Origin of the sequence: Kitasatospora sp. NPDC097605, assembly GCF_040302725.1 — a bacterium.
Taxonomy (GTDB): domain Bacteria; phylum Actinomycetota; class Actinomycetes; order Streptomycetales; family Streptomycetaceae; genus Kitasatospora.
In genome coordinates, this window is sequence record NZ_JBEOSF010000002.1 from 1 (window position 1) to 113417 (window position 113417).

A 113417-nucleotide genomic window follows, 5' to 3' on the forward strand; every position below is an offset into this window, starting at 1 on the left:
TCGCCCTCACTGGGGTTCGCGCTATGTTCCCCTGGGTCTTCGCCTACCCCGTTTTGGGGGTCTCTCGCCGCGTGGTTGCCCCGGGGCGGGGCGCGGGCCGGGGACACCGGCCGGAACGGTCAGGCGGCCGCCATCCGGTGGCGGGCCGGGAGGGATGTCCGCCAGCGGACGAACATGCCCGCCAGGGCGAGCAGGGTGGCGCCCCAGACGACGCTGAAGACCACCAGCATGGGCAGCCAGGTCACCTGGGAGGCGACGGCGCCGAGGCCGAGCGAGAGGCCGACCATGAAGACGATGGCCGTCGGGGTGAGGCTGCACAGCCAGTGCAGGGCCCGGTGCGCCCAGCTCGGGTGCTCCGGCGCGTCGGGGCCGGTGTCCAGGGCCTTGTAGGTGATGAGGTCCATCGGGAATCGCCTCCGGGGGTGTCAGGGGAGGTCACGAGGCCTTCCGGGGAGTGGCGGACTTCCGGGTCGTGGTCTTCTTCGCGGCGGACCTGGTGGTCGCGGCGGACTTGGTGGTCGCGGCGGACTTGGTGGTCCTGGTGGTCCTGCTGGTCTTCCCGGCCGCCGCGGTCCTCTTCGCGGCGGCGCGCTTGCGCGGGGCCGGCTTCTCGCCGGCCTCCTCGGCGGTCTCCTCCCCGGCGGCCCCGGCCCCGGTGCGGCCCGGGTGGGCGTCCTTGGCCTGCCGCAGGCTGCTGCGCAGCGCCTCCATGAGGTCGATGACGTTGTCCGGCGCCGCCTCCCCCGCCTCCTCGTGCGGGACCTCCACGCCCTGCAGCCGCGCCTCGATCACCTGCTGGAGCGCCTGCTGGTAGTCGTCGTGCAGCTGGTCGAGGTCGAAGTCCTCGGAGAGCGTCTCCATCAGCGAGCGCGCCATCTTCAGCTCCTGCGGCCGCACGGTGACCTTCTCCTCCGGCGCGATGCCGGCCGCCGGGCGGACCTCGTCGGGCCAGATGCAGGTCTGCAGCACCAGCGTGCCGTCGTGCACCCGCAGCACCGCCGGCGACTCCCGGGTGCGCAGCGCGATCTTGGTGACGGCGATCTGCCCGGACTCCACGAGCGCGTCGCGCAGCAGCGCGTAGGGCTTGGCGGCGGCCTTGTCGGCAACGCCGACGTAGTAGGCCTTGGAGAACATCAGCGGGTCGATCTCGCCCTCGTCGACGAAGGCCAGCACATCGATGATCTTCTTGCTGGGCAGCGGGAGGTCCGCGAGGTCGTCGTCGGTGAGGGTGACGGTCCGGCCGTCCGGGGACTCGTAGCCCTTGGCGATCTCCGCGTACGGGACCTCCTTCTCCTCCCGCTCGCAGTACCGCTTCATGCGCACCCGGCCGCCGTCCCTGGCGTGCACCTGGTGCAGGGGGACGTCGTGCTCCTTGGTGGCGGAGTACAGGTGGACGGGGATGGAGACCAGGCCGAAGCTGATCGTCCCCTTCCAGGTGGTCTGCATGGGGTCGCTCCTTCCCGGAGCCGTCCCGATGGTTCGCGGTGGTTCGCGCCGGCCGGGGCAGCCCGGCCCCGGGGGTTCCACTCTGCCCGGGTTTGCCCGGTTCGGCCACAGGATGCCGCCGGGCGGCGCGCCCGCGTCCCGCCCGGCGGACAATGAACGGGCGGAACGGAGGAGGTGGGTGCGTGGGGCGGAGCACCGGAGCGGCCCCGCCGCCGGCCGCGACCACGTACCGGGTGCGGTACGCGCTGGCCGGCGCGGCGGGGGTGCGCCACGCCGAGGTCACGGTGGTGCCCGGGTACTCGCAGGAGGGCGACATCCCGGCGATCCTGGCCGCCCGGCTCACCGGGCGGCCGGCGGACGCGCGGCGGATCGTGCTGCTGGCGGTGGCCGAGGTCTGAGCGTCCGGGTGCCCGAGGGCCTGAGCGCCCGAGCCGGCCCCGCCGGGCTCAGGCCTGGAGCGAGGCCAGTGTGACGATCGTGATGTCGGACGGCGCGCCGACCCGGACCGGCGGCCCCCAGGCCCCGGCGCCGCGGGTCACATAGAGCTGGGTGTCGCCGTAGCGCTCCAGCCCGGCGACCGTGGGGTTGGCCAGCTCCGCGATGAAGTTGCCCGGCCAGAGCTGCCCACCGTGGGTGTGGCCGGAGAGCTGGAGGTCGACGCCGTGCCGGACGGCGTCGTGGATGGTGACCGGCTGGTGCGAGAGCAGGACGGCGGTGCGGGCGGGATCGCGGTCGCCGAGCGCCTTGCCGAAGTCCGGGCCGTCGCCCTCCCGTTCCCCGGCGATGTCGTTGACCCCCGCGAGGTCGAAGCCGCCCAGCTCCACCCGGGCGTTCTGCAGCGGGTGGACGCCCAGCTCGCGGACGAAGTCCACCCAGGGCGCCGCGCCGGAGAAGTACTCGTGGTTGCCGGTGACGAAGTACGCCCCGTCGCGGGCCCGCAGCTGCGCCAACGGTTCGGCGTCGCGGCCGAGGTCGGGCACCGTGCCGTCGACCAGGTCGCCGACGACGGTGATCAGGTCGGGCTTCGCGGCGTTGATGGTGTCCACGATCCGCTGGGTGTGGGCGCGCCCGAGGATCGGGCCGAGGTGGATGTCGCTGACCACGGCGATCCGGTACCCGTGGGCGCGGGCCGGCAGCTTGGCGAGCGGGACGGTGACCTGCTTGAGCCGCGGTCCGCGCAGCACCCCGTAGGCGCCCGTGCCGACCACGGCGGCCGCCGCGCCGGAGGCGCCGATGGCGACCGCCCGGGCGACGAACAACCGTCGCTCCGGCGAGGGGGCGGACCTCGGTGACGGCTCGTCAATCACCCCGGCGGGGGCCTCCGCCGCGGCCTCAGGGGCCGTCGCGACCACCCCGGCGGGCTCCGCCGTCACGGGCTCGGAGCGCCGGGCCGGCAGACGCAGCAGCAGCGGCCGCAGCAGCTCGCCGACGCCGAGCGCGAGCAGCAGGTACAGCAGTACCGCCAGCCACAGGTAGCCCGGCCAGGCGAACCAGCGTTCGACCGATATCGGGAACGCCCGGCCGCCGACCAGCGCGCCGACCGAGAGCACCGGCAGGGCGACGGCGAGCACCGTCCCGGTCCGGCGCCAGGGGCCGCCGGGCGCCGAGACGTCGCGCACCAGCCGGCGCCAGAGGTACCAGTGGACGAGGGCCAGCAGGGCGAGGACGAGAAGGGCGCCGAGCACCACGAGGACGATCATCACGCGGCCAGTATGGACGGCCGCCTGACAAACCCCTCCAGAGGGGCCCAACTTGCTGCCGCTGCGTCAGATTTGAGCTTTTCGGGGGACCACTTCACCTACCCTGACCTGGCCTTTTGCGTCCGCTCAACGAACATTTGCCGGCGCCTTGTTCCGATAGCCGGAGGTAGCGGCTAGGTTGCACCGCAATGCGCGGATCCGTCCCCCACCCTCCGGCGTTCGAGCCGAGGGTCAGGCCGCGCTGGAAAGGCACAGGGCACCCTCACGATGCGTGCGGACACCACCACCCAGGCCGGTTCCCCGCCGGCCGGATCCTCCGCGATCTCCTCCGGCGGACACGGCCACGGCGGCGACGGCCACCTCAAGGCCGGTCTCAAGAACCGCCACCTGTCGATGATCGCCATCGGCGGCGTGATCGGCGCGGGCCTGTTCGTCGGCTCCGGCGCGGGCATCGCCGCCACCGGCCCCGGCATCCTGCTCTCCTACGCGCTGGCCGGTGTGCTGGTCGTGCTGGTCATGCGGATGCTCGGCGAGATGGCCGCGGCCGATCCGCAGAGCGGCTCCTTCTCCGCGTACGCGGACCGGGCGCTCGGCCGCTGGGCCGGGTTCACCATCGGCTGGCTGTACTGGTTCTTCTGGGTCGTGGTGCTGGCCGTCGAGGCCACCGCCGGCGCGAAGATCCTCAACAACTGGATGCCGGGCGTTCCGCAGTGGGCCTTCGCACTGATCGTGATGGCCGTGCTGACCGCGACCAACCTGGGCTCGGTCGCCTCCTACGGCGAGTTCGAGTTCTGGTTCGCCGGGATCAAGGTGGTGGCCATCGCCGCCTTCCTGGTGGTCGGCACGCTGGCCGTGTTCGGCCTGCTGCCGGGCACCCACGCGGTCGGCGCCGAGAACCTGACCGGCCACGGCGGCTTCCTGCCGCACGGGGTGGGCGCGGTGTTCACCGGCATGCTCACCGTCGTCTTCGCCTTCATGGGCAGCGAGATCGTCACCCTGGCCGCCGGCGAGTCCGAGGACCCGGAGAAGGCGGTCAGCAAGGCGACCAACAGCGTCATCTGGCGGATCGGGATCTTCTACCTCGGCTCCATCCTGCTCGTGGTGACCCTGCTGCCGTGGGACTCCGCCGCCGTCAAGGGCAGCCCGTACGTCGCGGTGCTGGAGCACGTGGGCATCCCGGGCGCCGGCCGGGTGATGGACGTGATCGTGCTGACGGCCGTGCTGTCCTGCCTCAACTCGGGCATGTACACCGCCTCCCGGATGGCCTTCTCGCTCGGGCAGCGCGGCGACGCGCCGAGGGCCTTCGCCACGGTGACCAAGCGCGGCGTGCCGCGGGTGGCGATCCTCTCCTCGGTGGTGTTCGGCTTCGTGGCGGTGTTCTTCAACTACACCTCGCCCGACACCGTCTTCGCCTTCCTGCTGAACTCGTCCGGCGCGGTGGCGCTCTTCGTGTGGCTCGTGATCTGCTTCTCCCAGCTCCGGATGCGCCGGATCCTCGAGCGCGAGTGCCCGGAGCGCCTGACCGTCCGGATGTGGCTGTACCCGTACCTCACCTGGGCCGCGATCGGCATGATCGGGTTCGTGGTGGCGTACATGTTCACCGACGCCGACGGTCGGAAGCAGATGTACCTGTCGCTGGTCGCCGCGGCCATCGTGCTGACGGCGTCGGCCGTGGTGGGCCGCCGGCGGCGGGCCGCGGCGGTGTCGTCGGCATCCTGAGCCGGCGGAGCAGTACCGCCCGCGGACACCGGGCCCGGGAGCCGTTGCGGAGGCTCCCGGGCCCGGTTCTCTCATGTCCGGCGCCGGTCCGTGACCGGCTCCGGTGCGGTTCCGTGACACGGCGGACATGACCCGGCGACGCGCCGACCCCTACTCTTTCCCCTCATGCGAGATCTTGCGGCGGGGATGGGGTACCTGGCCAAGGGCCAGAAGTGGGTGGGGCGGCACGGCCGCTGGTGGGCGTTCGGGATGATCCCGGCGCTGATCACGCTGGCCGGTTACGCGGTGGCGCTGTTCTTCCTCGGCGGCTGGGCCGGGGACATCGCCGAGTGGGCCACCCCGTTCGCCGACTCCTGGTCCTCGCTCTGGCAGGACCTGCTGCGCACCACGCTCGCCGCGGTGGTCTTCGTCGGCGGGCTGCTGCTGTCGGTGCTCACCTTCACCGCGGTCACGCTGCTGGTCGGCCAGCCGTTCTACGAGGAGCTCTGCGAGAAGGTCGACGAGAGCGAGGGCGGCGCGCCGACCCCGCCGGACGTTCCGCTCTGGCGCGAGCTGCTGGTGGCGACCCGGGACAGCCTCTTCGTGCTGGCGCGGGCCGGCGGCTTCGGCGTGCTGCTGTTCGCGGCCGGGTTCATCCCGGTGGTCGGGCAGACCGTGGTGCCGGTGCTGGGTTTCCTGGTCTCCGGCTTCTTCCTCACCCTGGAGCTGACCTCGGTCGCCCTGCAGCGGCGCGGGGTGGCGCAGCGCGAGCGGCTGCGGCTGCTGCGCGGGCGGCTGGGCCTCGCCCTCGGGTTCGGCGTGCCGCTGGTGCTGGCGTTCCTGGTCCCGCTGGTGACGGTGGTCGCCATGCCCGGCGCGGTGGCCGGCGCCACCCTGCTGGCCCGTGACCTGGTGCCGGTCGAGGAGGAGCCGCACTCGTCGTCGCCGGACGAGGACGAGGACGAGGACGGGGACGAGGGCGGGGACGGGGAGCCGGACGCGCCGGCGGTCCCCGAGCTGCCGGAGTACGGCGCGCAGCGTCCCGTGGAGGGCAACCCGTACGCCGCCGCGCCGCGGCCGCCGGAGCCCCATCCGCACCGGAGCGTGTGAGCACCCGGTCACCCTCCGTCCGGCCCGGCCCCGTCCGGGTGTGAGGCCTCCCACACGGGCCGGGCGGTCTACTGCCGCCGATAGTGGCCGGCCGCCCGGCGGTGCCCCTCCGGGCATCCCCGGCGGACCGTCCGGCGGCCGGCGGCCCGGGCGGCCGGGCGGCGGAGGGCCGGAAGAACGCAGGCGACGGGCCGGTTCGGGCCGTTCGTTCGTCGACGCCCCCCGGCAGCCACCCATCGATTCGCCAAAACGGACAAACTTGTACGAAGCGCCCGCCATCGGTCGGGCGCTTCGCCGTTCCGGGGTGCCCGCTCCACTACCGCCCGTCGTAGTGGACGGCTTTGCCGCCCGTGCCGGGCTCTGCCAAGAATGGCCCGTCGCCAGGCAGCGCGGCCGGTCCTCCGCCGCGCATCCCGTCCCGCCCCGCCGTCGCACCGGGGCACGCACCACGGCCGTCCCGTACGCCACCGCGGGCCGCTCTCCCCCGAGCGGGCCCCGCGCGATGCCCGGCGCCCGCGCCGCCGCCCCGCCCGGGGCCGGCACGCCCCGACGGCCACCGAGGCCCCGACGGCACCCCGACGGAAAAGGATCGTCCGCCCCATGCAGCTCAGCCATGCCCGCCGCAACTCGCTGATCACCGGGATCGCCACCCTGGTGGTGGCGAGCGCGGCCACCGCCGCCCTCGCCATCCCGGACAGCGGGACCGCCGTCGCCGAGGCGCCCGCCGCCGCGGTGGCCGGCGCCGCCGGCGACACCTCGGCGGACGCACAGGCCGCCGCGGCGCAGGCACAGGCACAGGCCCAGGCGGACGCCCAGGCGCAGGCGGACGCCCAGGCGCAGGCGGACGCCCAGGCCGCCGCCGCTGCCGCGCAGGCACAGGCCGAGGCGGACGCCGCCGCCCAGGCCCAGGCCGCCGCGCAGGCACAGGCCGAGGCCGAGGCGAAGGCCCAGGCGGAGGCGAAGGCCAAGGCCGACGCCCAGGCCGCCGCCTCCCGCTCGCAGGAGCGCTCGGCGCTGAACAGCAAGCCGGCCTACTCCGGCAGCCCGCGCGAGATCGCCGCCCAGATCGTCCCGGCCGGCCAGCTCCAGTGCTTCAACAACATCGTGTCCCGCGAGAGCAGCTGGAACGTCACCGCCACCAACCCCTCGTCCGGCGCCTACGGCCTGGTCCAGGCGCTGCCGGGCTCCAAGATGGCCTCGGCCGGCGCCGACTGGCGCACCAACCCGGCCACCCAGATCAAGTGGGGCCTGAACTACATGAACTCCCGCTACGGCAGCCCGTGCGGCGCCTGGGCGTTCTGGCAGTCCCACCACTGGTACTGAGCCGCCCGCCCTCCGCGAGCCCGCAGGCCCCCCGGCCCGCGGGCTCGCGGCGTTCCTCAGGCGCGCCCGGCCCGTCCGGCGAGCACGTCGAGGTAGTGCGGGTTGTGCATCACGCCGAGGAGGTTGCCGAACGGGTCGCGCACCGCGCCCGCCCGGAACGGCCCGTAGTCGCGGAGCGGCTCGTGCGGCGCCGCGCCCAGCTCCAGCAGCCGGGCCATGACCGCGTCCACGTCGTCCACGTGCCAGTACGCCACGACGCCGGCCGGTGCGGACGGCGTGCGGGAGATGCCCAGCTCCTGGCTGTGGTCGCCGAGCCGGAACTCCACGTAGTCGGGCTGCTCGAAGTACGGCTCGACGCCCAGCACCTCGGCGTACCAGGCGCGGGCGGCCGCGAGGTCCCCGGCGTGGTAGCGGATGGTGGCCAGGCCCCGGAAGGTCGTCGTCATGCGAGCAGTGTGGCGGGGATCTAGGTCAGTTCCTGGCCGCTACTCCTAGCGCCCGCACGAAAACTCCTAGCGCCGTTACGGAAAACATCGTGCGCTTCGGATGCGAGCTGGCCGAAATCCTGGTGGCCCCGCGCCGGTCCGGGACGCGAGAGTGGGACCCATGGATCAAGTGAGGCTCTCCGACGGGGTCGTCACGCTCACACCGTTCGGGGCGGCGGACATCGACGCGCACCTGGCCGGCGAGGACGAACTGCTGGTGCGCTGGCTGAACGGCGGCCCGAGCACCCGGGCGGGCACCGAGGAGTACGTACGGCGGTGCACCGCGCAGTGGGTGTACCGGGGGCCGGCCCGGGTGTTCGGGATCCGGACCGGGCCGGAGCCGGTGCTGGCGGGCACGATCGACCTGCGGTTCGCGATGCCGTGCCTCGCCCCCGGCCAGGTGAACATCGCCTACGGCCTCTACCCGGCCTGGCGCGGGCGGGGCCTGGTGACCAGGGCGGTGCACCTGGTGTGCGGGTACGCGGCGCTGGAGGGCGCGAGCGAGGGTGTGATCCGGGTCGACCCGGAGAACCTCGCCTCGGCGGCCGTCGCCCGACGGGCCGGTTTCCGCTACTCCGGGCGGGTGACGGAGCCGACGGGCTCCCCGCTCGACTGGTACGTCCGCGAGCTGGTCGGCGCGTCCGCCGGGGCCCGGACGGCGGCCGCCGGCGCGCGCTGAACGGCCGTCCGTCAGGGGCGGCGGTCCGTCAGGGGCGGCCGTCCGCGAGGGACGGCGGCCCGTCAGGGCGGCGCCGGACGGCCGCCACCACCTCGCCCGTCAACAGGCCGACCGCGATCGCCGTCACCAGGGTGACCAGCTCCACCAGGTCGCGGAACCCCCCGATCGGATGACCGCCGGCCAGGTCGGTGAGGCCGCGCATGCCGAGCGAACCGACCGTCAGGGTGAAGAAGCCGGGCAGCAGCAGGAGCAGCCGCGGCGGCGCGCCCGGGCGGGCGGCGATCCGGGTCACCGTCGCACTCAGCACGACGGCGGCGGCGAACGTCCCGGCCACTTCCCCGGCCAGCCAGGTGGCCAGGGTCTGCGCCGCCACCGTCAGCCAGACCAGGAGCAGCAGCACCGGGGCGAGCCGCGCGGGGATGGCGAAGGCCAGCACGGTGCCCGCGGTGAAGACGATCCACGCGGTGAACAGCGCCCAGCGCGGCAGGTCCTGGGCCTCCGTCAGGTCGAACAGCGCGTGCCGGTCACGACCGGTGACGGCCAGTCCGATCAGGATCCCGACGTACAGCTGGAGCAGCAGGAACACCGCGTAGACCAGCCGCACGGCGCCCGGGGTGAGGTACCCGGCGGCGAGTTCGGCGGTGGCGGCGCTCAGGTAGTCGCCGGGGACGAAGAAGAACAGCGCGGGCAGCATGATCAGCACCGGTCCGCCGTGCGCCGGGGTGCGGGCGAAGACCAGCAGCGCGATCACCGAGACCAGGACGGCCGCCGCCAGCGGCAGCACCGGGCCCAGCCGGGGCCGGCGGTCCGCCGCCAGGGCGAGGGCCGCGCTCACCGAGGCGAGCACGGCGGTGGAGCCGACCTCCCACCAGGTGGGCTGCATCAGCGGGGCGAAGCCGAGCGAGAACAGCACGATCCCGAGCGCCTTCGCCCACCGGGGGTACGGCGGCGGGGCGGCGTCCAGGGCGGCGAGCCGTCCGGCCGCGGCGGCCAGGGTGAGCCGGCCGGCCGTCAGGTCGGCCAGCAGCGGCCGGACGGCGGCCAGCTGGTCGAGGCGGAACACCTCGGGAAAGGCCCGGACGGTCACGGTGCTGGTCCCGCCGCCGGCGGTGACGGTGAGCACCGCGCCCTCCGGCAGCACCAGCAGCCGCGCCGAGCCGCCGAGCGCCCGGGCGGCGCCCGCCACGGCCGGCTCCAGCTCCTGGACGCCCTCGCCGCTGTTGCGCAGCAGCACGGTGGTCAGCCGGGCCAGGAAGGCGGTGAGTTCGCCGACCCGGGGCGGCCGCGTCAGCTCTTCCAAGGCCCGCCTCCGTCCGCGTCCCGCCGTGGTCCCGCGCGGGTGACGCCTCCAGCCTGCCCGCCGGCCGGGGACGGCGCGCGTCGGGGGCGGGTCGGGGCGGGTCGGGGCGGGTCGGGGCGGCGGGTCGGGGCGGGTCCGGGTCATGACGTGGACGCGCCCGGAACAGCCGGTGAAGATATGGCGCACGTGGGGACGATTTGACCGGGATTGCCCCGTCTACGGACCGTCAGGCCTTTGCCACCGTTCGCAGCCGCTCCTACGCTCCCGCGTCATGCCCTCACCCCTGATCAGCGTCGTGATCCCCGCCTATGACCAGCAGAAACAGCTGGCGGACTGCCTCGACTCGCTGCTCGCCCAGTCCTTCCGCGACTTCGAGGCGCTGGTGGTCGTCGACCGCTCCCCCGACTGCCCGGCGCAGCTCGCCGAGCGCTACGCGGCGCGCCACCCCCAGGTCTCCGCCCTGCGCCTGGACGCGGCGGTCGGCGTCGGCGTCAGCCGCAACGCGGGCGCCGCCCACGCCCGGGGCGAGTACCTGCTCTTCCTGGACGCCGACCACCTGCTCGCCCGCGACGCGCTGCGCTCCTTCGCCGACCGGCTGGCCCGCACCGGGCCGGTCGACCTGCTGCTCTTCGGCCACACCCGGCAGCACGGCGGGCGGGACTGGCCCGGCGGCGCCGAGGCGCTGCTCGCCGAGGCCGGGCCGGAGGTGTTCGCCCCGCTGGACCGCCCGGAGCTGCTGGGCGCGCCCGCGCTGGTCTGGGACCGCCTGATCGGCCGGGCGCACTGGTTGCAGCAGGGCCTGGCCTTCCCCGACGGCCGGTACGAGGAGATCCCGCCGGTGCACCGGGCGATGCTGACGGCCCGCCGGATCGCGGTGCTGCCGCGCGCCTGCGTGCAGCTGCGCCGCCGGGAGACGGTGCACCCGACCGGATCGCCGGGCAGCAGCAGCTTCGACATCTTCGAACAGTACGAGCGGACCTTCGCGCTGCTGGACGTCCTGGACGCCCCGGACGCCGTCCGGGAGGCGCTGTTCACCCGGATGATCCGGCACTACCTGTTCGTCTTCGACCTCGCGGGCTGCGTCGCCCGCGCCGAGCGCCCCCAGTTCTTCCACCGGGCGGCCGAGCACCACCGCCGCTTCCAGCCTCCCGGCCACCGCCGCCCCGCCGGCCGCGAGGGCGTCAAGTTCTCCCTGCTGGCGGGCGGCGCCTACCCGGCCTTCGAGGTCGCCAAGCTCTCCCACATCGCCGCCGGCACGCTCACCGGAGCGGCCCGCCGCCGCTGAGGCCCAGGACGCCCCCGCGTGTGCGGGCGGACGCCGTCAGGGCCGGTCGTCGCCCGCCCCCGGGTAGCCGATGGCGGCGAGGTCCGGGCGCAGGCGGGCGAGGTCGGCGTCCGGGTCGAGCGCCGCGACCACCTCGGCGGTCAGCGGGTGCCCGGCGTAGAGGTGGCGGACGGCGTCGAGGGCCACCGGCCGCTCGTAGTACGCCTCGGCCCAGTCGCGGAACCCCTCGGGGGTGCCGTCGAGCAGCAGCGCGAACAGGTGGTCCGCGCCGTCCGGGTCGTCACCGTGGACGGCCTCGAAGCGGACGTCCCCGGTGCGCCACCGGTCGTCGCCGGGTTCGCGCCACAGGCAGACCGTCACCTCGGGCGCGTCGTCGGCCGGCTCCTCCAGGAACGCGCGGAGCACCTCCGGCACCGGGTCGAGGACACCCGGCCACACCGTGCCGTCCCCCGCGTACGGGCTCAGCGGCGACTCGTGGTCGAAGCCCCGGGCGATCGCGCCGGCCGCCGAGAAGACGATGGTGTACGAGTCGCCGGCGCCGTTGTCCATCCAGGCCACCTCGCACCCCGCCGCCCCGTGGGCGGCGTGACCGTGCCGGCGGTACGGGTCGTCGGGCGCGAGCACGGCCTCCGCCGCCGCCATCGCGCGGCAGAGGTCGCGCAGGGCGGGGACGGCCGGCAGCCGGCGGGCGACGTCGTGCGCACTCATGCCCGTATTCCAGCAGACGCCTCCGACAGCCGCCGGGCCGTGCCGGCCGGCCGCGTCAGACGTGCGCGGTGCCGCCGTCGGCGGCGAGGGCGGTGGCGACGCGGTGCAGGGTGTCGGCGCGGAGGCCGGCCGGCAGCGGCGGCAGAACGTCCATCCACAGCGGCAGGGTCGAGCCGAGCAGCTGGCGCTGGCCCTCGGGGCGGGCGATCAGCCACAGGTGCAGGTGGGCCCCGCCGTCGCCCCAGCGGTTCACATGGACCCGGCCGATGCCGCCGAGGCCGAGGATCGCCTTCTCCACGCGCTGGAGCAGCGGGCCGAGCTCGGCGGCCCGGGCCGGCGGGAGGTCGAGCAGGTCGTGGTGGCCGCGCGGGGAGAGCAGCAGCACGGCGGGCAGGCCGTGCGGCTCTCCGAAGGCCCGCAGCCGCCAGTGCTCGTCGGTCCAGACGCAGTCCTCGTCCGAACGGCCGCACTCGTGGCACTCCGCCGGGCCCGCCTCGCCGTGCCGGGGCGGTTCGGGCAGTTCGGGGGCGTCCAGCGGCCGCACCCGCAGTCCGCCGCCCTCGGACGGCTCGTACGGGAAGATCGACCAGGACGGCGCGGCGTCCTCGGGTATCGGCAGGCGCTCGCCGACCGGCAGGTGGGCGAGGAAGCGGCGGGCGTCGTCGGGTTCGGTGATCATGGCGACGACAGTGCCAGACACACCGGGCGCCCGGCCAGCCCTTTCCCGGTACCGCCCGCCGGTCGCGGCTGCGATGATCGGCAGTAGCCGTCCGGCGTCCGGACGCACCACCGCCCGGGAGGACCCGCCCGTGAGCCGCCCCGACACCGCCCCCGGCACCGACCTGGCCCGCGAGCTGTCCGCCGTGCTGCGCGGCGACGTCCGGTTCGGCGCCGCCGAGCGCACCGTCTACAGCCACGACGCCTCCAACTACCGTCACCTGCCGCTGGGCGTGGTCAAGCCCGCCGACCCGGACGACGTGCGCACCGCGCTCGCGCTCTGCCGCCGCTACGAGGTGCCGGTGGTGGCGCGCGGCGCCGGGACGAGCATCGGCGGGCAGGCGATCGGCCCCGGCGCGGTGGTGTTCGACTTCCGCCGCCACCTCGGCGCCGTGCTCGACGTGGACCCGGAGCGCCGCACCGCCCGGGTCGAGCCGGGCGCCGTCCTGGACGACCTGCAGCGCGCCGCCCGCCCGTTCGGGCTGCGGTTCGGGCCCGACCCGTCCACGCACAGCCGCTGCACGCTCGGCGGCATGATCGGCAACGACTCCTGCGGCGCGCACTCGGTGGCCTGGGGCCGGACCGCCGACAACGTCGAGTCGCTGGACCTGCTGCTGGCCGACGGCACCGAGCTGACCGTCGGCGGCCCGCTGGACGCCGCCGGGCGCGCCGCGCTCGCCGCCCTGCCCGGGCGGGCCGGCCAACTCCACCACCGGCTCCAGGAGTTCACCGACCGGAACCTGGCGGTCATCCGCCGGGGTATGCCCGCGCTGCCGCGCCGGGTCTCCGGCTACCCGCTGGACGCGCTGCTGCCCGAGCGCGGCCACCACCTGGCCCGCGCGCTCACCGGCACCGAGGGCACCTGCGCGCTGCTGCTCGGCGCCACCGTCAAGCTGGTCGAGGACCCGCCGGCCCGGGTCCTGGTGGTGGCCGGCTACCCGGACGAGACGGCCGCCGCCGACGCCGTCCCCGCGCTGCTGCCGCTCGGGCCGCTCACCGTCGAGGGCACGGCCGCCGACCTGATCGCCGCGCTGCTCGCCGCGGGCCCGCGCCCGCCCGCCCTGGACCGGCTGCCCGACGGCGCCTGCTGGCTGTTCCTGGAGGCCGGCGGCGCCACCCCCGCCGAGGCGCTGGACGCGGCCCGCCGGCTCGCCGACGCCGTCCGGCGCGAACGCACCGCCACCGCCGCCGTGGTCACCGACCCGGGCGAGCAGCGCCAGCTGTGGGGCGTGCGGGAGGCGGGCGCCGGCATCGTCACCCGGCTGCCCGGCGGCGGCGAGGCGTGGCCCGGCTGGGAGGACTCCGCCGTCCCGCCGGAGCGGCTCGGCGACTACCTGCGCGAGCTGCGCGCGCTGCTGCGCCGGCACAGCCTGCGCGGCGTGCCGTACGGGCACTTCGGTGAGGGCTGCGTCCACCTGCGGATCGACTTCCCGCTCGCCCAGCCCCACGGGGTGCTGGTGTTCCGGGAGTTCCTGGAGCAGGCGGCCGATCTGGTGGTCTCGTACGGGGGTTCGCTCTCCGGCGAGCACGGCGACGGACAGGCCCGCGCCGAACTGCTGCCGCGCATGTACCCGCCCGACGTCATCGACCTGTTCCGGGAGTTCAAGCGGATCTGGGACCCGGAGGGGCTGCTCAACCCGGGCACCCTGGTCGAGCCGCGCGCGCTCGACGCCGACCTGCGGTTCACCGGCCCGGTGCGCGCGCTGCCGCTCGCCCTGCCGTACGAGCGGGACGGCGGCAGCCTCGCCAAGGCGGTGCGCCGCTGCGTCGGCGTCGCCAAGTGCGTCGATCCCACCACCGGGGTGATGTGCCCCAGTTACATGGCCACCGGCGAGGAGCGGCACTCCACCCGGGGCCGCGCCCGGCTGCTCGCCGAGATGCTGCGCGGCGGCGGCCGGACCGGGGGCGCGATCCCGGACGGCTGGCGCTCGGCCGAGGTCCGCGAGGCGCTGGACCTCTGCCTCGGCTGCAAGGGCTGCGCGAGCGACTGCCCGGTCCACGTCGACATGGCCACCTACCGCACCGAATTCCTGTACCAGCACTACCGGCACCGGCCGCGCCCCGCCGCGCACTACGCGATGGGGCTGCTGCCGCTCTGGCTGCGCGGCGCGGCCCTGGCGCCCGCGCTGGCCAACACCGTCGCCCGCTCACCCGCCTCGGGCGCGCTCAAACGGCTCGCCGGGATCGACCCGCGCCGGGTGCTGCCGGTGCTGGCGCCGGAGACCTTCACCCGCTGGTACCGGCGCCACCGCGCCGCCCGCCCCGCCCCGGCCGGCGCGCCGCCCGTCCTGCTCTGGCCGGACACCTTCGCCAACTTCCTGCAGCCGGAGGTGCTGCGCGCGGCCGTCGAGGTGCTGGAGCACCTGGGCTTCGACGTCCGGCTGCCGGCCGGCCCGGTCTGCTGCGGGCTCACCTGGTACTCCACCGGCCAACTCCCCGGCGCCCGGCGGGTGATGCGGCGCAGCCTGGCCGCGCTCGCCGCCACCGGCCTGCCCGCCGGCACCCCGGTCGTCGGGCTGGACCCGAGCTGCACCGCCACACTGCGCGAGGAGGTGCCGCGCCTGCTCGGCGCCGAGGGCCGCCCGCTGGCCGAACGGACCCGCACCTTCGCCGAGTTCATCGACGAGTACGCGCCCGACGCGCCGCTTCCGCAACTGCCGGTGGACGCCGTCACCCAGACCCACTGCCACCAGCACGCCGTGCTCGGCAGCGCGGCGGACCGCCGGGTGGAGCGGCGGATGGGCGTCACCAACCGGGTGCTGGACTCGGGGTGTTGCGGGCTGGCCGGCAACTTCGGCTTCGAGCGCGGCCACTTCGAGGTGTCGGTGGCGATCGCCGAGCGCGTCCTGCTCCCCGAGGTGCGCGCCGCCGGGCCGAGGACGGTGATCCTCGCGGACGGCTTCAGCTGCCGCACCCAGATCGCCCAGCTGGCCGGCGGCCGCCGGGCCCTGCACCTGGCGGAGCTGATGCGGCGGGCGCTGCGGGAGCGGCCGTCCGGTGATCCGCGAACCCGCTGACACCACGCGCCCCCGGCCCCACAATGACGGCATGACCACCCTCACCACCGCCGAGGCGGACAGGATCCTGGCCGACAACTTCGCCCCCTGGGTGCTGGCGCTCGGCCTGTCGGTGGCCGACACCGGCGAGCGGCACGCCGTGCTCCGGCTGCCCTGGTCCGGCGAGCTGGCCCGGGAGGGCGGCGCGCTGTCCGGCCAGGCCCTGATGGCCGCCGCCGACACCGCCTGCGTGATCGCGGTCTCGGCGGCCCGGGGCGGCTTCGGCCCGATGACCACCGTCCAGCAGTCCACCAGCTTCCAGCGCGCGGTCACCGGGCGGGACGTCCTGGTGCACGCCCGGGTCAGCAAGCTGGGCCGGCGGATCGCCTTCCTGGACGTCACCCTCACCGCGGAGGGCGAGCAGGACGCGGCGGCCCACGCCACCGCGGTCTACGCGCTGGCCTGAGCCGCCGCGCCGCCCCTGCGGTCACGCGCTCTGCGGTGTCTCCAGCACCTCCTTCGAGCGCGGCGGGTCCTCGGCGCAGACCGCCGTCACGAACTCCGCCACCAGCGCCTGCGGCATGCCGCGCGCGATGTCCGCCTCGCTGATCATGCCGACCAGCTCGTGCTCCGGGTGGTTGATCACCGGCAGCCGGCGCACCCGGTACTGCTCCATCACCCGCAGCACCTGCTCGACGTCCTCGTCCGCCTCCACCGTCATCGGCCGCCCCTGGGCCACGTCGCCCGCCGTGACGTGCGCCGGGTCGAGGCCCTCGGCCACGCACTTGAGCACGATGTCCCGGTCGGTGAGGATGCCCAGGAGCTTCTGCCGCTCCCCGCAGATCGGCAGCGCCCCGACGCCGCGCTCCTTCATGATCCTGGCCGCGGCGGCGAGTGTCTCGTGCTCGCGCACGCACTCGGCGCCCCGGTGCATGATGTCGCCCGCATTGGTCATGATCGGCCTCCTGACGTGCCTGCCACTCCCACGTCTCCATCGTGGTCCGGCGCCGGGAGCCGCGCCACCGGGCCCGCTACGGCGCGCCGCCGCCGTCCGTGCGCGATCTCGGGGGATCCAGCGGCGAGCGGTCCAGCACCTCCTCCAGCGGCGGCAGTTCGAGCTGTTCCATGCCGGGCAGCGTCGGTTCCTCCACCGCGCCCGGCTCCGCCGCGTCCTCGCCCGGGCCGCCGGGGCCGGCGCCGGGAGCGCCCCGCTCCTCGATGCCGCGCCGGTGCGTCTCGGCCGCGCTGTCCAGGAAACGCAGCAGCTCCACCGGGAACGGCAGCACCAGCGTCGAGTTCTTCTCCGCCGCGACCTCCACCACCGTCTGCAGCAGCCGCAGTTGGAGCGCCGCCGGGGTCGTGCTCATCACCGCGGCCGCCTCCGACAGCCGCGCGGACGCCTGGTACTCGCCGTCCGCCGTGATGATCCGCGCCCGCCGCTCCCGCTCGGCCTCCGCCTGCCGGGACATCGAGCGCTTCATCGCCTCCGGCAGGGCGACGTCCTTGATCTCCACCCGGTCGATCTCGATCCCCCAGCTCAGCGCCGGACTGTCGATCATCAACTCCAGGCCCTGGTTGATCGGTTCGCGGTTGGCCAGCAGGTCGTCCAGCTCGCTCTTGCCGATGATCGACCGCAGCGAGGTCTGCGCCACCTGGGAGATCGCGAAGTTGTAGTCCTGCACGTTGACGATCGCCTTCACCGGGTCCAGCACCCGGAAGTACACGACGGCGTCCACCCGGACGGTCACGTTGTCCCGGGTGATGCCCTCCTGCGCCGGGATCGGCAGCGTCACGATCTGCACGTTCACCCGGCGCAGCCGGTCCGCGACCGGCACCAGCGCGACCAGCCCCGGCTGCCGCACCTCCTCGCGCACCCGGCCGAACCGGAACACCACGCCCCGCTGGAACTGCTGCACGACCCGGACGCTCAGCCCGCCCACCACGGCCGCCACCATCAGCACCGCGACAATGACCCCGATCACCACATCGACGACCATGACGGCCTCCTCGCGCAGCAGCGCCCCCCGGCCGACCCCGACCCGCCCGGCCGACGACCGCCGGAACCACTGCTTCCACGCTACGCCTGCCCGGCCGCCCCCCGAACGAACCGGGCTCCGGCCGTAGGATCGTCGCCATGCCGCAGTCCCCCGCCCCGTCGGACCCCGCCGGCCCGCCGGACCCCGCCGACGACCCGGACCACCCGCGCCACCCGGCGGCGGCCGCCGCCCGCGCCGCGGACCTCACCGTGCTCGACCACGTCGTCACCGGCTGCCGGGCCTGCCCGCGGCTGGTCGAGTGGCGCGAGGAGAGCGCCCGCACCAAGCGCCGCGCCTACCTGGACTGGGACTACTGGGCCCGCCCGATCCCCGGCTTCGGCCCGCCCGACGCCCCGCTGGTCCTGGTCGGCCTCGCCCCCGCCGCCCACGGCGCCAACCGCACCGGCCGGATCTTCACCGGCGACCCCTCCGGCGACCTGCTCTACGCCGCCCTCCACCGCCTCGGCCTCGCCAACCGCGCCGAGTCCGTGCGCCACGGCGACGGCCTGGCCCTGCACGGCGTACGGATCACCGACCCGGTCCGCTGCGCCCCGCCCGACAACAAGCCCACCACCGCCGAACGCGACACCTGCCGCCCCTGGATCACCCGCGAACTGGAACTCCTGCGCCCCACCGTACGCACCGTCGTCGCCCTCGGCGGCTTCGCCTGGCAGGCCCTGCTCCCCGCCCTCGACGCCGCCGGCTGGACGGTCCCCCGTCCCCGGCCGCTCTTCGGCCACGGCGCCCACCTCACCCTCCCGGCCCGGGGCGGCGGCCCGCCCCTGGACCTGTACGGCTGCTACCACGTGAGCCCCCGCAACACCAACACCGGCCGACTCACCACCACCATGCTCCGCGACCTCCTGCGCACCGCCGCCCACACCGCCGGCCTCACCCCCACCGACAACTGACCGGCCCGCTCGGCCACCACCGGACGCGTCCCCACCCGGGACCGAGCCTCCCGCTCAGCCGAAACGCGCCAGCTTCCGCCGCCCGGCCCGCGCCCACACCTCCGGCAACGCCAGCCTGGCCCGCTCCGCCTCCGCCAGCTGCCGCCCGTAGAGCACGCCGTAGCCGAACGACTCCTTCGAGGCGCCGGCCTGTTCCCGCAGTGCGGCCGCCGCCACCACCGCGTCCTGGTGCTCGCCCAGCACCTCCTGCACGGCCTTCATCCGCTCCACGTACCGCTCCGCCGCCCCGCCCGCCACCGGCACCGCGGTCTCGCCCGCGTACCGGGCCCGCTTGGCAGCCTTCCGGGCATCGTGCAGCGCCGCGTCCCGGTCCCGATCCCCGTTCCCGGCGAGCGCCGACCGTACCCGCTCCGCCGTCCGCCGCTGCTCCCGCGCGGCCACCCGGGCCAGCTCCGGCCCGGCCGCCCGGCCCGCCCGGCCGCGTAGCGGCGGGTCGGCCAGCAGCGCCGCCAGACCGTCGGCCAGGGCGCGCCGGCGCGGGCTGTCCAGCGCGGCCACCACCTCCGGCCAGACCCTCCGGTACTCGGCCCGCCCCCATCGCTCCAGCTCCGCCGCCACCCGCTCGGGCCCGCACTCCGCCGGCAGCTCCCGTGCCCGCGCCGCCAACCGCTCGCCCAGCACCTCCCGGTCCCGGGCCCGCCCCAGCGCCGCCGCCAGCCACCGCAGTTCGGCCACCAGCTCGTCCGCGGCGCCGGGCGCGAGCAGCCGCCGGTACGTGCGGAACGCACTGCGAAGCCGCCGGCACGCGACCCGCATCCGGTGCACCGCGTCCGGCTGGTCCGCCCGCACGGCCTCGTCCAGCCCCGCCAGCACCTCGGCCTGCGCCCGAACCCGCCCGAGCACCACCTCACCGACGGTGACCACGTCACCCGCCATCCACCAGCACCCCCTCCCGGTGCCCACCAGACCCCTCCAGGCTAGCCCGCCGCCACGGACTTCAGGCGGGCACGAAGTGGGAAGTCGACCTCGCCGACTTCCCACTCCCCCGGCGCTGCCCCGCAGGGAACGTGGAGTGGGAAGTCGGACGCGCCGACTTCGACTCCGGCTGAAGACCCATCCGCCGACACCCCGGCCGGCCAACCGGCTCCGGCGTGGGGTGGGAGGTCGGGGCGGGCGGGTTTCGGTCAGGGGCGGAGTTGGACGGCCAGGGACATGGTGTAGCCGACCAGGGCGGCGAAGGAGGTGACGGCGATGGTGTAGCGGGGGGTGAAGGGGAGGCCGGCCAGGGCGGGGTAGAGGAGGACGGCGGTGCCGGCGGCCAGGTCGGCGAGGTAGAGGCCGCGGGGTGGGACGGTGCCGGTGGTGCGGGCGGCCCAGCCGGTGGCGACCAGGAACCCGGTGAGCAGGATGAAGCCGGACAGCAGGCCGGAGCCGATGCTGGAGAGGACGGGGTGGGGTTCGGGCGGGAGTTCGCCGTCGGGGACGGCCGGGCGGAGGCGGTGGGCGATGGCGAGGGCGCCGACGGCGACGGTCACGCACGCGGCGGCGCTCAGCAGGGGGGCGGGGTTCATCGGCGGCTCCGGGAGGTCGCGTGGTGGTGGCCGAGGGCGGCCGCGAGGGCGGCCGGGACGAGGACGGTGAGGACGAGCACGGCCGTCCAGGTGCCCGGGTCGAGGCCGGCGGCGGGCGGCGCGGCGGGTGGCGGGGGTGCGACGGCGACGACCGCGACGGTGGCCGTCGGACTCGGGGCGGGCGGCGGAGCCGGAGTCGCGGGCGGGGACGGGAGCGCGAGCGGAAGCGAGGGCGACGGCGACGGCGAGGGCGAGGGATGTGGCGTCCAGCTCGGCGAGGCCCGCATCGGCACGTGTGCGGGTGGATGAGCTGACGCGGGTGGCCGCACAGGCGGCGGCAGCGCTTCCACGGTGATCGGTGCCTGCGCCGGGGTCGGGAGCGGGGTCGGCGTCATCGAGGGGACGGGAGCCGGCGAGGCGGTCGGCGACGGCACCACGGGGGTCGGCGAAACCGAAACCGAAACCGACGGCGGCGACGACGACGACGAAACCGAAGGCGACGGCGAAGCCGAGGGGGAAGCCGAAGGCGAGGGCGCGGGCGGCGACGGGCAGTGCCACGGCCACGGCCAGGGCCAGGGCACCACCGGCGTCGGCACCACCGGCCCCGGGCCAAGGGCGAAGTCCATCGCCCGATTGTCGGACCGTCCCACCGCCCCTGTCAGCGCCCGAGGCCCCTCACCCACCCGGCGCCCCGTCAAACCCATCGCGCCGGTGAACTCCCCGCCCCCGCTTCCCGAACGAACGACCGATGCGGGACAACCTGTGCCCCGATCCGGCCGCAACCCCGGACGCACCCTCGTGCACGATGTAAACGTCGTGACATACTCCCGAACGTGACGACCTCCACCCACGCGACAAGGGCCCTGCGGGCCGCGGTGTTCACCGCGCTCGCCGTGCCGCTGTCCGCGCTGGGCCAGGTCCTCATCACCGGCCGTCCGCTGCCGCTGACCCTGGTGGCGCTGGCCACCGCCGTCGTCTTCCTGGTCTCGGCCGTGCTGGCCGGCGGGGAGCGGCGGCTGTCGCAGATAGCGGCCGTGATGGTGCCGGTCGAACTGCTGCTCAACACGACCTTCAACCTGGGCCAGACCAGCTGTGGTCCGGCCCTCGGCGGCGACCTCCCGGCCCGCGGCATGAACCTGCTGGTCTGTGGCGGCGGCTCGGTGGACGGATCGTCGCTGTTCTACGGCCAGTTGGGGCACTCCGGACGGCTGGCGCCCGCCGCCACCCAGGTGCTGCTCCTGCTGGTGCACCTGGTGATCGCGCTGGCCGCCGCCGCCTGGCTGCGGCTCGGCGACGCCGCGCTGTCAGGCCTCGGGCGGGCGCTGCGCGCGCTGCGCCAGGCCGTCGCGGCGCCGCTGCGGGCGCTGGTCCTGCTGCTGGTCCCGGCCCCGGGCCGACCGGTCCTGCGGATGCCGCTGCCGGTGTCGGACCGCCGACGCCCGCGCCGCGAGGACGTGGTGCTGAGCCCGGCGCCGCGCCGCGGCCCGCCGCCGCTCGCGCCTGCCTGCTGACGAGCCACCCAAGGCCCCGTGGCGGGCGGCGCACGACTCCGCTCTCGTCCAGTCACCCCTCCGGCCGACGCGCGCCCGTGCCCAGCACGCCGTGCAGCGCGCCCCGGAGCGGGACACCCCCGCGCGCCCCGCGGCGCGCCCCACCACGGAGTTGACCGAGCATGGCTCACCCCAACCAGAAGCCCTCCCGCAAGCAGGCCGAGAAGACCAGCGCCCGTGAGCGCATGAAGGAGGCGCAGCGCCAGGAGAAGCTGGCCGCCAAGCGCCGTCAGCGGATCGTCGTCGGCGTCTCGATCGTCGCCGTGCTCGCCCTGGCCGGCGGCACCGCGCTCGCGATCAACACGGCCGGCGACGACAAGTCCTCCTCCGCCGCGGCCGAGCCGACCACGCTGGTCGTGCCGGCGAACACCTCCGGCGCCGACGGCACCGTGATCACCTACGGCAAGCCGGACGCCCCGCACACCCTCCAGGTGTTCGAGGACTTCCGCTGCCCGGTCTGCAAGACCTTCGAGGCCACCAACGGCGACACCATCAAGAAGCTGGCGGACGAGGGCACCGTCAAGGTCGAGTTCCACCTGGCCGCGTTCCTCGACAAGAACCTCGGCGGGAAGGGCTCGCGCACCGCGCTGGCCGCGATCGGCGCCGCGGTGAACGAGGGCGTGGACAAGTTCAAGGCGTACCACGACGTGCTGTACGCCAACCAGCCGGACGAGCGCGAGGACGGTTTCGGCAACGTCAACCACCTGCTGGAGCTGGCCGACCAGGTGCCGGGCCTGAAGACGGACGCGTTCGTCAAGGCGGTCACCGAGCGGACGTACGCGCCGTGGGCGAAGAAGGTCGCGGACGCGTTCAACGACAGCGGGGTGACCGGGACCCCGACGGTGAAGGTGGACGGCAAGCCGCTGACGCTGTTCAGCGGCAACCGCCCGGTGACGCCGGAGCAGTTCACCGCCCAGGTGAAGCAGGCCGCGGGCTTGCAGTGAGCACCACCGGCCCGGCCGACTCCCGGCCGGGCCGGCCCCTTCCTCACCCACGGAGTGCTCTGCCATGACCGCATCGACCGCTCTGCCCGGCTCCTCCTCCCGTCTCCCGTCCCCCGTGTCCGGTTCGGCGCCGATCGGCGCGAGCCGCGCGTTCTCGCTGTTCGTGCTGTTCGCCGGCCTGATCGGGCTGGCCGCCTCGGCGGTGCTCACCTTCGACAAGCTCCGCATCCTGGAGGACCCCTCCTACATCCCGAGCTGCAACCTCAACCCGGTGATCAGCTGCGGCTCGGTGATGCGCACCGACCAGGCCGAGGTGTTCGGCTTCCCCAACCCGCTGCTGGGGCTGGCCGCGTTCGGCGCGCTGGCGGCGGTCGGCGCGGGGCTGCTGGCGGGGGCCGCGTACCGCCGCTGGTTCTGGCTCGGTCTGCAGGCGGGGACGCTGTTCGGGGTGGGCTTCGTCCACTGGCTGATCGACCAGGCGCTGTACGACATCGGCGCGCTCTGCCCGTACTGCATGGTGGTCTGGGCGACGGTGGTGCCGCTGTTCTGGTACACGACGCTGCACAACCTGCGCTCCGGGGTGATCCCGGTCGGGCCGAGGCTGCGGCCGGTGGTCCGGGAGGCGGCCCGGTACCACTGGGCGCTGCCGGTGCTGTGGGCGGCGGTGATCGCGCTGCTGGTCCTCAACCGCTTCTGGTCCTACTGGTCCACCCTGCTCTGACGGATCGCCGGTCCACGTCCTAGCCGAACACCGCCCGGCGGAAGGCGTTGCGCAGGGCGGTGAGCGGCTGGAAGCCGCGGTCGTAGTGGACCTTGTTGGTGAGCAGCAGCGCCCAGCGGCCGCGGCGGCGGGAGACCCAGACGCCGGTACCGGTGAAGCCGTAGTGCACGAAGGTGCCCTCGGCCGGGTCGGTGCCGGCGGCGCAGAGCCAGGACAGGCCGCGGGCGGGCGCCAGTCCGCCGGTGTGCACCCGCAGCGACTCGGTGATCCACGGCTCGCCCCACGGCAGCGCGGCCGCGCCGGGTGGGGCGAGCAGGGCGGTGAGGAAGCGTTCCAGGTCGCGGGCGGTGGAGAAGGCGCCGGCGTTGCCGGAGACACCGCCGAGCAGCCGGGCCGAGGGGTCGTGCACGGTGCCGCACAGCACGCCGCCGGCCGTCCGCTCGTACTCGGTGGGGGCGGTGCGGCCGGCGGACTCCGGGCCGAGCGGGCCGTAGCGGGTGTCGGTCATCCCGAGCGGCCGCCAGGTCTGCCGGGCGGCGAGCTCGTCGAGCGGCTCGCCGGCCAGGGACTCCACCAGGTGGCCGAGCAGGACAGCGGCCCGGTCGGTGTACTCGACGGCGACGCCGGGCGGGCGGTGCAGCGGGGCGGCCAGCACTCCGGCCCGGATCGCCGCCGGGTCGCTCCCGTACAGCTCGGCGAACCGGGTGCGCAGCGGCAGTCCGGCGGTGTGGGTCAGGAGTTGACGGGCCGTCACGGTGCCGACGGGGCGGCCGGCGGCGGGCGGCCAGTAGTCGCCGAGGGGCCGGTCGAGCGGGAGGCGGCCGGCCTGCCGGAGGGCTCCGGCGCACGGCCAGAGTGCGACGATCTTGGTGACGCTGGCCAGGTCGAAGACCGTGTCGTGGTCCATCGCCCGGGTACCGTACGGTCCTTGGCCGAGTACCCCGGCGCGTCCTCGGCCGCGGACGCCGCCCGCGTCGCCGACCGACCAGACCCCGCCGGTCCCCACGGCGCGCAGCCCGTTGGCCACCAGCCGCTCCAATGGCCCGCCGGGCGCGGCAAGTTCGGCCGGCGAGGCGGGCGGGACAGGTGACGGCGGCGATCCGGTCATCGGTGCTGCTCCCCCATCGCGGCCCTCCCGAGCGGACCCGGCAGGCCCGTTCGGGAGGCTACCCGGCCGGGGCCCGGGTCAGACGGCGGGCGCGCCGCCGAACTCCTTGCCCATGCAGATGCTCTGCTCGTGCTCGCGGTAGAGGCCGAACTTCTCGATCGTCGCGTAGCCCTCGGAGGCGTACAGCGCGACGGCCTCGGGCTGCTCGGTGCCGGTCTCCAGGATGAACCGGGTGCGCCCGGCCTCGGCGGCGGTCCGCTCCAGGTGGCGCAGCACCACCCGGGCCAGGCCCCGGCCGCGCGCCTGGGGCCGGACGAACATCCGCTTCAGCTCGGCGTCGGTCTCGCGGATGCCGAACGGCGCGGCCCGCTTGGCCCGCCAGCCGCCGCAGGCGACCGGCTCGCCGTCCAGGTAGGCGACCAGGAAGAGTCCGGCCGGCGGCTCGAAGTGCTCGGGGTGCAGCTCGGTGAGGTCGGCCGCGCCGTAGCGCCGGACGTACTCCTGCTGCACCTCGGCCGCGAGGAGCTGGGCGTCGGGGTGGCCGTAGCCGGTGATCCGGACCTCTGTGCCGCCGCCCTTGCTGTCGTGCACGAAGGGTCCGCCGGTGGTGCTGCTCTCCATGGACGCCAAGCCTACGGCCCCGGCTCAGCCCGCCTCGGGCCGCCCCTCGAAACGGGCGACCAGCGTCTCCTTGCCGAACATCCGGGCGGTGTCGACGGCGGACGGGGTGCCGGCGGCCGGGTCCGCGCCGCCGGCGAGCAGCGCGTCGAGGACGTCGTCGCTGCCCTTGAAGACCGCGCCGGCCAGCGGGGTCTGGCCGCGGTCGTTCGCCCGGTTCGGGTCGGCGCCGCGCTCCAGCAGGGCGGTGACGGCGGCGGCGTGGCCGTGGTAGGCGGCGAGCATCAGCAGGGTGTCGCCGCGGTCGTTGGTGAGGTTGGCCGGGGCGCCGGCCTCGACGTACGCGGCGAGGGTGGCGGTGTCGCCCGCCCGGGCGGCGTCGAACAGCCTGCCGGCCAGGGCGATCACGTCGGCGTCGGGGGTGTCGGTCATGTCTCGGCCTTTCTCCGGGGACGCGCCCCGCGCGGGGGCCGTCCGGCGTTGTCGGTGGTCGCGCCGGACGCACGGTAGCGCACGACGCGCGGCTCCGGGGGCCGCGAGGCCGTCCGGGCGAACTTTCCGGCACGGAGCGGCAACTCCGGGAAACCACCCGTTTGCCCCGTTCCATCAGCTATTACCTTTTGTCACGATTGTGGCACTTTCCGTGGCACCGTCCCGTCCCCCTCCCCGAGGAGCAGACCGTGATCCTCTCGATCTCCGGCATCGTCCTGTTCGGCACCATCGCCTTCCTGTTCTTCCGCAGGGACGGACTCAAGGTCTCCCATGCCCTCGTCTGCGCCCTCTTCGGCTTCTACGTCGCCGGCTCCTCGATCGCCCCCAGCATCACCGCGGGCGGCGCCAGCCTCGCCAGCCTGCTCGGCGGCATCAAGTTCTAGCCGCCGCCACTCCCCGCAGGGCCCGGACGCGGATCCCACCGCCCCGGGCCCCGGCCATGGGCGGCACGTCCTTCCCTGCGACCGTCCCCCTCCGACCCGTCCCCCGCCGACCGTCCCACCCGCCCGCCTCCCACCGACCGTCCCACTCGCCCGGGGAGCCAGGAATGCCGCTCAACCGCCACCACCTCACCAAGGGCCGCGACCTCGTCCGCACGGCCGGCGACCACGCCTCCGACATGTTCGCGCCGCTCACCGTCATCGGCCGCGGGCTGCGCCACCACGCCGCCTGGGCCAAGGACCGCTGGCAGACCACCCCGAAGGACCGGCGCGGCCCGACGCTCTTTCTGACCGCCGCGATGCTGATCGGGATCTACCTGCTGCCGCACGGCCTGCTGTTCGCGCTGATCGCGCTGATGGCGAGCGCCGCCTGGGCGGGCCGCGCGCCCAAGGCCCCGCCCGCCCCGCCCGAGCCGGACGTCGCCGAGGTCAAGCTCACCGCGCTGTACGCCGCGCTCACCCCGTACCTGGCCGGCCCGGACGGGCTCAGCCCGCTCTACCACCACGAGGGCAGCCACCGGGACGTCTTCTCCGGCTGGGAGTTCGACGCCGAGGGCCGGCTCGCCCGGCTGGAGATCGCCTACCCGGCGTACTTCACCGACACCGAGCCGGCCGCCCGGGCCAGGATCGAGCAGGTCGTCCAGGGCAAGGCCGGGCGGTCCCGGGAGTACCGCTTCGACTGGGACGAGGAGTCCAACAAGCTGCGGATCGCCGCCCTGGCGCCGCTGCCCACGGACATCGCCGCCCAGCGGTTCGTGGCCGCGCCGGGCGAGATCGTGCTCGGCTTCACCGACGAGGACGGCAGCGCCCGCACCATCCCGGTGCACCAGGGCGGGGCGCTCGTCCAGCAGCCGCCGGTGGCCTGGCGCACCGGCCCGCGCTCGGCCGAGCCGCACCTGCTGGCGCTCGGCGTCCGGGGCCACGGCACCTCCAGCCTGATCCGCTCGGTGGCGCTGCAGGCCCTCCCGTTCGCCGACCTGGTGGTGATCGACGGCGCCGGCACCGGCGAGCACGCCTGCCTGGTGAACCGGCCCGGGGTGCACACCGTGGAGACCAGCCTGCACGGCGCGCTGGCCGCGCTGCAGTGGGCGGCCCAGGAGACCGAGCGCCGGCTCACCGTGCTGAACGCCGCCCGGCACGCCGGCACCGCCCCGCCGGAGGACGCCACCCGGCCGCTGTGGCTGCTGCTCGACCACCCCACCGAGCTGAGCGAGCTGGCGCACGCCGAGGGCCGGCCGGACCCGCAGGACCTGCTGGAGCTGCCGCTGCGGCACGGCCGGGCCGCCCGGGTCACCGTGGTGGTCGCCGACGACATCGAGGCCCGGGAGCGGATCTCCCCGAGCGTCCGGGCCACCACCCGGGCCCGGGTGGTGCTCGGCCCCACCGGCCCCGAGGAGGGCCACGCGGCGCTCGGCGTGCCGCTGGACATCGTGCCCGCCGCCCAGGCCCCGGCCGGCCGCGGCTACGCCCGGATCGGCACCGGCGCCCCGGTCCGGCTCCAGGTGCCGGCCACCGTCGACCCGCTGGACGAGGACGCTCCGGCGGCGCTGCGGGACGCGGTGATCGCCCTGCTGCCGCACCGCGACACCCGCACCGAGGCCCCCGCTCCGGCCCCGGCCCCCACTGCCACCGCGCCCGCGCCCGGCCCGGAGCCGTCCGGTGGGGTGGACCTCGCCAAGGGCCCGGCCGCGCTACGCTTCCGCCCGCTCGCCTGAGCGCGGGCCGGCACCCGGACGGGAGGGGGCGGCGCGGGCCGCCGGCTCCGGTCCCGGTACGCTCGTGCGGGAACGCCCACCCGATCACCAGATGTGAAATAGGTGACACCTGGGGTGATATCACCGGCCAGATGTGACAAATCGGGCGCCGATGGGTACAAACAGGGGCGGCACGACAGACGACGCATGTCCCGGGACGGGAATCTTCGTCGGAAGCCGAGCGTTGACCGAACGACGAAGAACAGCGACCACTAGTCCTGTGGGCCATAAGCCCGGGAGGCACGATTCATGAGCGAGCGAGCTCTCCGCGGCACGCGACTCGGGGCCACTAGCTACGAGACCGACCGTGGTATCGATCTGGCTCCCCGCCAGACCGTCGAGTACGCATGTCAGAACGGACACCGATTCGAGGTTCCCTTCTCGGTCGAGGCGGAGATTCCGCAGGCCTGGGAATGCCGCTTCTGCGGTCAGGAGGCGGTGCTTCTCGACGGCGACGAGCCGGAGGAGAAGAAGGTGAAGCCGACGCGCACCCATTGGGACATGCTGATGGAGCGCCGGACGCGCGAGGAGCTGGAGGAGGTGCTGGCCGAGCGGCTGGCCGTGCTCCGCTCCGGTGGGATGAACCTCGCGGTGCACCCGCGGGACACCCGCAAGAGCGCCTGACCCCGCTCCCGCCGACGGGCGGGGGCACGCGAAAAGGGACCCTGGCCACCAGGGTCCCTTTCGCGTTGCCCGAACGTGCCCGAATGTGCCCGCCCCGGCCCGAATGTGCCCGAATGTGCCCGGACAGGCGCGCAGAGCGCCCGGACGCGCGAGGCGTCCGGGCCCACGTCCCGCGCGGGAGGTCAGCCGTTGATCGGCGGCCGGTAGGTGGTGTCCGGCCCCTGCGGCCCGGCGGCGGGGCCGCTGCCCGGCTCGACCACCTCGCCCTGGATCACCTTGCCGTCGGGCCGGTGGATGCGCAGCTGCTCCTGCAGCCGCACCGCGTCCGCGAACGGGGCGGCGCCGACGCCCGCGGTGGAGCGCAGCGCCTTGTCGGCCACCCGGCGCCCGCCCGCCCGCCACAGCGCGCGGGTCGGCGGGAACAGCAGGGTCAGCGCCAGGACGTCCGAGAGGAAGCCCGGCAGGATCAGCAGCAGGCCGGCCAGCACGGTCAGGCTGGTGCCGGTCTGCGGCTGCTGCGACTTCGGGTCGCGGGTCTGCTCCAGGGCCGCCGACAGCGCCCGCGCACCGGCCCGCTTGATCAGCGAGCCGCCGACCACCGCGCCGGCGATCAGCAGCAGCACCACGGTCAGTCCGCCCAGCCACGAGCCGACCTGGACCAGCAGCCAGATCTCCAGCACCAGCCAGGCGGTCAGCAGCAGCGGCAGCATCCGCCGCAGCTTCGAGCGCGGCGCCGGACGGGCGGGGGTAGCTTGCTGGGTCACGGTACGAATCCACTCCAGGCGGTGCTCTGCGCGCCGCACGGGAGGTCCGGGCCGGCTACGGCACCACCTGGTCCAACGGCCGGCCGGCGGTCTGTGTTCCTCGCCGCCTCCTGGCCAGGACGATGCCGCCGGCGCAGGCGAGCAGGCCCGCCACGGCCAGCGTCCACTCGGGCGCGGCCCCGACCCGGTCGGCGACGGTGGTGCCGTCGCGCAGCGGGACGGTCGCCGACAGTTCGGCGGCGGTCAGCTCCTCGGTGCGCTGGACGACGCTGCCGTCCGGGGCGATCACCGCGCTGATGCCGCTGGTCGCGGCGATCAGCACCGCGCGGCCGTGCTCGACGGCGCGCAGCCGGCTCATCGCGAGCTGCTGCTCCGGCTGGCCGGTCTTGGCGTAGGTGGCGTTGTTGGTCTGCACGACCAGGACCCGGGCGCCCTGGTCGACGGTGTCGCGGACGATCTCGTCGTAGGCGACCTCGAAGCAGATGACGTCGCCGATCCGGGCCGGGCCGAGCTGCATGACGCCGTTGTGGTCGCCGGGGTAGAAGTCCCGGGCGACCCGCTGGAGCCGGGTGATGACCTTGGACAGCTGGTCGCGGAACGGCACGTACTCGCCGAACGGCACCGGGTGCTGCTTGGTGTAGGAGGCGCCGGGGCCGGTCTTCGGGTCCCAGACGATGCCCTGGTTCTGGACGTGCTGCTCGTCGGGGCCGTCGACCAGGGTGCCGACCAGGGTGGGCACGCCGATCGCCCGCACCGCCTCGTCGATCCGCGCGTAGGCCAGCGGGTCGCTGAACGGGTCGAGGTCGGAGGAGTTCTCCGGCCAGATCACGATGTCCGGCTTCTCGGCCCGGCCGGCCTTGATGTCCTCGGCGAGCTTCTCGGTGGCGGCGGCGTGGTTGTTGAGCACCATCATCGGGCGGCCGAGGAAGTCCATGCCGGGGTTGGGCACGTTGCCCTGGATGACGGCGACCTTGACGGTGTCGGCGGGCGCGGTGGGCACCGGCACCAGGTAGCCGGCGAGCAGCGCGGCGACGGCGCCGAGGCCGGCGGCCGCGGCCGGCACCGGGCGGCGCGCGGTGCCGCGGCCGGCCACCGCCAGGGCGGCCCAGGCCAGCAGGGTGCCGCAGAGGGCGACGGCGAAGGTCACCAGCGGGGCGCCGCCGAGGGCGGCCAGCGGGGTGAACGGGGTGGCGGTGTTGGCGAAGGCGAGCCGGCCCCAGGGGAAACCGCCGAGCGGCAGCCGGTCGCGGGCCCACTCCTGGGTGATCCACAGGCAGGCGCCCCAGAGCGGCCAGCCGGGCAGCCGGGAGGTGACGGCGAGGCCGGCGCCGAGGGCGGCCAGGAACAGCGCCTCGACGACCGACAGGCCGATGGTGGCGTCCCAGCCGACCACCCGCAGCCAGCTGAGCAGCATCAGGAAGAACGGCAGGCCGAAGGCGAAGCCGGTCCAGGCGGCCTGCCGGGCCGTGCGGCCCCGGGTGAGCAGGGAGAGCGCGGCGACGCCGAGGATCGAGAGCGGCCAGAGGTCGAAGGGCGGGAAGGCGAGGGCGAGCAGCAGTCCGGCGAGCGCCGCCAGCCCGGTGCGGGGAAGGCCGGCCCGGATCCTGGCGAGGGCGCGGGCGCCCCGGCCCGGGCCTGGTGCCTCGTCGGGGGTCTCGGGTGCGGTCCCGGACCGCTCCTGGGTGACGGGCATGGCCACCGTCGCACCATCTCTCTCGACGCCGCTCCGCGCGGGGCGCGGGGACGGCTGTTCGGACGCTGTCCGAAGAAGGTACCCCGGAACGACACCCGGCCGTGAGCTGAGGGTCGTACCGGAACGCCCGGCGACGGGCGGCCGGTACCGCGACCGGCCACCCGCCCCGTGGGCCGCCGCGCTACCCGGCGGCCGCCAGGTGGACGGTGCGGCCGCGGACCACGGTGCGCAGGCAGGTGGGCAGCGGCTCGCCGGGGGTGAGGTCGGGCAGGCCCGGGGTGCCGGAGCGCGGGTCGGTGGACCAGCCGGCCACCCGGTCGTCGGGTGCCTGGACGACCAGCTCGCCGGCGGCCCAGACGGCGAAGCTGGCGACCGCGCCGGGGACGAGCACGCCGTCCTGGTCGCGGCCGACGGCGCGCCAGCCGCCGCGGGTGTGGGCGGTGAACGCGGCCCGCACCGAGATCCGGTGCTCGGGCGTGCGGTGGAAGGCGGCGGCCCGCACGGTGCCCCAGGGGTCGAGCGGGGTGACCGGGGCGTCCGAGCCGAAGGCCAGCGGGACGCCGGAGCGCAGCAGCGCGGCGAACGGGTTGAGCGCGGCGGCCCGCTCGGCGCCCAGGCGCTGGACGTACATGCCGTCCGGGCCGCCCCAGGCGGCGTCGAAGGCGGGCTGCACGGAGGCGGTCAGGCCGAGTTCGGCGAAGGCCGCGACGCTCTTGTCGTCCAGCGCCTCGGCGTGCTCGACCCGGTGGCGCAGCGCCCGGACGCGGTCGGCGCCGACCCGGTCGCCGGCGGCGCGCACGCCTTCGACGACGGCGGCGATCGCGGCGTCGCCGATCGCGTGGAAGCCGGCCTGGAGGCCGGCCTCGGTGCAGGCGGCGACGTGGTCGGCGATCCGGGCGGCGGTCAGGTAGGCGGTGCCGGTGTGCGGGGCGTCGCTGTAGTCGCGGTGCAGGCAGGCGGTGTGCGAGCCGAGCGCGCCGTCCGCGAAGAGGTCACCGCCGGCGCCGACCGCGCCGAGCCGGCGGGCGGTCTCGACGCCGCCGCGCTCGCTCAGCTCGCCCCAGTAGCCGAACACCTCGGGGCCCTCGCCCTCGGCGGCCAGCTCCAGCAGATCGGTGAGGTCCTGCTCGGAGGAGATCTCGGGGCCGGCGCACTCGTGCAGGGCGCCGATGCCGAGCTCGGCGGCGCGGGCCAGGGTGGCGCGCTGGGCGCGGCGGCGCTGCTCGGGGGTGAGCCGGGCGAGCGCGGTGCGCCGCACGGCGTGGTGGGCGTCGCGGGTGAGCGGGCCGTCGGCGTCGAAGCCGGGCTGCCCGTCGAGGCCGTCGGTGAGCGCGCGCAGCGCGGTGCTGGCGAGCCCGGAGTGCACGTCGGTGCGGGAGAGGTAGACGGCGGCGCCCCCGGCGGCGGCGTCCAGCTCGGCGAGCGTCGGGGGGCGGCCCTCCGGCCAGCCGGTCTCGTCCCAGCCGTGGCCGATCAGCACGCCGCCGGACTGCTCCTCGGCGGCGGCGAAGGCGGTGAGCGCGGCCAGGGCGGCGGCCAGCGAGGGGGTGCCGGTGAGGTCGAGGCCGGTGAGCGCGAGGCCGGCGGAGGTGGCGTGCACATGGGCGTCGACGAAGGCGGGGGTGACCAGGGCGCCGTCCAGCTCGACGATCTCGTCGGCGGTCCGCGCGTACGCCTCGGCGGCGCCGTCGCTGCCGACCCAGGCGACGTGCTCGCCCTCGACGAGCATGGCGGTGGCGAAGGGGTCGGCGGGGCTGTAGACGGCGCCGCCGCGCAGCAGGACGGTCCGGGGTGTGCGTTCGGTCATGCGGCCTAGTCTGCACCCCCGCGGACGCGGGTCAGAGCTTCGGGGGTCGTGCCTCGTAGGGGGTGGACAGGACGACGGTGGTGCGGGTGGAGACGCCGGCGGCGCTGCGGATGCGGGCCAGCAGGTCCTCCAGGTCGCCGGGGGCGCCGACGCGGACCTTGAGGATGTAGTTCTCGTCGCCGGCGACGCTGTGACAGGCCTCGATCTCGGGCAGGTCGGCCAGGCGCTCGGGCGTGTCGTCCGGGGCGCTGGGGTCGAAGGGTTTGACCGAGATGAAGGCGGTGAGCGCCAGGTCGACGGCGTCGGGGTCGACGATCGCGGTGTAGCCGCGGATCACCCCGCGCTGCTCCAGCCGGCGCACGCGCTGGTGCACCGCCGAGGTGGACAGGCCGGTGGCCTTGCCCAGGTCCGTGTAGCTCATCCGGCCGTCCTGGAGGAGCAGCTGGACGATGCGTTGGTCGAGATCCTCCACAAGGCGCAAACCTACCCCCTCGGGGGCGCGCGGATCGCGGCGCGGGGGGCGCACGGGCGCGGGCCCCGGGGGGCGCACGGCCTCCGGCCTCGGGGCGCGCGCGGCATCGGGAGGGAGGCTCGGAACGTCACCCGGCGCGCCCCGGGGTGTCGCGCGGGCACATGCCGGACGAATGTGGCGAAGGACACACCCGGTGCATCACAGTGCGCCGGACCGCAGGGTTATGAGTCCGTTTCGGCGGGAAGTGCTGGTTGTGGCCCCGGGCGACCACGCCGGGCCCGATCCGAGGGGGATCACCATGCGCGTTACCGACCAGCGCCCGACGGGCGCGGACGACGCCCACGATACGACCGACCGCGAGGACCTCGCGGTCCCCTACGACACCGCGCCGGGGCTGGATCCGGGTGAGGGCGACACCTGGGAGATCGTCCGGGTGGACTGCCCGTCGTGCCGGCGTCCGATCGCCCTGGTGGGCGACGAGGAGCGGCTGCCGCAGCACGCCGTCCTGCCGCGCCCCTGGCACCCCTTCTCGCCGGCGCTCTGCCCCGGTTCGGGCGCGCCGACGGACGACCTGGCCGAGGTGGAGAGCGCGGAGGAGGCCGGGTCGGCCGCCCTGGACGCGCTGCTGACGCTGCCGGGCGAGCTCGACTGGCGCACCCAGCCGTTCTCGCACGCGCTGGTGCACCGCCCGGTCCGCACGGCCCCCGCGCCGGCCATCCCGGAGCAGCGCGGCCGCTTCTCGCGTCGCTGAACCCCCGCACGCCGCACGGCCTCTGACGGTTCGACAAGAACGGCCTCCGGGCGTCGCTCCGCACCCTGGAGCGACGCCCGGAGGCCGTTGCGGACCGCCCGCCCGGCCCCGTGGGAGCCGGGGGGCGGTCGGCCCGGGGGGGTCAGGACTTGGTGAGGTGGCGGCCGATCACCAGGCGCTGGATCTGGTTGGTGCCCTCGACGATCTGCAGCACCTTGGCCTCGCGCATGAAGCGCTCGGCCGGGAAGTCCTGGGTGTAGCCGTAGCCGCCGAGCACCTGGACGGCGTCGGTGGCGACCCGCATCGCGGCGTCGGTGCAGAACAGCTTGGCCATCGCCGCCTCCTTGGAGAACGCCAGGCCGGCGTCGCGGCGGCGGGCGGCGGAGAGGTAGAGCGAGCGGCCGGCCTCGATCTGGGTGGCCATGTCGGCGAGCATGAACGACAGGCCCTGGAAGTCGGCGATCGGGCGGCCGAACTGGCGGCGGGTGCGCGCGTAGTCGACGGCGACGTCGAGCGCGGCCTGGGCGACTCCGATCGCGCACGCGGCGATGCCGAGCCGCCCGGAGTCCAGCGCGGCGAGGGCGATCTGGAAGCCCTGGCCCTCGGTGCCGACCAGCCGGTCACGGGAGACCCGGGCGCCGTCGAAGTGCAGCTGGGCGGTCGGCGAGGACTTCATGCCCATCTTCTGCTCCGGCGGGGCGGCCGACAGGCCGGGCTGGCCGCCGGGCACCAGCAGGCAGCTGATGCCGCGCGCGCCCTCCTCGCCGGTGCGCACCAGCGCGCTGTAGAAGTCGGCCTGGCCGCCGTGGGTGATCCAGGCCTTGGTGCCGCTCACCACGTACTCGTCGCCGTCCAGGTCGGCGCGGGTGCGCAGGGCGGCGGCGTCGGAGCCGGACTGCGGCTCGGAGAGGCAGTAGGCACCGAGCTGCTCGCCGGAGAGCATGCCGGGCAGCCAGCGCTCGCGCTGGTCTTCGGTGCCGAAGGTGGCCAGGGCGTGGCAGGAGAGGGTGTGCACGCTGACGCCGAGGCCGACGGCCAGCCAGCCGGACGCCAGCTCCTCCAGGACCTGGAGGTAGACCTCGTAGGGCTGCTCGCCGCCGCCGTACCGCTCCTCGTAGGGGAGCGAGAGCAGCCCGGCCTCGCCGAGGGTGCGGAAGACCTCGCGCGGGAACCGGCCGGCGGCCTCGTCCTCCGCGGCGCGCGGCTGGAGCTCGCGCTGGACGAGGTCGCGGGTGAGGCCGAGGAGCTCGCGGGCCTCCTCGCTGGGCAGCTGGCGGTCGACGGCCTTCGCGGGGGAGGTGGTCATGGTGGCTGGTCGCCTCCTCGGTCGTGCGCCGGGCCCCGGGGAGTGGACGGGCCCGCGCGGTGTGTCAGCTCGGCCCGGCCGGCACCGGATCGCGGTGAACGGCCGTTCACATGCTCGGCGATGCGAGTATGCCCGATCATGGCGTCGCCGTCACGACCTGCACCGGATCACTGTCCGTATCGGCGCACGGCCCCCCGTAGGGTTGACGTTGTGGCTTCTTCCGAGACTCCCCTCCCCCAGGTAGTGGGGCCCCGCACCGTCGACGCGCTCGACGCGCCCACCACGCTCGACGGGCTCGCCGCGCTCGCCGCCGAGCTGCGGGCGCTGCCGCCGTCCTGCGGTGCGGTGCGGCTGGTCGCGGTGGACGGGCACGCGGGCTCGGGCAAGACGACCTTCGCCGGCCGGCTGGCGGCCGCGCTGGGCGGCGCCCCGGTGGTGCACCTGGACGACCTGGCGACGCACGCGGAGCCGTTCGGGTGGACCGGCCGGCTGCGCGCCCAGGTGCTGGAGCCGCTGGCGGCGGGGCGGGACGCGGAGCTCCGGGTGTACGACTGGACGCTGCGCCGGTTCGCCGGGACGGCCGCGGTGCCGCTCGCGCCGGTGGTCCTGGTCGAGGGGGTGGGCGCCGGGCGGCGCGCGGTGCGGCCGTGGCTGAGCCGGCTGGTGTGGATGGAGCTGGACGCGGTGGCCGCCCGGCGGCGCGGCGAGCGGCGCGACGGTCCCGGGCTGGCGGAGTTCTGGGCCGGCTGGGCCGTCGCCGAATCGGCGCATTTCGCCGCCGACCCGAGCCGCCCGCACGCCGGGACGCTGGTCGACGGGGTGACCGGGCGGATCGTGCCGAGCACCGTCGGTGAAACTTCAACAACCACCTTGACCTGCGGTGTCGCCACGAAATAGGTTCTCACTCGTTGCCGGAGCCGTTGATTCCGCAACCTCGGACCCGGCATCCCCGGCTTGTTCCCCCGTGAGCCGGGGATGCCGTCCGACTCCCCCTCCCCCGCTCCGGCCACGCGTCAACGGCCGTCCGCCCGATCGCTTTTGACATGGTGCGGCACCCTTCCGGATCAGCTCCGCGCCGGTACGATTCCTGGCAGGCGCATATGCGCCCCGGGGGCAGACGACCACCCGGCGGGGTCCGCACACCACCGCACCGGTCGGGCCCCGAGCCACACCGCGGGGGGCGTTGAGTGACGACGGACAGTTCCCAGAGCGACAACGCGGGCGGCCCGGCACCGAACCGGCTCGCCGACCGCGCCTGGCTGCGTGCCATGGACGCCTACACGGCCGGGGCGTACAGCCGCGCCGAGGAGGAGTTCCGCGCCGCCGTGCGGCTCGACCCCGGCATGGCCGACGCCTGGCTCGGCCTGCACGCGCTGCGCAGCGACACCTCCGGCGCGCTGCTCGCGATGCACCGCCACCGCAAGCGGTTCGGTGAGCAGCGCCGCCGGCACGCCCGGCCGCTCAGCTCCTGGTACTGGCTCGGCTGGTGGGTGCAGCCGGTGCTGGAGACCCCCCGCGACCTCGCCCTCGCGCATGCCTCGCACTGGCTGGACGGTCGTCATCTCACCGAACTGGACCAGGCGTTGGAGCAGTGCCCGGACCCGGCCGAGGACCCGTCGGCGCGTTTCCTGCACGCCTGCCGCTCCTATCTGCTCAAGGACTGGGAGCAGCTGATCCGGGACACCGACCGGCTGCTCGACGACCCGCTGCTCGGCATCGAGGCCGGGCTCTTCGCCGGCATGGCGCGGGTCCGGCTGGACATGTGCGCCCAGGCCCAGGCCCCGCTGGCCGCCTCGCTCGCGCGCTGCCGCTCCGAGCAGCCGCAGCGCAAGGAGTTGCGGTACTGGCTGGGCCGCGCCTACGAGGGCGCCGGGCGCAGCGCGGCCGCGTTACCGCTCTACCGGGCGGTGCACCGGGCCGATCCGGCGTTCATGGACACCGCGGCGCGGCTGGCGGCGATCTCGGCCGAGGACGGCGTGGCCGACACCCTGCTGGACGCCGTCGCGGGCGGCGGCCGGGACGCGGGGCGGGCGGGCCTGCCGGGGGAGGACGCGCTGGACGCGGCGCTGCTGGAGCCGTCGGACGTCGAGGCGCTCGGCGCCGACCCGGCCGGGGCGGATCCGGCGTACGGCTCCCCCGGCGTCCCGGACCCGTTCGGCGGACCGCTCCTCGACGGCCAACTGCTGGACGGGCCGCTCCTCGACGGCCAACTGCTGGACGGGCCCTTCCTGGACGGGCAACCGCTGGACGGGCCGCCGGCGGAAGGAACGGGCGAGCCGGATCCGGAGGGGGCCGCGCCGGACGGCGAGGGCCACCCCGTCGTCCCGACCGCCGCCGGCCCGGGCGGCGCGGGAACCGACAACCGGTCCGGCGGAGGCGCCGGCGCGCCGCCCCCGCTGGCCGCCGGCGGGGGACGCTCCGGCTCCACCGCCCCGCAGCCCGCCGCCGTCTCCCCCACGGCGCCCGCGCCGGCGCGCGGCGAGGCCGCCCTCCCGCGGGTCGCCAACGCCTATCCGGCGCTCGAACGCGAGGGCGACCAGGCGGAGTTGGAAGCCGCGCTGGCCGAACTCTCCCGGATGGTCGGTCTGGAGCCGGTCAAGCGGCAGGTGCGGGCGCTCTCCGCGCAGCTGCGGATGGCCGGGCTGCGCGCCGAACAGGGCCTGCCGGTCCAGCCGCCCAAGCGCCACTTCGTCTTCTCCGGCCCCTCCGGCACCGGCAAGACCACCGTCGCGCGGATCCTCGGCCGGGTCTTCCACGCCCTCGGCCTGCTCTCCGGCGACCATCTCGTGGAGGCCCAACGGGCCGACCTGGTCGGCGAGTTCCTCGGCCAGACGGCCGTCAAGGCGAACGAGCTGATCGACTCCGCGCTGGACGGCGTGCTCTTCATCGACGAGGCCTACAGCCTGTCCAACTCCGGCTACAGCAAGGGCGACGCGTACGGCGACGAGGCGCTCCAGGTGCTGCTCAAACGCGCCGAGGACAACCGGGACCGGCTGGTGGTGATCCTGGCCGGCTACCCCGAGGGCATGAACCGGCTGCTGGCCACCAACCCCGGCCTCAACTCCCGCTTCACCACCCGGGTCGACTTCCCCAGCTACCGCCCCGGCGAGCTGACCGCGATCGGTGCCGCGCTCGCCGGGCAGGACGGCGACGGCTGGGACGAGGACGCCGCCGAGGAACTGGCCTCGATCTGCACCCACGTGGTCCGCGAGGGCTGGATCGACGAACTCGGCAACGGCCGGTTCATCCGCACCCTGTACGAGAAGTCCTGCGCCTACCGGGACCTGCGGCTCACCCTGCTGCGCGAGCCGCCCGGCCGCGAGGACCTCGCCACGCTGCGGCTGCCGGACCTGGTGCAGGCCTACGGCGAGCTGATCGACGGCCGGGGCCAGGGCGGGTAGCCCCCCCGGCCCCGGCCCCCGCCGCGCGTCAGCCGGCCAGCGCCTTCGCCTCCTTCTCCGGGGCCAGGCCGACCGTCGGGCGGTCCGGGCGCTGCGGTGCGGCGCCGCCCAGGGAGCGCAGCCACGCCCAGGTGTCGGCGACCGTCTCGGCCGCCGGCCGGCAGCGCAGCCCGGCGGCCAGCGCCCTGCCCACGTCCGCGCCGTGCACGGTGTCGTACAGCTCGCCCGGCGGGACCCAGAACGGCAGTTCCAGCCACGGCTCGATGCCGGCCGCGGCGATCGCCTCCGGGGCGGTCCAGCGCAGCTCGGGGTCGGCGCCGGTGGCCGCCGCGCAGGCCTCCAGCAGCTCGCCCATGGTGCTGTGCCCGCGCGGGCCGACCAGGTCGTACGGGCCGCCGAGGCCGGCGTCGAGGGCGTCCAGGGTCCAGTCGGCGAGGTCGCGGACGTCGATGAACTGGAGGCCGAGGTCGCGCGGGCCGGGGGCGAGCACCGGGCCGCCGCGGGCGATCCGGTTCAGCCACCAGGGCAGCCGGCCGATGTTCTCGTACGGTCCGACGATCAGCCCGGCGCGGACCAGCAGCGCCCGGTCGCCGAAGGCGTCCAGCACCGCCAGCTCGCCGCCGCGCTTGGACTCGGCGTACGGCACCTCGCCGTCGTCCGGCGAGCCGTCCACCAGCGGGGCGCTCTCGTCGGCCCCGGCCGGCGTCGGGTAGGCGTACACCGAGCGGCTGGACACGTACGCGTAGCGGCCGACCCGGCCGGCCAGCAGGCGGGCACTGTCGCGCACCGCCGACGGGGCGGCCGACCAGGTGTCCACCACCGCGTCCCACTCCCCCTCGGCCAGGGCGGCGAGCCCGTCCCCGGCCGTGCGGTCCCCGTGCAGGACCCGCGTCCCAGGCGGCGCGGCGTGCGTCCCCCGGTGGAAGACCGTCACCTCCCATCCCCGCTCCAGTGCCGCCTCGGCGACGGCCCGCCCCACGAACTCCGTACCACCCAGCAGGAGAAGTCTCATGCCGACCACCCTGCACACGGGTGGCCGGCATGGGAACGGCGGCACGCTCAGAGCGGAATCGCCGAGAGCGAAGCGGCTTCGGGAACGCGCGGGACTCAGGCGGCCGAGCGGTGGTCCGGGTCGTACACCTCGCCGACCAGCTCCTCCAGCACGTCCTCCAGCATCACCACGCCGAGCGTGCGCCCGTCCTGGTCGAGGACGGCCGCGAGGTGGCAGGCGGCCCGGCGCATCGCGCCCAGCGCGTCGTCCAGCGGCAGGGTGCCGCGCAGCACGGTGATCGGCCGCCACAGGCGGGCCGGGACGGGCGCCGTCGGGTCCTCGACGTCCAGGATGTCCTTGAGGTGCAGGTACCCGAGGTAGCCGTGGCCGGCCGGGTCGCCGTCGGTGACCGGGAAGCGCGAGAAGCCGGTGCGCAGCGCCAGCTCCTCGACCTGGGCGGCGGTCACCTTGGTGTCCACGGTGACCAGCTGCTCGGGCGTGAGCAGGACGTCGGTGAGCGGGCGGCGGCCCAGCTCCAGGGCGTCCTCCAGGCGCTCCTGGCGGTCCTTCTCCAGCAGGCCGGCGTCACCGGAGTCGGCGAGCAGGTACATCAGCTGCTCGGTGGTGAACACCGACTCCACCTCGTCCTTGCTCTCCACCTTGAACAGCTTGAGGACGCCGTTGGCGAAGGAGTTGAGGAAGGAGATCACCGGGGCCAGCCAGCGGGCCAGGCGGTCCAGCGGCGGGCCGAGCCAGAGCGCGGCCTTCTCGGGGCCGGCCAGCGCCATGTTCTTCGGCACCATCTCGCCCATCACCATGTGCAGGTAGACCACGACGGCCAGCGAGATGCCGTACGCCAGCGGGTGCTGCAGGCCGGCGGGGATGCCGATCGCGTGGAACGGGCCCTCCAGCAGGTGGGCGATGGTCGGCTCGGCGAGCGCGCCCAGGCCCAGCGAGCAGACGGTGATGCCGAGCTGGGCGGCGGCGAGCATCGCGGAGACGTTGGACAGCGCGTGCAGCACGGTGCGGGCGCGCTTGTTGCCGGCCTCGGCGAGCGGTTCGATCTGGCTGCGCCGGACCGAGACGACGGCGAACTCGGCGCCGACGAAGAAGGCGTTGCCGAGCAGCAGCAGAAGGGCGACGGCCAGTTGGAGCGCGGTCATCGGGTCCCGTCCTCGTCGTCGCCCAGGAAGTGGTGGTGTCCGGCGGTCCGCTCCACGCGGACCCGGCTGGTCCGGTGGCGGTCCACGGCCTCGACGGTGAACCGCCAGCCGGGCAGCTCGGCCTGCTCACCGGGGTCGGGGAGCTTGCCGAGCAGGTCGGCGACCAGGCCGGCCAGCGTCTCGTAGGGGCCCTCCGGGGCGTGCAGGCCGATGGCCTCCAGCTGGTCGAGCCGGGCGCGGCCGTCGGCCGCCCAGACGGGCTGCCCCTCGACCGGCGGCAGCGGCAGCAGTTCGGGGGTGTCGGCGGGGTCGTGCTCGTCCTGCACCGCGCCGACGATCTCCTCGACGATGTCCTCGACGGTGACCACGCCGGCGGTGCCGCCGTACTCGTCGACCACGATGGCCATCGGCTGGAGGCGGCGCAGCTGGTCGAGCAGCCGTTCGGCGGGGAGCGTCTCGGGCACCAGCAGCGGCGGGACGGCGAGGTCGCCGACCCGGACGGCGGCGCGCCGCGCGGCCGGGACGGCCAGCGCGTCCTTGAGCGTGACGGTGCCGGTGACCTCGTCCAGGCTGTCGGCGTAGACCGGGAAGCGGGAGAGTCCGGTGGCCCGGGTGAGGTTGAGGACGTCGGCGGCACTGGCGTCGCGCTGGAGGGCGGACACGTCGACGCGCGGGGTCATCACGGACTCGGCGGTGAGGTCGCCGAGGCCGAGGGTCCGCACGAACAGGGTGGCCGACTCCTCGTCTATCGCACCCGCCTTGGCGGAGTGCCGGGCGAGCGAGACCAGCTCGGCGGGGGTGCGGGCGTGGCCCAGCTCCTCCTGCGGCTCGATGCCGAAGGCGCGCACGGTGCGGTCCGCGGAGCCGTTCAGCACGCTGATCAGCGGGCGGCAGACCCGGGAGAACGCCATGTGCGGCGCGGCGACCGCGCGGGCCACCTGGAGCGGACGGGAGATCGCCCAGTTCTTCGGGACCAGCTCGCCGATCACCATCTGGACGACGGTGGCCAGCAGCATGCCGATGACCACCGCGGCGCCGCGGGCGGCTCCGGCGGGCAGGCCGATGCCGGTGAACACCGGCTTCAGCAGGGTGGACAGCGCCGGCTCGGCGAGCATGCCGACCACCAGCGAGGTGACGGTGATGCCGAGCTGGGCGCCGGAGAGCTCGAAGGAGAGGTGCCGCAGCGCCCGGGAGACCCGGCCGGACTTGGCGTCCCCGGCCTCGGCGGCGCGCTCGACGGCGCCGCGCTCCACGGTCACGAAGGCGAACTCGGCGGCCACGAAGAGGCCGTTGGCGAGGATGAGCAGGAGGGCCGCGAGAAGCAGCAGCCAGGCCGTGATCACAGTGCCGCCTGCCTTCCGGTGGCCGGAAGATGGGCGGCGCAGGTACTACCGGACGGATCGTCCATGGACGGGGAGTGTCACTCCTCAGGTCGATTTCGGGCAGGGCAATGCCTTTGCCCCGCTTTTACCAGCGTAGACCATACCCGTGCGACCGTCGGATCCGCGTTCGGCCCGCCCGGTGCGCCGCACCGGGTTCGGCCGCCGCCCCGGACCCGCGCCGGTTTTCAGCCGCTGTGGTGGGCGACCAGGTCGCGCAGGGCCCGGGCGTCGGCGATGGCCTGGGCCTTGCCCACCCCGGACTGGATGCCGACGGCGGCCAGCGAGGTGCCGTCGGCGAGGTCGAGGGTGGCCCAGGGGTCGCCCTGGCGGAAGTTCACGCCGACGATCTCCGCCCAGGCGAGCCGGCGGCTGCGCACGAAGTTGACCACGGTGACGCCCTCGGCGTCGGCGCTGACCCGCGGCCGGGCCAGCATCAGGCCGACGCCGGCGAACAGCACGCCGCTGGCGGCCATCATGATCCGGTCGTTGAGCTGCCAGTTCGCCGGGAGGGCGATCGCCAGCACGGCGAACAGCACCACCAGCAGCGCGCAGACCGGCAGCAGCACGGCGCGGGTGCGGCGCGGGGCCCAGGTGACGGGGAACTCGGCGGGGATGGACACGAGGGGGCTCCGTGGGGGTGGTTCGAACGGCCGGCCGGCCGGGCAGCGGAATGGGGTGGGGCGCCGGACGGCGGCCCCACCCCATTCAACCGGGTGCTTATGCCCGCGGATCGCTCAGAGGCGGCAGGCGTGGATGTTGGTCACCAGGATGGCCCGGGCGCCGATGCCCCACAGGTCGTCCATGATCTGCTGGGCCTCCTTGCGGAGCACCATCGAGCGGACCGCCACCCAGCCCGCGGTGTGCAGCGGGGAGACGGTCGGCGACTCCAGGCCGGGGGTCAGCGCCACGGCGGCGGCGACGTTCTCGGCGCGGATGTCGTAGTCCATCAGCACGTAGCGACGGGCCACCAGCACGCCCTGCAGGCGGCGCAGGAACTGCTCGACGCCCGGATCCTCGCCGGCGCCCTTGGGGCGGATGACCACGGCGTCGGAGATCAGGATCGGCTCGCCGAACACCTCCAGGCCGGCGTTGCGCAGGCTGGTGCCGGTCTCCACCACGTCGGCGATCACATCGGCGACGCCCAGCTGCACCGCGGTCTCCACCGCGCCGTCCAGCTTGGTGACGGTGGCCTTCACCCCGTGGTCGGCGAGGTGCTGCTCGACCAGACCGGTGTAGGAGGTGGCGATCCGCAGCCCCTCCAGGCCCTTGACGTCCTCGACGTCCACGCCGACCGGGCGGGCGAAGCGGAAGGTCGAGCCGGCGAAGCCGAGCGCGAGCACCTCCTCGGCGTTGGAGTGCGAGTCCAGCAGCAGGTCGCGGCCGGTGATGCCGACGTCGAGGCGGCCGGAGCCGACGTACACGGCGATGTCGCGCGGGCGCAGGAAGAAGAACTCGACCTGGTTGCCCGGGTCGACCAGGACCAGCTCCTTGGCGTCCTTGCGCTGCCGGTAGCCGGCCTCATGGAGCATCTCCGCCGCAGGACCCGAGAGCGAACCCTTGTTGGGGACGGCGATGCGCAGCATGGAGGTCAGTTCCTTACCTGTTCGGTGTGGGTGTGGGGGGGTTCCGGGCCTGGGCCTAGAGGTACTTGTAGACGTCGTCGAGGGTCAGTCCGCGGGCGACCATCATCACCTGAAGGTGGTAGAGGAGCTGGGAGATCTCCTCGGCGGTCTGCTCGTCGGACTGGAACTCGGCGGCCATCCAGACCTCGGCGGCCTCCTCGACGACCTTCTTGCCGATCGCATGGACGCCCTGCTGGACGAGCTGCGCGGTGCGGGAGGACGAGGGGTCGCCGGTGGCGGCCTTCTGCTGGAGCTCGGTGAAGAGCTCCTCGAATGTCTTCGAAGCCATGATGGGACTCACCTTACGGCGTGCGGACGGACGGGCGGTAAACGGTTCCGGACCGTGGACAGTCCGGTGGACGTCCACGGTCCGGGGACCGGCCCGGCCGGCCCGGTCAGAGCGCGCGCAGCGCGAGGGCGGTGGCGACGGCCGCGGTGACCGCCTCGTGGCCCTTGTCCTCGGCGGAGCCGGGCAGGCCCGCGCGGTCGAGCGCCTGCTGCTCGTTGTCGCAGGTCAGCACGCCGAAACCGACCGGGACGCCGGTGTCGACGGCGACCTGGGTGAGGCCGGCGGTGGCGGCCTGGCAGACGTAGTCGAAGTGCGGGGTGCCGCCGCGGATCACGACGCCGAGGGCGATCACCGCGTCGTAGCCGCGCTCGGCGAGGCGCTTGGCGGCGACCGGCAGCTCGAAGGTGCCGGGGACGCGCAGGACGGTCGGCTCGGTGGCGCCCAGCTGCTTGAGGGCGCGGTGGGCGCCGTCGAGCAGGCCGTTCATCACCTGCTCGTGCCACTGGGCGGCGATCACGGCGACCTTGAGGCCGGCGGCGTTGTCGATGGTCAGCTCGGGGGCTCCGTGGCCGCTCATGTGCGGTGCCTTTCGGTGGTTCGGGTGGAGGGGGTGCGGGTCGTGCTCAGTCGCCGAGGCCGGGCAGGTCGTGGCCCATCCGGTCGCGCTTGGTGCGCAGGTAGCGCGCGTTGTGCTCGCCGGCCGGGATCTCGACCGCCTCGCGGCCCTTGACCTTGAGGCCGTGCTCGGTGAGCGCGGTGAGCTTCTCCGGGTTGTTGGTCAGCAGGGTCAGCGAGCGCACGCCGAGGTCGCAGAGCATCTGGGCGCCGATGCTGTAGTCGCGGGCGTCGGCGGGCAGGCCGAGGTCGAGGTTGGCGTCGACGGTGTCGCGGCCCCGCTCCTGGAGCTCGTAGGCGCGCAGCTTGTGCGCCAGGCCGATGCCCCGGCCCTCGTGGCCGCGCAGGTAGAGCACCACGCCCCGGCCGGCCTCGGCGACCCGGCGCAGCGAGGCCTGCAACTGGGGGCCGCAGTCGCAGCGCAGCGAGCCGAGCACGTCGCCGGTCAGGCACTCGGAGTGCACCCGGACCAGGACGTCCTCGCCGTCCGGCAGCCGGCCCTCGGCGTCCAGTCCGCCGGCGACCAGGGCGATGTGCTCGATGCCGTCGAGGGTGCCCCGGTAGCCGACCGCGGTGAACTCGCCGTAGGCGGTGGGCAGTGCGGTGACGGCGGCCCGGTCGACGTGCAGCTCGGTGCGGCGGCGGTAGGCGATGAGGTCCTCGATGGAGATGATCGCCAGGTTGTGGGCGCGGGCGAAGGCGACCAGCTCGGGCAGCCGGGCCATGGAGCCGTCGTCGTTGACCACCTCGGCGATCGCGCCGGCCGGCGCGAGTCCGGCGAGCCGGGCCAGGTCGACGGCGGCCTCGGTGTGGCCGGGGCGGACCAGGACGCCGCCCTCGACGGCGCGCAGCGGGAAGACGTGCCCGGGGCGGGCGAGGTCGCCGGGCTCGGTGCCGGGCGAGGAGAGCAGGCGCACGGTGCGGGCCCGGTCGGCGGCCGAGATGCCGGTGTCGACGCCCTCGCGGGCGTCCACCGAGACGGTGTAGGCGGTGCCCTTGCGGTCCTCGTTGACCTGGGTCATCGGGGGGAGCTTGAGCCGGTCCAGTTCGGCGCCGGTCATCGGGGCGCAGATCACGCCGGAGCTGTAGCGGATGGTGAAGGCCATCAGTTCGGGGGTGGCGGCGCTCGCGGCGAAGACGATGTCGCCCTCGTTCTCGCGGTCCTCGTCGTCGACGACGATCACCGCGCGGCCGAGCGCGATGTCGGCGACGGCCCGCTCGACCGGGTCGAGGACGAGCTCGTCGGGCTGCTGGTTCTCGGTCATGCCGTTGCTCCCTGCGGGACGGTGGTGGACGTGGGGCGCGGCGCACGGGTGTTCAGCCACCACGAGCGCAGCCCGAGCAGGACCAGGACGAAGTAGACGGAGTAGGTGAGGCCGGAGAAGGTGTAGCCGCTGTTGAAGGCGAGCGGCACGCCGACCACGTCGACGGCGATCCAGGCGAACCAGAACTCCACCCAGCCGCGGGCCTGGGCGACCATGGCCGCCAGGGTGCCGACGAAGATGTAGGCGTCCGCCCAGGGGCTCCACGAGCCGAGCGCGGGGATGGTCAGGAAGGCCCAGGCGAGCAGGGCGGTGCCGGCCGCCGTGCCGGCGGCGAGCGCGGCCCGCTCGGGCCAGGTGGCGAACCGGACGGCGATCCCGCCGCCGCCCTGGCGGCCGCGCCGCCACTGGTTCCAGCCCCAGGCGGCGGTAGCGACGACGATCAGCTGCTTGCCGACCATGCCCGGCACGTTGCCGGCCAGGTAGGCGGTGATCAGGACCAGGCCGGAGAGCAGTTGGACCGGCCAACTCCAGACCGAGCGGCGCCAGCCGAGGGCGAGGGCGGCCATGCCGAACAGGTTGCCGATCATGTCCGACCACTTCACGTCCTGGCCGAACACGGTGAAGGCGTCCGAGTTGAGCCAGTTCACCGCTCCTCCCCGGTGGCCGTCGCGTCGGTCGCGGCCGTCAGGTCGGTCGCGCCGGTCAGGTCCGTCGCGCCGGTCAGGTCCGTCGAGGGCAGCGTGCGGGACTCCAGCAGCCGCTCCACGTACTTGGCGAGCACGTCGACCTCCAGGTTGACGCTCTCGCCGACCGCCTTGGCGCCGAGCGTGGTCAGCGCGAGGGTGGCCGGGATGAGGCTGACGGTGAAGCTGTCGCGGGCGGCCTCGACCACGGTGAGGCTGACGCCGTCGACGGTGATCGAGCCCTTCTCCACCAGGTAGCGGGTGACGGACTGCGGCAGCGAGAAGCGCAGCACCTCCCAGCGGAGCTTGCCGGCGCTGTCGCGCTCCCCCGGCTCGCGACTCAACAGCCGTCCGGTGGCGTCGACATGACCCTGCACCAGGTGTCCGCCGAGCCGGGCGCCGAGCGCCATGGCGCGCTCCAGGTTGACCGGCGAGCCGGGCTTCAACTCACCCAGGCTGGAACGGTGGAGGGTCTCGGCCATCACGTCGGCGCTGAACTCGCCGGTGCCGGAGGCCAGTTCCTCGGGCCTGTCGACGACGGTCAGGCAGACGCCGTTGACCGCGATGGAATCGCCGTGGCGCGCGCCCTGACAGACCACCGGGCCGCGCAGGCGGATCCGCGAGGAGTCGCCGATCTCCTCGATCGACACGACCTCGCCGAGCTCTTCGATGATGCCGGTGAACACCCGGGTTCTCCTCGCGCTTGGGGCGCGGACTCCGGGGTGTGGCACGGGAGATGACGCGGACGGGTCGCACCGGTGCACGGGTCGCCGGACGGCCGCGGGACCCGTCGCCGGGCCGCTGTCGCACCGGACGCCGGAGGAGGGGAGCCCTCGACCGTCGCCGTCCACCACTTCCCGCGGTCCACCGGGGGACCACGGGTCCTGCGAAACTCGTCCGCCGCGCACGCCTCCCATCCGGACTTTAACCGTCGGTCCAGGAATTTCACCTGGTCAACCGGCCGCTGGCTGCGGACGGGTCGCGGACTGTAACCGCCGGTTCGGATTTTCACCGACCCCGGAGTGCGCTGAACGTCACTGCTACTACTGCGGTCATTGTGCCACGGCCGGAGCGGGTGCAGGGAGAGGGCCCGGCTGTGGGCTGTTTCACGGCGACGGCGGGAATGCGGGCCGGTGCGCGGGGGCGCAAGCTGGTGGGAGGGCGGGTTTCGGGCCGGGCGCGGGATCCGGCTCCAGGAGGTGCGAGCGCGATGGCCAAGTTCATGGACGTCCACCACGGGATGTCCGGCATCACCGAGGATCAGCTGCGCATGGCGCACCAGGCCGACCTGGACATCCAGGCCGACGAGGGTGTGCGCTTCGAGCAGGCCTGGGCCGACCCGGAGGCCGGCGTCGTCTACTGCCTCTCCGAGGCGCCCTCGAAGGAGGCCGTGCAGCGGATCCACGAGCGCAGCGGGCATCCGGCGGACGAGGTGCACCCGGTTCCGCTGACCGTCTGAGCCGGACCGCCCGCCCTGTGCGGCCCCGGAGGGCTCCGTTACGTTTGCCGGTATGACCAGCACACCGGAGATCGCCGTTCCGTCAACTTCCGGGCCACAGGGCCCGCCGGGCCTCTTCGCTGCCCTCAGCGCGGGCGCCGTCCGCGACACCGCGGGGCTGCGGGACGTCTACGAGCAGCCCAGCGACGTGGTGCGCCGCAAGCAGGTGGACCGCGTCCACGAGGTCGCCCGGCGGCTCATCGCCTGCTCCTCGCTGGTCTTCCTGGCCAGCTCGGACGCGGCCGGGCGGTGCGACGTGTCGCCGCGCGGCGGGCCGCCCGGACTGGTCTCGGTGCTGGACGAGTTCACCCTGGCGATACCGGACGCGACCGGGAACAAGCGGCTGGACACCCTGCGCAACGTCGTCGAGACCGGCCGGATCGGGCTGATCTTCGTCGTCCCCGGCCGGGACAGCACGCTGCGGGTCAACGGGCGGGCCTGCGTCTCCACCGACCCGCGGCTGCTGGAGCAGCTGACGGCGGTCGGCAAGCCGCCGCGCAGCGCGATCGTGGTGGCGGTCGAGGAGGTGTTCGCGCACTGCCCGAAGGCGTTCCTGCGCTCCTCGGCGTGGAAGCCGGAGAACTGGCTCGCCGCGGACGAGCAGCCGAGTTCCGCCGAGATCACCCTCTCGCACCTGGCGGACCCCGCGCTGACCATCGAGGCGATCGAGCGGAACGAGCGGGAGTCGCTGCTCTACCGCTACGAGTAGTGCGTGCCGTTACGGCGGCGGGGGCCACGGAGTGCGGGCCCCCGCCGTCGTCGGCCGCCCTCAGGCCGCGGCCCTGGGCTTCAGGTCCACCACGCTCGCGCCGTCCGCCGCCCGCTGGACGGCCTCGACGCCCTTGTGGGCGGCGTCCTTGCTCGGGTAGCCCTGGCCGGTCGCGACGATCTCGCCGTTGCCCGCCTTGAGCCGGAACCGGTACTTGCCTCCGGCGTCCTCGTAGATCTCGAACTTGCCCGCCATCCGGGCCACCTCCTCGTCGACGGGACGCGCCGCGCGCCCCCACCAGCACGGTGCGCCCCGGCGGGCCGGGCCCGCACCCGCTCGGGGTCCGCCCGGGTGACCTCCCGGCGGCCGGGCGCCGAGCGGATGCCGGGGCCGTGGCGGGCCGGTTGAATGGGCGGATGGACTGCGTCTTCTGTGCGGTGGTGGCGGGCACGGAGCCCGCGCACCGGGTGCTGGACGACGAGGCGGCGGTGGCCTTCCTGGACCGCCGGCCGCTCTTCCCGGGCCATGTGCTGGTGGTGCCGCGCGCCCACCACCGCACCCTGGCGGACCTGCCGGCGGCGCAGGTGGGCCCGTTCTTCCTGCGGGTGCAGCGGGTGGCGGCTGCCGTGGAGCACGGGCTGGGCGCGGCGGGCAGCTTCGTCGCGGCGAACAACCGGATCAGCCAGTCGGTGCCGCACCTGCACGTCCACGTGGTGCCGCGCAATCCCAAGGACGGGCTGCGCGGCTTCTTCTGGCCGCGCCGGAGGTACCCCGACGAGGCGGACGCGGCGCTGGTCGCCGAGCGGCTGCGGGCCGCGCTCGCCCCGCCGGAGCGGTGAGGCCCGTCAGCCCACGCGGACGCCGTCCAGCACCCAGTACCAGTTGTTGCCGCCGGTGTAGCGGAACCGCAGCCGCAGCCGGCTCGCGCCCGCCGGGACGGCCAGGTCGAGGCGCTGGCGGCCGTTGGTGTCGGTGCTGAAGCTCTTCACCTCGACCGGTGTGCCGCCGTCCCAGACGGCGAGCACCCTGGCGCTCTGCGCGCCCTCCGGCCGGTAGAAGGTGGTGAAGGCGACCGGCACGGTGGTGCGCCCGGCCACCGGGTACTCGGGGCTGACCAGGGTGGAGTCGTAGTTCCCCGAGAAGGACTTGTCGGCCCACTCGTCGGAGTCGGCGACGGCGAAGACGTTCCGGGAGCGGACGTTCAGCTCGCGGTTCTGGTCGCGCTGGGTCTTCGTCCAGAACTCGTCGGTGGTGAACGACCAGCCGCGCCACTCGGCGACGCCGCCGGTGCCCATCGCGGAGTTGTCGACCGACCAGCCGGCCGGCGGGGTGTGGGTGAAGCCGAGGACGCCGGCCGCGATGCCGGTCTCGTCGACCCGGCCGGTGAGCTGCGGGCGCAGCGCGTCGAACTCGTCGGGGACCAGGGCCGGGATCGGGGTGCCGTCGAGGTTCCAGGCGGGGTCGGCGGTGATGCCGAGGTGGGCCAGGGCGGTGGGCGCGATGTCCACCATCCGCACGTCGTGGCGGACCGAACCGGCCGGGAAGGCCGAGCCGTTGGCGATCACGAAGGTCTGCCGCTCCTCCCAGGTGGAGCCGCCGTGGCCACCGGTCGGGGTGTGGCCGTGGTCGGCGGTGACCATGATCAGCCAGTCTTCCTGGGCGTACGTGGCGCGGCCCCGGACGGCGGCGACGATCTGGCCGACCTGGGCGTCCACGCCGCGGATCGCGGTCAGGTAGGCCTGGCCGGCGGAGCCGCTGCTGTGGCCGGCGTTGTCGACGTTGTCGAGGTGGACGAAGACGACGTCGGGGTTGTCGTCGCGCAGCTTGGCGACGGCGCGGGCGGTGGTGCCGGTGTCGTACTCGGCGGACGGGGTGGCGACCCGGGTGTCGACCCTTCCGGAGCAGATGGTGGCGGCGATCGGCGCCCAGGAGGCGACCACGTAGGTGGAGAGCGCCGGGTCGGCGGTCTCCACGCGGGTCAGGAAGTCCGGGTAGGCGGCGAGGTTGGGCGCGGTGAAGTCGTTGTCCTTGACGTTGTGCTTGTCCGGCCAGACGCCGGTGGCGATGGTGGACCAGCCGGGGCCGGAGAGGGTGCCGGCCATCGGGTTGGCGTAGAGGCTGCTCGCGGCGGTGAGGCCGCCGGTCATCAGGGCGGTGAGGTTCGGGGCGCCGGCGTCCTTGATGCGGGTGAGCATGGTGCCGTCGAGGCCGATCAGCAGGACCTTGGGGGTCCGGCCGGCGGCTGCGGTGGTGGCCGCGCGGGCGGCGGCGGCGGCGGTGAGCGGGCCGGCCGCGAGGGCGGCGGCGGTGCCGAGGAGCAGGCCGCGGCGGGAGAGGCCGGGGGCGGCGGGGTTCTGCGGGATCACGTCGTCCTCCTGATGCTGCGTCATGGTGCCGAAGGGGGCGGTGACTACGGTCGGAGCGACGGATGGACGGGGGTGGCCCGGTTTCCGACCCGGGTGTGAACAACGCCCGAATTCGGTCCAGACCCGTTATGCTTTCGTGATCACGGCGCGCCCGGGGCGGGCGCGTAGGTCCGTTCCGTGCCGCTCCGCGCCGGGTCAGTCCGTTTCGGGTCGATCCGCTTCGGGTCAGTCCGCTTCGAGGCGGGTGGTGAAGCTGAACCGGTCGCCGCGATAGAGCGAGCGCACCCGCTCCACCGGACGGTCCTCGGGGTCCCGGGTCAGCCGGTGCAGCAGCAGCATCGGCAGCGCCGGCGGGGTGCCGATCAGCAGGGCCTCGCGCGGGGTGGCCAGCACGGTCTCGATCCGCTCGTCGGCGGCGCCGAAGCCGATGCCCGCCTTCTCGGCGAGGTAGGCGTACAGCGAGGAACCCGGGTCGAACTCCACGTCCAGCGCCGGGACCCGGCCGACGGCCAGATAGGTGCTCTCCAGGCCCACCCGCTCACCGTCCGCGAGCAGCACCCGCTCCAGGTGCCAGACCGGCTCGCCCGGCGCGATCCGCAGCTGACCGGCCAACTGGGGGTCGGCGCCGAGCCGTTCCAGCCCGATCAGGGTGCGCCCGGGGACCCGGCCCTGGCGCCGCACGCCCTCGGTGTAGCTGGCGAGCGAGAGCGGCTGCTCCAGCTTGGGGCCGGCCACCACCGTGCTGCGCCCGCGGCGCCGGATCCGGCCCTGGATCAACAGGTCGCGCAGGGCCTGGCGGAGCGTCTCGCGGGCCACCTCGAAGCGGGCCGCGAGCTCGCGCTCGGTCGGGAGCACGCCGCCCTCGCCGAGTTCGTCGAGCAGTGCCTCCAACTCACCCTTGACGGCGTAGTACTTGGGCACCCTGCCGTGCTCGGGGATGCCCGAGCGGATCGGCGCGCCCGGGCCGGACCGGGCGGCGGGGTCGGGGGTCTCGTCCACCCGGCCATCCTTCCAGATGGAGGGACCCGGCCATGACAGGGCTTGCGGCGTGACGCGGCCGCCCGGCCCGGCCCTGGCGCGCGGGCCCGGACACGGGTGTTCTGCACTGCGCTTCTTTTGCCCGAAACCCCTTGACAGGTATAGACCACTCCGCTTGAGTCTGGGTCAGCCCCGCACCCGGCCCGCACCCCGGTCGGCCCGTCCCCCACGACGTGCCCCCACCCCGCGGGGCCCGGCTCCCCTGCCCCGACGTCCCTACCTCCACGACCGTGCGGCCCCACACCGCACAAGGGGTGATCAAGTGTCCACGAAACGCCTGCTCGCACTGCTCTCCGCCGTCGCCACGGCGCTGGCGGTGATCCTGCTGCTGCCCGCGGCCAACGCCAGCGCCGCCGTCTGCGCCACGCCCTGGAACTCCTCGGCCGTCTACACCGGCGGCGCCGCCGTCTCCCACAACGGCCACAACTGGCTCGCCAAGTGGTGGACCCAGAACGAGCCGCCGAGCACCGGCGGCTCCGGCGTCTGGTCCGACCAGGGCAGCTGCGGCGGGACCGGCCCGACGCCGACCCCGACCGTCACGCCGACCGTCACGCCCACCGCGACCAGCACGCCGAACCCGGGCGGATTCCCGGTCAGCCAGGCGCAGTTCGACCAGATGTTCCCGAACCGGAACCCGTTCTACACCTACCAGGGCCTGATCGACGCGCTCAGCGCCTACCCGGCCTTCGCGGCCACCGGCACCGACACCGTCCGCAAGCAGGAGGCCGCGGCCTTCCTCGCCAACGTCAACCACGAGACCGGCGCACTGGTCTACGTCGTCGAGCAGAACACCGCCAACTACCCCCACTACTGCGACAGTTCGAAGTCGTACGGCTGCCCGGCCGGCCAGGCCGCGTACTACGGGCGCGGGCCGATCCAGCTGAGCTGGAACTACAACTACAAGGCCGCCGGCGACGCCCTCGGCATCGACCTGCTGCGCAACCCCAACCTGGTGCAGACCGACCCGGCCGTCGCCTGGAAGACCGCGCTCTGGTACTGGAACACCCAGAACGGCCCCGGCACCATGACCCCGCACAACGCGATCGTCAACGGCTACGGCTTCGGCGAGACCATCCGCAGCATCAACGGCTCGCTGGAGTGCAACGGCGGCAACCCCGCGCAGGTGCAGAGCCGGATCAACGCCTACCAGCGCTTCACCCAGCTGCTCGGCACCGTGCCGGGCAACAACCTGAGCTGCTGACCCCCGCCCTGGCGCGCGCAAGAAACGCGAGCGCACGCGAGAACCGCTAGCGGGTGCGCGAAAGTCGCTAGCGGGTGGAAGAACCGCTAGCGGGTGACAAACACCTCCCCGCTCGTCCCCCGTACCTCCGGGGGACGAGCGGGGTCGCGGTGAAATCGTCGCCGCGGGGGACGCCGCCGCCCTCCCGCGCTCCTAGGCTCGCGTCATGAACGATCTTGGCAACCTCGTCCAGCAGACCGCCGACCGCCTCGCCGGCCGACAGGTCGGCGTGGTGGTCGCCGGTCTCGTCCGCGACACGGTGGAGATCCGCGGCGCCGGCCGCACCGGTCCCGGCCCCGCCGGTGGGCGGCCCGGTCCGGACACGCTGTTCGAGATCGGCTCGGTGACCAAGGTGTTCACCTCGCTCGCGCTCGCCCGGCTGTCCCTGGCGGGCACCGTCGGCCTGGACGAGCCGCTCGCGGACGTCCTCGCCGGCGCGCTCCCGGCCGGCGTCGCCGTCCCCGCCAGGGGCGGGGAGCCGATCGTGCTCCGGCACCTGTCGATCCACACCTCCGGCCTGCCACGGCTGCCCGCCGGGATGCTGCTGCCCTCCCTGCTCACCCCCAACAAGCCCGACCCCTACGCGCACTGCACCCCCGAGTGGCTGCTCGCGAGCCTCGGCCGGACCAAGGTGCGAGCCGTCCCCGGGCGGAGCTTCCGCTACTCCAACCTCGGCGCCGGCCTACTCGGCCTCGCCCTCGCCCACCGGGCGGGCACGGACTACGCGGGGCTGGTCCGGCGGGAGGTGTGCGAGCCGCTCGGGCTCGCCGACACGGTGCTCGCGCCCGACGCGGAGCAGGCGGCGCGGCTCGCCCCGGGCCACACCGGCGGCGGCCGCCCGGTCCCCGGCTGGAACCTCGCCGGCCTCGCCGGCGCGGGCGGGCTCAAGTCCACCGCCGCCGACCTGGCCCTCTTCCTGCGGGCCCAGCTGGCGGCGGGCACCGACGACGGCTCGCCGCTGGGGCCCGCCGTCGCGCTGACCCGCGAGGTGCGCCACCGGGTCAACCCGTTCGCCTGGATGCACCTCGGCTGGCTGGGCCGCCGCCTGCACCCCCGCCAGGGCGGCCACCTGCAGCTCTGGCACAACGGCGGCACCGGCGGCTCCCGCTCCTTCGCGGCCTTCGACCCGGAGAAGCAGGTCGGGGTGATCGTGCTGGCCAACACCCGCCGCTCCGTCGACACCCCCGGCGTCGAGCTCCTGCGCACCCTGCAGACCACCCACGGCTAGCCACCGACGGCCGGCCACCCGCGGCCGGCCGTCCACCGCCGCGGGACGGGCGGGGGTGGCGGGGCGCGTGGGAAGATGGCAGGGCTGGTGGCGACGATCTCCGGGCGGTTCCTGGTGACCGAGCATGGTGAACAAGCGGCATGAGCGGCGCGAGGCCGCCGGGCCCGGGCGAGCCGACGGTCCGGAGGCCCTGCTGATGGTGCCGATCGCCACCGCCCTGATCGAGGCCGACGGCCGGATCCTGCACTGGAGCAGCGACGCCGAGGCCCTGCTCGGCTACTCCGCCGAGGAGGCGATCGGCGAGCGGGCCGCGCAGCTGCTGGCCTCCGACGAGCGCCGGCCCGAGGTGCTGGAGCTGTTCCAGCAGATCCTGGACGGCCGCGGCTGGTCCGGGGTCTTCCCGGTGCGCCACCGCGACGGGCACCACGTCAACCTGGAGTTCCGCACCCATCCGATCACCGGTCCCGGTGGCAGCCCCCTGGTGCTGGCGGTGGCGTCGGACGTGACGACGCTGCGCCGGATCCAGGCGGACCTGGCGGTGCTGGACGGCTTCTTCACCCAGGCCCCGGTCGGCATGAGCGTGTACGACACCCGGCTGGCCTTCGTGCGGCTCAACGAGGCGCTGGCGCGGATCAACGGGCTGTCGGTGGAGGAGCACCTCGGGCACCGGCTGACCGAGCTGCTGCCCGGAATCAACGGCGCGGAGAGCGAGGGCGTGATGCGCCGGGTGCTGGAGACCGGCGAGCCGGTGGTGGACGTCCGCTCGCACGGCCGCACGCCGGGCGACCCGACGCACGACCACGCCTGGTCGGCCTCCTACTTCCGGCTGGAGGACCAGGGCGGCCGGATACTCGGGGTGAGTTCCACGGTGGTCGATGTCACCGAGCGCTTCCAGGCCGAGACCAGGGCCGCCCGCGCGCAGGAGCGGCTCGCCCTGCTGGCCGAGGCCACCGCCTCCATCGGCACCACCCTGGACCTGCGGCAGACCGCCCGGGAGCTGGCCGACGCGATGGTGCCCAAGGTGGCCGACATCAGCGGCGTCTTCGCCCTGGAGGCGCTGGCCGCCGGCCGCGGCGTCGAGCCGCCGGACCCCGCCGCCCCGCAGCAGGTGCGCCGGCTGGCGCTGGCCACCGCCGACCCGCTCTACCCGGCGGAGGCGCTGCCGGTGGACGCGGTCTACGAGCTGGCGCCGGACTCCCCGTACGCGCGGGCGCTGGCCACCGGGCGCACGGTGGTGGTGCCGTCCTGGGAGCTGCCGCCGCTGAGCGAGGCGATCACCGAGAGCGGCCGGCAGGCGTACCTCGGCGACCGTCCGCGCTCGGTGCGGATCACCCCGCTGGTGGCGCGCGGCACGACGCTCGGCATGATCGTCTACTCCCGGCGCGGTGAACGGGAGTCCTTCGCCGAGGCGGACATCACGCTCGGCGACGAGCTGGCCTCCCGGGCCGCGGTGGCCATCGACAACGCCCGGCTGTACCTGCGCCAGCACCAGACGGTGCTGGCCCGCCAGCAGGCGCTGCGCGAGGCGAAGGCGGCGCAGGAGCGGCTGGCGCTGGTGAACACGGCCTCCGCCCGGATCGGCACCACGCTCGACCTCGCCCAGACCGCCCAGGAGTTGGCCGCGGTGGCGACGCCCCGGCTGGCCGACACGGTGGTCGTCGAGGTGCTGGACGACCTGGTGCGCGGGGAGCGCGAGGCCCGCCCGTCGGCCGACGGTTCGGCGGTGCTGCGGCGGATGGCCTTCCACTCGGCGCGGCACTCGACGCTGCGCCCGATCGACCGGGGCGGCGGTGTGCACCGCTTCATCGCCTCCTCCCCCTACGCCTGGGCGCTCACCCACCGCGCGCCGGTGCTGGTGCCGCGGATGGACGCGGCCGGGCGGGCCTGGTTCCGGGACGATCCGGTGCGCGCGGCGGCGGCGCGCGAGCAGAACGTCCAGTCGTTCATGGTGGTGCCGCTGATCGCGCGCGGGTCGCCGGTCGGCGTGGCCGCGTTCTACCGGACCGTGCCGGACCATCCGTACGAGGACGACGACCTCGCGCTGGCCGGGGAGTTGGCGGTGCGGGCGGCCGTGTCGATCGACAACGCGCTGCTGTTCACCCGGGAGCGGGACGCGGCGGCCGCCCGGCAGCGGGCGCTGGACGAGGCGTGGGCCGCGCAGCAGCGGCTGCTGCTGCTCAACGAGGCGTCCGGACGGATCGGCACCACGCTCGATCTGTACCGCACCGCCGAGGAGTTGGTCGAGATGGTGATCCCGCGGTTCGCCGACTTCGTCACCGTCGACCTGCGCGCCACCGTGCTCGACGGCGAGGACCCGGCGCCGGTGCCGCCGGACGGCTCGGTGCTGATGCGGGCGGTGGCGGTCGGCGAGCTGGACGAGGAGGGGTACATGGCGGGCGCGGCCGACGCGATCGGGGAGACCTCGCAGTCGGCGCCGGTGTACGCGCAGAGCCTGCGCACCGGCCGGTCGATCCTGGTCTCGGAGGTGGACGAGGCGGCGCTGCGCCGGATCGTGGCCTCGCCGGACCGGATCCAGCCGAGTCTGGAGGCCGGGGTGCACTCGTATCTGATGGTGCCGCTGCTGGCGCGCGGGCTGGTGCTGGGCGGTGCGGAGTTCATCCGCTCCCGCAACGCGCTGCCGTTCGGTCCGGCGGACCGCGCGCTGGCCGAGGAGCTGGTCGCGCGCACCGCGCTGGCGATCGACAACGGTCGGCTCTACCGGCGGGAGCGGGAGACCGCGCTCACCCTGCAGCGCAGTCTGCTGCCGCAGGAGATCCACCGCACGGTGGGTCTGGAGCTCGCCTACCGGTACCTGCCGAGCAGTGTGGTCAGCGAGGTCGGCGGCGACTGGTTCGACGTGGTGCCGCTCTCCTCGGGGCGGGTCGCGCTGGTGGTCGGCGACGTGATGGGCCACGGCATCCGGGCCGCCGCGACGATGGGCCAGCTGCGCACTGTGGCACGGACGTTGATCACCCTGGAGATCGCGCCCGACCGGGTGCTGCAGCGGCTGGACGAGGCCACCACGGCACTCGGCGAGGGCCAGTTCGCGACCTGTGTCTGCGTGGTGTACGACCCGGTCGGCCGGCGCTGCACCGCGGCCTGCGCGGGCCATCTGCCGCCGGTGGTGGCGGACACCGAGGGCCACGCCCAGCTGGTCGAGCTGCCGCCCGGCGCGCCGCTCGGGGTCGGCGGAGTCCCGTTCGAGAGCGTCGAGTTCACCCTCCCCGAGGAGGGCATCCTGACCGTGTACACCGACGGCCTGGTCGAGCGGCGCGGCCGTGACCTGGACGAGGGGCTGCGGCTGCTCTGCCGCACCGTCGCCGAGCGGCGCGGTTCGCTGGAGCAGACCTGTGACGCGGTGCTCTCCGAACTCACCGGGCGCACCAGCGAGGACGACATCGCCGTCATCATGGCGCAGGCCCGGCCGGCCGGTTCGGACCTGATCGCCACCCTGCCGCTCGGCGACGACCACGCGATGGTCGCCCACTCGCGCCGTTTCGCCCGGGAGACGCTCGTCGAGTGGGGCCTGGGCGCGCTCGCCGACTGGGCCGAGCTGCTCACCAGCGAGCTGATCACCAACGCCCTGGTGCACGCCGGGTCGCCCACTCAGCTGCGGTTGTTCTGCGACCGCACGCTGACCGTGGAGGTGGCGGACCGGGACGCCGCGACGCCGCGGATCCGGCAGGCCCGCGAGGAGGACGAGGGCGGGCGGGGCATCCATCTGGTGAACGAGCTCGCGCACCGCTGGGGCAGCCGGCGGACGCCGGAGGGGAAGGTGGTCTGGTTCGAGCTGGAGCTGCCGCCGGGGACGGCGGGCCGGTAGCGCCGCACGGGTGTCAGAGCAGCTCGCGCATCCGGCGGATCGGGCTCGCGAGCAGGATGGCGGGGCCGGCCGCGCCGCTGAGCGCGAACAGGAGCAGGGCGGTGCGCGGTCCCCAGGCGGAGGCGGCGGCGCCGGCGGTGAGCGCGCCGACCGGGATCGCGCCCCAGGAGACGAAGCGGACGGTGGCCGCCACCCGGGGCAGCAGCTCCGGCGGGGTCCGGGTCTGGCGGTGGGTCCTGGCCACGATGCCGGTGACCACGACGCCGGCGGAGAACCCGGCGTTGCCGGCGGCGAAGACCAGTGTCCCCCAGCCGGCGCCGGCCGCGGGGAGCAGCAGGGGGAAGGCGGCCGCGGTCACCGCCGCCCGGCACAGGGCGCGGCCGCCGCCGATCCGGGCGACCACCCGGGGTGTGAGGGCGGCGCCGATCAGGCTGCCGAGGCCGCCGGTGGCCATCAGGGCGCCGACGGCGGCGGCCGGTGCGTCGAGGGTGCGGACCAGGAACAGCGGGGTGAGTGTCATCAGCCCGCCGGAGACGAAGTTCACCGCGGCGGCGTAGGCGGCGGCCGGCCGGAGCACCCGGTGGCGGGTGACGTACCGCCAGCCCTCGCGGATCTGTGCGCGCATGCCGGCTCCGGCCGGCCGCGCGGTGGCCGGCGCGCCGGCCGGCCGCACGCTGAACAGCAGGGCGGCCGAGACCAGGTAGCTGACCGCGTCCAGCAGTATCGCCGTGGCGCCGCCGACGAGTTGCACCAGTGCCCCGCCGAGGGACGGGCCGGCCAGCTCGGTGGCCGCGGAGCTGCCGGAGAGCAGGCTGTTGCGGGCGGTCAGCTCCTCCTTGGCGACGATCGAGGGCAGCACGGTGGAGATGCCCACGTCGAAGACGACGCTCGCCAGGCCCACCACCAGGGCCACCGCCACGAGGTGGGGTAGTCCCAGTGTTCCGAGCGCGGCGGCCGTCGGCACCGAGGCGACGGCGGCCCCGCGGATCAGGTCCATCGCCACCTGGGTGCCGCGCAGTGGCAGCCGCTGGACCAGGACGCCGGCGGGCAGGCCGATCAGCAGCCAGGCGGCGTAGCCGGCGCCGGTGATCAGGCCGACGTCGAGCGCCGAGGCGTGCAGGGTGACGACGGCGACCAGCGGCAGGGCGACCGCGTTCACCTGGTCCCCGATCCGGCTGACCGTCGAGGCGGTCCAGTAGCGCCAGAACACCCCGGCGGTTCTGCCGCCGGGGCCCGCGCCGGGCCGCTGCGCGTACGCCGGCGCGCCCGCCCCCGCCTGCGCGCCCGTCGTCCTCGTGTCCGCCGTCCCGGTCGACACACCCGCCCCTTGATCAGTGAGTCTCTTTTAGGAACTCACTATAATCGGCGGTCATGCGGCACACGGAAGCGGCGGACGCCGACTGCGCGATCTCCCAGGCCCTGGCCGTGGTCGGGGACACCTGGGCGCTGCTCCTGATCAGGGACGTCGCCGGCGGCACCCACCAGTTCGACGCCCTGCAGCACGGGCTCGGCATCAGCCGGAAGGTGCTCACCCAGCGCCTCAAGGCCCTGGTCGCCGACGACGTCCTGGAGAAGCGCCTCTACCACCCGCACCCGCCGCGCTACGAGTACCACCTGACCGAGGCCGGACGCGGCCTGCTGCCGGTGCTGGTCGCCCTGCAGGGCTGGGGCGGGCGCTACGTCCTCGGCGACGGCTCGCTCTCCGGCACCAGCACCGCCGACTCCGCCGAGACCCGCCGGGTGCTCGCCCTGACCGGCCGCCGGCTGCCGCCGCTGGAGCTCACCTCCGCCTCCGGCGAGCCGGTCGACCCGGTCGCCGCGGACCGCGCCTGGACGGTGCTCCACTGCTTCCCCGGCGCCTACCGGCCCGGCGGCCCGGACCACCCCCCGGGCTGGAACGACATCCCGGGCACGGGCGACCGCACCCTGGACGCCCCCGCCTACCGCGACCGCCTGGCCGAGTTCACCGCCCGCGGCGCCGCCGTCCACGGCGTCAGCACCCAGCGCCCGGACCAGCTGGCGGCCTTCGCCGCGCGGGCGCGGATCCCCTTCGCCCTGCTGTCCGACATCGGCCTCGACCTCGCCGCCGCCCTGCGCCTGCCCACCTTCCGGGCCGGCGGCATCGAGCACCTCAAGCGGCTCACCCTCGTCCTCGACGCCACCCGCACCATCAGGGGCGTCCGCTACCCCGTCAGCGACCCACCCGGCTCCGCCGCCGACGCCCTCGCCCTCCTCGACGGACTGACGGCGGGCTAGGCCCGCTCCCAGGAGGCCGGTTCCGTCCAGGCCGTCAGCGTCCGGCGGCTCTCGAAGCGGCGCGGGCGGCCGGTCAGCGGGTCGGTGAACTCCACCGCCGCGGCGAGCAGCTGGAGCGGGCGGCGGAAGTCGTCCGGGGCCGCCTCCGGCAGCACCACCGGGTACACCGGGTCGCCCAGGATCGGCAGGCCCAGGCCGCTCATGTGCAGCCGCAGCTGGTGCGTACGGCCGGTCGAGGGCCGCAGCAGGTAGCGGCCCAGCCCGCCGCGCCGTTCCACCAGCTCGATCCGGCTCTCGCTGTTCGGCGCCTCGTCGAGTTCGTGCGCGGCGATCCGCCCGCGCTCCTTCACGATGTGGCTGCGCACCGTGCGGGGCAGCTCCACCGCCGGGTCGTACGCCGCCACCGCCTGGTACTCCTTGCGGACCAGCCGGTCGCGGAACAGCGTCTGGTACGCCCCCCGGTCCTGCGGCCGGACCACGAACATCGCCAGCCCCGCCGTCAGCCGGTCCAGGCGGTGCGCCGGGCTGAGCGCGGGCAGCGCCAGCGCATGCCGCAGCCGGGAGAGCGCCGTCTCCACGACGTGCCGCCCGCGCGGGGTGGTGGCCAGGAAGTGCGGCTTGTCGACGACCACCAGGTGCTCGTCGCGGTGCAGCACCTCCAGCTCGAACGGGACCGGCACCTCGGGCGGCAGCTCCCGGTAGAACCACAGGTGCGCCCCCGGCCGGAACGGCTCCGCCGCCCCGACGGCCCGCCCGTCCTCGCCGACCACCCCGCCGTCGAGCAGCAGCGCGTCCACGTGCTGCGCGGCGACCGCCGGCAGCCGCTCCAGCAGGTACGCCCGCACCGTCTCCCACGGCCCGCCCGTCACGGGCAGTCGCAGGTGCACCGGATCCACCCCGAACCGCTGCGGAAGCGGCGAGGCCGGCGCCGTACTCCTACGTCTCATCTCGCCCGCCACCCTACGTCCTCACCACCACCCCGGATCACGGCCCGGCTCGCCCCCCACACCGGCCGGCCGCCGACGACGCCGGGCTCGACGCGTCCGAGGCCCGCCACGGGCCGGCCCTGCCCGCCGCCTGCGCGCCCGGTGGCGCCTGCCCGGGGTGCCCGCGAACGAGTGGCCGCCCGGCGGGTTCGCCCCGGGGCCCTCCCGCACGCCCTGGAGACCCGTGCGGTCCGGCTGCTCGTCGCCTGGCAGGAGGGGCCGCCGGCCGCGGACGAGCCCCGCTTCCACTCCGCGCTCCCGCCGATCGCCTCCGACGGCGGCGGTGACGGGACGGTCGTCGACCTGCGGCCGGGCGAAGGCTGCGGCGCCGTCCTGGCCCGGGACCACCAGACGTGGCTGCCGCACGTGCCGCGACGGGGGTCGGTGACGGCGATGCCGCGCGACACCCTCCGGGCACCGGAGTCCGGCACCCCGGCCCTGCCCGGCCATGGGCGCGCTCGGCGGCCGGGAGCGGCCCCGCCTCGCCCGGGTCGGCGCCGACCGCGAGACGGACGGGGAGCCGGCCCCGGCCTGACCGACGCGTCCCCGGGATGCCGGTGGGGCGGGGGGCGGTGGAGAGTGGACGGGAGGCGGGTCGGTCGGAGGTGAGGGCGTGGCCGTGGGCGGCGAGGGGCCCGGGGACGGCGGGGTGCCGCTGCCGCCGCTGCCCCGGCGGACCCGGCTGCTGCTGTACGGCGCCTTCCTGCTGCTCATCGGCGCCGTCCTGGCCGACCTGTTCACCGGGCCGCGCACGACCCTCTCCCCCGTCCTCGCGGTCGCGCCGGTGCTGGTCGGGGCGACCACCCGGCGGGCCCGGGTGCCGCTCGCCACCGGGGCCGCCGCCATCGTGGTGGCCGGGCTGCTGGAGGAGGGCAACACCCATCTGCCCGGCTCCGTCCACCTCGCCTCGCTGATCACCATCACCGCCGCGACCCTCGCCAGCACCGCCAACGTGGTGCTGATCGCGGCCCGGGAACGTGAGCTGTTCCAGGTGCGGACCGTCGCCGAGGCCGCCCAGCGGGCCCTGCTGCGCCCGCCGCCCGAGCGGGCCGGGCCGCTGCGGATCGCCGTCCGGTACGTCGCGGCCGCCGCCGAGGCGCGGATCGGCGGCGACCTGTACGAGGTGGCCGACACGCCGTACGGGATCCGGATCCTGCTCGGGGACGTCCAGGGCCACGGCCTGCCGGCCGTCGAGACGGCGGCGGACGTCCTCGGCGCCTTCCGCACCGCCGCCCGCACCGAACCCGACCTCGCCCGGCTCGCCGAACGGCTCGACGCCGCCGTGGCCGACCGCCCGGCCGACGGGCGGTTCGTGACCGCGCTGCTGCTCGGCGTGGACCGCGACGGCGCCGCCCGGCTGGTGAACTGCGGCCACCCGCACCCCCTGCTGCGCCGCGCCGACGGCGTCACCGAACTCGCCCCCGCCCGGCACGCCCCGCCGCTGGGCCTGCTCGGCCTGGTCGGCGACGGCGGCTACCGCGCCGAGCCCGTCGACCCGCGCCCCGGCGACCTGCTGCTCCTCTACACCGACGGCGTCTCCGAGGCCCGCAACCCGGCGGACGTCTTCTACCCCCTCGCCGCCCGCCTCCCCCGCCTGCCCGCCGCCACCCCGGACGAGCTGCTGGACGCCCTGCTCGCCGACCTCGCCGCCTGGGTCTCCCCCACCGGCCTCGCCGACGACGCGGCCGCCCTGGCGATCCGCTGGGAGCACTGAGGCGGGCGGCCACCCCGGCGGACGCCGGACAGCCGGCGGTCGCCGCCTGCCGGGGTTTCCCCCACCCCGCGTGCCACGATGATGCGATCAGTGCACGAGCGGCGCCGGAGGGTGACGGATGGGCAGGGTGTCCACACGGAGCACGGCCGCGGCGGCGCACGGGCTCGACGCGGTGGTCCGCCGGCTGCGGGCGATCGGGGCCGGACTGCCGCCCGCCGACGGGGTGGCGGTGTTCAACCGGATGTACCTGACCGTCACGGAGACCGTCCGGGCACGGCTGGCCGGGTTCGCGGACCCGGCCGCGATGGCCGTGCTGGACACCGTGTTCGCCGGCCGCTACCTGCGGGCCGTGGACGCGGTCGCGGCGCGGCGGTGCCCGCCCGCCTGCTGGCGGCCGCTGTTCGAGCTGCGGGCGCACCCGGACGTGCATCCGGTCCAGTTCGCGCTGGCCGGGATGAACGCCCACATCCAGCACGACCTGCCGCTCGCCGTCGTCGACACCTGCCGGCGGCTCGGGCGGGAGCCGGAGCGGCTCGCGGGCGACTACCGCCGGATCAACGACCTGCTGGCGGGGGTGGAGACGGCCGTGCGGGAGCAGCTGATGCCGGGGCCGGACGTGCTGGAGCGGTTCGAGCCGCTGACCCACCGGCTCGGCGCGTGGTCGGTCGACACCGCCCGGGACGCCGCCTGGGGCTCGGTGCGGGTGCTCTGGGAGCTGCGCGGGCGGCCCTCGGCGGCCGCGGCGTACGGCTCGGCGCTGGACGGCGCGGTCGGGATGCTCGGCCGGGCCCTGCTGCTGCCGCTGGGGCTCGGAACGGCCGCGGCCGGCCCGTTCCCCGGCGCGGGGAGCGGGCCGGCCGCGGCCGGCGAGGGGGCTCAGGCCCAGCTGGAGTGCAGCGGCTTGCCCTCGGCGTAGCCGGCCGCGCTCTGGATGCCGACCACGGCCTTCTCGTGGAACTCCTCCAGGGTGGCCGCGCCCGCGTAGGTGCAGGAGCTGCGCACGCCCGCGACGATGGAGTCGATGAGGTCCTCGACGCCCGGGCGGGCCGGGTCGAGGAACATCCGGGAGTGCGAGATGCCCTCCTCGAACAGCGCCTTGCGGGCCCGGTCGTACGCGGAGTCCTGCGCGGTGCGGTTGCTCACGGCCCGCTTGGAGGCCATGCCGAAGGACTCCTTGTACTGCCGGCCGTCGGCGGTGGTCTGCAGGTCGCCGGGCGACTCGTAGGTGCCGGCGAACCAGGAGCCGATCATCACATTGGACGCGCCGGCGGCCAGCGCCATGGCGACGTCACGCGGGTGCCGCACGCCGCCGTCGGCCCAGACGTGCTTGCCCAGCCGGCGGGCCTCGGCGGCGCACTCCAGAACGGCCGAGAACTGCGGTCGGCCGACGCCGGTCATCATCCGGGTGGTGCACATCGCGCCGGGGCCGACGCCGACCTTCAGGATGTCGGCGCCCGCCTCGACCAGGTCGCGCACGCCGGCCGCCGAGACGACGTTGCCCGCGACGACCGGGACCTGCGGGTCCAGGCCGCGCACGGCGCGCAGCGCGGTGATCATCGACTCCTGGTGGCCGTGCGCGGTGTCCACGACCAGCGCGTCGGCGCCGGCCTCCAGCAGGGCCTTGGCCTTGCCCGCGACATCGCCGTTGATGCCGACGGTGGCGGCGACCCGCAGCTTGCCGGCGGCGTCCACGGCCGGGGTGTAGAGGGTGGCGCGCAGCGCGTTCTTGCGGGTCAGGATGCCGACCAGGCGGCCCTCGCGGTCCACCACGGGGGCGAGCCTGCGGTGCGCCTCGCTCAGCTTGTCGAAGGCGTCGCGCGGGTCGATGTCCTCGTCGAGCAGCAGCAGTTCGCGGGACATCACGTCGGAGAGCGAGGTGAAGCGGTCGACGCCCTGGCAGTCGGAGTCGGTGACGACGCCGACCGGCCGGCCGTCCTCGACCACCACCAGCGCACCGTGGGCGCGCTTGGGCAGCAGCGAGAGCGCCTCGGCGACGGTGGCGCCGGGGTCGAGGGTGATGGCCGTGTCGTGCACCAGGTGGCGGCGCTTGACCCAGCCGACGACCTCGGCGATGACCTCGGTCGGGATGTCCTGGGGGATGGCGACCAGGCCGCCGCGGCGGGCGACGGTCTCGGCCATCCGGCGGCCGGCGATGGCGGTCATGTTGGCGACGACCAGCGGGATCGTGGTGCCGGTGCCGTCGTTGGAGGAGAGGTCGACGCCCTGGCGGGAGCCCACGGCGGATCGACTGGGGACCATGAAGACGTCGTCGTACGTCAGGTCGTACGAGGGCATGAGGTCGTTCAGGAAGCGCATGAAACGGGGCTCTCTGGCTGGGAGAAAATACACCTCGGGTGCGGGTGCGGCACGGCCGCAGGGCGCACTCGGGCGCCCCTGCACCCGGCGTTCGATTCTCCGGGAGCCGTTCGCCAAAAGCCAGTTCGACCACGATTGCTGGCGCTGTACACAAGCCATGATCGAAGCTCCGCGCGTAGACCTGGATGATCCTCCAATTCCCCGGCTTTTCGCCCCGGTCGGGGCCGCTCCCGTAGCATTCACGCGGTAAACGCGGCGAACGCCGTGATCGGCGAGGCGAGCGGGAAGCGGCAAGGGCATGACGGCGGCGGGCGTGGACATCGAGCAGGACAACGGCACCGGGACCGCCGAGGAGATCGACTACGGCCCCGGCCTCGACCCGGAGCGGCTGCGGCTCTGCCTGGAGGTGCTGGCCGAGCTGGACGAGCTGCACGTCGACCACCCGGACGCGATCACCGTCCGCCAGGCCGTCGGCGGCATATTCCGCACCCTGAAGCAGCGCCGCCGCCAGGAGACCCGGGCCCGCAAGACGGCCAACGACCGCGAGGTCACCGCGCGCACCGCGACCGGTGCCCCGACCCGGATCGACGACGAGACGGCCGGCGCCTTCGGCCTGACCACCGTCACCACCACCGAGATCGCCGGGATCCTGGAGCGCCCCCGCTCCTGCTACATCTGCAAGCAGCGCTACGTCGAGGTCGACGCGTTCTACCACAACCTCTGCCAGGACTGCGCGGTCAAGAACCGGGCCCGCCGCGACGCCCGCGCCGACCTCACCGGCAAGCGCGCGCTGCTGACCGGCGGCCGGGCCAAGATCGGCATGTACATCGCGCTGATGCTGCTGCGCGACGGCGCCCACACCACCATCACCACCCGCTTCCCCAACGACGCGATCCGCCGCTTCACCGCGATGCCGGACAGCGCCGAGTGGCTGCACCGGCTGAAGATCATCGGCATCGACCTGCGCGACCCGGCCCAGGTGATGGCGCTGGCCGACGAGGTCGCCGCGGACGGCCCGCTGGACATCCTGATCAACAACGCCGCGCAGACCGTGCGCCGCCCGCCGGAGTCCTACCGCGAGCTGGTCGCCGCCGAGTCCGCTCCGCTGCCGGCCGGCGAGCTGCCGCAGTCCACCACCATCGGCCGGTTCAACAGCGGCAGCGTCGATCTGCCCGCCCTGCCCCGCCAGGCCTCCGGCGACGGCGAGCGGATCTCCGCCGAGGACGTCACCTCGCTCGCGCTGGTCACCGGCTCGGCGACGCCCGAGCGGATCCAGGCCGGCACGGCGATCGACGCCGGCGGCCTGGTGCCCGACCTCGCGGACACCAACAGCTGGGTGCAGACCGTCAGCGAGGTCGGCCCGGTGGAGCTGCTGGAGGTCCAGCTCTGCAACTCCACCGCGCCGTTCATCCTGATCAGCCGGCTGCGCCCGGCGATGGCCGCCGCGGCGTCCCGGCGCAAGTACGTGGTCAACGTCTCCGCGATGGAGGGCGTCTTCCAGCGCGGGTACAAGGGTGCCGGCCACCCGCACACCAACATGGCCAAGGCCGCGCTGAACATGCTCACCCGCACCAGCGCGCAGGAGATGTTCCAGACCGACGGCATCCTGATGACCGCCGTCGACACCGGCTGGATCACCGACGAGCGCCCCCACCCGGACAAGATGCGGCTGGCCGACGAGGGCTTCCACGCCCCGCTCGACCTGGTCGACGGCGCGGCCCGGGTCTACGACCCGATCGTCCGCGGCGAGCAGGGCGAGGACCTCTACGGCTGCTTCCTGAAGGACTTCGAGCGCGCCGCCTGGTAACCCCGGCCGGCCCCATCTGACGGAGGAACCGCCATGACCACCGCACCCCTGCTCGGCGCCGGCGTGATCGTGCCCACCGGGGACGGCCGGGTGCTGATCGGCCGCCGCACCACCGCGGGCGAGCCGCCGACCTGGAGCCTGCCCGGCGGCAAGGTCGACCCCGGCGAGTCCTTCGAGCGGACGGCCGCGCGCGAACTGGCCGAGGAGACCGGGATCATGCTGCCCGCCGAGCGGATGCGGGTGCTCGCGGTGCTGCTCGACCACGAGCTGGGCCGCCCCCGGCTGACCGCCGCGGTGCTCGCCCCGCCGAGCCTGGCGCCCGCCGTGGTCACCGAGCCGCACGCGTGCGGCGGCTGGGAGCGCCTGCCGCTGGACGCGCTGCCGGAGCCGATGTTCTACCCGTCAGGACTGGTGCTCGCCAGCTGGCGCCCGGAGCTGCCCGTCGGCCGGCCCCGGACCGGGACTCACGCCTACCCGGTCGGCCGCTGACGAAGCCCCGGCGGGGCGCCGAAGCGCTCCGCCGGGGCCGCTCTCACCTCTTCCTCGCGGAACCCGTCATCAGAACTCGCTGGTGACGGTCACTCCGCTGAAGTCCTGCTGGGCGTACAGGCTGAAGAACACGTAGCCGGCGGGCGGGTTGGTGATGGTCAGGGTCTCGGAGTCGTCCGGCCCGGCCGACCGCGTGACGTACGCGTTGGTGTACGCCCAGCCGCCCCAGTGGTAGTAGAGGTCGGCGTTGCCGGTGCCTCCGCTGCTGGTCACCTTGATCTGCTTGGTGCCGGCCGGCACGTTGATGTAGAAGTGCGCGTAGTTGCCGGCGGTCGCCGAGACACCGGTGCGCACGCAGTTCTTGTCGAGCTGGCGGATGTCGCCGCTCTCGCACGCCTTGAACTGCGGGAACTCCGGTACGGTCGCGCAGGCACCGGCGGCGCAGGCGGTCAGCCAGCGGTCGAAGTCGGCGTCGTAGCGGGTGCCGATGGTGGTCTTGAGCAGGGCTCGGGAGCCTGCCCAGTCACCGGCGCGCCACTTGGCGAGGAGCGCGTCGACGTCGGAGCGGTGCTGCTCCAGCATGTAGCGGACGGCCAGGTAGCCCCACTGGTAGACGCGGTTCTGGTCGCCGTAGTCGGTGTCGAAGAGCTCGCTCAGCCGGTAGCTGTGCCGGGCCGCGGAGTCGATCGCGGCCTGGTTGACCAGCTTCTGGTAGGAGGTGGCGACGACCTCGGCGAGGCCCTCGGTCCACCAGACCAGCTTGCCGTCCCAGCCCTGCTGGAAGCTGCCCCAGAGGTTGAAGCGGGCGTCGAGGTAGTGGGTGTACTCGTGGTTGAGGTTGCGGATCTCGTAGCCCCCGGACCGCGACGGCTCCTCGTAGGCGAGGAAGCGGGCCTGGTTGCCGGCCCGGGAGGGCTCGCCCTCCAGGTAGATGCCGCCGTTGTTGGTGTCGGTGTTGAAGATCGCCCGGCCGAGCAGGACGTACTGGACATCGGAGTCGAAGGCGACGACCTCCAGGGCCGCGTTGTTGTCGTCGGCCACCGGGCCCTTGTCCCGGGACACCCCGTGGAAGAAGACGTCCTGGCCGTTCAGGCTGGCGCAGGCCGTGGCCAGCTGGGCCGCGGTCAGGTCCTGGCCGAGGATGCGCAGCGTCGGGCTGCAGGTGTGCCGGACCGGCAGGTAGGCGTCCTTGAACCGCTGCGGGTCGTCGCAGGTGCCGAAGTAGCCGCAGGCGCCGTTGTCGAACTTCTGGATGGAGGCCGCGGCGGCGGCACGCTGGGGCCAGTTCGGCCCGGTGATGCCGGCGGTGTCGACCAGGTTCTTCACCAACGGGCGGGACCGCGGGGCGATCTCCTCGAAGGCCGCGATCCGGGTCAGCTCGTCGATCGCCTGGTAGACGGTGAGGGAGTTGTTGCGGTCGGTGTCCAGCAGGTGCGACTTGGCGCGCAGGATGAAGCCGTTCAGCGCCTCGAGGACGCCCGGGTCGGCCAGGACGGCCTTCTTGAAGTCCGCGTCCTTGTCGTAGACGGCCCGGTACAGCACCTTGGAGAGCGGGTTGACCGCCCGCAGCAGGTTGGCCTTGTCCCAGGTCTCCGGCTGGTAGGCGTTCAGGACCTGCTTGACGACGTCGACGTAGTCACCGGGCTTGCGGGGCACGTCGGCCAGTATCGTCGCGTGCTCCAGCGGGACGGCGTTGGCCGTGGTGGCGTCGAGCGCGTGGGGGTTGGCGAAGAAGGTGTGGACGGCCGTCTTGATCTCGTCCGGCAGCTTGCCGTAGGGGCCGACCAGCTCCTTGTTGTCCCACTGCACCGCGTAGCCGGCCTGCACGTAGTACATCAGCTGCGAGATGTGGTCGCCGTCGTTGCCCTGGTAGGTGCGGGCACTCTCACGCAGCGCGTCGACGATGGTGAGCATCTGGGACTCGCGGAAGGCCCCGGCCGCGTACTCGGTCGGGATCCGGAACAGCCCGTCGACGCAGTCGTGGCTCGCCGCCTTGACGAGGCGGACCAGGGCCGCACCGGTCCGGGAGAAGGAAGCCGGGTTGCAGGCGGCGGCGTCCTCGGCCTCCGAGTCCGGACCGAACGACTTGGCGGAGGGCGCGGGGGCCTCGACCGGAGCGGACTCGGAGTCCTGGAAAGCGCGCAGGTCGGGAGCGCTGTTCTCCGGCTTCGTCGTCGCGCCGTGGTCGTGAGCCGAGAACTCGCTGTCGGCGCCGGGCGGCGGGAGGTCGCCGCGGTCGGTCGCGGGGGTGGCCGCGGGACTCGGGACGACGGGGGCGGCCTGGCTGCGCGGGGCGAACAGGCCGATCGTCAGAGCACAGGAAAGGACGAGCAGGAGAAGTCTTGCCAGTTGCGGGAGTCGCAAAAGGCGCACGGTACTCACGTGGGGGCCTCCGGGCCTGGTTCGGCCGTATTGGGGTACGGCCGGGTGGGGGTGAGGACCTATGGCGACGGCGTCGTGTGCTGGTCCGTCGCACGGTGGGGAGGTGATCAGTACCATTGCACATGTCACACATCTTGCGGAAGTCTTTTCCATAACTCGACAGGTCCGCTCCGGAACGGCCGGGGGGGAACGACTCCCGGTCAGGCCTCGTGCCCGCCAACGGAATTCGCCGGCATTCGGGCCGGACGTGCGCGAACCCCGCCTCCGGATCCGGGGGCGGGGTTCGCGTGGCGGGGCCGTCGTCGGCCTCGGGGGTCAGCCGTTGCGGGCCGCCTCCGGGCCGGTGATCCGCTTGAGCAGCGGCAGCGTGGAGGCGATGATCCCGAGCGACACCGCGAGCCCGAGCAGCACCAGCGAGAAGTACACCGCGCCCGGCGACACCAGGTCGTAGCTCATCTGCGACTTGAGGAACATCGCCGCCGCGCCGAAGCCGGTCCCGGTCGCGACCGCCGCCACCACCAGCAGCGGCAGCGCGCTCTCCAGGGCGATCACCCACCGCAGCAGGCCCAGCGGCGCCCCGGTGAGCCGGAGCATCGCGAACGGCCGGCGCCGGTCGGAGAGGCCGGCGACCACGCTGACCGCGAGGCTGCAGCCGGCGATCGGCAGGGTGGTGAGCAGGACGACGTCGGCCAGCTGCCGCCAGCCGGCGAGCATCTGCTGCTGTTCGGATCCCCAGTCCTCGACCATCCGGGCATGCTGGTCCGGGAAGGAGCGGCTCAGCAGGACGCGCACCCGTTCCATCGCGGCCGTCGAGCCGTCGGTCGTCACGTAGAGCGACTGCACCGGCAGGCGGGTGGCCGCCTCGGCGGTGATCGGCGCGGTCGGCCACTCGGTGGACTGCTGGGATTCGAGGCTCAGGAAGCCGTACGGCTCGACGGCCGCCACCTCGGCGCCGGAGGCGCAGTGGCCGACCACCGGGATCTGCGCGAGGTCCGAGCAGAGCGCCAGCACGGGCGCGGCCCAGTCGCCCGGTGCGGAGGCGTCGCGGGCCAGGCCGTCCGGGTTGGCGTGGACGACCGCCAGGCCCTGGAAGCCCGGGACGGCCCGCAGCTCGGCGAGGACCCGCTCCGGCACGGCGGCGGCCATCGGCGGTTCGCCGGCCCGGGCGCCGTGCTCGACCGCGACCCGGGTCTGCGGGTCTCCGGCGAGCACGCCCCGGTTGTGGTCGATGGTGCCGATGATGGCGACCGTCGCGGTGGTGACGAACAGGGCCAGGATCAGTCCGGCCACCGAACGGAAGCCCGCCTTCGGGTCGTCCGCCAGCCTGCGGACCGCGATCAGGGTGGCCGGGCGGCCGGTCCGGGCGGCGACCGCGCGGGCGGCCGCCATGGTCAGCCAGGGGCCGGCCAGCACCAGGCCGAACATGATCACCAGGAAGCCGGTGAGATAGGCGGCGGTCTGCCCGTTGGTGGTGTGGGGGCGGCGGCCGACGAACCAGGCGAGCTCGGCGAGGCCGGCCAGCAGCGGCACCACCCGCCAGGCGGTCGGCGGCTCGGGGGTGGCCCGGCGGCTGACGCCGAGCGGGGAGACCGTCACCCGGCGCAGCGCGAGCCGGGCGGCCACCGCGGCCGCCAGCGGGACGCCGAGCAGCACGGCCAGGGCCTGCGGCCCGGTGAGGGTGAGGTCCTCGACGAAGAAGCGGTCCCCGGTGAAGGGGACGGTCGCCACCAGCGGGCGCAGCAGCAGGAACACCGCGAAGCCGAGGGCGGTGCCGGCGGCGGCGGCCAGGGTGGACTCGACGGCCGCGACCAGGGTGATCTGCCGGGGCGTCGCCCCGACCAGGCGCATCGCGGCGTAGCGCTGCTCGCGGGTGGCGGCGGAGAGCCGGGTGGCGGTGCCGATGAAGATCACCACGGGGAAGAGCAGCGCCCCGGCGACCACCGAGAGGATCAGGGTCATGGCGTCGCCGCGGGTGCCGGTGGCCGGGCAGTCCGCGCTGCAGCTCGGCGGCAGGGCGGTGGCGATGGTGGTGATCTGCCGGGCGCCGGGCCGGGTGGCGAGCGCCGCCGGGTCCTGGCCGGCCACCAGGACGAGGGAGTCCGGGGAGGCGAGCGCGGCGTCGCCGATCTCACCGGCCGGGCGGCCCGGGAAGCGGTCGGCCAGCTGGTCCGCCGGCCGCTCGCGGATCAGCTTCGCGAGCGCGGGCGAGGCGTAGTACTCGCCGGCCGCGGGCAGCTTCGCCAGGCCCGGCGGGACGGGCGAGGTCGGGCCGGTGGCGGCGACCTCGATGGACAGCAGCCGCTTGCCGTCGTAGAACTCCGGGCTGTTGTCGCGCCACCAGAGGGGATCGGCGTCGGCGGTCTCGGTGCGGCTCGCGGCCCCGGAGTTGGCCCAGAGCACCCGTTCGTTGGTGGCGCCGACGGCGTTGACGGCGGCGAGCGTGGAGAGCAGCAGGCCGACGCCGACGGCCGCGGCGGCGGCGATGGTGAGCAGCCGGGCCAGGGCCTGGCGGCCGCCGCTGACGGCGAGTCGCAGGGCGAAGGCGATCACGAGGCGACCCGCTGCGCCGGGGGACCGCCGGTCGGGCGGCCGGTGGAGAGCGTCCGGGCTCGGCCGTCGCGCACCATGACCTCGCGGTCGGCGTAGGCGGCGACCCGGGGCTCGTGGGTGACCAGGACGACGGTGGTGCCCTGGTCGCGGGCGGCGGCGACCATCAGGGCCATCACCTGCTCGCCGGTGAGCGAGTCCAGGGCGCCGGTCGGCTCGTCGGCGAACAGCACCCGGGGGCGGGTCACCAGGCCGCGGGCGAGCGCGACCCGCTGGGCCTGACCGCCCGACAGCTCGCCGGAGCGGCGGCGTTCCATCCCGTCGAGGCCGAGCCGGGCGAACCACGGGCGGGCGTCGGCGAGGGCGGCGGCCCGGCGCACGCCGCTGAGCAGCAGCGGCAGGGCGATGTTCTCCTCGGCGGTCAGTTCCGGGACGAGCTGGCCGAACTGGAACACGAAGCCGAACCGGTCGCGCCGCAAGGCGCTGCGCCGGTTCTCGCCGAGGTCGTCGATCCGCTGCCCGTCGAAGAGCACCTGGCCCGCGTCGGGGACCAGGATGCCGGCCAGGCAGTGCAGCAGGGTGGACTTGCCGGAGCCGCTGGGGCCCATCACGGCGAGCACCTCGCCGGCCTCGGCGGCCAGGCCGGCGCCGCGCAGGGCCGGGGTCTCCCCGAAGGCGAGTTCGACGTCACGGGCCTCGATCACGGGGGTCATGCGCGCACCTCCGCGGCGAGGGCGTCCAGGCGGGCGGTGGTCAGGTCGATCCACCGCAGGTCCGCCTCCAGGTGGAAGAGGCCGTGGTCGGCGAGCAGGGCGTCGACCAGCGGGCCGGTGCGGCGCAGTTCGGTGAGCTCGCGCATCCGGGCCAGGTGGGCGGCGCGCTGGGTGTCGAGGTAGGCCTCGGCGTCGCGGCCGAGCAGCAGGGCCAGGACGACCTTGGTGAAGAGCACGGACTGGAGGGTGGGTTCGGGCGCGACGGGCTCGGCGAGCCAGTGCTCGAACTCGCTCACGCCGGCCTCGGTGATGACGTAGCGCTTGCGCTCGGGCCCGTCGCCGGGCTCGGCCTCGCCGGGGACGACCTTTCCGTCGCGCGCCAGGCGGCCGAGGGTGGCGTAGACCTGACCGTACGGCAGGGGTTTGCCGCGGCCGAAGAAGGTGTCGTAGTCGCGCTTGAGGTCGTAGCCGTGGCTCGGCTCGCGCTCCAGCAGCCCGAGAAGGGTCAGGGGAACACTCATGGAAGGACCATACACCAGAGGTATACATCGAGTGTATAGCTGGCGAGAATACGGCCCTGACCTGGCGAAACGTGATGCCGGCCGGCCCGGGAACGCCGCGAGCGGGAGACGGCCCCAACCCCGTCCCCCGCTCTGCACGGCGGCCCGGCGAGCCCCCACAGCGGGCCGGGCCTCCGCGTCCCCGGCACGAGAACGCGGCCAGGGCCCAGCCTGCCTCCTCCGCCCCCGCCCCGCCGAGGGCCGAACGTCCCGGTCCCGCGCCCTCCATGAGGGCCGTAGGGCCCGAGCCGCGTGAGCCCGCCCGGCTCTTGTGCGAGGGGCCGGTGCCGGGAGAGATTTGGTTCCGACGGGGCCGAACCACGCCAACAGCCGTGAGGAGCACGCATCGTGTCCAGTTCACCCCGCTCGGCCCGCACCGCTCCGCTGTCCCGGCGGGCCGGCCGCCAGCTGCGCCGCGCCCTCGGCCACCGCGACACCGTCCAGCGCCATGAACCGCTCGCCCGTCCCGTCGACCGGCACCGCAGCCGGGCCTGGCTGATCGCCGGGCTCGCCCTGGTCGTCGGCCTGGCCGGGGTCGTCGCCGCCGCCGTCCTCGGTTTCCGCGCCGCCGGGCGCACCGCCGAGGCCGACCGGGGCCGGCTGCACCGCACCGAGGCGCTCGTCCTCGGCAAGGCGCGCACCGAGGAGACCGGCGCCGGCCGCTGGAGCGGCGGCTACCAGAAGCGGACCGAGACCTCGGTGTCCTGGACGACCCCCGACGGCCTGGCCCGTACCGGCACCGTCCAGGCGCCGCGCAGCACGGCCGGCGGCTCCACCGTCGTGCTCTGGCTCGACGACGGCGGCCGCCCCGTCACGGCGCCGGCCACCCGGGTCGCGCTGGCCGTCGGCGCCGTCTGCACCGCACTGGCCGGCTCGGCCACCGCGGCCGCGCTGATCGGCGGCGCGCTCGCGCTGCGGCTGCGCGTGCTGGACCGGCGGGCGGACCGCGCCTGGGAACGGTCCTGGGCGCGCTGGGAGCCGCGCTGGTCCGGCCGCACCAGCCAGCCCCAGGACGACTGACCGCACGCCCGCCCGTCGGACCGCCGGAACACCGGCCCGTCGGACCACCGGACCACCGGACCACCGGACCACCGGACCACCGGACCGCCGTACGAGGAGCACCGTTGTTCACCACCGACCGGTTGACCGCCCGCCTCTGGGAGCACACCGACGCCGAGCGCGCGTACGACTTGTACGCGCGCTGGGAGGTCGCGCAGTGGCTGGGTGCCGCGCCGCGGGCGCTGGAGTCGCCCGCCGAGGTGCCGGCCATGATCGACCGCTGGCGGGGGCGCTCGGCCGACCCCCGGTACGGCGTCTGGGCGCTGGAGCGGCGGGACACCGGGGTGGTGGTCGGCACGGTGATGCTCCTGCCGCTGCCGGACGAGGACGGCACCGGCAACGGCGAGATCGAGGTCGGCTGGCACCTGCACCCCGACTCCTGGGGCCACGGCTACGCCACCGAGGCCGCCCGCGCCGCCCTCGCCAAGGGCTTCGCCGACGGCCTCACCGAGATCCACGCCGTCGTCCGCCCCGGCAACGACCGCTCCGCCGCCGTCTGCCGGCGCCTCGGCATGACCCCCCGGGGCCGCAGCAGCCGCTGGTACGGCGCCGAGTTCGACACCTTCCTGATCCGCAAGCCGTAGGCCCCTCCTACTCCGCCCAGGGGGTGACGGGGCGGCGGGAGGCCTGGTGGGTGAGGGCGGCGACGGCGATCAGGAGGGCGAGCGCGGCCGCCAGGGCGACCGGGACGGCGGCGTGCAGTACCAGGACGGCGCCGAGCAGGGCGCCCGCGAACATCCAGACGGCGGAGGCGAGCCGGCGGGTGCCCGCGCGGTCGGCGGCCAGCGCGGTGAGCGTCATGGTCAGCACGGTGGTCGTCAGGTCCGGCACCTTGAGCGCGCGGACGACCGCGTTCTGCAGGCCCATCGCGGCGCCCAGCACCCCGATCAGGGTGTAGCGCACCGGGTCCGCGCTGTGCCCGAAGGCCGCCGCGACGGCGGTGCACGCGGCGAGCAGCACCGACTGCGCGCGGACCGCGGCGACCAGCAGCCGCCCCCGGTGGCCGGGGCGGCGCTCGGCGAGCCGCCCGCCCGCCACCGAGCCCGCCAGGAAGGCGGCCAGGGCGGCGAGCGAGGCCGTCGCGGACAGGCCCGGCGCCCCGGCCAGCGCGAATCCGAGGAAGACCACGTTGCCGGTCATGTTGGCGACGAAGACGTGCCCGAGCGCGAGGTAGCTCACCGCGTCGACCAGCCCGGTGACCACGGTGAGCACCAGCAGCATCGGCACCAGCGGGCCGTGCCGGGGGTCGGTGTGCATCCGGGTCAGCATCACCGACAGCCTAGCCGGGCCCCGCGGGCGGGACCCGGCCAGCGGGGCATCCGGGCCCGGCGGACGGCCGGTCAGAAAGCGAGCGCCGGGCGGTGGTGGTCCAGCCAGAGGGCCAGGTCCACCACCCGCTCCAGCCGCAGCCGGTGACCCCACTCCAGCTGGTCGGCCGGCGTGTCCAGGCTCTTCCCGATCACCGCCTCGTCGGCGATGTCCCGCACGTGCGGCGCGTCCAGCGCCTCGCGGGCGAGCCGCTGCAGGCCGCTGTTGTAGTCGGCGTGGTGGGTGGCCGGATAGTGGTTCTTCGGCCGCCAGAGCACCGAGTGCGGGGCGATGCCCTGCCCGGCGGCGCGCAGCAGGCTCTTCTCCCGGCCGTCGTGGCTCTTCATCGCCCACGGGGTGTTGAAGGCGTACTCGACCAGCCGGTGGTCGCAGTACGGCACCCGCACCTCCAGGCCCTGGGCCATCGACAGGCGGTCCTTGCGGTGCAGCAGCTGGCGCAGCCAGCGGGTCAGCGACAGGTGCTGCATCTCGCGCTGCCGGTGCTCGGCCGGGCTCTCGCCGTCGGCGTGCGGGACGGCGGCGAGCGCGCCGCGGTAGGTGTCGTCGCGGAACTCGGCGATCCGCAGATGGGCGGCGAGTTCCGGGTTGATCGGCATGGCCGCGTCGTCCCCGGTGACCAGCAGCCAGGGGAAGGTCTGCGCGGCGAGCGCCTTGGGGTTGTGGAACCACGGGTAGCCGCCGAACACCTCGTCGGCCGCCTCGCCGGAGAGCGCGACCGTCGAGTGCTTGCGGATCTCGCCGAACAGCAGGTAGAGCGAGGTGTCCATGTCGCCGACGCCGATCGGCGAGTCCCGGGAGACGACGACGGCCCGGCGGTTCTCCGGGTCGAGCAGGGTGCGCGGGTCGAGCACCACGGTGGAGTGCTCGCTGCCGATGAACGCGCCCGCCTCGGCGGCGTACGGGGTGTCGTGGCCGGTGCGCAGCACGTCGCCGGTGAACTGCTCGGCCTGGTCGCTGTAGTCGACGGCGTAGGAGCGCAGTTTGGCCTGCGGGCCCTCCCGCAGGCGCAGTTCGTCGGCGACCAGGGCGGTGACGACGGTGGAGTCGAGACCGCCGGAGAGCAGGCTGCAGAGCGGGACGTCCGCCTCCAGCTGGGCGCGGGCGGCGCGGTCGACGAGTGCGGAGACCCGCTCCTTGGTGGTGTCCAGGTCCTCGGTGTGCGGGCGGGCGGTGAGCTCCCAGTAGCGGCGCTCGCGGATGCCGGAGCGGTCGAGGACGAGCAGTCCGCCGGGGTGGACCTCGCGGACCCCGGACCAGACCGTGGGGCCGGTGTTGAACAGCAGGCTGTAGGCCTCGCGCAGGCCGTCGGCGTCGACGGTGGGGGTGACGTCGGGGTGGGCGAACAGTGCCTTGGGCTCGGAGCCGAAGACCAGGCCGCCGTCGGTCTCGGCCCAGAACAGCGGTTTGACGCCGAGCCGGTCGCGGACCAGCAGCAGCCGCTCGGCGCGGTCGTCCCAGACGGCGAAGGCGTACATGCCCTCCAGCCGGTCGACCAGGGCGTCACCCCACTCCTGGTAGCCGCGGAGCACCACTTCGGTGTCGCTGCGGGTCTCGAACCGGTGGCCCCGGGCGCGCAGTTCGGCGCGCAGCTCGTGGTGGTTGTAGACCTCGCCGCTGTAGCTGAGGACGACGCCCGGCTCGTCGGGCCGGTCGGCCATGGGCTGGGCGCCGCCCTCGATGTCGATGACGGCGAGCCGCCGGTGGCCGAGGGCGGCGTGGCGGCCGAGCCACACCCCTCCGGCGTCGGGGCCGCGGAGGGCCATGGTGGCGGTCATCGCCTCGATGACGGGGGCGCTGTGGCGGAGGTCCTGATGGAAGGACACCCAGCCGGTGATTCCGCACATGCGCGTGCACTCCTCGGACGAGCAGACGATCGGATCCGGCCCAGCAGTCGGCCGAACGGGGGAAGTGGTTCCACTGGTTCGGACACGTTTCCGGCGGAGTGACACCGGCCTCGGTGTTGAACACGTTCAGATGAGGACTAGGGTGGGTACCGACGAACGACCGAGGGGGGTCTCGATGAGAATCGTCATACCCGGGGGGACCGGGCAGATCGGGCGCATCCTGGACCGGGCGCTGACCGCCGACGGCCACGAGGTCCTGGTCCTCACCCGCCGGCCCGGCCGCGACCAGGAGATCCACTGGGACGGCCGCACGCTCGGCCGCTGGACGAAGGCGGTCGACGGCGCGGACGCCGTCGTCAATCTCGCCGGACGCGGCGTCGACTGCCGCTACACCGAGCAGAACCTGCGCGACATGCGCGAGTCCCGGGTGCACTCCGCCCGGACCGTCGGCCGGGCCATCGCCGGCGCCCGGCGCCCGCCCCGGGTCTGGCTGCAGATGAGCACCGCCACCATCTACGCGCACACCTACGGCGCCCCGCACGACGAGGACACCGGCGTCATCGGCGGCGGCGAGCCCGGCGCCCCCCGCGCCTGGGACCACAGCGTGCGGATCGCCCGCGACTGGGAGCGCGAGCTGGCCGACGCCGCCACCCCGCGCACCCGCCGGGTCGCGCTGCGCTGCGCGGCGGTGATGAGCCCGGACGCCGGCGGCACCTTCGACCGGCTGGTGCGGCTCGCCCGGACCGGCCTCGGCGGGCCGGTGGACGGCGGCGCGCAGTACGTGTCCTGGATCCACGACCACGACCTGGTCCGCGCCGTCCGCTTCCTGATCGACCGGGAGGACGTCAGCGGCCCGGTGAACCTGGCCGCGCCGGCACCGCTGCCGCAGCGGGTGTTCATGCGGGCGCTCCGGCGCGCCAAGGGCATCCCGGTGGGACTGCCGGCCACCCGGTGGATGGCGGAGGCGGGCGCGCTCGCGCTGCGCTCGGACACCGAACTGCTGCTGAAGAGCCGGGCGGTCGTGCCGGGCCGGCTGCTGGCGGCCGGGTTCGGCTTCGAGCACCCGCACTGGCCGTCGGCGGCCGCCGACCTGGTCCGGCGGCTGCGCCGCTGAGCACGCGGACGGCGGGGACGGGGCCGTACGATGGGCCGCCGTACGATGGGCGGCGGGCAGGACGGCGGGCGGGACGGCAGAGGAGCGGACGGGTGCTGCGCGGATTCGGCGATCTCGAGGCCGAGATCATGGACCGGCTCTGGTCCTGGGGCCGCCCGGCCACCGTCCGCGAGGTCGTCGACGACCTGCGGCGCCGGCGCCCGGTCGCGTACACCACCGTCAACACGGTCGCCGACATCCTGCACACCAAGGGCTGGCTGCGGCGCGAGAAGGTCGGCCGCGCCTGGGTGTACGAGCCGACCTGCACCCGCGAGTCGTACACCGCCCAGCTGATGCACCAGGCGCTGGAGACCACCTCCGACCGGGCCGGGGCGCTGCTGCACTTCGTCGACCGGATCAGCGGGGACGAGGCGACGGCGCTGCTCGCCGCCCTGGAGCAGGTCAAGGCCCGGGACGACGCCCGGTGACGCTGGTCCTGCTGGCGCTCCACCTGGTCCTGGTCGGCGTGCTGCTCCCCCGGCGGCTGGCCGGCTCCCGGCGGCTGCAGGCCCGCCCGGTGCTCGGCGCCGCCGTCTGGCTCGCGCTGATGGCCTCCTTCGGCACCGGTGTGCTGCTGGTCGCGCACCACCTGCTCGCCCCGCTCGGGCACGAGCCGGCCGGGCTGGTCGGGCTGCTGCCGCACGTCGAACCGCCCACCGCCGCGCCGCACGCCCACGACTGGTGGGTGCCGGCGGCGGCGGGCGGGGCCGTCGCGGCGGTGGCGGCGGCGCTGGCCGCGCGGGCCGCCGGGGCGCGGCGGCGGCACCGGACGGCGCTGGACCTGGTGGCCGCCCGGGATCCGCGCCACCGGCTGCTGGTGCTCGACGACCCGCGGCCCGCCGTTTACTGCCTGCCCGGCCGCCGGGCCCGGGTGGTGGTCACGCGCGGCGCCGTGGAGCTGCTGGACGAGCACCGGCTCGCCGCGGCCGTCGCCCATGAGCACGGCCACCTGCGGGGGCGTCACCACCTGGTGCTGCTCGCGGCGGACACCTTCGCCCTGCTGCTCGGCCGCCGGCTGCCGCTGGCCGCCCTCGGGCGGGCGGAGGTGGCGCTGCTGCTGGAGATGGCGGCCGACGACGCCGCGCTCGCCCGGGTGACGCGCAGCGACCTGGCCGGCGCCCTGTACGCGCTGGCCACCGCCGCCCCGTCCGCCGGGCCGGGAGCCGGGCCGGGCGCGCTGGCCGCCGCGTCCACCGGCGTGCTCGCCCGGGTCCAGCGCCTCGCCCACACCCCCGCGCCCCCGGCGCGCGCCTACCGGCTGGCCGCCGTCGCCGCCCCGCTCCTCCCCTACCTCCTGGCCTGCGCGCCGCACCCGTAGCGCCGCACCGCGGTCCCGTACGCCGGCGTTTCGGCGTTTCGAGGGGCCGCCGGCGGTGCCGTCCGGGCAGGATCGGAGCGCCCCGTCCGCCACCCCGCCGGAGCCCCGGATGCGCCTGCTGATCACCTCGGACACCCATGTCCCGCCGCGCGCACGGCAGTTGCCCGCGCCACTGCTCGCCGCCGTGGACGACGCCGATGTGGTGTTCCACGCCGGCGACTGGGTCGACACCGCCACCCTCGACCTGCTGCTGGCGCGGTCCGCGCGGCTGGTCGCCGTCCACGGCAACAACGACGGGCCCGGGCTGCGCGAGCGCCTGCCCGAGGTCGCGCGGGTGGAACTGGAGGGCCTGCGCTTCGCCGTGGTGCACGAGACCGGCCCGGCGCGGGGCCGCGAGCAGCGCTGCGAGGCGCGGTTCCCCGGCACCGATGTGCTGGTCTTCGGCCACAGCCACATCCCCTGGGACAGCACCGCGCCCGGCGGCCTGCGGCTGCTCAACCCCGGCTCGCCCACCGACCGCCGCCGCCAGCCGTTCGCCACCTACCTGACTGCCCGGGTGGACGGCGGCCGCCTCGCCGACGTCCGCCTCCACCGCCTGCCGCCCCGCTCCTGAACGCTTCACCGTCCCGGGCGGACTTGCCCCGGCGCCACGCCGCGTGATCGGATCGCGGTGCATCGCGTGCCGGTGGCGGACCGCGCCAGGCATGGAGGTGCGCAACCCGAAGGGACGGCCTCCCATGGCTTCCCACCACGGCGACCGCGCGGTCGCGCTCAGCGTCCAACTCTCCCGGGCCCACCGGGACCTGCTCCGCCGGATCGAGGGCCTGAGGTCCGACCCCGGCCCCCGCCGGCCGGACGACGACCCGCTCGCCGCCCACTGCCTGGCCTTCTGCGACGCCCTCACCACCCACCACCGGGGCGAGGACGACGGACTGTTCGCCCAACTGGTGCGCGAACGCCCCGCGCTCGCGCCGACGATCGCCAAACTCGTCGAGGACCACGGGCTGATCTCCTCGATCCTCTCCCGGGTGCGCGAACTGGCGCTGCGGGCCGCCGCCTCCCCCGCCCCGGACGACGAGGCCGTCCGACGCGAACTCGACGGCCTCGCGGCGATCCTGGAGTCCCACTTCCGCTACGAGGAGCGGGCGATCGGCGCGGCCCTCGACGCGACGGCGCCGGACGGCGACTGGCCCGGCCCGGTCTTCCGCCCCGGCGAGGCGTGAGGCTCCCTCAGGAATCCATTGACCCGCGCGGGTCCGACGGGGGGACCCGCGCGGCCCGAACCGGCGCCGCCCTTCCCCGGTCTCAGGGGCGGACGGCGCCGACGTAGGGCATCGCGTCGATCGGCAGGACCTCGACGTTCTTGCCGGTGCGGGGGGCGTGGATCATCTTGCCCTCGCCGATGTAGAGGCCGACGTGGTGCAGGTCGGCGTAGAAGAAGACCAGGTCACCGGGCTGCAGCTCGGCGCGGGCGATCCGGGCGCCGGCCTTCCACTGGTCCTGGGAGACGCGCGGGAGCTTCACGCCGGCGGCGCGGTAGGCGGCGCCGGTCAGGCCGGAGCAGTCGTAGCCGGAGGGGCCGGTGGCGCCCCAGACATAGGGCTTGCCGAGCTGGGCGTAGGCGAACTGGACGATGGTGGCGGCCCGTCCGGTGGCGGGGCCGGTGTAGGCCGGGCGCTCGCCGCCGGAGCGGGAGGCGCGGGTCGCGGCGGCCTCCTGGGCGTTGACCTTGGCGCGGTCGGCGGCGCTCAGCTTGTTGAGCAGCGCCTGCGCCTTGGCCAGCTTGTCCTGGACCGCCTTCTTCTCCGACGCCAGGGCGGCGCCGGCCTCGTCGAGCTGGGCGAGGGTGGCGGTGGCCTCGGCGCGGTCCTGGTCGAGCCGGCGCTGCTCGTCCAGCGCCCGGCGCAGCAGCGCCGCCTGGGAGTCGACGACCTGGTTCTGGGCGCTGGCCCGGGCCAGGTAGCCGCCCGGGTCGGAGTCGAGCATCAGCTGGACGGACGGGTCGATGCCGCCGTTGCGGTACTGCTCGGCCGCGATGCCGCCGAGCTGGGTGCGCAGTTCGTTCATCGCCTCCTGGCCGCGGGCCACCTTCTCCTGGATCCGGTTGGCGTCGCCCTGGAGGGTCTGCTGCTTCTCCTGGAAGCCGTTGTAGCGCTCGATCGACTGCTCGGCCTCCTCGTTGAGCTGGTCGACCTGCTCCTTGACGGTGGCGAGGCCGGGCGCCGGCTCGGCCTGGGCGGGTCCCGCGGTGAGGACGACACCGCCGGCCATCGCGGTGGTGACGACCGCCAGACGGGCCCGGCTGGGCGGGCTGGGCTTGCGGCGCTTTCCCATGACGGCTGACTCCTCGGACGCGGCGGGGAAGGGGGGTGGACCCCGGAAGGGTGGCTGAACCCGGGCACGGTGGCCGAACACGGGAACGGTGGCCGAACACGGGCAGGGGGCGTTCCGGGGAGAGCCGCCCCGCCGCCCGCGTTCTTCTAAGCAAGTTAATAGATGACGGCCGCTGTTCCGCAAGCCGCCCACCGTCCGCCTCCTCCCGACCCCTTGCGCAGCCGCCCCGTGGCACCGGCAGTGCGACACGGTGCAGAGCGAGGGAAAGGTCACACCCTCCGCCTCTCCTGCGTCCCCGCGAACGGGCGCTAACCTGCGGGGCATGACGGTCCCGCCCGAAGGGCTTCCCCTGGCCGCCGAGTTCCCGGCCGCCCACCGCGAGCAGTGGCAGACCCTCGTCGAGGGCGTGCTGCGCAAGTCGGGGGCGCAGCCCGAGGACGGCGCAGCGGCCGAGCGCGCGCTCAGCACCGCGCTCCAGGACGGGCTGCGCGCCCGCCCGCTGTACACCGCCGAGGACGCCCCGGCCGGCCCGGGCTTCCCCGGCTTCCCGCCGTTCGTCCGTGGCGCCCGCCCGCAGGGCGCCTCGGTCGCGGGCTGGGACGTCCGCCAGCGGCACGCCGACCCCGATCCGCGCCGCACCAACGAGGCGGTGCTGGCCGATCTGGAGCACGGCGGCGGCTCGCTCTGGCTGGAGCTGGGCGGCGAGGGCCTGCCGGTCTCCGCCCTGGGCGAGGCGCTCACCGGCGTCTACCTGGACCTGGCCGGGGTGGTGCTCGACGCGGGCGCCGAATTCCCCGAGGCCGCCGCGCAGTTGTTCAAGCTGTACCGGGAGCGCGAGGTCTCCCCCGGCTCCGCCGCCGGCACCCTGGGCGCCGACCCGCTGGGTCTGCAGGCCCGCACCGGTGACGCCGCGCGCACCGACGCGCTGCTCGCCGAGGCCACCGCGCTCGCCACCCGCTGCGCCGCGGACTTCCCCGGCCTGCGGGCACTGGCCGTCGACGCGCTGCCGTACCACGAGGCCGGCGCCTCGCCCGCGCAGGAGCTGGGTGCCTCGCTGGCCACCGGCGTCGCCTACCTGCGCGCGCTGACCGCGGCCGGGCTGCCGGTGGACGCCGCGCTCGGCCAGCTGGAGTTCCGCTACGCCGCGGACGCCGACCAGTTCCTGACGATCGCCAAGTTCCGTGCCGCGCGCCGCCTGTGGGCCCGGGTCGCGCAGGCCTGCGGCGCCTCCCCGGCCGCCTCGGCGCAGCGTCAGCACGCCGTCACCTCCGCGGTGATGATGACCGCCCGCGACCCCTGGGTGAACATGCTCCGCACCACGATCGCCTGCCTGGCCGCCGGGGTCGGCGGCGCGGACGCGGTCACCGTGCTGCCGTTCGACGCCGCGCTCGGCCTGCCGGACGCCTTCGCCCGCCGGATCGCCCGCAACACCCAGGCGATCCTGCTGGAGGAGTCGCACCTGGCCCGGGTGGTCGACCCGGCCGGCGGCTCCTGGTACGTGGAGCGGCTGACCGACGAGCTGGCGCACGCCGCCTGGGCGTGGTTCCAGGAGACCGAGCGGGCCGGCGGCCAGCGCGCCGCGCTGGAGTCGGGCCTGGTCGGCGAGCGGATCGCGGCCACCTGGGCGGAGCGCTCGACGCGGCTCGCCAAGCGGCGCGAACCGGTCACCGGCGTCAGCGAGTTCCCCCACCTCGGCGAGCAGGCGCTGGTCCGCGCGCCGGCCCCGGCCGGCCCGTCCGGCGGGCTGCCGACGGTGCGCCGCGCCGAGGCCTTCGAGGCGCTGCGCGACCGCTCGGACGCGCGCCTCGCGGCCGGCGGCGCCCGGCCGGCGCTGTTCCTGGCGTCGATCGGCACCGCCGCCGCGCACACCGCGCGCACCACCTTCGCCGCCAACCTGTTCCAGGCCGGCGGGATCGCCACCACCGCCCACGAGGGCACCGAGCCGGCGGCGTTCGCCGAGGCGTTCGCGGCGAGCGGCGCCGCCGTGGCGTGCCTGTGCTCCAGCGACGCCCTGTACGCCGAGCACGCCGAGGCCGTCGCCGCCGCGCTCAGGGCGGCCGGCGCCCGGCGGGTGCTGCTGGCCGGGCGGCCGGGCGAGACGCCGCCCGCGGGCGTGGACGGGTTCGTCTTCGCCGGCGGCGACGCGGTCGCCGTCCTGACCTCCCTGCTCGACGAGATCGACCGGATCGACCGGATCGACGAATTCGGCGAGCCCGCCCGGATCGACCAGCCCGACCAGATCGGAGTCGCCCGATGATCCCCGACTTCACCACGATCGGTCTGGACGCCGACGGCGGGCACGCCCCGGCGGACGTCACCGACGGCCAGTGGCGCGCCGCCTGGCACCAGGCCACCGGCAAGGACGTCGACGAGCAGCTCTGGGACACCCCCGAGGGCATCGGCGTCAAGCCGCTGTACACCGCCGAGGACCTCGCCGGCCTGGACTTCCTGGGCACCTACCCGGGCATCGCCCCCTACCTGCGCGGCCCGTACCCGACGATGTACGTCAACCAGCCGTGGACGGTGCGCCAGTACGCCGGCTTCTCCACCGCCGAGGAGTCCAACGCCTTCTACCGCCGCAACCTGGCGGCCGGCCAGAAGGGCCTGTCGGTCGCCTTCGACCTGCCGACCCACCGCGGCTACGACAGCGACCACCCCCGGGTGACCGGCGACGTCGGCATGGCGGGCGTGGCGATCGACTCGATCTACGACATGCGCCAGCTGTTCGACGGCATCCCGCTGGACCGGATGTCGGTGTCCATGACGATGAACGGCGCCGTGCTGCCCGTCCTCGCGCTGTACATCGTGGCCGCCGAGGAGCAGGGCGTGCCGCCCGAGAAGCTGGCCGGGACCATCCAGAACGACATCCTCAAGGAGTTCATGGTCCGCAACACGTACATCTACCCGCCGCAGCCCTCGATGCGGATCATCTCGGACATCTTCGCGTACACCTCGCAGAAGATGCCCCGGTACAACTCGATCTCCATCTCCGGCTACCACATCCAGGAGGCCGGGGCCACCGCCGACCTGGAGCTGGCCTACACCCTGGCCGACGGCGTGGAGTACCTGCGGGCCGGGCTGGACGTCGGGCTGGACGTGGACGCGTTCGCACCGCGGCTGTCGTTCTTCTGGGCGATCGGCATGAACTTCTTCATGGAGGTCGCCAAGCTGCGCGCGGCCCGGCTGCTCTGGGCCAAGCTGGTCAAGCAGTTCGACCCGAAGAACGCCAAGTCGCTCTCGCTGCGCACCCATTCGCAGACCTCCGGCTGGTCGCTCACCGCGCAGGACGTCTTCAACAACGTCACCCGCACCTGTGTGGAGGCGATGGCCGCCACCCAGGGCCACACCCAGTCGCTGCACACCAACGCGCTGGACGAGGCGCTGGCGCTGCCGACCGACTTCTCCGCCCGGATCGCCCGCAACACCCAGCTGCTGCTCCAGCAGGAGTCCGGCACCTGCCGGGTCATCGACCCGTGGGGCGGCTCGGCGTACGTCGAGAAGCTGACCAACGACCTGGCGAACCGCGCCTGGCAGCACATCCAGGAGGTCGAGGCGGCCGGCGGCATGGCCAAGGCGATCGACGCCGGCATCCCCAAGCTGCGCGTCGAGGAGGCCGCCGCCCGCACCCAGGCGCGGATCGACTCCGGCCGCCAGCCGGTGATCGGCGTCAACAAGTACCGGGTGGAGAGCGACGAGCAGATCGAGGTGCTCAAGGTCGACAACTCCGCGGTGCGCGCCCGCCAGATCGAGAAGCTGCGCCGGCTGCGCGAGGAGCGCGACGAGGCCGCCACCCGGGCCGCGCTGGAGGCGCTGACCCGGGCCGCCGAGGCCGGGCCCTCGCGCGGCGGTTCACTGGACGGCAACCTGCTGCACCTGGCGGTGAACGCGGCCCGCGCCAAGGCCACCGTCGGCGAGATCTCGGACGCCCTGGAGAAGGTGTACGGCCGCCACTCCGGCCAGATCCGTACCATCTCGGGTGTGTACCGAGACGAAGCGGGCCCGTCGGCCCCCCTGCAGCGCACCCGGGAGCTGGTCGAGCGGTTCGAGCTGGCCGAGGGCCGCCGCCCGCGCATCCTGGTCGCCAAGATGGGCCAGGACGGCCACGACCGCGGCCAGAAGGTGATCGCCACCGCCTTCGCCGACCTGGGCTTCACGGTGGACGTCGGTCCGCTGTTCCAGACCCCGGCCGAGGTGGCCCGCCAGGCCGTCGAGGCGGACGTGCACATCGTCGGCGTCTCCTCGCTGGCCGCCGGCCACCTCACCCTGGTGCCCGCGCTGCGCGCCGAGCTGGCGGAGGCGGGCCGGGAGGACATCACCATCGTGGTCGGCGGGGTGATCCCCCCGCAGGACTTCGACGCGCTGTACGAGGCGGGCGCCGCGGCGGTCTTCCCGCCCGGCACGGTGATCCCGGAGGCCGCCTACGAGCTGCTGAAGTCGCTCGCCGCCGATCTCGGCCACGAGCTCTGAGGCGCTGAGCGGATGGCGCCCCGGACGATCGACCTCGACAGCTACGCGACCGGCGTGCGGGAGGGCTCGCGCGCGTACATCGCGCGGGCCATCACCCTCGTGGAGTCCAGCCGCCCGGACCACCGCGCGCTGGCGCAGCGGCTGCTGACGATGCTGCTGCCGCACACGGGCGGTGCGGTGCGGGTGGGCATCACGGGGGTGCCCGGTGTCGGCAAGTCGACTTTCATCGACGCCTTCGGCACCATGCTCACCGGGCTCGGGCACAAGGTCGCGGTGCTGGCCGTCGACCCGACGTCCAGCCGCACCGGCGGTTCCATCCTGGGCGACAAGACCCGGATGGAGCGCCTCGCCGTCGACCCGCACGCGTTCGTCCGGCCGTCGCCGACCTCCGGCACGCTCGGCGGGGTGGCCAAGGCGACCCGCGAGTCGATGCTGGTGATGGAGGCGGCGGGCTACGACGTGGTGCTGGTGGAGACGGTCGGCGTCGGCCAGTCGGAGACCACGGTGGCCGGGATGGTGGACTCCTTCCTGCTGCTGTCGCTGGCCCGCACCGGCGACCAGCTGCAGGGCATCAAGAAGGGCGTGCTGGAGCTCGCCGACGTCATCGCGGTCAACAAGGCGGACGGCCCGCACGAGCTGGACGCCAAGGCCGCCGCCCGCGAACTCGCCGGGGCGCTGAGGCTGTTGCAGGCCCCGGACGCGCCGTGGACGCCGCCGGTGCTGACCTGCTCGGGGCGCGACGGCGGCGGCCTGGACACCGTCTGGGAGCGGCTCCAGCAGCACCGCAAGGTCCTGGACGCGACCGGCGCGCTGGCCGCCAAGCGGCGCGACCAGCAGGTGGAGTGGACCTGGGCGATGGTCCACGACCAGCTCCTCGCCCGCCTCCACACCCACCCGGAGGTCACCCGCCTGCTGCCCGACCTGGAACACCGCGTCCGCGAGGGCACCCTCACCGCCACCCTGGCGGCAGACAGCATCCTGAACGCCTTCGGCCTGCACTGAGCCGCTACGCCGCCACCAGCCCGAGCGCCGTGCCCCACCCGTACGTGGGGCACGGCGCTTCGCGTTGCTCCGGGAACTCGAACCACACCACCTTGCCGTCCTGTTGTGGACACCACCCCCACGCCTCGGCCAGGGCTTCCACCAGCAACAACCCACGCCCGCCGGTCGCTTCGGCCCCGCGCTCCCGCCGCGGGAGCCCGGGGCACCGGTCGGCCACCTCCACCCGAAGCCGCCCCGACCGCCGCAACACGGTCACGACACAGCACCCCCACCAGCCACCGCGCCCCCGGCACCGCCTCCGGCCCCGGCGGCATCCCCCATTCCAACGGAACCGGAAACCGGGCACTGCTGAGCGGGCTGACCGTCACGTTCGATCCCATCGATCCTCCACCACGACAGATGGACAGCACTGCCGGTCGACGACAGCAAAGGGAGCCTTCGTGGCGCTCGGCCACGGTGGCAACACTGAACGTCATGCAAGACTCGACCAATCCAGGAAGGGGAGAACATGGGGTTCGGCCTTGTTGTACGCTTCGTCGCCCATGATGTGACGGCCGCTCACGCCTTCGACGAACTGGCGCGGGAAGCACTCGAAGGGATCCGCGCCGAGGAGCCCGGCACTCTCGTCTACGTCAATCACGCCGTACCGGACGAGCCGCACGTCCGGGTCTTCTACGAGCTGTACGCGGATCGCGAAGCGTTCGAGGAGCATGAGCGGCAGCCTCACGTCCGCCGCTTCCTGGCCGAGCGCGGCCAGTACCTCGAATCCTTCGAGGTCACGTTTCTGGACGAGATCGACGGCAAGGGGCCGGCCGCCGACAGGGGCGACCGGTGAGCCCCGAGGAGCGGCGAGCGTTCGGTGCCCGGGTGGCCCAGCTCCGCAAGGCGCGTGGCATGCGGCAGGATCAGCTCGCCGCAGCCGTCGGCCGGACCGCCAGCTGGGTGTCGCAGGTCGAGCGCGGCATCCAGCCGGTCGTACGTCTCGACGTACTCCAGTTGCTCGCGGACGGCCTGGGAGTCTCCGTCCAGACGCTGCGGCCGGATGCCCCGCCGCCCTCCCGATCCGCGTCGGCGCCTTCGGATCAGGTCAACGACCTCGACCGGGTCCGGCTCACACTCTCAGGGCATCCCGCACTCGATGCCGTGCTCGACGAGCACCCCGCCGTAGCCGTACCCGACGCGACCGAGCTGGCCGCCGCCGTGGCGGAGCTCTGGCACCTGACGCACAGCGCCCGATTCGCAGAGCTCGGCACAGCCGTCGCCGACACCCTGTCGCGGCTCGAAGGCGCCGTGCGGACCGCTGCCCCGGAGCAGCGGCCGGGGCTCCAGCTCCTCCTCAGCCAGGCGTATCAGGCGGTCGCGGCGGCATTCGTCCGCCAGGACGAGGCCGATGCGGCCTGGGTGGCCGCCGATCGGGCGATCAGGGCCGCGGAGCAGTCCGGCGAGCCTCTGCACGTCTTCGCGGGCACCTACCGCTTGGCCCACGCCTTTGTCCGGCTTCAGCGGCTGGACCAGGCGGAACACGCGGCCGGCAAGGGCGCGACGGCCCTTCGGAGCTACCTCTCGGTGGCCGGACCACCCTCGCCGGAAGCTCTCTCCGTGCTCGGCTCGCTCCACTTGGTCCTCGCGTTGGCCGCCGCCCGCGCCGGCCAACGCGAGCAGGCCCGCAAGGCACTCGCCGACGCGCGAGAGGTCGCGGCACAACTCGGCGAGGACCGCAACGACTTCAATCTGGAGTTCGGCCCCACGAACGTCGAGATCCAGGCGGTGTCGGCGGCGATCGACCTCGGCGACGCGGGCGAGGCGCTGGACCTGGGGCAGCGGATCGATGCGAGTCGGCTCTCGCCCGAGCGGAGGTCGCGACTTCTGATCGACCTCGGAAGGGCCCATGCGCAGAGGCGGCACCTCGGGGAGGCCGTCGACTGCCTCCTCCAGGCCGAGGAGCTGGCACCGGAGAGTGTCCGGAGCCACCTGGCGGCGCGGTCGGCGATCCGTGAACTCGTGCTCCTCGCGGGCCGGAACGCGCCACCGGAACTGGTGAAGCTCGCCAAGCGCGCCAACGCCACGGGGTGACAGAGGTTCGGGCCCGGAGTCGTTCGCACGACCCGGACCTCCCCCGACACGGAGGGCCCCGGCCGGTGCGCACCGGCCGGGGCCCTTCGCTACCTGCCCTGCCCTGGGTCAGGTGTGTGTGGGCGCTTCACCCTGCAACAGGGGTCAGGCGCTCTTGGCGTCCGCGAAGCGGGCCGAGACGTCCTGCCAGTTGACGACGTCCCACAGGCGGGTGACGTAGTCGGGGCGGACGTTCTTGTACTGCAGGTAGTAGGCGTGCTCCCAGGCGTCGAAGGCCAGCAGCGGGGTGGTGCCCTGGCCGACGTTGCCGTGGTGGTCGTAGACCTGCTCGACGATCAGGCGCCCGCCCAGCGGCTCCCAGGAGAGGATGCCCCAGCCGGAGCCCTGCACGCCGGTGGTGGCGTTGGTCAGCTGCTTCTTGAAGGCCTCGAAGCTGCCGAAGTGCTCGGTGATGGCGTCGGCCAGCTCGCCCTCGGGGCGGTCGCCGCCCTCCGGGGAGAGGTTCTGCCAGAACAGCGAGTGCAGCACGTGGCCGGAGAGGTGGAAGGCGAAGGTCTTCTGGAGACCGACCAGACCGCCGAACTGCTCCTTGTCACGCGCCTCGGCCAGCTGCTCCAGGGTGTCGTTGGCGCCCTTGACGTACGCGGCGTGGTGCTTGGAGTGGTGCAGCTCCAGGATTTCCGCGGACATCGCGCGCTCCAGCGCGGAGTAGTCGTACGGCAGGTCGGGAAGCGAGTAGGTGCCCATCAGGACACGGCCCCTTTCGGCGAGTTCAAGTGACGATCGTGCCGGGTCAACACTATTGCGTATCAGTTGCAAGAACGAACAAGGGGCTCCTGCGTATTCCTCACGTCGTGTCGGGCACAATGGTCGACGACCTGTGTAAGTGCCGACTAGGGTGAGTGACCATGACCGACACGCCGGTGGTGCTGGGCATCGAGTCGTCCTGCGACGAGACCGGCGCGGGCCTGGTGCGGGGCGGCGTGCTGCTCGGACAGGCGGTGGCCTCGTCGATGGACGAGCACGCCCGCTACGGCGGGGTGGTGCCGGAGATCGCCGCCCGCGCGCACCTGCACGCCATGGCGCCGGTGGTCGACGAGGCGCTGGACCGCGCCGGACTCACCCTCGCCGATGTCGGCGCCGTCGCGGTGACGACCGGTCCGGGCCTGGCCGGAGCGCTCCAGATCGGCGTGGCGGCGGCCAAGGCGTACGCCTTCTCCCTCGGCGTCCCGCTCTACGGCGTGCACCACCTGGCCGGGCACGTGGCCGCCGCGACGCTCGACGGCGGGCCGCTGCCGGACCCCTGCGTGGTCCTCATCGTCTCCGGCGGGCACACCTCACTGCTCCTGGTGCGCGACCTCGCCCGCGATCCGATCGTCCACCTCGGCGACACGCTGGACGACGCGGCCGGCGAGTGCTTCGACAAGGTCGCCCGGATCCTGCGCCTGCCCTACCCGGGCGGGCCGGCGATCGACCGGGCCGCGCGCGAGGGCGACCGGCGCGCGGTGCGCTTCCCGCGCCCCCTGAGCGGGCCGGCCGACCCCCCGTACGCCTTCTCCTTCTCCGGCCTGAAGACCGCCGCCGCCCGCTGGGTGGAGGCGCGGCGCGCGGCAGGCTCCGAGCCACACGTCCCGGACGCGGCCGCCGCGCTCCAGGAGGCGATCGCCGACACGCTGACCCGCAAGGCCGTCAGGGCCTGCCTGGACCACGGGATCGGGACGCTGGTGGTGGTCGGCGGGGTGGCCGCCAACTCGCGGGTGCGGGAGCTGGCGGAGCGGCGCTGCGCCTCGGCCGGGATCGCGCTGCGGGTGCCGCCGCTGCGGCTGTGCACGGACAACGGGGCGATGGTCGCGGCCGTCGGCGACCTGCTGGTGCGGGCGGGCGCCGCGCCGGCCCCGGCGGACCTGTCGGTGGACCCGTCGGCGCCGCTGGAGTTCGCGGCGCTCACCCCGCGCGCGGCCGTCCGGGCGGCCTGAGGCGGCCTGCGACGGCCTGCGACAGAGTGGCCACCCGTCCATATCGGCACAAAAGCCCCAATCGACGGGCTCCTGACAACGTTTCGGTTGCGGCGGAGAATTCCTCGCTCATTGATCTTCCCAGCGCACTGTGACCTGTGCCATTTTACATGTCACACATCGAGAGGCCGCGTCCCCCATATCGCGGCCCGAACGGCCCCGGAGGCCCCCACAGATGCGTCCCTCCTGGATATCGACGGCCAACGCGCGCAGGCTCCCTGCGCTCGGCGCCGCCTTCTTCATCTCCCTCGGCCTGCTCGCCCCGCAGAGCCAGGCCGCCCCCGTCGGTGCCGCGGCCCCGGCCGGCACCAGCGCCGCCTCGTCGACGCCGCGGTCGATCCCGGTGCCCAAGTCGCCCGACGCCAAGAGCACCAGCCCCTTCAAGCTCTCGGCCCAGGACAGCACCGAGGAGGTGGCCCCGCCGGCCGCCCCCGCCACCCAGCCGGCCACGGCCGCCAAGGGCTTCTCGGCCGCCGCCGCCGACCCGTGCCCCGACCTCTCCGGAGTGCTCAACGCCACGGGCAGCGCGCTGGTCCAGCAGCTCAAGGCGCTGCCGCGGGTCGACTGCACCTACCCGCTGTTCAACCTCACCGGGGACAGCGTGAAGGCCTTCCGCGAGGCCAACATGGTGACCGTCGCCAACGCGCTGCGCGACGCCTCCTCCTCCTACCCGGGCGACAACAGCACCAACATCGGGCAGCTGGTCCTGTTCCTGCGCGCCGGCTACTACGTGCAGTGGAAGTACCCGGCCCTCGTCGGCGCCTACGGCTCCGCGGTGAACTCCGCGACCGGCGCCGCGCTGGACGCCTTCTTCGCCTCCGCGCACGGCAAGGACATCACCGACGCCAACGGCGCGCTCCTCGTCGAGGTCGTCAAGGTGATCGGCCAGAGCGACACGCTCGGCCGCAACGCCGGCGTGTTCAAGTGGTTCCTCGCCAACTACAACGGCAACACCTGGCCCGCCCAGATGACCGCCACCGTCTCGGAGTTCGACTGGGTCCTCAAGGACGCCTACGAGTCCAAGACCGACGCCGCGGGCTGGAAGGCCGCCCTCAAGGCCGACCCCTCCCTCCTCAACACCTGGTCCGGCTTCATCACCCGCAACGACTCGCAGCTGAACCGCTGGGACGTCGTCAGCAACATCGGCCGCTACCTCGGCTACGCCCTGGAGGTGCCGGAGCTCAGGACCACGCTGCGGCCGGCCCTGAAGGACCTGATCAACCGCTACCCGAACGTCGGCCCCACCGCCCCGATCACCATGAACCTGGGCTGGGCCACCCGCCAGTTCGACAAGGGCCACTGCGCGGACTACGGCATCTGCGATCTGAGCACCCGCCTGATGCCGGTGATCCTGCCGATCCAGCGCGTCTGCAACGACGGCCTGAAGATCAAGGCCCAGGACATGTCCCCGGGCCAGCTGGACTCCACCTGCACCAGCCTGATCAACCAGGACGCCTACTTCCACAAGATCATCGGTGACAAGGGCGCCATCCCCGGCGACGTGAACACCAACCTGGAGGTCGTCGCCTTCGACGACTACGACCAGTACTCGCTGTACGCCTGGGCCTTCTACGACATCGACGTCGACAACGGCGGCATGTACGAGGAGGGCAACCCGGCGGTGCCCGGCAACCAGGCCCGCTTCATCGCCCACGAGGCGTCCTGGCTGCGGCCGTCGTTCTCGATCTGGAACCTGAACCACGAGTACACCCACTACCTCGACGGCCGCTACAACATGGGCGGCGACTTCGAGGCCAGCCAGAGCACCCCGACCATCTGGTGGGTCGAGGGCATCGCCGAGAACATCTCGTACGGCTACCGGGGCGAGCGCAACGCCGACGCGATCAACGAGGCCGGCAAGAAGACCTACAAGCTCAGCGAGCTGTTCGACACCGTCTACGGCCAGACCGCCGACCCCGACGAGAACTCCAACCGCGTCTACCGCTGGGGCTGGCTGGCCGTGCGCTACATGCTTCAGGAGCACCGCGCCGACATCGACGCCGTCCTCACCAAGTACCGCGCCGGCGACTGGAACGGCGCCCGCGCCATCCTGAAGCAGGACATCGGCACCCGCTACGACGCCGGCTTCGACGCCTGGCTGACCAAGTGCGCCACCAACGACTGCGGCCCGCTCCCGGAGGCGCCGACCGGCCCGGTCACCCCGACCATCCCGGTCTGCACCAACCCGGACACCCGTCAGTTCGACAACAACTGCCGCCGTGACAACCTGGCCGCCACCACCGGCAACTACAGCTACCACTTCATCAACCTGCCGGCCGGCGTCAAGACGCTGACCATCACCAGCAGCGGCGGCACCGGCAACGCCGACCTCTACTACGGCACCAACTGGGCCACCACCGGCAGCTACCAGGCCAAGTCCACCAACGCCGGCAACGGCGAGACCCTGACCATCACCAACCCGCCGTCGGGCTGGGTCTACTTCAGCCTCGCCGCCCAGCAGAGCTTCACCGGAGCCACCCTCTCCGTGCAGTACCAGTAACGGACTCCGTACACGAAGGGCCCCGCCGGGTAACCGGCGGGGCCCTTTTCGCACCATTCGGGACCGGCCCGGTCCGCGAGCTGACAACGTTTCGGTTTCAGCGGACGGCAATCCCGTCCAACCCCTTCCAGCGCGATGCGACATGTGCCATTTTACATGTCACACAAGACCGCCTCGCGCCCCACGCGAGGCCCAACTGCCCCGGAGGCCCCCACAGATGATCCGGATCTCCAAGGCCAACGCGCTCAGAGTGCCCGCACTCGGCGCCGCCTTCTTCATCGCGCTCGGCCTGTTAACGCCGCCGAGCCAGGCCACCCCGGCCGGCACCGTGGTGCCCGTCGACGCCGGGTCCGCCACCGCCCCGCAGGGCATTCCGTTCCCGAAGTCGCCCGACTCCAGGGGCTACGACCCCTACCGCGCCCCCGCTCAGGACTCCAGCGCCCAGACCGCCCAGCAGAACGCCCCGGCCCCCGAGGCCGGTGCCGCGGCCAAGGGCCTCGTCGCGGCCTCCCCCTCGGACCCCTGTCCGCCGGACCTCTCCGCCGTGATCAACGCCACGGGCAGCGCGTTGGTCCAGGAGCTCAAGAACCTGCCGCGGCCGGACTGCGCCTGGAAGCTCTTCGACCTGAACGCCGACACCTCCGCGGTGGCGTTCAACGAGTCCAAGATGGTGACCGTCGCCAACGCGCTGCGCGACACCGCCGCCAACTACCCCGGCGACAACAGCACCTCCGTCGGCCAGCTGGTGGCGTACCTGCGCGCCGGTTACTACAAGAAGGAGCAGTACCCGGCCGCCCTCGGCGCCTACGGCCCGGCGGTCGACCAGGCGGCCGTCGGCGCGCTGGACGTCTACTTCGCCGAGGCGCACAGCAAGGACGTCACCAACGCCAACGGCGAGCTCCTCGCCGAGATCCTCAAGGTGGTCGGACAGTCGCACTCGGCCGGCCGGTACCTCGGCCAGGTCAAGTGGCTGCTGGACAACTACAAGAGCAGCTGGCCCAAGCCGATGGTCAACAGCGTCGGCCAGCTCGACTGGGTCGTCCAGGACGCCTTCGAGTCCAAGACCGACGCCTCGGGATGGAAGGCCGCCCTCAAGGCCGACCCCAGCGCCTTCGACACCTGGCTCGGCTTCATCAACCGCAACGACCGCCAGCTGAACCGCTGGGACGTCGTCAGCAGCGTCGGCCGCCACCTCGGGTACTTCCTCGGCATCCCCGAGTTCAAGGACCGCACCAAGCCGGTGCTCAAGGACCTGATCCACCGCTACCCGAACACCGGCCCGACCGCCGCGCTCACCATGGGCCTGGGCTGGGCCACCCGCGAGTTCGACAAGGGCAACTGCGCCACCTACGACATCTGCGACCTGGCCACCCGCCTCCTGCCGGTGATCCTGCCGACGCAGCGCGTGTGCTCCCCGGACCTGAAGATCCGGGCGCAGGACATGTCCCCGGGCCAGCTGGACGCCACCTGCGAGAGCCTGACCAAGCAGGATGCCTACTTCCACAAGATCATCGGTGACAAGGGCGCCATCCCCGGGGACGTGAACACCAACCTGGAGGTGGCCGTCTTCGACAACAGCGACGAGTACGGCTGGTACGCCTGGGCCTTCTACGACATCGACGTCGACAACGGCGGCATGTACGAGGAGGGCGACCCGACCAAGCCCGGCAACCAGGCCCGCTTCATCGCCCACGAGGCGTCCTGGCTGCAGCCGGACTTCGACGTCTGGAACCTCAACCACGAGTACACCCACTACCTCGACGGCCGCTACAACATGGGCGGCGACTTCGAGGCCAGCCAGACCACCCCGACCATCTGGTGGGTCGAGGGCATCGCGGAGAACATCTCCGCCGGCTACCGGGGCGAGCGCAACGACAAGGCGATCGCCGCGGCCCGCGAGAAGACGTACAAGCTCAGCCAGCTGTTCGACACCACCTACGACGAGACCGCGAGCGCTGACATCAACTCGGCCCGTGTCTACCAGTGGGGCTGGCTGGCCGTGCGCTACATGCTCCAGGAGCACCGCGCCGACATCGACACCGTGCTCGCCAAGTACCGCGCCGCCGACTGGAACGGCGCCCGCACCTTCCTGAAGCAGACCATCGGCACCCGCTACGACGCCGGCTTCGACGCCTGGCTGACCAAGTGCGCCACCAACGACTGCGGCCCGCTCCCGGAGGCGCCGACCGGCCCGGTCGACCCGACCACCCCGGTCTGCACCAACCCGGACACCCGCCAGTTCGACAACAACTGCCGCCGTGACAACCTGGCCGCCACCGCCGGCAACTACAGCTACCACTTCATCAACCTGCCGGCCGGCGTCAAGACGCTGACCATCACCAGCAGCGGCGGCACCGGCAACGCCGACCTCTACTACGGCACCAACTGGGCCACCACCACCAACTACCAGGCCAAGTCCACCAACGCCGGCAACGGCGAGACCCTGACCATCACCAACCCGCCCGCCGGCTGGGCCTTCTTCAGCCTCGCCGCCCAGCAGGACTTCGCGGGCGTCACCCTCACCGCCCAGTACCAGTAGGCAGTAGGCCGTAGGCAGTACCCAGGACCAGGGGGCCCCGCCGGTGTGCGAACGGCGGGGCCCCGCGCCGTCCCTACAACTCCTCGTCCGGGGAGAGGCGGTGGACGCCGGGCAGGTGGCCGTCCAGCTCGCCGGGCTCGAAGCGGCACATCCCGACGGCGTGCCAGAACTCGCCGGCCACGTCGCCCTCGCACTTGTAGGCGCCGGAGGGGAGCAGGGCGGCCCAGCCGTCGGGGGCGCCGAGGAGGGTGGCGAGGGCGGTGGGGCGGCCGTCGGCGGGAACCCGCCAGAGGCGGACGGTGCCGTCCTCGCCGCCGCTGGCCAGCAGCGAGCCGTCCGGGCTGAAGGTGACGGCCAGGATCCGGCCGGTGTGGCCGCGCAGTCCGGCCAGTTCGGCGCCGCTGAGCGGGTCCCAGATCCGGACCACCCGGTCGTCGCCGGCGGTGGCGAGCAGCGCGCGGTGCGGGTGGGCGGCGGCACTCCAGAGCCGGCCGACGTGGCCGGTGAGGCGGTGGCGGACGGCGCGGTCGGCCCAGATCAGCGCGGTGCCGTCCCAGGAGACGCTGGCCAGCCAGGTGCTGTCCCGGGAGGGCGCGACGGCGTACACCCGGTCGGTGTGGCCGCCGAGTTCGGCCTCGACCCGCCCGGTCGCGATGTCGGAGATCCGCACCTTGGTGTCGTCGCAGCCGGTGAGCAGCTGCCGCCCGTCCGGGCTGAAGGCGATGGAGCGGACCCGGCCGCGGTGCTCGCGCAGCGTGGTGAGGTGGGCGCCGGTACGGCGGTACCAGATGCGCACGGTGTCGTCGTCGTTGGCGGTGGCGACCAGGGAGCCGTCGGCGCTGAACGCCTCCGCCCAGACGTGCTCGGTCTCGACGTCCATCTCGCGCAGGTACTCGCCGGTGCGGGCGTTCCACAGGCACAGGTCGCCGTCGTTGGTGGCGGTGGCCAGCACGGCCTCCTCCGGGCTGAAGACGGCGGAGACCAGCCGGCTGCTGCGGCCGGAGAGTTCGCGTACACGGCGGCCGGTGGCCGGGTCCCAGATCCGGATGGCGCCGTCGTTGCCGCCGGCCGCGAGCAGGGTGCCGTCGCCGCTGAAGGTGAGGGAGTTGATCCGCCGGCCGTGGCCGCGCAGCAGTTGGCGGCTGCGGCCGCTGGCCGGGTCCCAGAGCCGGACCCGGCCGTCGTTGCCGCCGGTGACGAGCAGCGGGTCGCTCTCGGCGCCACCGCGGCCCGAGCCGGGCCGGAACCGGCAGGCCCAGACGGAGCCGCGGTGCTCGGGGGGCTGGCGGCGCAGCGGTACCACCTCGCGGACGCCGGCCGCCCCGACGGTGCCCGCGCCCTCGGCGGCGCCGACCCGCCAGACCCGGACTCCGCCGTCGCTGTCGCTGGCGGCGAACCGGGTGCCGTTCTCGTCGAAGGTGACCTGGTAGATCTTGCCGGTGGAGTCCTCGGCCCGGCCGGCGGAGGTGCCGTCGAGGGGGTTCCAGAAGCGGATCTGGCCTTCGGTGTCGCCGCTGGCGAGCAGGTCGCCGTCGGGGTGGAAGGCGAGGGTGTAGATCCGGCCGGCGTGGCCGGGCATGCTGTGGCGCAGCCGGCGGCCGGCGACTTCCCAGATCCGTACGGTGCCACCGGTGCCGTCGTCGGGTCCGCCGTCGGCGGTGGCGACGAGGGTGCCGTCCGGGCTGAAGGCGGAGCGGTAGACGGTGCCGCGGTGGCCGGGCAGGACGGCGAGGCGGCGGCCGTTGACGGTGGACCACAGGCGGGCGCCGCCGCCCTGGTCGCCGGTGACGATCACGGTGCCGTCGGGGTTGAAGACGGCGGTGTAGACGGGTGCGGCGTGGCCGGGCAGGCGGTGCAGGGGCTCGCCGGTGGCGGTGTCCCAGAGGGTGACGACGCCGTTGAGGTCGCCGGTGGCGACCATCCGGCCGTCGCGGGAGAGGGAGACCGGCCAGACGCCGCCGGGGTGGACGTCGAGGCGGTGGCGGCATTCGCCGGAGACGGGGTCCCAGAGCCGGACGGTGCCGTCGGCGCTGCCGGTGGCGAGGATGTCGTCGGCGAACTTGACGACGTAGACGCGGCCGATGTGGTCCTTGAGGGTGCGCAGGGCGACGCCGCTGACGGCGTCGCAGACCAGGACGCTGCCGTCCTCGGAGCCGACGGCGAGCAGGTGGCCGTCGCGGCTGAAGGCGACCGGTTCGGGCAGCCGGGTGGAGCGGACGTCGAAGCCGTAGGGGACGCCGACCTCGGAGGGGCTGAAGCCGGCTTCGACGGGCAGTCCGGGGGCGATGGCGGCGGCGCGCAGTTCGGGGGCGGCGAGGACCTGGTCGTCGGTGACGGCGGAGATCAGGGCGGCGCGCTGCCAGTGGCTGCCGCGGAGTTTGGCGCCGCGCAGGTCGGTGCGGATCAGCCGGGCGCCGTGCAGGTCGGCGAAGCGCAGGTCGGCGCCGCCGAGGTCGGCGGAGTCGAGGCGGGCGCCGGCGAGGCGGGCGCCGCGCAGGTCGGCGCCGGCGAGGTTGGCGCCGAGCAGCCGGGCTCCGCGCAGGTCGGCGCCGAAGAGGTCGACGCCGGACAGGTCGCGGTGCGAGAGGTCCTCGCCGGCGAGGGTGGCGCCGCGCAGGTCGGTGTGGGCGGGGACGCGGAGCCGGTCGAGGACCTTGACGGCGTTGAGCCTGACCGTCTCGGAGGTGGTCTCGGCGGCGTCGAGGACGGAGCGGGCCCAGTTCTGGCAGACCTGGTGGTCGGCGAGGTCGCAGAGGAACTCGACGGCGAGGCGGCTCAGCGGGCCGCGGGCGAGCAGGGCGGTGTCGCCGCGTTCCAGTGCCTCGGCGGCGGCGCGGGCGACCAGCCATTCGACGACGGAGCCGTGGATGAACTGGAACATGCCTTCGTCGGAGCGGACCAGCAGGCTGCCGGAGCCGACGGCGTGGGCGACCTGCGGGGTGGGCATGCGGTTCTCGGCCAGGCCGCTGAGCACGCCGGCGATGTCGACGATCTCGTCCAGCGGGATGGAGCTGCGCCCGCTCTCCCACAGGCGCAGCGCGAGCATGGTGACGGCCTGCCAGAGCTGGTCGAGGTAGAGGCCGGGGGCGGCACCGGGGCCGCCGTGGCCGCGTTGTTCCTCGAAGCGGAGCCAGGCGGTGAAGACCTCCTGGTAGAGGCCGGCGGCGCTGAGGGCGCGGCCGGCGCCGGCGACGGCGCGCAGCCGGTCGTGGTCGAGGTCGGCGACGAAGCTGAGCAGGCGGGGGTTGCGGCACAGGGCGAGGAGGTCGGGGATGCCTTCGAGCAGGCGCATCCGGCGGGCGGCGGCCTCCTGGTCGCCGTAGCGGTTGCCGAGGTAGCCGCGGATCTGGTGGGGGGTGAAGTCCTGGACGGCGATGAGGCGGCGTTGCGGGAGCAGGCCGACGCGTTCGCCGAGTGCGGTGAGGACCTGTTCGTGGGAGCTGAAGTGCTGGGTGCGGCTGGTGACGACGATCTTGGCGTTGTCGACGGCGGCGTCGAGGAGGACCTGGAGGTGGTCGGCGGCGCGTTCGTAGCTGACCCGGTTGACGAGTTCGTCGAAGCCGTCGAAGAGCAGGACGACGCGGCCTTGGCGGAGCATGTAGCGGAAGGCCCGCAGGTCGAGGGTGTCGATGCCGTGTTCGGTGAGGTGGGCGGCGACCAGGCCGTCCAGCGAGTGCGCTTTGTCGAGTGCGCTGAGTTCGATGTACAGGGGGGCCAGGTGCGGGAGTTCGGCGGGCAGCCGGCGGGCGAGCTCGCGCAGGGCGAAGGTCTTGCCGCGGCCGAAGTCGCCGAGCAGCAGGACGAAGCGGCCGTGGTCGGAGTCGAGCAGCCGCAGCAGTTCGTCGACCAGGCCGTCGCGTTCGTCGGCGGCGGGGCGTTCGGCGTCGCGGTAGCGCTGGGGCAGGTAGAGGTCGGGGTGGTACTGGCTGTCGGTGGCGAGCCGTTCGGTCTGGGCGGCGACGTGGCCGCGCAGGTCGATCAGGCCCTGGAATTCGAGGAAGCTGCGCAGCCGTACGCCGCGGCGGCGGGCCCGGTCGCGCAGTTCGCGGGTGGGCGGCGGGCCGTCGTGGACGAGTTCGGCGTCGAGGGCGGTGCCGTCGGCGTGCACCGATTCGGCGAAGCGTTCGACCTCTTCCTCGGTGGGGGTGCCGACGCAGGCGGCGACGCGCTGCTGGCGGACGAGTCCGGATTCGGCCCAGGTGACGAAGAGCTGGGTGGCGGTGCCGGCGACGGGGCGGATCTGGGCGCCGGGGTGGCGGGTGCGGCAGACTTCGGCGACGCGGGCGAGCAGGGCGTCCTCGGGGGTGGCGAGGGCGCGGGTCTCGTGGTCGGTGTCGGCGGGTTCGCGGACCTCCTCCAGTTGCGGGGGGCCGGCGTGCGGGGCCGGTTCGGGGGCGGGGAAGGCGCGCTCGGCGCGGCGCCAGGGCACGGTGAGCCGCTGGCGTTCGCCGGTGGGGGCGGGCCAGCGGGTGAGGCCTTCGCGGGTGAGTCGGAGCAGTTGGTGGGCGCCGGGGGCGGTGGCGCCGAGCACGGGCAGGTCGCCGGCGGCGGTGGTGAGGGTGCGCTGGGCGGTGCGGCCGTCGTCCGGGCCGTGCAGCAGCAGGTGGAGGCGGGGTGCGGTGAGCCGGGTGAAGCGATCGGCGTCGCGCAGCGGTTCGGCGCCGCTTGCGTGGGCGGCGCGGGCGGGGGCGATGTTGGCGGAGCGCGCGCCGGAGCCCGGGGTGACGGGGTGGCGCACGGCGCCGATCCGCAGCCAGCCGTCGTTCTCGTAGGGCCGCAGGGCCTGGGCGAACCAGGCGGCCTGTTCGGGGCCGAGCCAGCCGTAGCGGTCCTCGGGACGGTGGGTCCAGGCCATGGAGGAGTTGAGGGCGGCGACGACGGTGCCGAGTTCGGGGACCGGGAAGAGGGTCCAGGGCTGGGCGCTGTCGAAGACGACGTCGAGGCCCTGGTAGAACTCCTGGAACAGCCGGGCGTAGTGCCGCCACTTGGGCCAGTACGGCGGGGCGGGGCGCAGTTCGTCGGCCTCGCAGGTGGCGAAGTAGGCGCGGGAGGCGGCCTGGTTGACGTCCTGGCCGCCGGGCAGCAGGGCGACCCGGTGGGGTTCGAGGCCGAGCAGGGCGCGGATGCCGGTGAGGAAGGAGAGCGCCTGTTCGCACTCGCGGGGGCTGCCGGTGGCGGTGAGGTCGCCGGTGACGACGACGAGTTCGGGCGCGGGGGCGCCGGCGTCGGCGAGTTCGACGAGGTCGCCCCAGATGGCGGCCTGCAGGTGGACGGGGTCGTGGCCGCTTCCGAAGGCGGGTCCGGCCAGGTGCAGGACGGTGACGGCCTCGCGTCCGCCGGGGCGGCCGGCGGCCTGCGGGTACTCGGGCTGGACGGTGGGGCGGCGGCGTCCGGCCCGGCCGGTGCCGCCGACCTGGCGCGGGGCGGGGACCGGGCTGCGATCCTGGAGCGGGCCGCCGGAGCCGGCGGTGCCGGTCGCGGGGCCGGCGGCGGCGCCGTTGCCGGGGTAGCCGGGGACGAGGTCGGGGCGGGCCCGGCCGTCCATCGCCTGGGCGACCCGGGTGAGCAGCAGTTCGCGGGCACGGGCGGGCTCGGTGACGCCGACGAGATCGATGTAGGTGAGGGTGGCGAGCAGGCCGTCCACCGGGATGTCCTCGATCCGGACGGTCACCAGCCGTCGCTCCGGCGCGTCCGGGTCGGCGCGCAGCGCGGCCTGCCATTCCATCCGGCCGTAGCGCGAGCGCTCGTAGTTGCGCGAGAGCAGCGCGATGACGGCGGCGGACTCGGTCACGCCGCGGTCCATGAAGTCGACGAAGTTGGTTCCGGGCACGAAGTCCCAGGCCTGGAGGAAGGCCCGGTAGCCGGCTTCCTCCAGGGTCCAGGCGATCCAGGACGCCCAGCGTTCGTCGGCCGGCGAGTAGCTGATGAAGAAGTCGATCGGCCCGGGGCCACCCGGGGTCGCGTCAAGAGCCCCCATGGGAGGAGCTTATGACCGATCCGGAGAGGCTCAACCCTGTTTCACCGCAATGGATCCGGGTGGTTTTCGATCGCGACCCGTCGAACGCGGGAGCGGACTGCGGCCTTCCGTGCGACCAGCGGCCTCGACCGGCAACGTCTCGTATGCGACCCTGACGTCCGTGTTCGCGTACTGGCCCGCCGTGAAGCGGCTGCATCCCCTGGACCTGCTCGCCGGGGGACTCCTCGCCATCGGCCTGCTCCTCCTCGCCACCGGGCTCCTGCCGACGGACTCCGCCGGAGCGGCCGTCCACCGGATCGCCCCGCTGCTGGCCTTCCTCGGCTCGGTCATCGTGCTCGCCGAGCTGACCAGCGCCGCCGGTGTCTTCGACGTGGTGGCGGCCTGGGTGGCGCGGGCCGGGCGGGGCAGCTATCCGGCGCTGTTCCTGCTCTGCGTCGGCTTCGCCGCGCTCACCACGACGGTGCTCAACCTGGACACCACCGCCGTGCTGCTCACCCCGGTCATGCTGGCGCTGGCCAGCCGGGTGGGCATCGCCCCGCTCCCGCTGGCGATGACCACGGTCTGGCTGGCCAACACGGCGAGCCTGCTGCTGCCGGTCTCCAACCTCACCAATCTGCTGGCCGCCGACCGGGTGGCGCTCTCCCCCGCGGGCCTGGCCCGCGCCATGTGGGCGCCGCAGCTGGCGGCGCTGCTGGTCACCATGGCCTGCCTGTGGGGCTTCTACTGGCGGCGCGGACGGCGCGGCGCGGCGACGTACGCGCCGCCCGAGGCGCACCGGCCCGGGGACCGGGTGCTGTTCCGGATCTGCGCGCTGGCCTGCGCCGGCTTCCTGGCCGCCAGCCTGGCGGCGGTGGTCCCGCTCTGGGCGGCCTCGGGCGCGGCGGCGGCCGTCGTGGTGGCGGCCTTCGCGGCGCGCCGCCCGGAGGCGCTGCGGGCCTCGCTGGTGCCGTGGCGGCTGCTGGTGATGGTGCCCGGCATGTTCCTGGTGGTGCAGACCGTGGACGCGCACGGGCTGCACCGGCTGCTCGCCGACGCGATCGGCGCCGACGGCGGCACCCTCGGCCTGTTCCGGGCCTCGGCGGTCGGCGCGGGCCTGTCCAACCTGCTGAACAACCTCCCCGTGTACCTGGCCGGCGAGGCCGCCGTCCCGGAGGGCAACCACACCCAGCTCCTGGCCCTGCTGATCGGCACCAACGTCGGTCCCCTGATCACCCCCTGGGCCTCCCTCGCCACCCTCCTCTGGTACGAACGCTGCCGCTCCGCGGGCCTGCGCGTCCCCCTGCGCGGCGTCGCCGCGACCAGCACGGTCCTGGCCCTCGGCGCCGTCGCCCTCGCGACGGCCGCCCTGGCCCTGACCGCCGGCGCGTGACCGGCGAACGGCCGGATGTGGAGCAATCAGGGGGCCAACCCGGACCCGGCCGGGCCGGTGGACTCCGCCAGCAGGGCGAGCAGGGCCGGGAGGACCTCGGGGCGGGCGGCGACGTAGCTGCGGGCGGTGTCCGGCCGGCCGATCCGGGCGTCGAAGGGGCCACCGTCCAGGGTGCGGACCTCCAGACCGGCCTCGGTGGCGAGCAGGAGGCCGGCCGGCAGGTCGATCTCCTCCGCGCGGTAGCCGACGAAGCCGTCGATCAGCCCGCAGGCCAGCAGCGACCAGGTGAGCAGCGGCGCCCACAGCTGGAGGACCCGGCGCGCGCCGCTCTCCAGGCCGTCCTTGAGGGCGCGCGCCACCGGGTCGCCGGCCGGTACGCCGTGGCCCTGGGTCCAGCCGAGCACCGGTCGGGCGGCGCCGGGCGGGCCGGTGGGGGCCCGCAGCCGCCCGGTCGGGCCGTACGCGCCGGCGCCGCGCACCGCGCGCCAGGTCCGGCCGGCCACCGGGTCGTGCACCACGCCGAGCACCGGCTCGTCGTCCACGCAGAGCGCGATGCCGACCACGTAGGCGGGCAGGCCGATGGCCACGTTGTTGCTGCCGTCCAGCGGGTCGACCAGCCAGGTCCGCCGGGCGCCGGGCGGGCCCGCGCGCTCGCCGCCCTCCTCGGCGCGGATCCGGTCGGCGGGGAAGCGCTCGGCCAGCCGGCGGGTGACCAGCTCCTCCGCCAGCAGGTCGAGCTCGGTGACCACGTCGCCGTCCGCGCCCTTGGCGTCCACCCGGAAGGCGCCGTGGAAGCGCGAGCGCAGCAGGGCGCCCGCGTCCTCGGCGGCGCGCACCGCGACCCGGCACTCCCGCGCGAACTCCCCCGCCCCGTCGCCGGGGTCAGCCGTCCAGGTGTCCACCGATCCTCCTGGCCGCCTCCTGCGCGATCCGGGCCGTCCGGTCCGCGTCGCAGAGCCGCCGCACCACCCGGCGGGCGGCGCCGTCCACCGGCCCCAGCACCACGTCCACCGGCCCCGGGACGGTGCGGCCGAGCACGACGGTGGCGGTGGGCGTGCCGTCCGGCAGCACCGTGGCGTGGAACTCCCCCGCCCGCAGGGTGTAGGTCTCGCCGCGCCCGCTGGTCTCCTCGGCCAGCGCCTCCCAGCGCACCAGTCGCGCGGTGGGGCGGACCTCGTCCACCCCTGCGGCGGCGTCGCTGTGCACCTCGTAGGCGCGGTGGGTCGGCCGTTCGGGCTCGTCATGCACCCCGATCCGCAGGTTGCCGATCCGGCCGTAGAGCACGCTGCTCTTCAACTCCCAGCTGTGGCAGTGGATCTCGCGCTGCCCGGCGGCGGTCACCGGGTCGAAGACGTGCACGCAGACGCCGAGGGCGCCGTCGCGCAGGACCGGCAGGCAGTAGAAGCCGAGCGGGTGGGCCACCGCGCGCACCACCCGGGTGCCGCTCGCCACTTGGGCCAGCAGTCCCCCCACCAGCGTGTCCAGTCCGGGCTCGGCGACGGTGCGGCCGGCGGCCCGGTCGAGCGTCGTGAACAGGTCGTTGCTCATCGCTCCCCCTTGCTCCCCGTCCAACATGCTAGGACCGGGGAGAAGTTGACGGCCAGCCGATTGACGTCCCGGGCGGCGGTTTCCCGTTGCCGTTTCGGTCCGCCGTCGGCATCGCCCGTCCCGGGAACGCACCGCGGGCCCGCGACGCACGAAGCGTCGCGGGCCCGCGGTCTCGTTGCGGGGAGCGGGTCAGGCGGTGTTGGCGGAAAGCGTCCACCGCTGGTTGGCGTTGCCGTTGCAGCCCCAGATGCCCAGCGGGGTGCCGTTGGCGTCGTTCCAGCCGGGCAGCTCCAGGCAGGCGTTCGAGGCGGGGTTGTGGATCGTGCCGTCGGCGCGGTAGGTCCAGGTCTGGCCGCCGCCGGCCTGGCAGTCCGCGATGACCACCGGCGTACCCCAGGTGGTCTGGTCGCCCTGGACGGTCACGCAGCGGCCGCCGGTCTGCAGGGTGCCGTCGGGGGCGAAGGCGAACTTCTGGTTCGGGCCGTTCCAGCAGTCGTGGAAGCGCAGGCTGCCACCGGCGGACGCGCCGTAGTTGTCCAGGCAGCGGCCCGGGTTGTAGGCGGAGGCGACGTTGTGGCCGGGCTTCTGCTCCACGATCTCCTGCGGTGCGGCGAACCGGGGCTGGGTGCCCGACGGGGCGGTGCCCGCGAAGCGGACCAGGCGGCCGTCGAAGACGGTGGCGACCAGGTCGGGGTAGCCGTCGGCGTTCATGTCACCGGGCGAGTCCACGGTGGGGAAGACGCCCGCGGCGAGCCCGAGCGGGAGCACGGACCGGGCGGCGGGGTACGTCCACTCCTCGCTCGCCGTCTTGCCGCAGTCCGTGATCACCAGGCGGGCGCCCTGCCCGACGCTCATGTCGGCGTCGAGGCACTTAGCGGCGTTCGGGTTCTTCAGCGTGTGCGGGTGGGGGCCCATGACCCACTGCTGGGCCGGGCTGCCGTTGCAGTCCCACAGGTTGACGGGTGAGCCGTTCGCGGTGGCTCCGCCGGTGACGTCGAGGCACTTGCCGAGGACGTGCAGCGAGCCGTCGGTGCCGAAGGTGACCTGCTGATTGGGGCTGCCGCCCTGGTCGGCGCAGGTCCACAGCAGGGCGGCGGTGCCGTTGCCGGTCCAGCCGTGGTCGATGTCGGCGCAGAGGTCCTTGCCGTCGGCGGACTTCACGCCCCACACCAGGGGCTTGTGGGCCGGCGCCGCCAGGGGCGTGAAGCCGCTCACGGGCTTGCCCGCGGCGTCCAGCGGCAGGGTCAGCGCGGTGACGGCCCCGGTCACGGAGTCGCGCACCCAGAGCGTCGGCGCGCCGTTGACCTCACCCGGGGACATCAGGGTGAAGCCGCTCCAGTCGTCTCCGGCGGCACCGAGCTCGACGCCGCCGCCGATGAAGCAGATGTTGCTGGAGGGGTAGTAGCGCAGGTGGCCCTGCTCGACGGTGACGAGACCGGTGCCCCCGGTTCCGCGCTGGACGGCCGTCATCTGGGTGATGTGGCCCCAGGTGCCGTCGATGCCCCTGTCGCAGGCGCTGCTTTCGCCCACCTGGACGGAGAGCCCGGTGAAGTGGCCGTCGACACCGTTCGAGACCTCGTTCGCGTCGTTCACGTAGACGAAGAGCTGCTTGGTGCTCTTGTTGTACGCGAACAGCGAGTCGCCGCTGCCCATGACCGCACCGCGGTGGGCCACCAGGTAGTTGTTCCAGCTGTCGTTCCGGGGGCTGCGGCCCGCCGTGGAGGCGGTCTCGGGCCGGGGCGTGCCGGTGCCGCCGCGGACCAGGGTCAGCGAACCGTCGGCGGCCGGGACCAGGGCGTCGGGGACGCCGTCGAAGTCGACGTCACCCGCGACGGGCGCGGTGGCCGGCCGGGCGGGGACGTAGTAGTCGTAGGTGGCCCACTGCGGCTCGGAGTTGCCGGCCGCGTCGACCGCGCGCACGTTCAGCCGGTGGCTTCCCCAGTTGGCGGCGCCGACGCTGATCGGGATGTCGGCGTACGCGGTGCCGTCGGCCCCGAGGACGGCCGGGGCGCGTCCGGTGCCGGTGGGCGAGCCGGTGTCGTCGAGCGCGTACTGGAACTCGCGGACGCCGCCGGCCAGGCAGCCGCTGCCGGGCGCGCAGCCGGCCGGGGCCTGCTCCTTGCTGGTGACGCGGACGGTGACGCCGCGGTCCCCGGCATGGCCGGTGGGCTTGGCACCGCTGCCCGTCGGCGGGAACACCGTGGAGGGCGCGATGGACGCGAGCGTCGGCGCGGTGAGGTCGACGTTGAAGGCGCAGTTCGCCGTCGCGGGGCTGTTCACGCCCCCGGCGGTCGTCCGGGCGTTCCAGCCGTACTGGTGGCCGTCCGCCAGCGCGCGGCCGACGTAGGCCTGGCCGGTGTTGCCGGGACCGATGGGCTGGCTGGTCGGCCAGGCCCCGCCGGTGGCGTCGGCGCTTTCGCCGGCCGTGGTGTCCCACAGGTGGAACCCGACCGTGAACAGGGAGCCGGGCTGCGCGGGAGCGACGGCGGACAGCAGGACGTTGGACGTGCCGTCCTGCAGTGTCGTCGTCCGGCCGATCCACCCGGGCGTGCCGCCGCCGCAGGCGTTGCCGTCGGGGTTCTGGGGAGCGGGGCTGGTGGTCATCCCGCTGGGGATGGCCGGCACGGAGTCGGTCGTCGTGGTCCGGGTGTCCGCGAACGCGGCGCCGGGAGCGGCCAGCACGAGACCGGCCGCGCACAGCGGCGCCAGGCCTCTCACCAGCGGACCCCCCAGCCATCTGAGGGGACGGGATTCACGCATGGGTGTCAGTTCGCCTTCGCAGCAGGAACCCCCTCGTCCCAGGGCTGACCGCCGTGCGACGCGCGGGCGGCCGGCGGGCAAGGGGGGAATTGTCCGATTGGATGCGCATTCCGACCGCCCGTCAGGTGACAGGACCTCACCCCGGCGAATCGGTGCGCGGTCGAACGTTAGTGCGCGCGAACGACCCTGGCAATCCGTTTCCACGATCGTTCCCCGCGATCGTCTCCGGGAACGCGTCCGGCCCCGGCCGGAGGATTCCGGTCGGGGCCGAGCGCCGTGTCCGTGCCGTGCTGGCGCGCGGTCAGCGCATGTCGAAGACCAGGCGGGCGGAGACCTTGCCGCCGAGCACCTCGTCGAAGCAGGCGTTGACGTCGTCGAGCCGGCGGGTCTCGCGGATCACCCGGGTCCGGCCGAGGGCGTGCATTTGGAAGACCTCGGCGAGGTCCTCCCGGGTGCCGACGATCGAGCCGATCACCTTGGTGCCGTTCAGCACGGTGTCGAAGACGGGCAGCTCCAGCTTGCCCTCGGCGGGGAGGGCGACCAGGACCAGGCTGCCGCCGCGGCGCAGCGCGGCGTAGGCGGTCTGGAAGGAGGCGTTGCTGACCGCGAGGGCGATGGCGGCGTGGGCGCCGCCGAGCTTCTGGACCTCGGCCGCGACGTCGTGGATCCGGGCGTCCAGGACGTGGTCGGCGCCGAGCTCGCGGGCCAGGGCGAGCTTGTCGTCGGTGACGTCGACGGCGATGGTCTCGGCGCCGGCGATCCGGGCGTACTGGAGGGCGAGGTGGCCGAGGCCGCCGATGCCGGACACCAGGACGCGGGTGCCGGGCCCGGCGCCGGAGACCTTGAGGGCCTTGTAGGTGGTGACGCCGGCGCAGGAGAGCGGGGCCGCGTCCAGCGGGTCGATGGCGTCGGGCACCGGGACGACGTAGTCGCCGTGGGCGAGGGCGTACTCGGCGTAGGCGCCGTCGACGGAGTAGCCGCTGTTGTGCTGCCGCGTGCAGAGGGTCTCCCAGCCGGAGACGCAGTGGTCGCAGCGCCCGCAGGCGTCGGCCAGCCAGGCGATGGCCACCCGCTCGCCGACCCGGACGTGCCGGACCTCGGCGCCGGCCGCCTCGACGATGCCGACGCCCTCGTGCCCGGGGACGAAGGGCGGGTTGGGCTTGACCGGCCAGTCGCCGCGCGCGGCGTGGATGTCGGTGTGGCAGAGACCGGAGGCCTCGATCCGCACCCGCACCTGGTGCGGGCCGGGCTCGGGCACCGGGCGCTCCTCGATCACGAGCGGCTGGGTGAAGTCGTGGACGACGGCGGCCTTCATGTTCTGCTCCTGCCCTTCGTGCCGGCGGGGCCGTTCCCGACCTCCCGGGACCCCGATCACCTCCATCCCACGCCACGGCCGGGAGGACCGCCAGGGCCGGACGGGTGAACCCGCCGGGACCATGGTCCCGGGCGGCCCGGGTCCGGAAGGGCCGCGGCGGTCCGGGGCAGCGCTCAGGGCTCGCGGTGCACGATGCGGCGGACCAGTTCGGGCACCCATTCGACGTACTCGACCTCCGCGCCGTCGGCGTGCCGGGCGTAGAGGAAGCGGCCGGTCGGCGCGGCGGTCTCGGGGGTGGTGACGACGGCACCCGCGGCCTCCAGGGCCTCGCTCAGCTCGTCGAGGTCGGAGACCACGACGGTCGCCGAGGCGTGCGCGTACTTGGCCCGCTCGGAGGGCGGGCCGGCGATCACCAGGAAGTCGCCGATGGCGGCGAGTTCGATCTCGTGGAAGCGGAACAGCAGGTCCGGCTCGGCCCCGGTGAGGGTGCGCAGCAGCGGCAGCGAGTGGTCCAGGCCGTCGGCCCAGAGCCGGGCGTAGGTCTTGAGGATGGCCATAGGTGCTCCGAGTCATCCGGCGTGATCCGCCCAACACCGGGTCTCCGACAGGTACCGGATCACCGTAAGCGGGTGAACTCCCGTACAGAAGACCGTACTTTGCGGTGCGTCAGTGCCCGTCGGTAACCGACCCGCGGGCGCGGGCGGAGCGGGCCGGGGTGCTCGGCCGGCCCGGGGCGTCCGGGTCGCCCGGGCCGGGCCGGTCGGCGTCCCAGGCGATCAGCATCCGCAGGGCGTCCTCGGACGGGCTGCCCGGGTCGGGCGCGTAGGTGATCAGCGCCTGGTCCGGGTCGTCGGCGGAGCGGAGCGTCTCGTAGACGAGTTCCATCCGGCCGACCAGCGGGTGGTGGAACACCTTGCGCCCGGAGGTCTTGTCGCGCACCGGGTGCTCCGCCCACCACCGGCGGAACTCCGGGCTGCGCACCGAGAGTTCGCCGATCAGCTCGGCGAGCCGGGGATCGTCGGGGCGGCGGCCGGCCTCCAGCCGGAGGAAGGCGGCGTTCTCGCGCGCGCAGCCGACCCAGTCGTCGTAGAGGGTGCGCGAGGCCGGGTCGAGATAGGTGATCCGGGCGATGTTGCGCTCGGCCGGGGCGAGCGCGCCGTAGTCCCCGAGGAGCGAGACGGCGGCCCGGTTCCAGGCCAGGACGTCCATCCGCCGCCCCATCACCACGGCCGGCACGTCGGGCATCGCCTCCAGCAGCCGGGCCATCGTCGGGCGGACCTTCTGCGGGCCGGCGCCCCGGCTTCCGGCGCCCCGGGCGGCGCGGCCGCGGTCCGGGCGGGTGCGGGCGAGGCGGTGCAGGTGGCCGGCCTCCTCGGGGTCGAGGCGCAGCGCGCGGGCGACCGCGTCGAGCACGGAGTCCGAGGGGTTGCCGACCCGGCCCTGTTCGAGCCGGGTGTAGTAGTCGACGCTGACGCCGGCGAGTTGGGCGAGTTCCTCGCGGCGCAGGCCGGCGACCCGGCGGCGGCCGCCGAGGTCCGGCAGGCCGACGTCCTCGGGGCGGAGCCGGGAGCGGCGGGTCCGCAGGAACTCGGCGAGGCTTCCGGCGGTGCCGGCGACGCGGGCGGGGCTGGTGGGCATGCGGCCATTGTGGCCGGTCGGCGCCCCCGCAGCCTGGCCCTGGCAGGACCAGGCTGCGGGGGCGGCGGTCACCAGCCGTTCGCGACCGCCACCACGCCGCCGTCCACCACCAGGTCCTGGCCGGTGATGTAGGAGGCGCGCGGCGAGAGCAGGAAGGCGACCGTCTCGGCGACGTCCGCCGCCTCGCCCAGCCGGCCGAGCGGCACCGCGCCGCGCACCGCGTCCTGCTGGGCCGGTTCGGTGATCACCTCGTGGAACATCTCGGTCACGATGTAGCCGGGGCTGACCGAGTTGATCCGGATGCCGCGCCCGGCGAAGGCGTTGCCGAGGGTGCGGGCGAGGTTGTGCACGGCCGCCTTGGTCGCCGCGTACACCGGGGCGTTGGGCAGGCCGCGGTGCAGCGTCCAGGAGGCGTTGAGGACGATCGACGCGCCGCCGGCGGCCTTCTCCAGCAGCGGCAGGGCGTGCTGGACGGTGAAGAAGACGCCCTTGAAGTTGACGTCCACGGTGCGGTCGAAGCTCTCCTCGGTCACCTCGTCCGGGGCCTCGAAGACGCCGACGCCGGCGTTGGCGAACACGCCGTCGAGGCGGCCGTGGCGCTCGCCGATCCGGGCGGCCAGCCGGGCCAGGTCGGCCGGCCGGGCGGAGTCGGCGCGGACGGCCGACAGCCGCGCCCCCGCGTCGAGTTCGGCCTCGGCGCGGCGCAGCCGGGCGTCGTCGCGGCCGGTGATCACGACGCTCGCCCCGCGGTCCAGCAGCAGTCGCGCGGTGGCGAGGCCCATGCCGCTCGTCCCGCCGGTGATCAGCACCGTCCGGCCGTCGAAGTCCCGTTCCCGGGCGGCCTCGTGGGGGTGCTCGTTCGTGCCGTGCGCGTGGGCGTTCGTGCCGTTCTTGTGCTCGTTCGTGCCGTGCGTGTGCTCGTTCGCGTTGGTCATGCCTCCACCCTCGCGGCCGCCGGAGGGCCGGACCAGGCCCGCCCGGACCCCGGGTCCGGCGGGACCACCCTTGCGGTCTTATACCCCCCGGGGGTACGTTTCCCACGCCTCGAAGAGATACCCCCTCCCGGTATAGGAGAACGTGGTCAT

General features: G+C 74.5%; 99 protein-coding genes and 1 riboswitch (1 of these 100 running past the window's edge). Of the genes, 47 read left to right on the plus strand and 52 right to left on the minus strand.

Annotated elements, in window-relative coordinates:
* Positions 1-119 precede the first annotated feature (119 nt).
* Complete coding sequence (locus ABTX81_RS02090; protein WP_350541001.1) at positions 120-404, minus strand: hypothetical protein; 285 nt, start codon at positions 402-404, stop codon at positions 120-122.
* A gap of 31 nt (positions 405-435) precedes the next feature.
* Positions 436-1446, minus strand: coding sequence for a non-homologous end joining protein Ku (ku, locus tag ABTX81_RS02095; RefSeq protein ID WP_350541002.1), 1011 nt, complete (start codon positions 1444-1446; stop codon positions 436-438).
* Between the two features lie 182 nt (positions 1447-1628).
* On the opposite strand from ku, the gene ABTX81_RS02100 reads away from it, so the two are divergent.
* Positions 1629-1844, plus strand: coding sequence for a hypothetical protein (locus tag ABTX81_RS02100; RefSeq protein WP_350541003.1), 216 nt, complete (start codon positions 1629-1631; stop codon positions 1842-1844).
* A 48-nt stretch (positions 1845-1892) separates the two neighbouring features.
* Here ABTX81_RS02100 and ABTX81_RS02105 read toward each other — a convergent pair whose 3' ends face one another.
* Positions 1893-3146, minus strand: coding sequence for a metallophosphoesterase (locus ABTX81_RS02105; protein ID WP_350541314.1), 1254 nt, complete (start codon positions 3144-3146; stop codon positions 1893-1895).
* Positions 3147-3413: 267 nt separating this feature from the next.
* Between ABTX81_RS02105 and ABTX81_RS02110 the strand changes: the two genes are divergently transcribed.
* The 3 genes from ABTX81_RS02110 (at position 3414) to ABTX81_RS02120 (ending at position 7277) form a co-directional block, all read left to right on the plus strand.
* Positions 3414-4865, plus strand: a complete 1452-nt coding sequence (locus ABTX81_RS02110) for an amino acid permease (RefSeq protein ID WP_350541004.1) — start codon at positions 3414-3416, stop codon at positions 4863-4865.
* Between the two features lie 165 nt (positions 4866-5030).
* Complete coding sequence (locus tag ABTX81_RS02115; RefSeq protein WP_350541005.1) at positions 5031-5954, plus strand: EI24 domain-containing protein; 924 nt, start codon at positions 5031-5033, stop codon at positions 5952-5954.
* A gap of 600 nt (positions 5955-6554) precedes the next feature.
* A complete protein-coding gene (locus tag ABTX81_RS02120) occupies positions 6555-7277 on the plus strand; it encodes an aggregation-promoting factor C-terminal-like domain-containing protein (protein WP_350541006.1) in 723 nt (240 codons plus the stop codon).
* A gap of 56 nt (positions 7278-7333) precedes the next feature.
* Here the strand turns inward: ABTX81_RS02120 and ABTX81_RS02125 are convergent, their stop codons facing one another.
* Positions 7334-7723: a VOC family protein gene (locus tag ABTX81_RS02125; protein ID WP_350541007.1), complete on the minus strand. Its 390-nt coding sequence runs from the start codon at positions 7721-7723 to the stop codon at positions 7334-7336.
* 160 nt (positions 7724-7883) lie between these two features.
* Between ABTX81_RS02125 and ABTX81_RS02130 the strand changes: the two genes are divergently transcribed.
* Entirely contained in the window at positions 7884-8441 is a 558-nt protein-coding gene (locus tag ABTX81_RS02130) for a GNAT family N-acetyltransferase (protein WP_350541008.1), read from the plus strand.
* Between the two features lie 28 nt (positions 8442-8469).
* Here the strand turns inward: ABTX81_RS02130 and ABTX81_RS02135 are convergent, their stop codons facing one another.
* Positions 8470-9741 (minus strand): threonine/serine exporter family protein, encoded by a 1272-nt coding sequence (locus tag ABTX81_RS02135; RefSeq protein ID WP_350541009.1) that lies wholly within the window; start codon positions 9739-9741, stop codon positions 8470-8472.
* Between the two features lie 271 nt (positions 9742-10012).
* On the opposite strand from ABTX81_RS02135, the gene ABTX81_RS02140 reads away from it, so the two are divergent.
* On the plus strand, positions 10013-11026 hold the full coding sequence (locus ABTX81_RS02140; RefSeq protein WP_350541010.1) for a glycosyltransferase family 2 protein: 1014 nt from the start codon (positions 10013-10015) through the stop codon (positions 11024-11026).
* 36 nt (positions 11027-11062) lie between these two features.
* Here ABTX81_RS02140 and ABTX81_RS02145 read toward each other — a convergent pair whose 3' ends face one another.
* Both ABTX81_RS02145 and ABTX81_RS02150 read right to left on the minus strand, forming a co-directional pair.
* Positions 11063-11734 carry a hypothetical protein gene (locus ABTX81_RS02145; RefSeq protein WP_350541011.1) on the minus strand — a complete coding sequence of 224 codons (672 nt, stop codon included), beginning with the start codon at positions 11732-11734 and terminating at the stop codon, positions 11063-11065.
* A 55-nt stretch (positions 11735-11789) separates the two neighbouring features.
* Positions 11790-12413: an HIT family protein gene (locus ABTX81_RS02150; protein WP_350541012.1), complete on the minus strand. Its 624-nt coding sequence runs from the start codon at positions 12411-12413 to the stop codon at positions 11790-11792.
* 73 nt (positions 12414-12486) lie between these two features.
* On the opposite strand from ABTX81_RS02150, the gene ABTX81_RS02155 reads away from it, so the two are divergent.
* Both ABTX81_RS02155 and ABTX81_RS02160 read left to right on the plus strand, forming a co-directional pair.
* Positions 12487-15468 carry an FAD-binding and (Fe-S)-binding domain-containing protein gene (locus ABTX81_RS02155; RefSeq protein ID WP_502892691.1) on the plus strand — a complete coding sequence of 994 codons (2982 nt, stop codon included), beginning with the start codon at positions 12487-12489 and terminating at the stop codon, positions 15466-15468.
* 31 nt (positions 15469-15499) lie between these two features.
* The gene (locus ABTX81_RS02160) at positions 15500-15913 is read left to right on the plus strand and encodes a PaaI family thioesterase (RefSeq protein WP_350541014.1); all 414 of its coding nucleotides are present in this window, start codon (positions 15500-15502) and stop codon (positions 15911-15913) included.
* 21 nt (positions 15914-15934) lie between these two features.
* Here the strand turns inward: ABTX81_RS02160 and ABTX81_RS02165 are convergent, their stop codons facing one another.
* Positions 15935-16402 (minus strand): CBS domain-containing protein, encoded by a 468-nt coding sequence (locus ABTX81_RS02165; protein WP_350541015.1) that lies wholly within the window; start codon positions 16400-16402, stop codon positions 15935-15937.
* A 76-nt stretch (positions 16403-16478) separates the two neighbouring features.
* Entirely contained in the window at positions 16479-17444 is a 966-nt protein-coding gene (locus tag ABTX81_RS02170; RefSeq protein WP_350541016.1) for a slipin family protein, read from the minus strand.
* 137 nt (positions 17445-17581) lie between these two features.
* On the opposite strand from ABTX81_RS02170, the gene ABTX81_RS02175 reads away from it, so the two are divergent.
* Complete coding sequence (locus ABTX81_RS02175) at positions 17582-18394, plus strand: uracil-DNA glycosylase (protein ID WP_350541017.1); 813 nt, start codon at positions 17582-17584, stop codon at positions 18392-18394.
* Between the two features lie 54 nt (positions 18395-18448).
* Here ABTX81_RS02175 and ABTX81_RS02180 read toward each other — a convergent pair whose 3' ends face one another.
* The 3 genes from ABTX81_RS02180 to ABTX81_RS02190 all read right to left on the minus strand — a co-directional run bounded on the left by ABTX81_RS02180 (position 18449) and on the right by ABTX81_RS02190 (position 20252).
* The gene (locus tag ABTX81_RS02180) at positions 18449-19330 is read right to left on the minus strand and encodes a CHAD domain-containing protein (protein WP_350541018.1); all 882 of its coding nucleotides are present in this window, start codon (positions 19328-19330) and stop codon (positions 18449-18451) included.
* Between the two features lie 248 nt (positions 19331-19578).
* Positions 19579-19965, minus strand: coding sequence for a hypothetical protein (locus ABTX81_RS02185; RefSeq protein WP_350541019.1), 387 nt, complete (start codon positions 19963-19965; stop codon positions 19579-19581).
* Positions 19962-20252, minus strand: a complete 291-nt coding sequence (locus tag ABTX81_RS02190) for a hypothetical protein (RefSeq protein ID WP_350541020.1) — start codon at positions 20250-20252, stop codon at positions 19962-19964. Before ABTX81_RS02190 ends, ABTX81_RS02185 begins: the two co-directional genes overlap by 4 nt.
* Positions 20253-20316: 64 nt before the next feature.
* On the opposite strand from ABTX81_RS02190, the gene ABTX81_RS02195 reads away from it, so the two are divergent.
* From ABTX81_RS02195 to ABTX81_RS02210, 4 genes are all read left to right on the plus strand, one after another.
* Entirely contained in the window at positions 20317-20802 is a 486-nt protein-coding gene (locus ABTX81_RS02195; RefSeq protein ID WP_350541021.1) for a hypothetical protein, read from the plus strand.
* Positions 20799-21476, plus strand: a complete 678-nt coding sequence (locus ABTX81_RS02200) for a hypothetical protein (RefSeq protein WP_350541022.1) — start codon at positions 20799-20801, stop codon at positions 21474-21476. Before ABTX81_RS02195 ends, ABTX81_RS02200 begins: the two co-directional genes overlap by 4 nt.
* A 161-nt stretch (positions 21477-21637) precedes the next feature.
* The gene (locus ABTX81_RS02205; protein WP_350541023.1) at positions 21638-22459 is read left to right on the plus strand and encodes a DsbA family protein; all 822 of its coding nucleotides are present in this window, start codon (positions 21638-21640) and stop codon (positions 22457-22459) included.
* Between the two features lie 64 nt (positions 22460-22523).
* Positions 22524-23180, plus strand: a complete 657-nt coding sequence (locus ABTX81_RS02210; RefSeq protein ID WP_350541024.1) for a vitamin K epoxide reductase family protein — start codon at positions 22524-22526, stop codon at positions 23178-23180.
* A 19-nt stretch (positions 23181-23199) separates the two neighbouring features.
* On the opposite strand, the gene ABTX81_RS02215 is transcribed toward ABTX81_RS02210, so the two are convergent.
* The 3 genes from ABTX81_RS02215 to ABTX81_RS02225 all read right to left on the minus strand — a co-directional run bounded on the left by ABTX81_RS02215 (position 23200) and on the right by ABTX81_RS02225 (position 25338).
* A complete protein-coding gene (locus ABTX81_RS02215; protein WP_350541025.1) occupies positions 23200-24288 on the minus strand; it encodes a serine hydrolase domain-containing protein in 1089 nt (362 codons plus the stop codon).
* A gap of 78 nt (positions 24289-24366) precedes the next feature.
* A complete protein-coding gene (locus ABTX81_RS02220; protein WP_350541026.1) occupies positions 24367-24909 on the minus strand; it encodes a GNAT family N-acetyltransferase in 543 nt (180 codons plus the stop codon).
* Positions 24910-24933: 24 nt separating this feature from the next.
* Entirely contained in the window at positions 24934-25338 is a 405-nt protein-coding gene (locus ABTX81_RS02225) for an ankyrin repeat domain-containing protein (protein WP_350541027.1), read from the minus strand.
* Between the two features lie 248 nt (positions 25339-25586).
* On the opposite strand from ABTX81_RS02225, the gene ABTX81_RS02230 reads away from it, so the two are divergent.
* The 3 genes from ABTX81_RS02230 (at position 25587) to ABTX81_RS02240 (ending at position 28216) form a co-directional block, all read left to right on the plus strand.
* Positions 25587-25781 (plus strand): hypothetical protein, encoded by a 195-nt coding sequence (locus ABTX81_RS02230; protein ID WP_350541028.1) that lies wholly within the window; start codon positions 25587-25589, stop codon positions 25779-25781.
* A 164-nt stretch (positions 25782-25945) separates the two neighbouring features.
* Entirely contained in the window at positions 25946-27553 is a 1608-nt protein-coding gene (locus ABTX81_RS02235; RefSeq protein ID WP_350541029.1) for a hypothetical protein, read from the plus strand.
* A gap of 288 nt (positions 27554-27841) precedes the next feature.
* Positions 27842-28216 carry an RNA polymerase-binding protein RbpA gene (locus ABTX81_RS02240; protein WP_030306127.1) on the plus strand — a complete coding sequence of 125 codons (375 nt, stop codon included), beginning with the start codon at positions 27842-27844 and terminating at the stop codon, positions 28214-28216.
* 182 nt (positions 28217-28398) lie between these two features.
* Here the strand turns inward: ABTX81_RS02240 and fxsA are convergent, their stop codons facing one another.
* From fxsA to ABTX81_RS02260, 4 genes are all read right to left on the minus strand, one after another.
* On the minus strand, positions 28399-28980 hold the full coding sequence (gene fxsA, locus ABTX81_RS02245) for an FxsA family membrane protein (protein WP_350541030.1): 582 nt from the start codon (positions 28978-28980) through the stop codon (positions 28399-28401).
* A 55-nt stretch (positions 28981-29035) separates the two neighbouring features.
* A complete protein-coding gene (lnt, locus tag ABTX81_RS02250; RefSeq protein WP_350541031.1) occupies positions 29036-30673 on the minus strand; it encodes an apolipoprotein N-acyltransferase in 1638 nt (545 codons plus the stop codon).
* A gap of 181 nt (positions 30674-30854) precedes the next feature.
* Positions 30855-32480, minus strand: coding sequence for an amidohydrolase (locus ABTX81_RS02255; RefSeq protein WP_350541032.1), 1626 nt, complete (start codon positions 32478-32480; stop codon positions 30855-30857).
* A gap of 31 nt (positions 32481-32511) precedes the next feature.
* Positions 32512-32952: an Lrp/AsnC family transcriptional regulator gene (locus tag ABTX81_RS02260; protein WP_350541033.1), complete on the minus strand. Its 441-nt coding sequence runs from the start codon at positions 32950-32952 to the stop codon at positions 32512-32514.
* Between the two features lie 298 nt (positions 32953-33250).
* Between ABTX81_RS02260 and ABTX81_RS02265 the strand changes: the two genes are divergently transcribed.
* On the plus strand, positions 33251-33703 hold the full coding sequence (locus ABTX81_RS02265; RefSeq protein WP_350541034.1) for a hypothetical protein: 453 nt from the start codon (positions 33251-33253) through the stop codon (positions 33701-33703).
* 142 nt (positions 33704-33845) lie between these two features.
* On the opposite strand, the gene ABTX81_RS02270 is transcribed toward ABTX81_RS02265, so the two are convergent.
* A complete protein-coding gene (locus tag ABTX81_RS02270; RefSeq protein ID WP_350541035.1) occupies positions 33846-35009 on the minus strand; it encodes an acyl-CoA dehydrogenase family protein in 1164 nt (387 codons plus the stop codon).
* A gap of 210 nt (positions 35010-35219) precedes the next feature.
* Here ABTX81_RS02270 and ABTX81_RS02275 point away from each other — a divergent pair, with 210 nt between their 5' ends.
* Together ABTX81_RS02275 and ABTX81_RS02280 are read left to right on the plus strand one after the other, a co-directional pair.
* Positions 35220-35906, plus strand: coding sequence for a uridine kinase family protein (locus tag ABTX81_RS02275; protein ID WP_502892692.1), 687 nt, complete (start codon positions 35220-35222; stop codon positions 35904-35906).
* 371 nt (positions 35907-36277) lie between these two features.
* Complete coding sequence (locus ABTX81_RS02280) at positions 36278-38410, plus strand: AAA family ATPase (RefSeq protein WP_350541316.1); 2133 nt, start codon at positions 36278-36280, stop codon at positions 38408-38410.
* Positions 38411-38438: 28 nt separating this feature from the next.
* Here the strand turns inward: ABTX81_RS02280 and ABTX81_RS02285 are convergent, their stop codons facing one another.
* The 10 genes from ABTX81_RS02285 to ABTX81_RS02330 all read right to left on the minus strand — a co-directional run bounded on the left by ABTX81_RS02285 (position 38439) and on the right by ABTX81_RS02330 (position 47106).
* Positions 38439-39422: an NAD-dependent epimerase/dehydratase family protein gene (locus tag ABTX81_RS02285; RefSeq protein ID WP_350541036.1), complete on the minus strand. Its 984-nt coding sequence runs from the start codon at positions 39420-39422 to the stop codon at positions 38439-38441.
* 95 nt (positions 39423-39517) lie between these two features.
* On the minus strand, positions 39518-40564 hold the full coding sequence (locus ABTX81_RS02290) for a hemolysin family protein (protein WP_350541037.1): 1047 nt from the start codon (positions 40562-40564) through the stop codon (positions 39518-39520).
* Positions 40561-41907 (minus strand): hemolysin family protein, encoded by a 1347-nt coding sequence (locus tag ABTX81_RS02295; RefSeq protein ID WP_350541038.1) that lies wholly within the window; start codon positions 41905-41907, stop codon positions 40561-40563. Before ABTX81_RS02295 ends, ABTX81_RS02290 begins: the two co-directional genes overlap by 4 nt.
* Positions 41908-42131: 224 nt before the next feature.
* Positions 42132-42566, minus strand: a complete 435-nt coding sequence (locus ABTX81_RS02300) for a PH domain-containing protein (RefSeq protein WP_350541039.1) — start codon at positions 42564-42566, stop codon at positions 42132-42134.
* Positions 42567-42680: 114 nt separating this feature from the next.
* Entirely contained in the window at positions 42681-43529 is an 849-nt protein-coding gene (hisG, locus tag ABTX81_RS02305; protein WP_350541040.1) for an ATP phosphoribosyltransferase, read from the minus strand.
* Positions 43530-43584: 55 nt separating this feature from the next.
* Entirely contained in the window at positions 43585-43857 is a 273-nt protein-coding gene (locus ABTX81_RS02310; protein WP_030306151.1) for a phosphoribosyl-ATP diphosphatase, read from the minus strand.
* Positions 43858-43963: 106 nt separating this feature from the next.
* On the minus strand, positions 43964-44434 hold the full coding sequence (gene ribH, locus ABTX81_RS02315) for a 6,7-dimethyl-8-ribityllumazine synthase (RefSeq protein WP_350541041.1): 471 nt from the start codon (positions 44432-44434) through the stop codon (positions 43964-43966).
* Between the two features lie 46 nt (positions 44435-44480).
* Entirely contained in the window at positions 44481-45737 is a 1257-nt protein-coding gene (locus ABTX81_RS02320) for a bifunctional 3,4-dihydroxy-2-butanone-4-phosphate synthase/GTP cyclohydrolase II (protein WP_350541042.1), read from the minus strand.
* Complete coding sequence (locus tag ABTX81_RS02325; RefSeq protein WP_502892693.1) at positions 45734-46384, minus strand: nicotinamide mononucleotide transporter family protein; 651 nt, start codon at positions 46382-46384, stop codon at positions 45734-45736. The genes ABTX81_RS02320 and ABTX81_RS02325 overlap by 4 nt, the downstream gene beginning before the upstream one ends.
* Complete coding sequence (locus tag ABTX81_RS02330; protein WP_350541043.1) at positions 46381-47106, minus strand: riboflavin synthase; 726 nt, start codon at positions 47104-47106, stop codon at positions 46381-46383. Before ABTX81_RS02330 ends, ABTX81_RS02325 begins: the two co-directional genes overlap by 4 nt.
* A 215-nt stretch (positions 47107-47321) precedes the next feature.
* Positions 47322-47449, minus strand: a riboswitch (FMN riboswitch).
* A 181-nt stretch (positions 47450-47630) separates the two neighbouring features.
* Here ABTX81_RS02330 and ABTX81_RS02335 point away from each other — a divergent pair.
* A complete protein-coding gene (locus ABTX81_RS02335; RefSeq protein WP_350541044.1) occupies positions 47631-47879 on the plus strand; it encodes an SCO4226 family nickel-binding protein in 249 nt (82 codons plus the stop codon).
* A 52-nt stretch (positions 47880-47931) separates the two neighbouring features.
* The gene (locus ABTX81_RS02340) at positions 47932-48627 is read left to right on the plus strand and encodes an MSMEG_1061 family FMN-dependent PPOX-type flavoprotein (protein WP_350541045.1); all 696 of its coding nucleotides are present in this window, start codon (positions 47932-47934) and stop codon (positions 48625-48627) included.
* Between the two features lie 60 nt (positions 48628-48687).
* Here ABTX81_RS02340 and ABTX81_RS02345 read toward each other — a convergent pair whose 3' ends face one another.
* Positions 48688-48882 carry a YegP family protein gene (locus tag ABTX81_RS02345; protein ID WP_350541046.1) on the minus strand — a complete coding sequence of 65 codons (195 nt, stop codon included), beginning with the start codon at positions 48880-48882 and terminating at the stop codon, positions 48688-48690.
* A gap of 161 nt (positions 48883-49043) precedes the next feature.
* On the opposite strand from ABTX81_RS02345, the gene ABTX81_RS02350 reads away from it, so the two are divergent.
* A complete protein-coding gene (locus ABTX81_RS02350) occupies positions 49044-49466 on the plus strand; it encodes an HIT family protein (RefSeq protein WP_350541047.1) in 423 nt (140 codons plus the stop codon).
* Positions 49467-49472: 6 nt separating this feature from the next.
* Here ABTX81_RS02350 and ABTX81_RS02355 read toward each other — a convergent pair whose 3' ends face one another.
* Together ABTX81_RS02355 and ABTX81_RS02360 are read right to left on the minus strand one after the other, a co-directional pair.
* Positions 49473-51017 (minus strand): alkaline phosphatase family protein, encoded by a 1545-nt coding sequence (locus ABTX81_RS02355; protein ID WP_350541048.1) that lies wholly within the window; start codon positions 51015-51017, stop codon positions 49473-49475.
* Between the two features lie 201 nt (positions 51018-51218).
* Positions 51219-51992 (minus strand): GntR family transcriptional regulator, encoded by a 774-nt coding sequence (locus ABTX81_RS02360; protein WP_350541049.1) that lies wholly within the window; start codon positions 51990-51992, stop codon positions 51219-51221.
* A 301-nt stretch (positions 51993-52293) separates the two neighbouring features.
* Between ABTX81_RS02360 and ABTX81_RS02365 the strand changes: the two genes are divergently transcribed.
* From ABTX81_RS02365 to ABTX81_RS02375, 3 genes are all read left to right on the plus strand, one after another.
* Positions 52294-53232, plus strand: coding sequence for a glycoside hydrolase family 19 protein (locus tag ABTX81_RS02365; RefSeq protein WP_350541050.1), 939 nt, complete (start codon positions 52294-52296; stop codon positions 53230-53232).
* 205 nt (positions 53233-53437) lie between these two features.
* Positions 53438-54499, plus strand: coding sequence for a serine hydrolase domain-containing protein (locus ABTX81_RS02370; RefSeq protein WP_350541051.1), 1062 nt, complete (start codon positions 53438-53440; stop codon positions 54497-54499).
* A gap of 124 nt (positions 54500-54623) precedes the next feature.
* Positions 54624-58322: a SpoIIE family protein phosphatase gene (locus tag ABTX81_RS02375; RefSeq protein WP_350541052.1), complete on the plus strand. Its 3699-nt coding sequence runs from the start codon at positions 54624-54626 to the stop codon at positions 58320-58322.
* A gap of 13 nt (positions 58323-58335) precedes the next feature.
* Here ABTX81_RS02375 and ABTX81_RS02380 read toward each other — a convergent pair whose 3' ends face one another.
* Positions 58336-59640, minus strand: a complete 1305-nt coding sequence (locus ABTX81_RS02380; protein WP_350541053.1) for an MFS transporter — start codon at positions 59638-59640, stop codon at positions 58336-58338.
* A 53-nt stretch (positions 59641-59693) separates the two neighbouring features.
* On the opposite strand from ABTX81_RS02380, the gene ABTX81_RS02385 reads away from it, so the two are divergent.
* Entirely contained in the window at positions 59694-60578 is an 885-nt protein-coding gene (locus ABTX81_RS02385) for a winged helix-turn-helix transcriptional regulator (protein ID WP_350541054.1), read from the plus strand.
* Here ABTX81_RS02385 and ABTX81_RS02390 read toward each other — a convergent pair.
* On the minus strand, positions 60575-61525 hold the full coding sequence (locus ABTX81_RS02390; RefSeq protein ID WP_350541055.1) for a pseudouridine synthase: 951 nt from the start codon (positions 61523-61525) through the stop codon (positions 60575-60577). The two genes, ABTX81_RS02385 and ABTX81_RS02390, sit on opposite strands and share 4 nt — an antisense overlap.
* Positions 61526-62177: 652 nt before the next feature.
* Between ABTX81_RS02390 and ABTX81_RS02395 the strand changes: the two genes are divergently transcribed.
* Positions 62178-63278: a PP2C family protein-serine/threonine phosphatase gene (locus ABTX81_RS02395; protein ID WP_350541056.1), complete on the plus strand. Its 1101-nt coding sequence runs from the start codon at positions 62178-62180 to the stop codon at positions 63276-63278.
* Positions 63279-63405: 127 nt separating this feature from the next.
* Positions 63406-64194 carry a DUF5995 family protein gene (locus ABTX81_RS02400; protein WP_350541057.1) on the plus strand — a complete coding sequence of 263 codons (789 nt, stop codon included), beginning with the start codon at positions 63406-63408 and terminating at the stop codon, positions 64192-64194.
* Here the strand turns inward: ABTX81_RS02400 and ABTX81_RS02405 are convergent.
* Positions 64155-65594, minus strand: a complete 1440-nt coding sequence (locus ABTX81_RS02405; RefSeq protein WP_350541058.1) for a GuaB1 family IMP dehydrogenase-related protein — start codon at positions 65592-65594, stop codon at positions 64155-64157. The two genes, ABTX81_RS02400 and ABTX81_RS02405, sit on opposite strands and share 40 nt — an antisense overlap.
* Before the next feature lie 298 nt (positions 65595-65892).
* On the opposite strand from ABTX81_RS02405, the gene ABTX81_RS02410 reads away from it, so the two are divergent.
* Both ABTX81_RS02410 and ABTX81_RS02415 read left to right on the plus strand, forming a co-directional pair.
* On the plus strand, positions 65893-67401 hold the full coding sequence (locus ABTX81_RS02410) for an SDR family NAD(P)-dependent oxidoreductase (protein ID WP_350541059.1): 1509 nt from the start codon (positions 65893-65895) through the stop codon (positions 67399-67401).
* A 33-nt stretch (positions 67402-67434) separates the two neighbouring features.
* Positions 67435-67890 (plus strand): nucleotide triphosphate diphosphatase NUDT15, encoded by a 456-nt coding sequence (locus tag ABTX81_RS02415; protein WP_350541060.1) that lies wholly within the window; start codon positions 67435-67437, stop codon positions 67888-67890.
* Positions 67891-67959: 69 nt separating this feature from the next.
* On the opposite strand, the gene ABTX81_RS02420 is transcribed toward ABTX81_RS02415, so the two are convergent.
* The 4 genes from ABTX81_RS02420 to ABTX81_RS02435 all read right to left on the minus strand — a co-directional run bounded on the left by ABTX81_RS02420 (position 67960) and on the right by ABTX81_RS02435 (position 74053).
* Positions 67960-70254: a M9 family metallopeptidase gene (locus tag ABTX81_RS02420; protein ID WP_350541061.1), complete on the minus strand. Its 2295-nt coding sequence runs from the start codon at positions 70252-70254 to the stop codon at positions 67960-67962.
* A 333-nt stretch (positions 70255-70587) separates the two neighbouring features.
* Positions 70588-72822 (minus strand): FtsX-like permease family protein, encoded by a 2235-nt coding sequence (locus tag ABTX81_RS02425; protein WP_350541062.1) that lies wholly within the window; start codon positions 72820-72822, stop codon positions 70588-70590.
* Positions 72819-73532, minus strand: coding sequence for an ABC transporter ATP-binding protein (locus ABTX81_RS02430; RefSeq protein ID WP_350541063.1), 714 nt, complete (start codon positions 73530-73532; stop codon positions 72819-72821). Before ABTX81_RS02430 ends, ABTX81_RS02425 begins: the two co-directional genes overlap by 4 nt.
* On the minus strand, positions 73529-74053 hold the full coding sequence (locus tag ABTX81_RS02435) for a PadR family transcriptional regulator (protein ID WP_350541064.1): 525 nt from the start codon (positions 74051-74053) through the stop codon (positions 73529-73531). The genes ABTX81_RS02430 and ABTX81_RS02435 overlap by 4 nt, the downstream gene beginning before the upstream one ends.
* Positions 74054-74440: 387 nt before the next feature.
* Between ABTX81_RS02435 and ABTX81_RS02440 the strand changes: the two genes are divergently transcribed.
* Together ABTX81_RS02440 and ABTX81_RS02445 are read left to right on the plus strand one after the other, a co-directional pair.
* Positions 74441-75112, plus strand: a complete 672-nt coding sequence (locus ABTX81_RS02440) for an Rv1733c family protein (protein WP_350541065.1) — start codon at positions 74441-74443, stop codon at positions 75110-75112.
* 104 nt (positions 75113-75216) lie between these two features.
* On the plus strand, positions 75217-75735 hold the full coding sequence (locus ABTX81_RS02445; RefSeq protein ID WP_350541066.1) for a GNAT family N-acetyltransferase: 519 nt from the start codon (positions 75217-75219) through the stop codon (positions 75733-75735).
* A 7-nt stretch (positions 75736-75742) separates the two neighbouring features.
* Here ABTX81_RS02445 and ABTX81_RS02450 read toward each other — a convergent pair whose 3' ends face one another.
* Positions 75743-76420, minus strand: coding sequence for a YoaK family protein (locus ABTX81_RS02450; RefSeq protein WP_350541067.1), 678 nt, complete (start codon positions 76418-76420; stop codon positions 75743-75745).
* A 71-nt stretch (positions 76421-76491) separates the two neighbouring features.
* On the minus strand, positions 76492-78324 hold the full coding sequence (gene asnB, locus ABTX81_RS02455; protein ID WP_350541068.1) for an asparagine synthase (glutamine-hydrolyzing): 1833 nt from the start codon (positions 78322-78324) through the stop codon (positions 76492-76494).
* 175 nt (positions 78325-78499) lie between these two features.
* Between asnB and ABTX81_RS02460 the strand changes: the two genes are divergently transcribed.
* The 5 genes from ABTX81_RS02460 (at position 78500) to ABTX81_RS02480 (ending at position 82018) form a co-directional block, all read left to right on the plus strand.
* Entirely contained in the window at positions 78500-79438 is a 939-nt protein-coding gene (locus ABTX81_RS02460) for a TIGR01777 family oxidoreductase (protein ID WP_350541069.1), read from the plus strand.
* A 95-nt stretch (positions 79439-79533) separates the two neighbouring features.
* On the plus strand, positions 79534-79905 hold the full coding sequence (locus ABTX81_RS02465) for a BlaI/MecI/CopY family transcriptional regulator (RefSeq protein ID WP_350541318.1): 372 nt from the start codon (positions 79534-79536) through the stop codon (positions 79903-79905).
* Positions 79902-80795: a M56 family metallopeptidase gene (locus ABTX81_RS02470; RefSeq protein WP_350541070.1), complete on the plus strand. Its 894-nt coding sequence runs from the start codon at positions 79902-79904 to the stop codon at positions 80793-80795. Before ABTX81_RS02465 ends, ABTX81_RS02470 begins: the two co-directional genes overlap by 4 nt.
* A gap of 109 nt (positions 80796-80904) precedes the next feature.
* Positions 80905-81408 (plus strand): metallophosphoesterase family protein, encoded by a 504-nt coding sequence (locus ABTX81_RS02475; protein ID WP_350541071.1) that lies wholly within the window; start codon positions 80905-80907, stop codon positions 81406-81408.
* 124 nt (positions 81409-81532) lie between these two features.
* A complete protein-coding gene (locus tag ABTX81_RS02480; protein ID WP_350541072.1) occupies positions 81533-82018 on the plus strand; it encodes a hemerythrin domain-containing protein in 486 nt (161 codons plus the stop codon).
* A gap of 82 nt (positions 82019-82100) precedes the next feature.
* Here the strand turns inward: ABTX81_RS02480 and ABTX81_RS02485 are convergent, their stop codons facing one another.
* A complete protein-coding gene (locus ABTX81_RS02485) occupies positions 82101-83129 on the minus strand; it encodes a C40 family peptidase (RefSeq protein WP_350541073.1) in 1029 nt (342 codons plus the stop codon).
* Positions 83130-83451: 322 nt separating this feature from the next.
* Here ABTX81_RS02485 and ABTX81_RS02490 point away from each other — a divergent pair, with 322 nt between their 5' ends.
* The 5 genes from ABTX81_RS02490 to ABTX81_RS02510 all read left to right on the plus strand — a co-directional run bounded on the left by ABTX81_RS02490 (position 83452) and on the right by ABTX81_RS02510 (position 90671).
* Positions 83452-85386 (plus strand): methylmalonyl-CoA mutase subunit beta, encoded by a 1935-nt coding sequence (locus tag ABTX81_RS02490; RefSeq protein WP_350541074.1) that lies wholly within the window; start codon positions 83452-83454, stop codon positions 85384-85386.
* Positions 85383-87596, plus strand: a complete 2214-nt coding sequence (scpA, locus tag ABTX81_RS02495; RefSeq protein WP_350541075.1) for a methylmalonyl-CoA mutase — start codon at positions 85383-85385, stop codon at positions 87594-87596. The genes ABTX81_RS02490 and scpA overlap by 4 nt, the downstream gene beginning before the upstream one ends.
* Positions 87597-87608: 12 nt before the next feature.
* Positions 87609-88598, plus strand: coding sequence for a methylmalonyl Co-A mutase-associated GTPase MeaB (gene meaB / locus ABTX81_RS02500; protein WP_350541076.1), 990 nt, complete (start codon positions 87609-87611; stop codon positions 88596-88598).
* 508 nt (positions 88599-89106) lie between these two features.
* A complete protein-coding gene (locus ABTX81_RS02505) occupies positions 89107-89433 on the plus strand; it encodes a putative quinol monooxygenase (protein WP_350541077.1) in 327 nt (108 codons plus the stop codon).
* On the plus strand, positions 89430-90671 hold the full coding sequence (locus ABTX81_RS02510; protein WP_350541078.1) for a helix-turn-helix domain-containing protein: 1242 nt from the start codon (positions 89430-89432) through the stop codon (positions 90669-90671). The genes ABTX81_RS02505 and ABTX81_RS02510 overlap by 4 nt, the downstream gene beginning before the upstream one ends.
* 144 nt (positions 90672-90815) lie before the next feature.
* On the opposite strand, the gene ABTX81_RS02515 is transcribed toward ABTX81_RS02510, so the two are convergent.
* Positions 90816-91418: a superoxide dismutase gene (locus ABTX81_RS02515; RefSeq protein ID WP_350541079.1), complete on the minus strand. Its 603-nt coding sequence runs from the start codon at positions 91416-91418 to the stop codon at positions 90816-90818.
* 161 nt (positions 91419-91579) lie between these two features.
* Between ABTX81_RS02515 and tsaD the strand changes: the two genes are divergently transcribed.
* The 3 genes from tsaD (at position 91580) to ABTX81_RS02530 (ending at position 97725) form a co-directional block, all read left to right on the plus strand.
* Positions 91580-92647, plus strand: coding sequence for a tRNA (adenosine(37)-N6)-threonylcarbamoyltransferase complex transferase subunit TsaD (gene tsaD / locus ABTX81_RS02520; protein ID WP_350541080.1), 1068 nt, complete (start codon positions 91580-91582; stop codon positions 92645-92647).
* 214 nt (positions 92648-92861) lie between these two features.
* A complete protein-coding gene (locus tag ABTX81_RS02525; protein WP_350541081.1) occupies positions 92862-95186 on the plus strand; it encodes a M9 family metallopeptidase in 2325 nt (774 codons plus the stop codon).
* 217 nt (positions 95187-95403) lie between these two features.
* A complete protein-coding gene (locus ABTX81_RS02530; RefSeq protein WP_350541082.1) occupies positions 95404-97725 on the plus strand; it encodes a M9 family metallopeptidase in 2322 nt (773 codons plus the stop codon).
* 73 nt (positions 97726-97798) lie between these two features.
* On the opposite strand, the gene ABTX81_RS02535 is transcribed toward ABTX81_RS02530, so the two are convergent.
* A complete protein-coding gene (locus tag ABTX81_RS02535; protein WP_350541083.1) occupies positions 97799-103702 on the minus strand; it encodes a WD40 domain-containing protein in 5904 nt (1967 codons plus the stop codon).
* Positions 103703-103862: 160 nt separating this feature from the next.
* Here ABTX81_RS02535 and ABTX81_RS02540 point away from each other — a divergent pair, with 160 nt between their 5' ends.
* Positions 103863-105071, plus strand: coding sequence for an ArsB/NhaD family transporter (locus ABTX81_RS02540; protein WP_350541084.1), 1209 nt, complete (start codon positions 103863-103865; stop codon positions 105069-105071).
* A gap of 26 nt (positions 105072-105097) precedes the next feature.
* Here the strand turns inward: ABTX81_RS02540 and ABTX81_RS02545 are convergent, their stop codons facing one another.
* The 7 genes from ABTX81_RS02545 to ABTX81_RS02575 all read right to left on the minus strand — a co-directional run bounded on the left by ABTX81_RS02545 (position 105098) and on the right by ABTX81_RS02575 (position 113267).
* Complete coding sequence (locus ABTX81_RS02545) at positions 105098-105973, minus strand: inositol monophosphatase family protein (protein WP_350541085.1); 876 nt, start codon at positions 105971-105973, stop codon at positions 105098-105100.
* On the minus strand, positions 105954-106619 hold the full coding sequence (locus ABTX81_RS02550; RefSeq protein ID WP_350541086.1) for a hypothetical protein: 666 nt from the start codon (positions 106617-106619) through the stop codon (positions 105954-105956). Before ABTX81_RS02550 ends, ABTX81_RS02545 begins: the two co-directional genes overlap by 20 nt.
* A 189-nt stretch (positions 106620-106808) precedes the next feature.
* Entirely contained in the window at positions 106809-109337 is a 2529-nt protein-coding gene (locus tag ABTX81_RS02555) for a ricin-type beta-trefoil lectin domain protein (protein ID WP_350541087.1), read from the minus strand.
* A gap of 343 nt (positions 109338-109680) precedes the next feature.
* Complete coding sequence (adhP, locus tag ABTX81_RS02560; protein WP_350541088.1) at positions 109681-110694, minus strand: alcohol dehydrogenase AdhP; 1014 nt, start codon at positions 110692-110694, stop codon at positions 109681-109683.
* 173 nt (positions 110695-110867) lie between these two features.
* Complete coding sequence (locus tag ABTX81_RS02565) at positions 110868-111251, minus strand: VOC family protein (RefSeq protein WP_350541089.1); 384 nt, start codon at positions 111249-111251, stop codon at positions 110868-110870.
* 109 nt (positions 111252-111360) lie between these two features.
* Complete coding sequence (locus tag ABTX81_RS02570; protein ID WP_350541090.1) at positions 111361-112332, minus strand: helix-turn-helix domain-containing protein; 972 nt, start codon at positions 112330-112332, stop codon at positions 111361-111363.
* A gap of 68 nt (positions 112333-112400) precedes the next feature.
* Positions 112401-113267: an SDR family NAD(P)-dependent oxidoreductase gene (locus ABTX81_RS02575; protein WP_350541091.1), complete on the minus strand. Its 867-nt coding sequence runs from the start codon at positions 113265-113267 to the stop codon at positions 112401-112403.
* 148 nt (positions 113268-113415) lie between these two features.
* Here ABTX81_RS02575 and ABTX81_RS02580 point away from each other — a divergent pair, with 148 nt between their 5' ends.
* Positions 113416-113417, plus strand: partial view of an MFS transporter gene (locus ABTX81_RS02580; protein WP_350541092.1) — a 2-nt sliver only. Its footprint extends 1432 nt past the window's final position; a 2-nt sliver of its 1434-nt coding sequence is all that appears in the window; the start codon is cut by the window's right edge — 2 of its three bases fall inside, at positions 113416-113417; its stop codon lies off the right edge, out of view.

What these genes read in the sequence shown, in the direction of transcription:
- ABTX81_RS02090 (WP_350541001.1), bottom strand. Translation starts at nt 404, where the DNA reads ATGGACCTCATCACCTACAAGGCCCTGGACACCGGCCCCGACGCGCCG.
- ku (WP_350541002.1), bottom strand. Translation starts at nt 1,446, where the DNA reads ATGCAGACCACCTGGAAGGGGACGATCAGCTTCGGCCTGGTCTCCATC.
- ABTX81_RS02105 (WP_350541314.1), bottom strand. Translation starts at nt 3,146, where the DNA reads ATGATCGTCCTCGTGGTGCTCGGCGCCCTTCTCGTCCTCGCCCTGCTG.
- ABTX81_RS02110 (WP_350541004.1), top strand. Translation starts at nt 3,414, where the DNA reads ATGCGTGCGGACACCACCACCCAGGCCGGTTCCCCGCCGGCCGGATCC.
- ABTX81_RS02115 (WP_350541005.1), top strand. Translation starts at nt 5,031, where the DNA reads ATGCGAGATCTTGCGGCGGGGATGGGGTACCTGGCCAAGGGCCAGAAG.
- ABTX81_RS02120 (WP_350541006.1), top strand. Translation starts at nt 6,555, where the DNA reads ATGCAGCTCAGCCATGCCCGCCGCAACTCGCTGATCACCGGGATCGCC.
- ABTX81_RS02125 (WP_350541007.1), bottom strand. Translation starts at nt 7,723, where the DNA reads ATGACGACGACCTTCCGGGGCCTGGCCACCATCCGCTACCACGCCGGG.
- ABTX81_RS02130 (WP_350541008.1), top strand. Translation starts at nt 7,884, where the DNA reads ATGGATCAAGTGAGGCTCTCCGACGGGGTCGTCACGCTCACACCGTTC.
- ABTX81_RS02140 (WP_350541010.1), top strand. Translation starts at nt 10,013, where the DNA reads ATGCCCTCACCCCTGATCAGCGTCGTGATCCCCGCCTATGACCAGCAG.
- ABTX81_RS02145 (WP_350541011.1), bottom strand. Translation starts at nt 11,734, where the DNA reads ATGAGTGCGCACGACGTCGCCCGCCGGCTGCCGGCCGTCCCCGCCCTG.
- ABTX81_RS02150 (WP_350541012.1), bottom strand. Translation starts at nt 12,413, where the DNA reads ATGATCACCGAACCCGACGACGCCCGCCGCTTCCTCGCCCACCTGCCG.
- ABTX81_RS02155 (WP_502892691.1), top strand. Translation starts at nt 12,487, where the DNA reads ATGATCGGCAGTAGCCGTCCGGCGTCCGGACGCACCACCGCCCGGGAG.
- ABTX81_RS02160 (WP_350541014.1), top strand. Translation starts at nt 15,500, where the DNA reads ATGACCACCCTCACCACCGCCGAGGCGGACAGGATCCTGGCCGACAAC.
- ABTX81_RS02165 (WP_350541015.1), bottom strand. Translation starts at nt 16,402, where the DNA reads ATGACCAATGCGGGCGACATCATGCACCGGGGCGCCGAGTGCGTGCGC.
- ABTX81_RS02170 (WP_350541016.1), bottom strand. Translation starts at nt 17,444, where the DNA reads ATGGTCGTCGATGTGGTGATCGGGGTCATTGTCGCGGTGCTGATGGTG.
- ABTX81_RS02175 (WP_350541017.1), top strand. Translation starts at nt 17,582, where the DNA reads ATGCCGCAGTCCCCCGCCCCGTCGGACCCCGCCGGCCCGCCGGACCCC.
- ABTX81_RS02180 (WP_350541018.1), bottom strand. Translation starts at nt 19,330, where the DNA reads ATGGCGGGTGACGTGGTCACCGTCGGTGAGGTGGTGCTCGGGCGGGTT.
- ABTX81_RS02185 (WP_350541019.1), bottom strand. Translation starts at nt 19,965, where the DNA reads ATGAACCCCGCCCCCCTGCTGAGCGCCGCCGCGTGCGTGACCGTCGCC.
- ABTX81_RS02190 (WP_350541020.1), bottom strand. Translation starts at nt 20,252, where the DNA reads ATGCGGGCCTCGCCGAGCTGGACGCCACATCCCTCGCCCTCGCCGTCG.
- ABTX81_RS02205 (WP_350541023.1), top strand. Translation starts at nt 21,638, where the DNA reads ATGGCTCACCCCAACCAGAAGCCCTCCCGCAAGCAGGCCGAGAAGACC.
- ABTX81_RS02210 (WP_350541024.1), top strand. Translation starts at nt 22,524, where the DNA reads ATGACCGCATCGACCGCTCTGCCCGGCTCCTCCTCCCGTCTCCCGTCC.
- ABTX81_RS02215 (WP_350541025.1), bottom strand. Translation starts at nt 24,288, where the DNA reads ATGACCGGATCGCCGCCGTCACCTGTCCCGCCCGCCTCGCCGGCCGAA.
- ABTX81_RS02220 (WP_350541026.1), bottom strand. Translation starts at nt 24,909, where the DNA reads ATGGAGAGCAGCACCACCGGCGGACCCTTCGTGCACGACAGCAAGGGC.
- ABTX81_RS02225 (WP_350541027.1), bottom strand. Translation starts at nt 25,338, where the DNA reads ATGACCGACACCCCCGACGCCGACGTGATCGCCCTGGCCGGCAGGCTG.
- ABTX81_RS02235 (WP_350541029.1), top strand. Translation starts at nt 25,946, where the DNA reads ATGCCGCTCAACCGCCACCACCTCACCAAGGGCCGCGACCTCGTCCGC.
- ABTX81_RS02240 (WP_030306127.1), top strand. Translation starts at nt 27,842, where the DNA reads ATGAGCGAGCGAGCTCTCCGCGGCACGCGACTCGGGGCCACTAGCTAC.
- lnt (WP_350541031.1), bottom strand. Translation starts at nt 30,673, where the DNA reads ATGCCCGTCACCCAGGAGCGGTCCGGGACCGCACCCGAGACCCCCGAC.
- ABTX81_RS02255 (WP_350541032.1), bottom strand. Translation starts at nt 32,480, where the DNA reads ATGACCGAACGCACACCCCGGACCGTCCTGCTGCGCGGCGGCGCCGTC.
- ABTX81_RS02265 (WP_350541034.1), top strand. Translation starts at nt 33,251, where the DNA reads ATGCGCGTTACCGACCAGCGCCCGACGGGCGCGGACGACGCCCACGAT.
- ABTX81_RS02270 (WP_350541035.1), bottom strand. Translation starts at nt 35,009, where the DNA reads ATGACCACCTCCCCCGCGAAGGCCGTCGACCGCCAGCTGCCCAGCGAG.
- ABTX81_RS02280 (WP_350541316.1), top strand. Translation starts at nt 36,278, where the DNA reads ATGGACGCCTACACGGCCGGGGCGTACAGCCGCGCCGAGGAGGAGTTC.
- ABTX81_RS02285 (WP_350541036.1), bottom strand. Translation starts at nt 39,422, where the DNA reads ATGAGACTTCTCCTGCTGGGTGGTACGGAGTTCGTGGGGCGGGCCGTC.
- ABTX81_RS02290 (WP_350541037.1), bottom strand. Translation starts at nt 40,564, where the DNA reads ATGACCGCGCTCCAACTGGCCGTCGCCCTTCTGCTGCTGCTCGGCAAC.
- hisG (WP_350541040.1), bottom strand. Translation starts at nt 43,529, where the DNA reads ATGCTGCGCATCGCCGTCCCCAACAAGGGTTCGCTCTCGGGTCCTGCG.
- ABTX81_RS02310 (WP_030306151.1), bottom strand. Translation starts at nt 43,857, where the DNA reads ATGGCTTCGAAGACATTCGAGGAGCTCTTCACCGAGCTCCAGCAGAAG.
- ribH (WP_350541041.1), bottom strand. Translation starts at nt 44,434, where the DNA reads ATGAGCGGCCACGGAGCCCCCGAGCTGACCATCGACAACGCCGCCGGC.
- ABTX81_RS02320 (WP_350541042.1), bottom strand. Translation starts at nt 45,737, where the DNA reads ATGACCGAGAACCAGCAGCCCGACGAGCTCGTCCTCGACCCGGTCGAG.
- ABTX81_RS02335 (WP_350541044.1), top strand. Translation starts at nt 47,631, where the DNA reads ATGGCCAAGTTCATGGACGTCCACCACGGGATGTCCGGCATCACCGAG.
- ABTX81_RS02340 (WP_350541045.1), top strand. Translation starts at nt 47,932, where the DNA reads ATGACCAGCACACCGGAGATCGCCGTTCCGTCAACTTCCGGGCCACAG.
- ABTX81_RS02345 (WP_350541046.1), bottom strand. Translation starts at nt 48,882, where the DNA reads ATGGCGGGCAAGTTCGAGATCTACGAGGACGCCGGAGGCAAGTACCGG.
- ABTX81_RS02350 (WP_350541047.1), top strand. Translation starts at nt 49,044, where the DNA reads ATGGACTGCGTCTTCTGTGCGGTGGTGGCGGGCACGGAGCCCGCGCAC.
- ABTX81_RS02355 (WP_350541048.1), bottom strand. Translation starts at nt 51,017, where the DNA reads ATGACGCAGCATCAGGAGGACGACGTGATCCCGCAGAACCCCGCCGCC.
- ABTX81_RS02370 (WP_350541051.1), top strand. Translation starts at nt 53,438, where the DNA reads ATGAACGATCTTGGCAACCTCGTCCAGCAGACCGCCGACCGCCTCGCC.
- ABTX81_RS02375 (WP_350541052.1), top strand. Translation starts at nt 54,624, where the DNA reads ATGGTGAACAAGCGGCATGAGCGGCGCGAGGCCGCCGGGCCCGGGCGA.
- ABTX81_RS02385 (WP_350541054.1), top strand. Translation starts at nt 59,694, where the DNA reads ATGCGGCACACGGAAGCGGCGGACGCCGACTGCGCGATCTCCCAGGCC.
- ABTX81_RS02390 (WP_350541055.1), bottom strand. Translation starts at nt 61,525, where the DNA reads ATGAGACGTAGGAGTACGGCGCCGGCCTCGCCGCTTCCGCAGCGGTTC.
- ABTX81_RS02405 (WP_350541058.1), bottom strand. Translation starts at nt 65,594, where the DNA reads ATGCGCTTCCTGAACGACCTCATGCCCTCGTACGACCTGACGTACGAC.
- ABTX81_RS02410 (WP_350541059.1), top strand. Translation starts at nt 65,893, where the DNA reads ATGACGGCGGCGGGCGTGGACATCGAGCAGGACAACGGCACCGGGACC.
- ABTX81_RS02415 (WP_350541060.1), top strand. Translation starts at nt 67,435, where the DNA reads ATGACCACCGCACCCCTGCTCGGCGCCGGCGTGATCGTGCCCACCGGG.
- ABTX81_RS02430 (WP_350541063.1), bottom strand. Translation starts at nt 73,532, where the DNA reads ATGACCCCCGTGATCGAGGCCCGTGACGTCGAACTCGCCTTCGGGGAG.
- ABTX81_RS02435 (WP_350541064.1), bottom strand. Translation starts at nt 74,053, where the DNA reads ATGAGTGTTCCCCTGACCCTTCTCGGGCTGCTGGAGCGCGAGCCGAGC.
- ABTX81_RS02450 (WP_350541067.1), bottom strand. Translation starts at nt 76,420, where the DNA reads ATGCTGACCCGGATGCACACCGACCCCCGGCACGGCCCGCTGGTGCCG.
- asnB (WP_350541068.1), bottom strand. Translation starts at nt 78,324, where the DNA reads ATGTGCGGAATCACCGGCTGGGTGTCCTTCCATCAGGACCTCCGCCAC.
- ABTX81_RS02460 (WP_350541069.1), top strand. Translation starts at nt 78,500, where the DNA reads ATGAGAATCGTCATACCCGGGGGGACCGGGCAGATCGGGCGCATCCTG.
- ABTX81_RS02475 (WP_350541071.1), top strand. Translation starts at nt 80,905, where the DNA reads ATGCGCCTGCTGATCACCTCGGACACCCATGTCCCGCCGCGCGCACGG.
- ABTX81_RS02480 (WP_350541072.1), top strand. Translation starts at nt 81,533, where the DNA reads ATGGCTTCCCACCACGGCGACCGCGCGGTCGCGCTCAGCGTCCAACTC.
- ABTX81_RS02485 (WP_350541073.1), bottom strand. Translation starts at nt 83,129, where the DNA reads ATGGGAAAGCGCCGCAAGCCCAGCCCGCCCAGCCGGGCCCGTCTGGCG.
- ABTX81_RS02490 (WP_350541074.1), top strand. Translation starts at nt 83,452, where the DNA reads ATGACGGTCCCGCCCGAAGGGCTTCCCCTGGCCGCCGAGTTCCCGGCC.
- scpA (WP_350541075.1), top strand. Translation starts at nt 85,383, where the DNA reads ATGATCCCCGACTTCACCACGATCGGTCTGGACGCCGACGGCGGGCAC.
- meaB (WP_350541076.1), top strand. Translation starts at nt 87,609, where the DNA reads ATGGCGCCCCGGACGATCGACCTCGACAGCTACGCGACCGGCGTGCGG.
- ABTX81_RS02505 (WP_350541077.1), top strand. Translation starts at nt 89,107, where the DNA reads ATGGGGTTCGGCCTTGTTGTACGCTTCGTCGCCCATGATGTGACGGCC.
- ABTX81_RS02515 (WP_350541079.1), bottom strand. Translation starts at nt 91,418, where the DNA reads ATGGGCACCTACTCGCTTCCCGACCTGCCGTACGACTACTCCGCGCTG.
- tsaD (WP_350541080.1), top strand. Translation starts at nt 91,580, where the DNA reads ATGACCGACACGCCGGTGGTGCTGGGCATCGAGTCGTCCTGCGACGAG.
- ABTX81_RS02525 (WP_350541081.1), top strand. Translation starts at nt 92,862, where the DNA reads ATGCGTCCCTCCTGGATATCGACGGCCAACGCGCGCAGGCTCCCTGCG.
- ABTX81_RS02530 (WP_350541082.1), top strand. Translation starts at nt 95,404, where the DNA reads ATGATCCGGATCTCCAAGGCCAACGCGCTCAGAGTGCCCGCACTCGGC.
- ABTX81_RS02535 (WP_350541083.1), bottom strand. Translation starts at nt 103,702, where the DNA reads ATGGGGGCTCTTGACGCGACCCCGGGTGGCCCCGGGCCGATCGACTTC.
- ABTX81_RS02550 (WP_350541086.1), bottom strand. Translation starts at nt 106,619, where the DNA reads ATGAGCAACGACCTGTTCACGACGCTCGACCGGGCCGCCGGCCGCACC.
- adhP (WP_350541088.1), bottom strand. Translation starts at nt 110,694, where the DNA reads ATGAAGGCCGCCGTCGTCCACGACTTCACCCAGCCGCTCGTGATCGAG.
- ABTX81_RS02565 (WP_350541089.1), bottom strand. Translation starts at nt 111,251, where the DNA reads ATGGCCATCCTCAAGACCTACGCCCGGCTCTGGGCCGACGGCCTGGAC.
- ABTX81_RS02570 (WP_350541090.1), bottom strand. Translation starts at nt 112,332, where the DNA reads ATGCCCACCAGCCCCGCCCGCGTCGCCGGCACCGCCGGAAGCCTCGCC.
- ABTX81_RS02575 (WP_350541091.1), bottom strand. Translation starts at nt 113,267, where the DNA reads ATGACCAACGCGAACGAGCACACGCACGGCACGAACGAGCACAAGAAC.